Below are 113,545 nucleotides of genomic sequence, written 5' to 3' on the forward strand. Positions count from 1 at the left end.
CGGCCTGCCCCTGACGGCCATGTGCTGCGTGCAACCCCCTGCGTCCGCAGGGCCGGTTGTGCGCGCGGCCGGATCGGGCTAGATATGTCGTGTGGCATGCAGTGTGGAGGCCCCCTTGCGCGATCTGACCATTCCCGACCAGCGGCACCCGGAAAAAGCGCATCGTCCCGACAATGCCCAGCCGAAGAAACCCGACTGGATCCGCGTCCGCGCCCCGACCTCCGAAGGCTACAAGCGCACCCGCGACATCCTGAAAGAGAAAAAGCTGGTCACCGTCTGCGAAGAGGCGGGCTGCCCCAATGTTGGCGAGTGCTGGAGCCAGGGCCACGCCACCATGATGATCATGGGCGAGATCTGCACCCGGGGCTGCACCTTTTGCAACGTGGCAACCGGCAAGCCGCAGGTGCTCGATGCGTTCGAGCCGGGCCGTGTCGCCCATGCCGTGGCCGAACTGGGGCTGAACCATGTGGTGATCACCTCTGTCGACCGTGACGATCTTGATGATGGCGGGGCCGAGCACTTCGCCCAGACCATCCGCGCCGTACGCCACCGCTCGCCCGGCACCACGATCGAGATCCTGACGCCGGATTTCCTGAAATGCCCGCCCTCGGCGCTTGAGAAAGTGGTCGAAGCCCGCCCCGATGTCTTCAACCACAATCTGGAAACCGTGCCCGGCCTGTACCTCGAAGTCCGTCCCGGTGCGCGTTATTTCCATTCGTTGCGCCTGCTGCAACGGGTCAAGGAACTGGACCCGACCCTGTTCACCAAATCCGGCATCATGGTCGGCCTTGGCGAAGACCGCGCCGGCATTCTGCAGGTGATGGATGACATGCGCAGCGCCGATATCGATTTTCTGACCATCGGCCAGTACCTGCAACCCACCCCGAAACATCACCGGGTCAACCGCTTTGTCACCCCTGATGAGTTCAAAAGCTATGAGACCGCAGCTTATGGCAAAGGGTTCCTGATGGTTTCCGCCACCCCGCTGACCCGGTCATCTTACCACGCGGGCGATGACTTCGCGCAGCTGCGCGCGGCGCGTCTGGCAAAGCTCGGTCGGGCCTGACGCAGCACACCGAACGCTGCAAAACCTTCGGCTTTGCAGCTTTCCCAGATACTCCCGCGCGGCGCGCATCGCCCGAGGAGACACGCCCCTTGGCGTGCGACGAGACAAAAACAACGCGCCGCAGGCGCTCCATCAGAACAACGGCCGCAGATCAGCGCCGCCCGTAAAGATCTGCCGCCCGGCGCTCGAAGGCCCGCACCACCCGCAGCATCGCCTCGTTGAACACCACACCGATGATGCCTTGCAAAATGGCGTTGCGGAATTCGAAATCGACAAAGAAATCGACATCGCAGCCGCCCTCCGCCTCGCGGAATTTCCAGGTCGAGCGCATGTGGCGGAACGGCCCGTCCAGATATTCGGTCTCGATCCGGTGTTCCTCTGGCCACAGCACCACCCGGCTGCCAAAGCGTTCGCGGAACACCTTGAAGCTGATCACCAGATCGGCCTCCATTACTTCGGACCCGTCAGGCATCTGCGTACGCGACCTGATGCGTGCGGCGGAATTCCACGGCAGGAACTGGGGGTAAGACCCGACATCGGCCACCAGATCATACATCTGTTGCGCGCTATAGGGCAGAAAGCGGATTTCGGAATGGGTTGGCATCGCTCGTCCCGTGACTTGGTCCGTGCTTTTCGTTAGAAAGCGCACAGAAATCAAGGGGACGCCATGACGCAACGACCTTATGTGATTGATCAGATGATCAGCGCCAAATCCATCGCCGCGCGGGTCGAAGAACTGGCGCGCGAGATCACCACGCATTTTTCAGGCACCGACAAGCTGGTGGTGGTGGGGCTGTTGCGCGGCTCTTTCGTCTTCATCGCTGATCTTGTGCGTGAACTTAACCTGCCGGTCGAGGTGGATTTCCTGGAGGCGTCGAGCTATGGAAACTCCATGCAATCTTCCCGAGAAGTGCGCATTCTCAAGGACTTGCGGGGCGAAATTGCCGGGCGCGATGTGCTGCTGGTGGAAGACATCGTCGACACCGGCTTTACGCTCAGCCATGTGATTCACCTGCTCAACGCGCGCGAACCGGCGCGGCTGAAGGTCTGCGCGCTCTTGGACAAACCGTCGCGGCGCGAGGTGGCGGTCAAGGCGGACTGGACCGGTTTTGACATCCCCGATGAATTTGTGGTGGGCTATGGCATCGACTTTGCCCAACGCAACCGCAACCTGCCGTTCATCGGCAAGGTCCGGTTCACGGAGGATGCGCCGTGAACCCGGTCTGGCTGATGCGCATGGCACGCTGGGTGCGCCATCCGCCGTCGCCCGCGCGGGTCAAGCTGGTGGTGGGGGTGGTGCTGGTCTGTTTTGTGATCTTCGGGGTTGAATATGTCTGGGGCTGGCCAGACGCGCTGACCGTGCAGAAGATCAGACCCTGACTGTCGTTGGCAAAAAGGTGATGCCGTTTTTTCAGGTACTGGGTTAGCCTCGAGCTGCAATGCCCCGGCACCAAGGAGTTTTCATGCGCCGCCTGTTTCTGTCTGTCTGTGTTGCCGCCGTCATCGGGGCCGGGGTGTTCTGGGCCGTGACCCGGCCAGACCCGATGCCCGCAGATACCTTCGCCGGCCTGACCGGCGATGCGGGACGCGGAGAGGCGGTGTTCCACGCCACCGGCTGCGCCTCGTGCCACGCGGCACCCGGGGCTGTTGGTGAGGCGAAGCTGGTGCTGGCCGGGGGGCAGGCTTTCCCGTCCGATTTCGGCACATTCCTTGCCCCCAACATCAGCCCCGACCCGCAGCACGGCATTGGCGGCTGGTCGCTGCCCGATCTGGCCAATGCCATCCAGCGCGGTGTGTCACCTGATGGCGCGCATTATTATCCGGCCTTGCCCTATTGGTCCTATGCCCGGATGCAGCCGCAGGATGTGGCCGATCTGTATGCGTTTCTACAGACCCTGCCACCAGACGCCACGCCAAACCAGCCGCATCTGATCGGCTTTCCGTTCAGCATCCGCCGCGTGGTCGGGGGGTGGAAAGTGCTGAACAATAACGCAGATTTCGTGCTGGAAGGTGATCTGACCGAGGCCGAGGCGCGCGGCCGCTACATCGTCGAAGCAATGGCCCATTGCGCCGAGTGCCACACCCCGCGCGATGCGCTTGGCGGGCTGGACACCAGCCGCTGGATGGCGGGAGCGCCCAACCCGTCCGGTCAGGGCACGATTCCCAACATCACCCCCGCGAAGCTGAGCTGGAGCGAGGGCGAGATTGTCGAATACCTAACCAGCGGCTTCACCCCCGATTATGATTCGGTGGGCGGCCATATGGTGGCAGTGGTCGAGAATATGGCGCGGCTGCCGGAAAGCGATCGCGCGGCAGTGGCGGCGTACCTCAAAAAACTGCCCGGCGTCGAATAGGGTACTGCGTTCAGACTTGCCGCAAGGCCCGTTCCAGCAGAACAAGCGCATGGCCAACCGTGGCCTGACGTACCTGTGCCCGGCCAATTGCGCCGAACTCCACCGTTTCGGTGATTGGCTCTTGCCCGGCGCGCGCCAGACCAAAGCACACCCGTCCTTCGGGCTTGAACTCTGACCCGCCCGGCCCAGCGATTCCCGTGACCGACACCGCGAGGCCAACCCCCGCGCGCAGCAATGCGCCTTGTGCCATTTCGCGGGCGACCTCTTCGCTGACCGCGCCGAAATCGGTCAGGGTTTGCGCTTGCACCCCCAGCATTTCGGTCTTGGCGGCGTTGGAATAGGTGACAAACCCCCGGTCGAACACGTCGGACGATCCTGCCACCTCGGTCAGCGCGCCCGCGATCAGGCCGCCGGTGCAGCTTTCGGCGGTGGCGATGCGAAGCCCCCTGGCGCGGGCCAGTGCCAGAATCTGCGCGGCCTGCGTCACATCAGCACCCCATGGGCAAAGGCTGCCGCGACCATCACCGCAACCCCTGCAAACACCCCGGCCCACAGGTCATCCAGCATTACTCCCGCCGGATCGCCGCGCCGGTCGGCGCGGCCGATGATCCAGGGTTTCCAGATGTCGAACAGGCGAAAGAACACAAACGCCGCCACCCAGCCCGGATAGGCCACCACCGCCCAATCCTCGACCCCGCGCCACCAGAAGGCGGCGGCGGGGAACATGAGGGCAATCCACTGGCCCGCCACTTCGTCGATCACGATTTCCGACGGGTCATCGCCCGGGCTGTCGCGCAGCGCCTGTCCGCAGGCCCAGAACCCCAGCAGGGTCACCGCGACGGTGGCCGCCACCAGCACCGGAAATCCAAGAAAGCGGTCAATGGCGATGCCCAGCACCACCGCGACGGCTGATCCCCATGTGCCCGGCGCGGGCCGCAACAGGCCGACATAGCCGAAGGTGGTGATCGCGCGGATCATGCCCGCACCAAGGCGCAGGTGGCCAACGCGGCAATCCCCTCTTCGCGCCCGGTGAAGCCAAGCCGCTCCGACGTTGTCGCCTTGACGCTGATCCTGTCCATATCCACCCCCATGATACCCGCCAAAGCCGCCCGCATCGCCGCCTGATGCGGCCCGATCTTGGGCCGTTCGCAAACCAATGTCACATCGCAATTGGCGATGCGGTAGCCGCGCGCCGCCACCCGGCCCATCGCGTGGCGCAGAAAGATATGGCTTTCCGCCCCCTTCCATTGCGGGTCACTGGGCGGGAAATGCACGCCGATATCGCCTTCGGCCAGCGCGCCATAGATCGCATCGGTCAGTGCATGCATCCCGACATCGGCATCGGAATGGCCCAGAAGCGCCTTGTCATGCGGCACGTTGACCCCGCACAGCCAGACCTGATCGCCGGTGGTGAAGGCATGCACGTCATAGCCATTGCCCAGTCTGATATCCATGTCCCGCCCCTTCAGGATCTTTTCCGCGCGGATAAAATCCTGCGGATAGGTCAGCTTCATATTGTCTTCATCACCGGGCACGATGGTCACCGCATGACCCGCCCAGCGCGCCACCTCGACATCATCTGCCGCCCCGCCGGGATGGGCGCGGTGCGCCGCAAGGATTTCTGCAAAGCGAAAGCCCTGCGGTGTCTGCGCGCGCCACAGCCCGTCGCGCGGGGCGGTGCCGGTCACGGTACCGGCTTCCCCGCGCCACAGTGCATCGGTCACCGGCAGGGCAGGGGCCGCGCCGGTGCTGGTGTCCAGCGCCTGCAGCACCGACGCGATCACCGCGCCCGACACCAGAGGGCGGGCGCCGTCATGGATCAGGACTTTGGTCACGCCCTGACCCTCCAGCCAGTCCAGCGCGTGACGCACCGAACCCGCCCGCGTTGCCCCGCCCTCGACCATCGGCAGGCCAAAGCCCGCCGCACGGGCGCGGTCATCCGGGTGGATCACCAGGATCACCCGGTCCACCCGTCCGGCAAAGGCGGCGATGGTATGGGCCAGCACCGGAATGCCTGCCAGAATTTGCCATTGCTTTGGCAGATCGCCTCCTGCACGGGTTCCCCGGCCTGCGGCAACGATGATGGCGGCTGTGGTCATGGGCACCTCTTTGCCCCTTGTGCTTAAATGAGGGGGACAAGTTGCGCAACGTGCCCAGATTCCACCCGGATTTGCTTAAAAAATATGCACTGCATGTTTTTCAACCGTTTTATTGACCATCTGCCTTTGTTATCCCCGCTGAACAAGATTACCTCATCCTCAGGCGCATAAGGATTGTGCAAGTGGCGTTGTTGCTCGACAGGTTTGTCATCGACCCTCCGGTGCTGCTGGCCCCCTTGGCCGGAATCACGGATCTGCCGTTCCGCCGGGTGGTCGCCCGGTTCGGGGCCGGTCTGGTGGTGTCCGAGATGATCGCGAGCGAAGATGTGATGCGCGCGCAACCCTTGGCCCGGGCCAAGGCCGAACTGGGGTTCGGCGAGGCGGCCACTTCGGTGCAACTTGCCGGGCGCGACCCGTACTGGATGGCCGAAGCCGCCCGCTATGCCGAGGGGCAGGGCGCGCGGGTGATTGACATCAACATGGGCTGCCCGGCAAAGCGGGTCACGGCGGCAGGCGGCAACGGGGCCTGCGGGTCGGCACTGATGCGCGATCCTGATCTGGCGGTCGCGCTGATGGAGGCGGTGGTCGGCGCGGTCAACCTCCCCGTCACGCTGAAAACCCGGTTGGGCTGGGATCATGACAACCTGAACGCCCCCGATATCGCCGCCCGGGCTGAGGCGGCGGGCATCCGCATGATCACCATCCATGGCCGGACCCGGAACCAGTTCTACAAGGGCAGTGCCGATTGGGCCGCGATCCGGGCGGTGAAACAGGCGGTATCCATCCCGGTGATCGCCAACGGCGATATCACTGATGCAGACAGTGCCGCCCGCGCCTTGCAGCAATCGGGGGCCGATGGCGTGATGGTCGGGCGCGGGGCGCAGGGCGCGCCCTGGCGTCTGGCCGAAATCTCGCACGCGCTGTATGGCACCCCTGCGCCAGACGTGCCGCAAGGGGCGGCGCGCGCCGATCTGATCGCCGAGCATTATGAGGCGCAGTTGTCGTTCTATGGCAGCAGTCTTGGCATCAAGACCGCCCGCAAACACCTGTCATGGTATCTGGAAGAGGCCGGGGCGCTGACCCACCGCACGGCGATTGTCACCAGTGATGATCCGGCACAGGTCATCCGCCTGATCCGCGCCAGCTTTGCCGAGTCCGGAAAGGCGGCCGCATGACCCCGTACCGCACCCCCTATCCGGTTCCCGGGGTGATCTGGGCCAGCCTGCCGATTCCTGCGCTGTTGCTGGGCCTTGACGGGCGGATCACCGAGGTGAACCCGGCAGCGGAAACCTTTCTGAACGTGTCCTCCCGCGCGCTGATCGGCCAGCCGGTGTTGGACCGTCTGTCGATTGACGCCCCGATGGAAGAGGCATTTCTGCGCGCCCGCGCCAACCAGTCGACCATCTTCATCAATGATATCGACGTGACCACAGGGGAACGCGCGCCGGTGCAGTGCAATGTGCAGGTGGCGCCCATGCACGACAATGCCGACTATCTGATGTTGCTGATCAGCCCGCGCGATATTGCTGACCGTCTGGGCCGGTCGATGAGCGTGAAATCGGCGGCCAAATCCGCCATCGGCATGGCCGAGATGCTGGCGCATGAAATCAAGAACCCGCTGGCGGGCATTTCGGGCGCGGCGCAGCTGATCAGCATGAACGCCAATGCCGAAGACCGCGAGCTGACCGATCTGATTGTCGAGGAAACCCGCCGCATCGTCAAACTGCTGGAGCAGGTGGAACAGTTCGGCAATCTGCGCCCGCCGGAACGCCGCGCGGTCAATATCCATGATGCACTCGACCGCGCGCGGAAATCGGCGCTGGTGGGCTTTGCCGCCCATATGCAGATTGTCGAGGATTATGATCCGTCCTTGCCCGCAACGTTCGCCGACCCGGATCAGTTGATGCAGGTGTTCCTGAACCTGATCAAGAACGCGGCCGAGGCCAGCAAGGGCCGGCCCGGCACCATCCGGTTGCGCACCTTTTACGACCTGTCCTTGCGCCTGCGCCGTAAAACCGGGTCGCCGTCAGTCTTGCCACTGACGATCGAAATCATCGACGACGGCCCCGGCATTCCGCCGGAGATCGCTGCTGATATCTTTGAACCCTTTGTTTCGGGCCGCGAAAACGGCACCGGGCTTGGCCTTGCGCTGGTATCAAAGATCATTTCCGACCACGAAGGCTGGGTTCAGGTCGATTCGGTGCCAGGCCGCACCGCGTTCCGCGTATCCCTTCCCGTGGCCCCCAAGAAAATGGAGAGCATTTGATGGACGGCACTGTTCTGGTCGCAGATGACGACCGCACGATCCGCACCGTGCTGACCCAGGCGCTGACGCGGGCGGGGTGCAAGGTGCACGCCACCTCCAGCCTGATGACGCTGATGCGCTGGGTCGAAGAGGGCAAGGGCGATTTGGTGATTTCCGATGTGATCATGCCCGATGGCAATGGGTTGGACGCGCTGCCCCGCATCGGCAAGATGCGCCCCGGCCTGCCGGTCATCGTGATCTCGGCGCAGAACACGATCATGACCGCGATTCAGGCCGCCGAGGCCGAGGCCTATGATTATCTGCCCAAACCCTTTGACCTGCCCGATCTGATGAAGCGGTCAGCCCGCGCGCTGGAACAAAAGCGCCGCGCGCCGAAGATCCCGGTGCAGCCGCTGCGTGAGGCGGGCGATGATCTGCCGCTGGTGGGGCGTACCCCGGCAATGCAGGCGCTGTACCGTCTTGTGGCGCGGGTGATGAACACCGATCTGGCCGTGCTGGTCACCGGCGAATCGGGCACCGGCAAAAGCCTGATCGCCCGCGCGATCCATGATTTTTCTGACCGCCGCAGCCAGCCCTTTGTTGTAGCACAATCCGGCGACCTGCAAGGGATGGAGGGGCCGTCCACGCTGTTGGCGCGCGCCAAGGGCGGCAGTCTGGTGTTCGACGAGGTGGCCGACTACGACGATGAGACGCAGGCCCGCATCGTGCGCATGCTCGACCTGATGGGCGAGGGCGCACCGCGCATCATGGCGACCAGCCAGGTCGATCTGTCGGCGCGGATGGAGGCGGGGGCGTTCCGGCAGGATCTGTACTATCGCCTGTCGGGGGTGACCCTGCATGTGCCGTCCTTGCGCGAACGGGTGGATGACATCCCGCTTTTGGCAGACCATTTTCTGACCCGCGGCGAACGCGACGCCGGCACCATCCGGCGGCTGTCGAATGACGCGCGCGATCTGGTCCGCGGCTATTCATGGCCCGGCAATGTGCGTCAGCTGGAAAACACCCTGCGCCGGTTGATGGTCACCTCCTCCGAGGCGGAAATCACGCGGGGCGAAGTCGAATCGGTGCTGGGCAACCAGCCGGTGATGGAACCGCTGAAAGGCGGCGGCGAGAATGAGAAGCTGTCGGCAAGCGTGGCGCGGCATCTGAAGCGCTATTTCGATCTGCACGGCGGCCACCTACCCCCGGCAGGCGTTTATCAGCGGATTTTGCGCGAAGTAGAGATGCCGCTGATCGAAATCGCGTTGGATGCCACCGCAGGCAATCAGGCCAAATGTGCCGATCTGCTGGGGATCAACCGCAATACCTTGCGCAAGAAGATCACCGACCTCGATATCCGCGTGACACGGAGACGCAAGCTGATGTAAAACCGCAACATCAGGCGTGTCCTTGCCGCCCCAGGCGGAAAGGACAGTGGATGTGGCGGAATGGGCACGCAGCACGTGCCTGCATCGGGGGACGGGGCGGAGTGCAGCATGCGTTGAGATCAGCAGCCTGGGAACGGCTGTCGCGCTTGCGCAGGCAACGTCGGGTGCAGACGGCCACCACCTTCGGGCTGGTGTTTCTGGGGCCGGTGCTGGCGGTCTTTACCTTTCTGACGCTGGGGCCGTTCAGCCAGGGGTCCAACAGCCCGGCGCTGCGGCTGGTTCTGCTGGCGGATCTTGTCTATATTCTGGTGGTCGCGGCCCTTGTGCTGGCACGGGTGGCAAAACTGGTGGCCGACCGGCGCAGCCAGTCGGCCGGATCGCGCCTGCACCTGCGCCTGTCCGGGGTGTTTGCACTGGTGGCGCTGGTGCCGACGGTTCTGGTTGCGGTCTTTGCGGTGCTGACGGTGAATATCGGGCTGGAGGGATGGTTCTCCGAACGTGTGCGGTCAGTGGTTGGCACCTCGCTTGCGGCGGCGCAGGCCTATGACCGGCAAAGCCGCGATGACCTGATCGAGGATGCCACAGGCCTTGCCGCTTATCTGAATGTGGCCAAGCAATCGACTTTCTTTCTGCCCGATGATGGCCTGCGCCCCTTGTTGTCGCAGGGGCAGGGAGCGGTGCAGCGCGGGCTGAAAGAGGCATTTCTGATCGACGGCAGCGGCACATTGCTGACGCGTGGCCAGAGGTCCTATCTGTTCGACTTCGAGGTGCCGCCCGCCGACGCGCTGATCCGCGCCCGGACAGAGGGCCCGCAGCTGATTGAAGACTGGGACAATGACGAATTCCGCGCCGTCGTGGCGTTGGAAGCGTTTGTCGACCGCTATCTTTATGTCAGCCGCACCGTTGATGGCCAGTTGCTGTCCCTGCTCGATTCCACCCGCGAAACCGTGCGGCTGTACAACCAGCTGGAGGCAGACCGGGGCAGGGTGCTGTTGAACTTTGGTCTGATCTACCTTGGCTTTGCCATTATCCTGATCCTTGCCGCCACCTGGATGGGCCTGTGGTTCGCCGAACGCCTGTCAAAACCGGTGGGCCGTCTGGCGGGGGCCGCGCAGCGGGTGGGGGGCGGTGATCTGGATGTGCAGGTTCTGGAGGAAAAGGGCGATGACGAAATTGCCATGCTGGGCCGCATTTTCAACCAGATGACCCGGCAGCTGAAAGGCCAGCGCGCAGCACTGGTCGAAAGCAACCGCCAGACCGAACGCCGCCGCCGCTTGTTCGATTCCGTGCTGTCCAATGTGACCGCTGGGGTGATCGGCCTGAACTCTGACGGGCAGATCGACTTTGTGAACCGTGCCAGCGAGCGGTTGCTTGATATGCCGCAGCCGGGCGATGATCTGGCCCTTGCCGATGCGGTCCCTGAATTTGCGCCGCTGTTCGAACGCCTGCGGCTCAGCAACACCGCCGCCGTGCAGGAAGAGGTGCGGCTGACCCGCAAGGGCAAGCTGGAAAGCCTGCTGGTGCGGATGAGCGTGCGGCGCAGCGATACCGGCCGGCTGGAAGGCTATGTGGTGGCCTTTGACGATGTGACCGATCTGGTCAGCGCCCAGCGCATGGCCGCCTGGGGCGATGTGGCGCGGCGTATCGCGCATGAAATCAAGAACCCGCTGACCCCGATTGCCCTGTCCGCCGAACGCATCAAGCGCAAGTTCCGCGATCAGGTCAGGGAACCGGCGGATCTGGAGCAGTACACCGATGTTATTGTGCGCCAGACCAATGACTTGCGGCGCATTGTTGATGAGTTTTCCAAATTCGCCCGCATGCCCGAACCCGACCGCCGCGACACCGACCTGACTCGTCTGGTCCGTGATGCGGTGACGTTGCAGGAAAGCGGGCAGCCCACGGTGCGGTTTGTGTCCGATATTCCGGAGACCGCGCAGATCATGGAACTGGACGCGACCATGATCACCCAAGCCCTGACAAACCTGATCAAGAACGCAGGCGAAGCCATTGAAACCCTGCATGAAAAAGGCGCGCCCGAAGGGCATGTGCCCGAAATCCGCGTGCTGATGGAGACGGATGACGACGGCGTCATCCTTCGCATCATGGACAACGGCACCGGCCTGCCGCCCGACCGTGCGCGGCTGTTTGAACCTTACGTGACCACCCGCGACAAGGGCACCGGCCTTGGCCTGCCGATCGTGAAGAAGATCATCGAAGAACATGGCGGCACGCTGGCCCTGCTGGATGCCCCGGTTTTTGACGGAAATACCCATGCGGGTGCGATGGCGGAAATCCGTCTGCCACGCCTGACCCGCAAACGGGCGCGCAACAACATGGTCGCACAGGGCCAGGGAGGCTGAGATGAGCATTTTGATCGTAGATGATGAAAAAGACATTCGCGAACTGATCGGGGATATTCTGAAGGACGAAGGCTTTACCATTCGTCTGGCTGGAAATTCCGACGATGCGATGGCCGAAATCAATGCCGATCCGCCCAGTCTGATGATTTTGGACATCTGGCTGAAAGACAGCCGGATGGACGGGATCGACATCCTCAAGACCGTCAAGCGCGACAACCCGGATGTGCCCGTGGTGATCATCTCGGGGCATGGCAACATCGAGATCGCGGTCGCCGCGATCAAACAGGGGGCTTACGACTTTATCGAAAAGCCGTTCAACATCGACCAGTTGATGGTGGTGGTGTCCCGCGCGATGGAAACCAGCCGCTTGCGCCGCGAAAACGCCGATCTGCGCCGGCGTGAGGTGACCAGTTCGGAAATGCTCGGCTCCAGCCCCGCCTTCCGCGCCCTGAAGGCGCAGCTGGAAAAGGTCACCAAGTCGAACGGCCGGGTGATGCTGACCGGGCCATCGGGCAGCGGCAAGGAAATGGCCGCGCGGTTCATCCATACCAATTCCAACCGGGCGACGGCGCCGTTTGTGAGCGTGTCTTCGGCCACGGTGGAACCTGACCGGATGGAAGAGGTGCTGTTCGGCCGCGAAACTGCTGAACGGGGAATCGAAAAAGGCCTGCTGGAACAGGCGCATGGCGGCGTTGTCTACTTTGACGAAGTGGCGGATATGCCGGTCGGCACCCAATCAAAAATCCTGCGGGTGCTGACCGAACAGCAGTTCACCCGGGCCGGTGGCACCGACAAGGTACGGGTTGATCTGCGCGTGGTGTCGTCGACCACCCGCGATCTGCGCGCCGAAATCGCCGCCGGCCGGTTCCGGCAAGAGCTTTATGACCGGCTGAACGTGGTGCCGATCCCGGTGCCGAGCCTGGAGGAGCGGCGCGAGGATATTCCCGAACTGACCCGCCATTTCATTGATCTGTTCCACCGCACCCAAGGCCTGCCTGCACGCCAGCTGACGCAAGAGGCCGAAGCCATGCTGCAAACCACCGCCTGGCCCGGCAACGTGCGCCAGTTGCGCAATGTGATTGAACGGGTGCTGATCCTTGGCGAAGCGTCCGGCCCGATTGAGGCGACCGAACTGCCGGGGCAGGAGGCTGCGGTGGAAGGCAACGGGCGGCTGGTGCTGGGCGGGGCCATGGCCACCCTGCCACTGCGCGAGGCGCGTGAGGTGTTTGAACGTGAATACCTGCTGACCCAAATCAACCGGTTTGGCGGCAACATCAGCCGCACCGCGAATTTTGTCGGCATGGAACGCTCGGCGCTGCACCGCAAGCTGAAATCGCTGGGCGTGGTGACCACATCAAAATCCGGCGGGCGGTCCGCGCATTTTGACGAGCTGGACGACGAGGACGAAGGCTGACCCCGCCCGTGCCCGACATTGACCCTGAGCCCGCCTTCTGCGATGCAATGGGTCTGTGGCGGGGCCAGGGCTGGCCTTGCCACCCTATAAGGGGCTGACATGAAAGTCATCATCTGTGGCGCGGGTCAGGTTGGCTGGCAGATTGCGCGCCAGCTGTCGGGTGAACGCAATGACGTGACGGTGGTGGATGTGAACCCCGATCTGGTGCGTCGGGCAACGGATACGCTGGATGTTCAGGGCATTGTCGGCTTCGCCTCTTACCCCGATGTGCTGGAACGCGCGGGCGCGCGCGACGCCGATCTGATCATTGCCGCCACTCATTCCGACGAGGTGAACATGGTCACCTGTCAGGTCGCGCATTCGGTGTTTTCGGTCCCGCGCAAGATTGCCCGGTTGCGGGCGCAAAGCTATCTGGATGCCATCTATTCAGACCTTTACCGCCGCGAGCATCTGCCAATTGACGTGGTGATCAGCCCCGAACGCGAGGTGGCCGAGGCCGCGCTGCAGCGTCTGGCGGCCCCGTCGACCTTTGACACCGAAAGCTTCATGCTGGGCCGGGCGCAACTCTTGGGCATCGCGCTGGATGATGACTGCCCGGTGCTGAACACGCCGCTGCGGCAGCTGAACGATCTGTTTTCCACCCTGCGCGCCATTGTGGTGGGGGTGCGGCGTGACGGGCGGCTGTTTGCGCCCGACCCCGATGATCAGCTGTTTGCGGGCGATCAGATCTATGTCTTCACGCATTCCGAAGATGTGAACCGCGCGCTGGAAATCTTTGGCAAGAAGGCCAAAAAGCAGGAACGCATCGTCATCATCGGCGGCGGCAACGTGGGTCTTGGCGTGGCCCGCGCGCTGGAGGCGCGCAGCGACAGGGTGCGTGCCAAGATCATCGAGAAATCCCGCCCCACTGCCGAACGCGCGGCCGACAGTCTGGAACGCACCATCGTGCTGCATGGTGATGGCATGGATATGGAGATTCTGTTGGAGGCCGCCATCGACCGGGCCGATGCGGTTCTGGCGGTGACCGATGACGACAAGACCAACCTGCTGGTGGCGGTGCGTGCCAAGCAGGCCGGATGCCAGATGGCGATTGCGCTGGTCAACGACCCCACACTTGCGCCCTTGATGGGGCCGCTCGACATCGACGCCTATATCAACCCGCGCGCCACCACCGTCAGCTCGATCCTGCGCCACATCCGCCACGGGCGGGTGCGGGCGGTCTATTCCATCGGCGACGCCGAGGCCGAGATGATCGAGGCGCAGATCCTGTCTACCAGTTCGCTTGCGGGCAAGATGATCCGCGAGATCGACTTTCCCGAAGGCGTGCTGGTCGGCGGCGTGATGAAGGGCGACAAGGTGGTGAAGCCGGCGGCAGAGCTGCGGCTGGAAGCGGGCGATATCATCGCGCTGTTTGCCATGACCTCTGACGTGCGGGAGGTGGAGCGGCTGCTGCAGGTCTCCATCGACTTTTTCTGATGACCTTGCGCGACCGGCTGCTGGCCGCACCGCTGCTGGTAATCCTGTCCGCCCTGTCGGGCGTGGCGATGTTCCTGCCCGCAGCGCATGCGACCCTGACCAATATGGATCAGGTGGCGCAGAGCTTTTTCTATTCCGGGCTGATGGTGCTGATCGTGACGGCGATGGTCTGGCTGGCCACATCGACCTGGCGGCCCCGCAACCTTGCGCGCAGCCAGCTGGCCTCGCTGGTCGGGGCCTATGCGCTGATGCCGGTGATCTTTGCGGTGCCGGTCACGCAGGCGCTGCCCGATACCAGCTTCATGAACGCCTGGTTTGAAATGGTGTCGTGCTTCACCACCACCGGTGCCTCGCTCTATGATACGCCGGGCCGGTTGGCCCCGTCGCTGCATCTGTGGCGGGCCACGGTCGGCTGGCTGGGCGGGCTGTTCATTCTGGTCACGGCCACTGCGATTCTGGCCCCGATGAATCTGGGCGGGGTCGAGGTGATGTCGGGCCGCGCGCCGGGGCGGGGGGGGGCGGGGCTGAGCCAGATCACAAAGGTCGCCGACCCGTCGCAGCGGTTCCTGCGCTATACGATGGTGCTGTTTCCGATCTATTCCGGGCTGACCCTGCTGCTGTGGCTGCTGCTGATGATCGCGGGGGAGGTCAATCTGCTGGCGCTGATCCACGCCATGGGCACGCTGTCAACCTCTGGCATCGGGCTGGATGGCGATCTGAGCATGCTGCGCACCGGGTTGGTGGGCGAGGTGCTGATCGTGCTGTTCCTGATGCTGGCGGTCACCCGGCGGTTTTTGCCGGGCGCGCAATCGGCGCTGATGCAGGGCCCTTTGCACCGCGACCCCGAGGTGCGGCTGGCGGCCATCGTGATTGCGACCACCACGGCGGTGCTGTTCTTTCGTCATTTCATCGGCGCCATCGAGGTGGAAGCGACCGATGACGCCGCCTCGGCCCTGCGGGCGCTGTGGGGCACGTTCTTCATGGCGGTCAGCTTTCTGACAACCACCGGCTACGAATCCGGCGAATGGGCGGCGGCGCGCAGCTGGTCGGGCCTGCCCAGCCCCGGCCTTGTGCTGCTGGGACTGGCGATCATTGGCGGCGGGGTCGCCACGACGGCAGGTGGGGTGAAACTGCTGCGGGTCTATGCGCTGTTCCGCCATGGCGAGCGCGAGCTTGAAAAGCTGATCCACCCGTCATCCATCGGCGGGCAGGGGTCGCAGGCGCGGCGTTTGCGGCGCGAAGGCGCCTATTTCGCCTGGCTGTTCTTCATGCTGTTTGCGCTGTCGATTGCGGTCAGCACGGCGGCGCTGTCACTGATGAATCTGCCCTTCGAGGATGCGCTGGTGCTCACGCTTGCCGCCCTGTCCACCACCGGCCAGCTGGCCGATCTGGCCGGATCGACGCCGATCCGCTATGCCGAGCTTGACAATGCGGCCAAGGCGTTTCTGGCCATGGTGATGGTGGTCGGGCGGCTGGAGACGCTCGCACTTCTGGCGCTGTTTGCCCCGTCCAGCTGGCAACGCTGAGTGTCCCTTCGGCAACGGTCCGTTTTTTGGGCTGGAATCTCTGCGATTCCCGTCCCATAGTACCCGGTAATGCGCCAGCGGCAGGCTTATAAGCCGAGGGACGGATAAAACGCGCAACATTAAGGGCACGAAGAGAATGGCCGGTGATAAACAGAACTTGCAGGACGCCTTCCTGAACCATGTCCGCAAGGCAAAAGTTCCAGTGACGATCTTCCTGATCAACGGGGTGAAGCTGCAAGGCGTGATCACCTGGTTTGACAATTTCTGCGTGCTCTTGCGCCGCGATGGTCAATCGCAGCTTGTCTACAAACATGCGATTTCCACCATCATGCCGGGCGCGCCGATCAACCTTTATGAAGGTGAAGACTGATTTCCGATTTACCGGACGATGATGAAGACGAAGATATCTGGCCTGACACGGGCACAGGTATCGACGCCTATGAAAGCGAAAGCCCCGCGATGCGGGCCTTTGTGCTGCACCCCGATATCAAATCCAGCCCGTCGCGCCGCCTGCCCGAACATGGGCTGGCCGAAGCGGTAAGCCTCGCCGCCGCCCTGCCCGCGATGGAGGTGGTGGGGGCCGAGGTGGTGCGATTGCAACGCCTGCACCCCGGCATGCTGTTCGGCTCGGGTAAGGTCGAGGAACTGGCGGCACGCTTCAAGGCGTTGGATGTCGGGCTGGTGCTGGTTGATGGGCCGGTGTCCCCCGTGCAGCAGCGCAATCTGGAAAAGGAATGGGGCGTCAAGCTTCTGGACCGGACCGGGTTGATTCTGGAAATTTTCGCCGACCGCGCCCGCACCCGAGAAGGTGTGTTGCAGGTCGAACTGGCTGCCCTGTCGTTTCAGCGCACCCGTCTGGTGCGGGCATGGACCCACCTTGAACGGCAACGTGGCGGCTTTGGCTTTGTCGGCGGCCCCGGTGAGACGCAGATCGAGGCCGACCGCCGCGCCATCGACGATCAGGTCATCCGGCTGAAACGCCAGCTGGCCAAGGTGGTAAAAACCCGCGAACTGCACCGCGCCGCGCGCAAGAAGGTGCCGTTCCCGATTGTCGCACTGGTGGGCTATACCAACGCCGGCAAATCGACGCTCTTCAACCGGATCACCGGGGCCGAGGTGCTGGCCAAGGACATGCTGTTCGCAACGCTGGACCCGACGATGCGCGCCATGGTGTTGCCGACGGCGACGGGTGGGGCGGGGCGCAAGATCATCCTGTCCGATACCGTGGGCTTCATCTCTGATCTGCCGACGCAGCTGGTCGCTGCCTTCCGCGCCACGCTGGAAGAGGTGCTGTCGGCCGATCTGATCTTGCATGTCCGCGACATTTCCCATCCGGAATCAGCCGAGCAATCGGCGGATGTGACCGATATCCTGGCCACCCTTGGCGTGAACAAGGCCACGCCGATGCTGGAGATCTGGAACAAGCTGGATCTGGTCGACGGCTCCGCGCGCGAGGCATTGGCCACCCAAGGTGCACAGCGCAACGATGTGCTGGCCGTCTCGGCGCTGACCGGGGAGGGAGTGGAGGCGCTGCTCGACCGGGTGTCGCAGGTCTTTGATGAGGCAAAAACCGAACGCATCCTTACATTGCCGTTCAGCGACGGCAAACGCCACGCCTGGCTTCACGCGCAGGGCGTGGTGGAGGACGAGGCGCAGAGTGATGACGGCTGGCAGCTTTCCCTGCGCTGGACCGCCCGGCAGGAAAAGCAGTACCGCGACCTGTAGCGGCACGGGCTTGCACAGCCCCCGGCGACACCAGCCACAGGCGGTGGCATTTCCCCTTGCATCCCTGTGACTAAGGTGAAACAGGGAACCGCCAAACGATCACTCCTTTGGAGGCTCCTATGGAGATTCGCGAGGCTTACACTTTCGACGACGTTCTGCTGGTTCCGGCGGCATCTTCGGTGCTGCCATCCGATGCCGATACGTCCACGTTCGTCACAAAATCCATCCGCATGAACATTCCGCTGCTGTCCAGCGCGATGGATACCGTTACCGAAGGTCGCATGGCGATTGCCATGGCGCAATCGGGCGGGATCGGGGTGATCCACCGCAATCTGGACCTTGAGGCGCAGGCGACCGAAGTGCGGCGCGTCAAGCGGTTCGAATCCGGTGTGGTCTACAAGCCGATCACGCTGCGGCCCGACCAGACGCTGGCGGATGCGAAAATCCTGATGGGGCGCTACAATATCACCGGCTTTCCGGTGGTGGACGAACGCGGCCGGGTGCTGGGCATCGTCACCAACCGCGACATGCGCTTTGCCAGCGATGACAAAACGCCGGTGTCGGTGATGATGAGTTCCGACAACCTCGCGCTGTTGCATGAACCGATCGACCGCGACCAGGCGATCAGCCTGATGAAGGCGCGGCGGATCGAAAAGCTGCTGGTTACCGATGGCACCGGCAAGCTGACCGGGCTTCTGACGTTGAAAGACACCGAGCAATCGGTGCTCAACCCCAATGCCTGCAAGGATGAGATGGGCCGCCTGCGGGTAGCCGCTGCCAGCACGGTTGGGGATGCTGGGTTTGAGCGCAGTCAGGCGCTGATTGATGCGGGCGTCGACATGGTGGTGATCGACACCGCGCATGGCCATTCCGAAGGCGTGGCCCGCGCGGTCGAGAGGATCAAGCGCTTGTCGAACACCGTGCAGGTTGTCGCGGGCAATGTGGCGACGGCAGAGGCCACCCGGGCGCTGATCGGCGCCGGTGCCGATGCGGTCAAGGTCGGCATCGGGCCGGGCAGCATCTGCACCACCCGCATCGTGGCCGGTGTGGGCGTGCCGCAGTTGACCGCGATCATGGATGCAGCCCGGGCGGCGGGCGATATTCCGATCATCGCCGATGGCGGCATCAAATATTCCGGTGATTTTGCCAAGGCCATCGCGGCGGGCGCGTCCTGCGCCATGGTCGGATCGGCCATTGCCGGCACCGACGAGTCGCCGGGTGAGGTGATCTTGTGGAACGGGCGGTCGTATAAATCCTATCGCGGCATGGGGTCTTTGGGGGCAATGGCGCGCGGGTCGGCCGACCGGTATTTCCAGAAGGACGCCGCCAGTGACAAGCTGGTGCCAGAAGGCATCGAAGGCCAGGTGCCCTACAAGGGATCAGCCGCGCAGGTCATTCACCAGATGGTCGGCGGCTTGCGGGCGGCGATGGGCTATACCGGCTGCGCCACCGTGGCCGAAATGCGCAGCAACTGCCAGTTTGTCCGCATCACCGGCGCGGGGCTGAAGGAAAGCCATGTGCATGACGTGCAGATCACCCGCGAAAGCCCGAACTACCGGGTTGGCTGAGCCTTTGCCTGATGGGACCGGATCATGACCCCTGCCGCGCGTTGTTCCGCCGCTATTGATGTGCTGGACCGTGTTCTGTCCGGCACCCCTGCCGAACAGGCGCTGACCAACTGGGGCCGGGCCAGCCGGTTTGCCGGGTCGGGCGACCGTAACGCGGTGCGCGATCTGGTCTATGACGCGCTGCGCTGCCGCCGGTCTTACGCAGCCCTTGGCGGCGCGGAAACCGGGCGCGGGCTGATGCTGGGGGCATTGCGGGCCGCAGGCACCGATCCGGCGACGCTGTTCACCGGGGAGGGCCATGCTCCGCCGCCTGTGGCTGAGGGCGAGGCGGGACGCGCGCCCGAAGCGGCCGAGGCGCTGGATCTGCCGGACTGGCTGCTGCCCCAGCTGACCGGATCACTGGGCGAGGATCTGGCCGCCGTCGCACATGCGTTGCGCCAGCGCGCGCCGGTGTTTTTGCGGGTGAACCTGCGGCGGGGGACGGTGGTGCAGGCCATGGCCGCGCTGCAGGCCGAGGGCATCACGGCGCAACCGCATACTCTTGCCGATACCGCGCTGATGGTGACGGACGGCGCGCGCAAGGTTCAGACCAGCCAGGCCTATCTGTCGGGTCTGGTCGAACTGCAGGACGCCGCCTCGCAGGCTGTGGTGGCTGCCCTGCCGTTGCGCGACGGCATGCGGGTGCTGGACCATTGCGCCGGGGGGGGCGGCAAGACGCTGGCCATGGCCGCGCGCGCGCAGCTGTCGCTGTTTGCCCATGATGCCGCCCCCGCGCGGATGCGCGATCTGCCCGCACGTGCGACGCGGGCCGGTGTCAGGGTAACGCTGACCGGGGCACCGGAAACGCTGGCCCCGTTCGATCTGATCCTTGCCGATGCGCCCTGTTCCGGCTCGGGCAGTTGGCGGCGCGATCCGCAGGGCAAATGGGCGCTGACACCAGAGCGTCTGGTGCAGATCCTTGCGGTGCAGGACGCGATTCTGGACCGGCTGGCCCCGCTGCTGGCCCCTGGTGGTGTGCTTGCCTTTGCCACCTGTTCACTGTTGCGGGTGGAGAATGAAGACCGGATCACTGCTTTTCTTTTGCGCAATCCGGCCTGGCAGCTGCACAGCGAGCACCGTTTCACGCCACTAACCGGCGGGGATGGCTTCTTTCTGGCGCAACTGGTGCAAACGCAGGCTTGATTGGCCCGGCGGCCCTGTGCATCCTCTCTACGCCGAAACGTCATTAAGAGCGTATTAACTGTTTATATGATGTTGTGACCGGCGAAACGGATGAAGAACAACATGGGGAAGTGGTGTGCTGGCGGGCATTCAGGGAGCCACCGAAATAGTCGCATTGTCGCGGGCCATGGCCATGCGCTCCCGCCTCCTGCTGGGCGGGGGGCTGGCGGCGCTGATTGCCGCCGGGTTTGCAACCGACCCTTCGGTCAGGGTGGCCGCTGCCGTGGTCGGGCTGACCCTGGCGGCTTTGGTGTGCCTGTTGTGGATTGTCATCGCTTTGGCCGACCGGGCGGAACGCGGGGCAGAACGGTCTGTGGCCTTGCTGTTCGGGCATGATGCAACGCCCTGTTTTACAACGGATACCCAAGGTCATATTGTCTATCGCAACGCGGCTGCCCAGGCGCGTTTTGGTCTGGCGGCGGCGTCCCTGAACGCCGCCTTGCAAGACCATTTCACCAGCCCGGCCTCGGTTCTGTATCGCCTGCAGGCGCGCGCGGTAAAGTCCGGTGCGGCGCGGGAAGATGTGATCACCCGGCGCGGGCACACCCGGCTCTGTGTCCATCGTATCGGCGAAGACCTTTTTGTGTGGCGGCTGGATGAATTTGTCGACCGGGCCGTGTCGGGTCGTGGGGCCGAAGGGCTCAGCCTGCCAATGCTGGTCGTCAACAAGGCCGGTGTTGTCCTGTTCACCAATGAGGCGATGCGTCGCTTGCTTGGGGGGCGGCCAAAGCGGCTCGACAAGGTGTTTTCCACCCCGATCCTGCGCAGCGGTGAAGAGCTGGAGGTTGCGGGGGCCGATGGTCCGGTGCGGGCGATCCTTGCCGAGGTTCCCGGCGCAGGCGAACGGCGTGAAATCTACCTTTTGCCGGTCAACACCGCCCCCGCCGAGACGCAGATGATGGAGGATCTGGAAGATATCCCGGTCGCCATTCTACGGTTCGATGCCGCCGGGCGGATGCTGGCCGCCAACCGGGCCGCCCGCGATGTGCTGGATCTTGATAAAGGTGCCCGCCCTATGTTTTATGATCTGTATCAGGGTCTTGGCCGGTCGGTCCTCGATTGGGTCGGCGATGTTGTCGCCGAACGCAACGGCGGCGGGTCCGAAGTGGTGCGCGCCCGCGTCGGCCAGCCGGACGCGTTCCATCAGGTGACCCTGCGCCGCTATGTTGACCAAGGCCGCCCCGGCGTGATCGCGGTTGTGCAGGATGCCACCGCCATGAAACGGCTGGAGGCGCAGTTTGTGCAAAGCCAGAAAATGCAGGCCATCGGCCAGCTGGCGGGGGGAATTGCGCATGATTTCAACAATCTGCTGACCGCGATCTCGGGGCATTGCGACCTTTTGCTGCTGCGCCATTCCAAAGAAGACACGGATTTCGCCGATCTTGTGCAGATTCACCAGAACGCCAACCGCGCCGCGTCGCTTGTCGGCCAGTTGCTGGCCTTTTCGCGCAAGCAGACGTTGAAGCCCGAGCGGATAGACCTGCGCGACGTGCTGTCAGACATGATCCATCTGCTGAACCGGCTGGTCGGCGAAAAGGTGCAGCTGCATCTGGCCCATGCCGCCGACATGGGGATGATCTGCGCCGACAAACGGCAGCTGGAACAGGTGGTGATGAATCTTGTGGTTAATGCGCGCGATGCGATGGTCGATGGCGGGACCATCCGCATTGAGACCGAGGTCTTGACGCTGCACAACGAACTGCGGCGCGACCGGGCGATCGTACCGGCGGGCGATTATGCCACCGTCCGGGTCGTTGACACCGGCGTCGGCATCCCGCCCGAACGGCTGGACAAGATTTTTGAGCCGTTTTTCACCACAAAGCGGTCGGGTGAGGGGACGGGACTTGGCCTGTCGACGGTTTACGGCATCGTCAAACAGTCGGGCGGCTTCATCTTTGTCGATTCCATCCCCGGGCAAGGGTCGGTCTTCCACCTGTATTTCCCGATCCATCAGGCCAGCGATCAAGATCTGATCGACGCCGCCCCCGAACCCGCCCGCAAGATTGTGCTGCGGCAGGGCGAAGGCGTGGTGCTTCTGGTCGAGGATGAGGCCCCGGTGCGCGCCTTTGCCAGCCGGGCCCTGCGCCTGCGCGGCTATACCGTGCTGGAGGCGGATTGCGCCGAAGAAGCCCTGCGCCTGCTGGAAGATCCGTCGCTGCAGATTGATGTCTTCGTGACCGATGTGGTGATGCCGGGCATGGATGGCCCAAGCTGGGTCAAGCTCGCGCTGGAGGCGCGGCCAGAGGCGCGGGTGGTGTTCATATCAGGGTATGCCGAAGACTGCCTGTCAGATGAACAGGGCAGGGTGCCCAATTCGGTGTTTCTGGCCAAACCCTTTTCGCTCAACGATCTGGCGATCACCGTGCAGGGTCAGCTGCACTGACCCCTCAGCCCAGGCTGTCATACAGCGCGAAATCATCTGCCGCCGCGACCTGCAGCCTGGCCAGCGTCTCGGCCGACAGCTCCATCGGGGCCTTGGGCGAGACGTTCAGCCGCGGCAAGAGGATCTGGAAATCCAGACGATCCTCCAAAAAGGCGATGAAAGTGTCGATGTTTTCATAGCGGAACACCCGGTCCGCGCCATGCCCCTCGATGCCCTTCAGGAACCGCGCCTGTGATCCGACCTTGGCAAAGGTCGGGCGCGGTTGGCTGCACCAGGCCTGGACAAAGGCGTCAAAGCTGATGCCTTGCGTGCTTTTGTCCGGGTCGGGAATATCGTCACGGCTGCGATAGCGATACCAGCTGCCCAGCCAGTCACGCGGTTCGCGCATCAACGCGACCACGGTAAACGGCCCGCCCGCCGCAGTTTCCAGATAGGGGCCGACAAAGCGGCGGAAGCGGGCGACATTGGTATGCTTCAACGCCGGTGGCCGCTGGATCGACACGGCGGCCAGCGATTCGAGCGCCGCCTCGATCGCGGTAGACCCGGTTTTCGGCGTCGCCAATATCGCCAGCCGCTGTTCCCAAAACACCAACATCGTCACCCGCCCCATCTTTGCGCCTCTGCCGGACGCGCTTGCCAGATCTTTGGCCCCGTTTTTCGCTCTGTGGGTAAACTATCGCTTAACCAAACTGTGAAAAAGATAGAATTGCGAGAATTTAGGTTGAAATGTTCCTGTTTTATTCCCATACAGACAGGAACACTTGGGGAACAAGCGCAAAGATTGCCGCCATGTCGCGGCTGTGAAATAAGGAGCGGACAATGGCGGTGGCGAACCTCCTCGATTTGAACGGGAAGCGCGAAATGGACAAGTCAAAGGCGCTGGAAAGCGCTCTGGCACAGATCGAACGGCAGTTCGGCAAAGGCTCGATCATGCGGCTGGGAATGAACAGCCCGGCGATGGATATCGAGGCGACATCAACCGGGTCACTGGGCCTTGATATCGCTTTGGGCATCGGCGGTCTGCCCAAGGGCCGGATCATCGAGATTTACGGGCCGGAAAGCTCGGGTAAAACCACGCTGACCCTGCATGTGGTGGCGGAAGAGCAGAAAAAGGGCGGCGTCTGCGCCTTTGTCGATGCCGAACACGCGCTTGACCCGCAATATGCCAAGAAACTGGGCGTCAATCTGGATGAGCTGCTGATCAGCCAGCCCGACACCGGCGAACAGGCACTGGAAATTGTCGACACGCTGGTGCGCTCTGGGGCGGTCAGCCTTGTGGTGGTCGATTCGGTTGCGGCGCTGACGCCGAAATCGGAAATCGAAGGCGATATGGGCGACATGCAGATGGGTGCACAGGCCCGTCTGATGTCTCAGGCCATGCGCAAGCTGACCGCCAGCATCGGCCGCAGCAATTGCATGGTGATCTTCATCAACCAGATCCGCATGAAGATCGGTGTGATGTTCGGCTCGCCCGAAACCACCACCGGCGGCAATGCGCTGAAATTCTACGCATCTGTGCGTCTGGATATCCGCCGCATCGGTTCCATCAAGGAAAAGGATGACGTGGTCGGCAACTCCACCCGCGTCAAGGTGGTCAAGAACAAGGTGGCACCGCCCTTCAAGCAGGTGGAATTCGACATCATGTATGGCGAAGGCATCTCGAAGACTGGCGAGCTGGTGGATCTTGGCGTCAAGGCCGGCGTGGTCGAAAAGTCCGGCTCGTGGTACTCTTACGGCGATGAGCGGATCGGCCAGGGGCGTGAGAATGCCAAGCTGTTCCTGAAATCGAACCCGACGACCGCGGCCGAGATCGAAGACAAGATCCGCGCCGCAAACGGGCTGGATTTCCACATGGCGGAAAGCGAAGCCACCGCCGATGATGACGTGATGGACACCTGACGCATTTGAACAGGGCAGAAGGCCGGGGTATGTCCCCGGCCTTTTGCTGCGCGGCGGCGGCTTTTTCCGCAGGCCAGCCGCAGCCCCCGGTGGACAGGCCCCGCGCACGGCGATAGATGGGAACGAAACCCGATGACTCCCTCAGCCGAAGGGCAATATGACCATGGCGTCGCTGAACGATATCCGCTCGACCTATCTCGATTTCTTTGCCCGCAACGGCCACAAGGTGGTGGACTCGTCCCCGCTGGTGCCGCGCAACGATCCGACGCTGATGTTCGCCAATTCCGGCATGGTGCAGTTCAAGAACCTGTTCACCGGGGTGGAAACGCGCGACTACACCCGCGCCACCACAGCGCAGAAATGCGTGCGCGCGGGCGGCAAGCACAATGATCTGGACAATGTCGGCTATACCGCGCGCCACCACACCTTTTTCGAGATGCTGGGCAATTTCAGCTTTGGCGATTACTTCAAGGATGAAGCCATTGCTTTTGCGTGGGAATTGCTGACGAAAGACTTTGGCCTGAACAAGAACAAGCTGCTGGTTACCGTCTACCACACCGATGACGAGGCAGCCCTGATCTGGAAAAAGGTGGCCGGGTTCAGCGATGACCGGATCATTCGCATCCCGACGGACGACAATTTCTGGCGCATGGGGCCGACCGGGCCGTGCGGGCCGTGCACCGAGATTTTCTATGACCATGGCGACCACATCTGGGGCGGCCCGCCGGGCAGCGCCGAGGAGGATGGCGACCGTTTCATCGAAATCTGGAACAACGTGTTCATGCAGAATGAGCAGTTTGCCGATGGCAGCATGCGCCCGCTGGAGATGCAGAGCATCGACACCGGCATGGGGCTGGAGCGGATTGGCGCCCTGTTGCAAGGCAAGCACGACAATTACGACACCGACCTGATGCGCAGCCTGATCGAGGCCAGTGCGCACGCCACCAGCTCGGACCCCGATGGCCCCGGCAAGACCCACCACCGGGTGATTGCCGACCATTTGCGCTCGACCTCTTTCCTGATCGCCGATGGCGTGATGCCGTCGAATGAGGGGCGCGGCTATGTGCTGCGCCGGATCATGCGCCGCGCCATGCGCCACGCGCATATGCTGGGCAGCCAGGACCCGGTGATGTTCAAGCTGGTGCCTGCCTTGGTGCGCCAGATGGGGGCGGCCTATCCGGAACTTGCCCGCGCGCAAAGCCTGATCGAGGAAACGCTGAAGCTGGAGGAAACCCGGTTCAAGACCACGCTCGACCGGGGGCTGAAACTTCTGGATGACGAAATGGTGCGTCTGCCCGAAGGCGGCGATCTGCCCGGCTCTACCGCGTTCAAGCTCTATGACACCTATGGCTTCCCGCTCGACCTGACGCAGGACGCGCTGCGCGAACGTGGCCGGGCGGTGGATGTGGCGGGCTTTGATTCCGCGATGGCCGAGCAAAAGGCCAAGGCCCGCGCGGCGTGGTCGGGAACAGGCGAAGCGGCGGATGGCAAGATCTGGTTCGAACTGGCCGACGCGCATGGGGCGACGGAATTTCTCGGCTATGACACGGAAACCGCCGAGGGCGTGATCAACGCTCTGGTGCGTGACGGGGCGGCGATTGACGCGGCGGCTATGGGCGAAACCGTGCAGATCGTGGTGAACCAAACCCCGTTCTATGCCGAATCCGGCGGGCAGGTCGGCGATACCGGTCTGATCCGCACCGCGACCGGCATGGCCGAGGTGACCGATACCCGCAAGATTGCAGGCGTGTTCCTGCACATCGCATCGGTGGTAGAGGGCACGATCACCAAAGGCCATCCCGCCAAGCTGGAGGTCGGCCACACCCGCCGCCGCCAGATCCGGGCCAACCATTCCGCGACCCACCTGCTGCACGAGGCGTTGCGCCGTGCGCTTGGCGATCATGTCGCGCAAAAGGGCAGTCTGAACGCGCCCGACCGTCTGCGCTTTGATTTCAGCCATTCGGTCGGGTTGACGGCACCCGAACTGGCGCAGGTGGAAGCCGAGGTGAACACGTTCGTCCGCCAGAACAGCCCGGTGGACACCCGCATCATGACGCCCGACGACGCCCGCGCCATCGGCGCGCAGGCGCTGTTTGGCGAGAAATATGGCGATGAAGTGCGCGTGGTGTCCATGGGCGTGCTCGATGGCAGCGCCAAGGGGGCGGATGGCAACACCTATAGCCTGGAGCTGTGCGGCGGCACCCATGTGGCGCGCACCGGCGACATCGGGGCTTTTGTCCTGTTGGGCGACTCCGCGTCGTCCGCCGGGGTGCGGCGGATCGAGGCGCTGACCGGGCAGGCCGCGCTGGACCATCTGCGCGCACAGGATGCACGGCTGGCCGATGTGGCGGCGGTGCTGAAGGCCCCGGCTGCGGAAGTGGTCGATCGGGTGAAGGCGCTGTTTGACGAACGCCGCGCCCTGCAGAACGAAGTGGCGCAGCTGCGCCGCGAGGTGGCGATGGGTGGCAAATCCGGCGGGCCAGAGGCGAAAGAGATCAATGGAATCAAGTTTTTGGCGCAGGTTCTGCAAGGGGTTTCCGGCAAGGATCTGCCCGCGTTGATTGATGAGATGAAGACCCGGCTCGGCTCGGGTGCTGTCTTGCTGATTGCCGATACCGGTGCCAAACCGGCGGTGGCTGCTGGCGTGACCGCCGATCTGACCGGCACGGTGAGCGCCGTGGCCTTGGTCAAGGCCGCGGCCGAAGCGATGGGCGGCAAGGGCGGCGGTGGCCGGCCAGACATGGCGCAGGCCGGGGGCGCAGATATCACACAGGCCGAGGCGGCGATTGCCGCCGCGACAGCCGTCATCAAAGGATAAGCCATGCCAACCGCCCTCTGGATTGCCCATGTCGAGGTCACCGACGCCGATGCCTATGCGCTGTATGCCAAGGGCGCAGGCCCGGCATTGGCCGCGCATGGCGGGGTGTTTCTGGCCCGCGCCGGCCGCTATGTTCAGCTGGAAGGCCGCGACCGCGCCCGCAACGTGGTGGCGCGCTTTCCCAGTCTGGAAGCCGCCGTTGCCTGCTACCACAGCCCTGAATATCAGGCGGCGCTGGCCCATGCCAAAGGGGCAAGCGTCCGCGATCTGGTCGTGGTTGAGGAAATCGGCTGATTTTTCAGCACAAACCTGCCCGCACAGGCGACGCCGGAAGGATGCTCCTTCCGGCGTCGTTTCGTTTCATGCTAGTGTCATGAAAAGAAACACCGCAAAAGAATGCCGGGGCAGAGTTATGTTCACCACCGCAGGGGCCCGCTGATGTGCCGTTGGGCCGCCTATACCGGGAAACCGATTTTTCTGGACGAAATCGTGAGCCGCCCCGGCCATTCGCTGATCCACCAGTCGCATTGCGCCACCCAATGCCACACCGCCATCAATGCCGATGGGTTCGGCGTGGCGTGGTATGGCGAACGCCCCGAACCGGGGCTGTACCGCGACGTGATGCCGGCCTGGTCGGACCCGAACCTGCGCAGCCTGACCGCGCAGGTGAAATCCGGCCTGTTCATGGCCCATGTCCGCGCCAGCACCGGCACTGCGACCAGCCGCAACAACTGCCACCCTTTCACCTGGGGGCGCTGGTCGTTCATGCACAACGGCCAGATCGGCGGCTATGACAATTTCCGCCGCGATGCCGACATGATGATCCCCGATGCGCTGTACCCCTGCCGCAAGGGGGCTACCGATTCCGAGGCGCTGTTTCTGATCGCCATCGCCGAAGGGCTGGAGGATGACCCCAAAGGCGCGATGGAACGGGCGGCGGCAAAGCTGATCACCCTGGCCCGCGCCAAGGGGGCCGCGCCTCATCTGCGCCTGACCGGGGCGCTGTCCGATGGCCAGCGGCTTTACGCCATGCGCTATGCCACCGATGACCATGCCCCCACGCTGTATCATCGCTGGTCCGATACGCGGGGCGGCACGGCGGTGGTGTCGGAGCCGCTGGAAACGGGTGAGGGTGGCTGGATCGAGGCGGCCCCGTTCAGTTTCTGTACCTTTGATGGCCGAAATGTCCGGGTGGAAGACTTCCATCCCTGCCGCCTTGCCGTTGCCGCCTGAACCGCGGTTGCGGCCAGACCCGCTTTGCCGCTAGGTTTGGGCCCGGGGGGCAGAATGCGCAAGACCACACGCACATGGCTGTTTCTGGCCGCCGCTCTGGCGGTGCTGGGCTGCTGTCTGGCAGGCTGGTTGACCTGGCGGCAAAGCCTCGCGCAATCGCTGGATGAAACCGCGCGGCGCGGCGACAATGTGCTGCAACTTGCCACCACCGCCCTGTCGGGCGAGCTGGACCGGTTTGAGCGTCTGCCGCCGCTGATCGCCGAACAGGGCATCGTGACCCGGATGGCGGCAGATCCGCGCAACCCGGATCTGGTGGCGCAGACCAACGACTATCTGCGCCGTATCCAGCGGCTGCTGGGGGCCACCGACATCTATCTGATGGATACGCAAGGCCTGACCATCGCCGCATCGAACCATGATACCGACACCTCGTTCATAGGCGGCAATTTTGCCTTTCGACCCTATTTTTATGACGCGCTGACCGGCGGGGCGGGGCAGTTTTATGCGCTTGGCACCACCAGCGGCAAGCGGGGCTATTACTTTGGCGCACCAGTGATGGTGGCGGGGCAGACCGCCGGGGTGCTGGCCATCAAGATCGACCTTGATGCGATCGAAAGCACATGGGCGGGCGGCGATTATGCCGTGCTGGTCACCGATCCCGAAGGGGTATCCTTTCTGTCTTCGCGCCCCGACTGGCGCTTTGCCGCGATGCATCCGCTGGGGGCCGGGGCGCAGGCCAAGATCGAAAGCACCCGGCGCTATGCCGGAACCCAGATTGGTCTGTTGCAGATCACCGATGAAGGGCAGCACCGCGGCAGCCCGGTGCTGCGGATTGCCGAAGGGCAGGGCGCCCGCGAATATCTGCAGCGCGACATGCCGATGGACCGGGCGGGCTGGGTGGTTCATGTCCTGATCGACACCGCCGCTGCGCGGGCTTCTGCGCTGACACTGGCCTTTGTGGCGATGCTGGCCTCTGGGGTACTTGCCATGGTCGGCGCGGTGGTGTGGCAGCGACGGGCCGCGATGGATGAGCGGTTGCAGGTGCAGGCCGAAGCACGCGCCGATCTGGAACGCCGCGTGGAAGAGCGCACGCATGAGCTGCGCCAGGCGCAGGCCGATCTGGTGCAAGCGGGCAAGATGGCGGCCCTTGGCCAGATGTCGGCGGCGCTAAGCCATGAATTCAACCAGCCGCTGGCCGCCGCCCGCACCTATGCCGACAACGCGGGCGTGCTGATGGACCGGGGGCGGATGGTCGAGGCGCGCGGCAACATCGACCGCATCCTGAGCCTCATCGACCGGCTGACCAGCATCAGCCGCCATCTGCGCAGCTTTGCCCGCGCGCCGGGCCAGAAGCTGCGTCCCGTGTCGCTGGCCGAGGTGGTGGAGGCAGCGGTGGAAATTGCAGCCCTGCGCATCCGCGCGGCGGAGGCCACGCTGCGCATCGACCTTGCCCCGGACCTGCCGCAGGTGATTGCGGGGCCGGTGCGGCTGCAACAGGTGCTGGTCAACATCCTGACCAATGCCGCCGACGCGGTAGAGGGGCTGGCAGACCGCCGCATCGACCTGAGTGCGACACGCTCGGGCGACGATGTGCTGATCCGCATTTCCGACACCGGCCCCGGCGTGCCCGAAAGTCTGGCCGCCCGGATTTTCGATCCGTTCTTTTCCACCAAGGGGGTGGGCAAGGGGCTTGGCCTTGGGCTTTCCATTTCCTACAACATCATCAAAGACTTCGGCGGCGATCTTTCCGTTGCGTCTGACCTCGGGGCCTGCTTTACCCTGCGCCTGAAGGCCGCGCCAACCGCCCGACAAGAGGCTGCTGAATGACCCCGCTGCGAATCCTTCTGGTCGATGATGAACCCGACATGCGCGCCTCGACCGCGCAGGCGCTGGATCTGGCGGGCTTTGCGGTGCAGGACTTTGCCACGCCAGAACGGATCATGGATCTGGTCAGCTTCGGCTTTCCCGGCGTGGTGCTGACCGATATCCGCATGCCCGGCATGGATGGCCTGACCCTGATGAACCGCATCCACGAGATTGACCGCGACATTCCGGTGATCCTGATCACCGGGCATGGCGATGTGCAACTGGCGGTACGGGCGATGCGTGAAGGGGCCTATGATTTCGTTGAAAAGCCGTTTCCTGCCAGCCAGTTGGCCGAGATTGTCGCGCGCGCGTCTGATTACCGGCGGCTGGTGCTGGAAAACCGTGTGCTCAAGGCAGCGGCGGGGCAGGTGGATGATATGGAACAGCGGCTGATCGGCCGGTCCAATGTGATGGTCGACCTGCGCCGCCGCATCCGCACCCTTGGCCCGACCGAGGCCGATGTGCTGATCGTGGGTGAAACGGGCGCGGGCAAAGAGGTGGTGGCGCGCGCGCTGCACGATATGTCGCCGCGGGCGCGCAAACCCTTTGTCGCCATTGATTGTGCTGCGATCCCTGCGGCGCTGATCGAATCCGAACTGTTCGGCCATGATGCCGGGGCGTTTCCGGGCGCGCTTCGGGCGCGCTATGGCAAGTTTGAACATGCGCGCGGCGGGACGATCCTGCTAGATGACATCGCGTCGATGCCCTTTGACATGCAGGGCAAGCTGGTGCGGGTGATCGAGGACCGCACCGTGACCCGGCTGGGGTCAAACGAGGCGCTGCCGCTGGACGTGCGCTTCATGGCCACATCGCGCGTGCCGCTGGAGGCAGAGGTCGAGGCCGGGCGGTTCCGGGGCGATCTTCTGTACCGGCTCAACGTCGTCACGCTGCAGGTGCCGCCGCTGTCGGCCCGGCGCGAGGATATTCCGCTGCTGTTCCTGCGCCTGTTGTCCGAGGCCGCCAGCCGCCACCGGTCAGACCCGGCCCCGGTGCCGCCGTCGCTGGTGGCGCAGCTGACCGCGCGTGACTGGCCGGGCAATGTGCGCGAGCTGCGCAACGCCGCCGACCGCTATGCCCTGGGGTTGGGCGAAGGCGCGCAAGCGGTGGAAGAGGCCCCGTCGCGGCTGGCCGAGCGCGTCGCCGAGTTTGAGCGGCGCGAGATCGAGGCGGCACTGGCGGCCCATCGCGGCAACCTCAAACCGGTTTATGAATCACTCGGCCTGTCGCGCAAGACCCTGTGGGAGAAGATGCAGAAACACGGGCTGGACAAGGCGCAGTTCGGCGCGGGCGGAGAGGCAGAGGCCGAATAAGCCACGAAATCCCCCCATCCTTTGCCTGTGATGTTACGAAATCCACCCATCACGCGCGGCAAACCGGCATTTGATTGCGCAAACAGCCAACAACACCGTTGAGTGAACGCCCGTTTCACGGCTTTCTGGGGTCAGCACGGCGGGCGCAGGAGGCGCTGGCCAGTGTAGAATTTTTGGGAGGACTGCATGTTCATCAAGACACTCGCCGCCGCTTGCGCGGCTGGCCTCGTTGCAACCACCGCCATGGCACAGGACAAATCGGACTGGCCGGGGGAAATCACCATCGGCACCGCGTCGCAGGGCGGCACCTATTTCGTCTATGGCAACGGCTTTGCCGGCTACATGTCGGAAGCGCTTGGCGTGAACTCGACCGGCGAAGTCACCGGCGGCCCGGTGCAGAACGTGACACTGGTGGAAACCGGCGATCACCTGATGGGTCTGGTCACCATGGGCCCGGCCTATGACGCCTGGATGGGCAAGTCCGAACTGGCCCCGGGGCTTGAGCACCGCTCGATCCGCGCGCTGTTCCCGATGTATCAAACCCCGTTCCAAGTCGTTGTGCTGCGCTCGTCGGGCATCACCTCGGTGTCGGATCTGGCGGGCAAGCGCGTGTCGGTTGGTCCCGCAGGCGGCACACCCGGAACTTATTGGCCGCAGTTCATGACCGCGGTCGGGGTCGAGGCGAACGTGTCCTATGCCGGTGCTGCCGATGCGGCGGGCCAGCTGCAGGATGGTCTGATCGACGCCTTTGCCTTTGCCGCTGGCGTGCCGATCTCGGCTTTCGCCGAACTGGCAGCCCAACAGGATGTGGTGATGTTCGGCCTGACCGAGGATGAGCAGGCCAAGGTTCTGGAAGCCTTCCCGGCCATGGCCGGGTTCAACATCCCCGCAGGCACCTATGCCGGTCATGATTATGACCAGCCCACCGTGGCCCTGTGGAATTTTGCCATCGCGCATTCCGATATGCCGGACTCTCTGGCCTATGAAATCACCAAGCTGGCGCTCGACAACAATGACCGCATGATGCAGATCCACGCCACTTCGGCCGAGACGCTGGTTGAAAACTGGGACAAGAACACGTTCATGCCGTTCCATCCAGGTGCCGTGCAGTATTACGAAGAAAAAGGGATCACGATCCCAGATACCCTGAAATAATCCAAGCATCGCTGCACTTTATGGGCGTCCGGCAAGGTTCGGGCGCCCATTTTGGTAAAAACAGTCATTCGGGGACACCAGACCATGATCGCTCCCAGCACGGACGCACCAGAAACGGGGCCGGAAAAGGCCATCGCCTCTGGCGTCGACAACGAGATTTTTTCGGCCAACCAGCGCAAGCCGCTTGGCTCGGTCGGCCTGTTCATCGCGGCGATTTGTGTCGCCTATACCGCGTTTCATATCGGGGTGATGAACCTCTATCCGCTGGAAACCTGGACCTACCGCTTGCTGCATGTCGGCGGCGGGCTGGTGATCGGGTTCCTGCTGTTCTCCTCGCTGACCTTTGACGAGATCGAGGCCGACCCGCGCACCGGCCGCGCGCTGATGCTGGCCCCGGCGGCGGTGCTGGTGGGCGTGGCCTTCGTGCAGGTTCTGCTGTTCTGGATCACCGGATCGGGTGTGGATCAGGCCGCGCAGTCCACGGCGATGCGCTGGACCTTTGGCGTGCCGCTTCTGGTCGGCACGGCCTGGGCGCTGGTCGTGGCATGGGTGTTCCCCGATCCGCGCCGGGGGCAGCTGGATCTGGCCGACATCATTCTGGCCTTTGCCGCCATTGCGGTGACCGCCTATATCATCTTCCACGCGCCGCTGCTGCGGTTGCGGGCGGGCACTGGCCTTGCGAAAGAGGCCGATATGTATGCGGCCCTCATCGGGGTGGTCCTGATCCTTGAACTGACCCGCCGCATGGCAGGACTCGCGCTGGTGATCATCGCCGGCATCTTCGTGCTTTACAGCTTCGTCGGCCCGTGGCTGCCGGGTATCCTGTATCACCGGGGCTATTCGCTGACCCGGTTCTTTACCTATGTCTTCACCGACCAAGGCATCCTTGGGCCGACGACGGCGATTTCCTCGACCTATATCATCCTGTTCGTGGCCTTCGCCGCCTTTCTGCAAGCGTCCCGCGTGGGGGAATATTTCGTCAACTTCGCCTTCGCCGCAGCGGGTGACCGGCGCGGGGGGCCTGCCAAGGTGGCCGTCTTCGGCTCGGGTCTGATGGGCATGATCAACGGAACGTCAGCGGGCAACGTGGTGGCAACGGGGTCGCTGACCATCCCCTTGATGAAAAAGGTAGGCTACAAGCCGCAGACGGCGGCGGCGGTCGAGGCTGCGGCCTCATCCGGCGGGCAGATCCTGCCGCCGATCATGGGGGCGGGCGCCTTCATCATGTCGGAAATCACCGGCATCGCCTATTCCGACATTGTGGTGGCCGCGATCATCCCGGCGCTTTTGTACTTCGTCAGTGTCTACTTCAACGTCGATCTGATGGCGCAGAAGTTCAACATGAAAGGCCTGCCGCGCGAAGAACTGCCGCAGTTTCGCAAACTGGCCAAGCAGGTGTTCCTGTTCATCCCGATCCTGATCCTGATCGGCGCGCTGTTCATGGGCTATTCGGTGATCCGCGCGGGCACTTTGGCGATGGCGGCGGCGGCGGTGGTGTCCTGGCTGACGCCGCACAAGATGGGGGTGCGCGAAATCCTGTTTGCGCTGGAAATCTCGACCAAGATGACGCTGCAACTGGTTGCGGTCTGTGCGGCGGCGGGCATCATCGTGGGCGTGATCGCGCTGACAGGCTTGGGCACGCGGTTTTCCAGCCTGCTCTTGGGGCTGGCCGAGAACAACCAGATGCTGGCGCTGTTCTTTGCGATGATCGTGTCGATCGTGCTGGGGATGGGCATGCCCACCACGGCGGCCTATGCGGTGGCGGCGTCGGTGATTGCGCCGGGCCTGATCAGCATGGGGATTGATACGCTGACCGCGCACTTCTTCATCTTCTACTATGCGGTGATGTCGGCCATTACCCCGCCGGTGGCGCTTGCGGCCTATGCCGGGGCGGCGATTGCGCGGTCGGACCCGATGAAGACATCCGTCGAGTCGTTCAAGATGGGGATGGCGGCCTTTGTCGTGCCGTTCATGTTCTTCTCTTCACCCGAACTCTTGATGCAGGGCGAATGGATCAACATCATCCACGTGGTCGCCGGGGCGTTGCTGGGGGTGTTCCTGCTGTCCTCGGCTGTGCAGGCCTGGTACTTCGGCCATCTGCATACGGTGCTGCGCATCGTTCTGGCGGCGGCGGCGATTGCTATGATCGACTCGGGCTTGCTGAGCGATGCCATTGGCATCACCACGGCGGTTGCGGTCTGGGCGATCCAGAAGCGGCTGGTCAAACCCGGCGCGGTGGCGCGCGGGGCCGACTAAGGGCCTGTAACGATCTGACACCACAGGGCCGCCCCCGGAACCGTGGGGCGGCCCTTTTTTCATGACGCGCGCGGACTACCTTTTATTCATGCGCGCTTTATTCATTCTGCCGATCCTGATGCTTGCCATGCCCCTGCGGGCGGACCCGCTGGATGCGGTCCGCGCGCCGGGGGCTGTGGTGCTGATGCGTCACGCAACCGCCCCCGGAACAGGAGATCCGCCCGGGTTCCGTTTGGGCGACTGCACCACGCAGCGTAACCTGTCGGCCGCGGGCCGGGCCGAGGCGCGGGCTATCGGCGCGCGGTTACGCGACGCAGGTATCGGGTTTGATGCGATTCTGACCTCGGAATGGTGCCGCGCCCGCGACACGGCAGACCTGCTCGGCCTTGGCCCGGTCACAGCCTTTCCGGCGGTGAATTCCTTTTTTGCCGACCGACGGGATGAACCCGGCCAAACTGCGGCCGTGCTGGCCCATCTGGCCGCGTTGCCGGAAGGTGCCCGCGTGCTGATCGTGACCCATCAGGTCAACATCACCGCGCTGACCGGCATCGTGCCGCGCTCGGGCGAGGCAGTGGTGGCGCAACGGGCAGGGCAAGGGTTGCAGGTCACCGGTCGCCTGCCGCCGCCCTGAGGCCCGCCAAATGAAAACGGCCCCCGAAGGGGCCGCTTGTCGTCAGGCGCTGCGGCTGTGCCGCTTGCGCTCATGCGGGTCCAGATAGCGTTTGCGCATCCGCACCGATTTCGGCGTTACCTCGACCAGTTCGTCATCGTCGATATAGGCGATGCACTGCTCAAGGCTCAGCTTGACCGGCGTGGTCAGGCGCACCGCTTCATCCGTGCCCGATGCGCGCACGTTGGTCAGCTGCTTGCCCTTAAGCGGGTTGACCTCAAGGTCATTGTCGCGGCTGTGCTCGCCAATGATCATGCCGGTGTAGACCGGTTCCTGCACGCCGATGAAGAAGTGGCCGCGATCTTCCAGCTTCCACATCGCATAAGCGACCGAAATGCCGGCTTCCATCGAGATCAGCACGCCCTGACGGCGCCCTTCAATTGCGCCCTTGTGCGGGGCCCAGCCGTGGAACACGCGGTTCAGAACCCCGGTGCCGCGCGTGTCGGTCATGAACTGGCCGTGATAACCGATCAGGCCGCGCGATGGCACATGGGCGATGATCCGGGTCTTGCCGGCCCCTGCGGGTTTCATCTCGACCAGATCGCCCTTGCGCGGGCCGGTCAGCTTTTCGATCACCGGGCCGGTGTATTCGTCATCCACGTCGATGGTGACTTCCTCGATCGGCTCTTGGCGCACGCCGTCTTCTTCTTTGAACAGCACGCGCGGGCGGCTGATCGACAGCTCGAACCCCTCACGGCGCATGTTCTCGATCAGCACGCCCATCTGCAATTCGCCGCGCCCCGCCACTTCAAAGGCGTCGCCGCCCGGGGTGTCGGTGACCTTGATCGCCACGTTGATCTCGGCTTCCTTCATCAGACGCTCGCGGATCACGCGGGACTGAACCTTGTTGCCTTCCTTGCCCGCCAGCGGCGAGTCGTTGATGCCGAAGGTGATCGAGATGGTCGGCGGGTCAATCGGCTGCGCGGGCAGGGCGGTATCCACCTCCAGCGCGCACAGGGTATCGGCAACGGTGGCCTTGGTCATGCCGGCCAGCGTGACAATGTCGCCCGCTTCAGCCGCATCAATCGGCGTCATCACCAGACCACGATAGGCCAGCACTTTCGACACGCGGAACTGCTCCAGCCGCTCGCCATCGCGGGACAGCGCCTTGATGGTTTCACCGGCGCGCAGGGTGCCTGCTTCAACCCGGCCGGTCAGGATACGGCCGATGAACGGATCAGCCGACAGAGTGGTTGCCAGCATCTGAAACGGTTCGGCCCGGCGCGCGATCTGCTTTGGTTCCGGCACATGCTTGATGACCAGTTCGTACAGCGCGGACAGGTCCTTGCGCGGCCCGTCAAGTTCCACATCGGCCCAGCCGGACCGGCCCGAGGCGTACAGCACCGGGAAATCGAGCTGATCATCATCAGCGCCAAGGTTGGCGAACAGGTCAAACACCTCGTTAAGCGCGCGGTCGGGTTCGGCATCGGCCTTGTCGACCTTGTTCAGCACCACAATCGGGCGCAGGCCAAGGGCAAGCGCCTTTGAGGTCACGAATTTGGTTTGCGGCATCGGGCCTTCGGCCGCGTCCACCAGCAGCACAACACCGTCAACCATCGACAGGATGCGTTCCACCTCGCCACCAAAGTCAGCGTGGCCGGGGGTGTCAACGATGTTGATCCGTGCACCGCCCCATTCCAGCGAAGTACATTTCGCAAGAATGGTGATGCCACGCTCACGTTCGATATCGTTGCTGTCCATGGCGCGTTCGGCGACGGCCTGGTTGTCGCGGAAAGACCCCGACTGTTTCAGAAGCTCGTCGACGAGCGTGGTTTTGCCATGGTCAACGTGTGCGATGATGGCAATGTTGCGAAGCTCCATCGGGAGGGGTCACTTTCAATAGGGTCTGAGGATTGTTGCGCAGCCCTTACAGGGTTTTCCCCGCATTGGCCAGTGCCGATCACAGCTTGGTCATGTCGCGACGTAACGGTCGCGGCGATGGTTGATGGCGATGATCAGATTGATCACCACTGCGCCCAGCAAGGACCACAGAACCGTGGCCAGCGGGAACAGGAACAGCGCCACCGAAAAGATCACCGCATCGGCGCACAACTGTACGTATCCGGCGCGGAACCCGGTCTTGTCCTGCACGATCAGCGCCACCACCCCCAGCCCGCCGAGTGATCCGTTGTGACGGAAGATCACCAGCAGGCCCACCCCGGTCAGCGCGCCAAAAATGATCGCGGCCAGCGGCGTCGACAGCTGCGCGAAGGTGATATGGTCGGGGATGATCAGCGTCAGCCCCGACAGGGCGGTGACAGAGATCAGCGATTTGGCGGTGAACTGTGGCCCCAGCCGCAGCCAGGCCAGCAGATAGAACGGCAGGTTGATGACAAAGAACACCACGCCAAAGCTCCACCCCGTCAGGTACGAGATGATCACCGCAACCCCGGCCGTCTGCCCGGTGATCAGCCCGGCATGGGTCAGGAATTGCAGGGCGATGGCACAGAGGAACACGCCAAGCGCGAACCCTTGGGCGTCTTCGGTCACCGTATGTCTTGCGGTATCTTTCATGGCTGGGAAACTATGGCAGCCATTCTGACCTGTCCAGCCCTTTTCCTGCCATACATTGGCCCCGATGCTCTTGTTTCTTAAGACAAGCATCAAATGGGCTGTAAGACAGGCAAGGCAGATCATGCAGGCAAAACGCGCATTAGAGATTGTGTCCAGCTCTCTGGCTGACGCCCCCCCCGATCAGGTATCGGCGCTGTCGGCCAGGCTGGATCAGATGATCCGGCTGACCGAAGAGTCGCTGCATCTGCAACGGGTGGCGCTGCTGGAGGCGGGCCATATCCTGCGCTTTCATTCCGGGCTGACCCCGGTTGCGCTGTCCTTGCCCGAGGCGCAGGACGATTACGTGCAGCGCGTCATCCTGCGGACCCGCCAGTTCTATGAGGCGCGGCTGCTGGCCACGGTGCAGGGCCTCGGGCTGATCAAGCCGGGTGCCACCGTCTGCGATATCGGGGCCAATATCGGCAATGCGGCGGTGTTTTTCGGCAAGGTGCTGGGGGCCGGGCGCGTGGTGGCGTTCGAGCCGCTGCCGCAGGCCTACACGACGCTGCGCCGCAATCTTGACCTGAACGGTCTCTCTGATGCGTTGGCCTATCGCTGCATGGTGGGGGCAGAATCGGGACGCGGTGATATTGCCCGCTTCAACCCGCGCAATATCGGTGCGACCAGTTTTATTCCGATTCCCGACGGTCCGGTGCCGATGGTGTCGCTGGATGATCTGATTGAGGCGGAAGAGCTGCAGGGCCTGTCCTTCCTCAAGGTCGATGTCGAAGGCATGCATCTGGAGGTGTTGCAGGGTGCCAAACAGGTGATTGCCACCCACAGGCCCGCAATCTGGGTCGCGCTGACCGATGCCGGCAGCGATTACGCGGCCACCGCCGCCCTGCTGGAACCGCTGGGATACAGGGCCACGCCGATTGGCCCGAATGACTTTGTCTTTGCGCAGACCGCATGAAAAAATCCGGGGGGCATGTACCCCCCGGACCCTTATATGCTGAAAACTGTCTCAGCCCTTGAGTGCCCGGTTCAGATACTCATCCACCTTCTCCAGATAGCCCATCGTGGTCATCCACTTCTGGTCAGGTCCGACCAGCAGCGCCAGATCCTTGGTCATGTGGCCATCTTCCACCGCATCGACAGTGACCTTTTCCAGCGTGCTGGCAAAACGCAGAAGCTGATCATTGTTGTCCAGCTTGGCGCGGTGCTTGAGCCCGCCGGTCCAGGCAAAGATCGACGCGATCGAGTTGGTCGATGTCTGCTGACCCTTCTGGTGCTGGCGGTAGTGGCGGGTCACCGTGCCATGCGCGGCCTCGGCTTCGACCACCTGCCCATCGGGGGTCATCAGGATAGAGGTCATCAGCCCAAGGCTGCCAAAGCCCTGCGCCACGGTGTCGGACTGCACATCACCGTCATAGTTCTTGCAGGCCCAGACATAACCGCCCGACCATTTCATCGCCGATGCCACCATATCGTCGATCAGGCGGTGTTCGTAATGGATGCCGGCGGCCTTGAACCTATCTTCGAACTCTTCGGCGTAAACCTTTGCAAACAGGTCTTTGAACCGGCCGTCATAGGCTTTCAGGATGGTGTTTTTGGTGCTGAGGTAAACCGGCCAGCCCTTCATCAACCCGTAGTTCAGCGACGAGCGGGCAAAGTCGATGATCGAGTCGTCAAGGTTGTACATCGACATGTAAACCCCCGCAGAAGGCGCGGAATAGACGTCTTTTTCGATCACCGTGCCGTCGTCGCCGACAAATTTCATCGTCAGCTTGCCCGCGCCGGGAAAGCGGAAATCGGTGGCGCGGTACTGGTCGCCAAAGGCATGGCGGCCCACCACAATCGGCTGGGTCCAGCCCGGCACCAGACGCGGCACGTTCTGGCAGATGATCGGCTCGCGAAAGATCACGCCGCCAAGAATGTTGCGGATCGTGCCGTTGGGCGAGCGCCACATTTGTTTGAGGCCGAACTCCTCCACCCGCTGCTCATCGGGTGTGATGGTCGCGCATTTGACGCCGACGCCGTAGGTCTTGATGGCTTCGGCGGCATCAATGGTGATCTGGTCATTGGTGCGATCCCGCTCCTCGATGCCAAGATCGTAATACTTCAGGTCTATATCCAGATAGGGCAGGATCAGCTTTTTCTTGATGAAATCCCAGATGATCCGGGTCATTTCATCGCCGTCGAGTTCGACAACGGGGTTTGCCACCTTGATCTTGGTCATAATCGCCCTTTCGGTGTAAGATTCGGTTGCCGTCTCTATAGCGCAAACCGGGCCGACAGGGAAGGATTGTATGCAATTGCATACCGAAAATGCGAGCGATCAGAGAAAGAACGCCGCCGCCTTTACCTTCACCCAATCCCACAGCGCAGGGGCACCGCGCGCGATCTTGGTTCCAACGCGGGTTTCCAACTGGTCTGCGGTGACGTTATAGGTGGTCCACGTCCCGCCGCCCGACATCAGGTTGGCCATCACGGGCTGTACCCGGTCAAGGCTTTTGGCGAAGATGGCATCGGGGGTTTCAGCGGCTTCGAACTCTTGCCACATCGCACGAAGATCATCGCGCAAATCGCTGGGAAGCAAGCCGAAAATCCGGTCTGCCGCGCGCTGTTCGGCGGCCATCGTCGTCGCTGACCCATGCGCCAGCCCATTCGCAGAGTGGATCGGCACGTCGCCCACGTCGATTTCCACCAGATCATGGATCAACAGCATGCGGATCACGCGGTTGATATCCACGCCCGCGGCGGCGTGATCGGCCAGAACCAGCGCGTAAAGCGCCAAATGCCAGGAATGCTCGCCCGAGTTTTCCACCCGCGACCCGTCAACCAGCGTGGTTGCGCGCAGCACCGATTTCAGCCGGTCAGCCTCATTCAGAAAGGCAAACTGCGCCTCCAGCCGGGACGCAGGCGTGCCGGAACCATCCACGCTAATGCCCGCCCTTTTCCGCCTCACGCGGGGCGTCGGGCAGTTTGGCCCCGGCGCGTTTGGCGGCAAGCGCTTTGTTCAGAAACTCCCGCCCGCGTTTTTCGGCCAGCCGGATGCGGATCGAGGTCATGAAGGCCTCTTGCAGGGTGGGAGACGAGGCACCCACCACTTTGGCGACCTGTTCGTAGAAATACGGATCATCCAGATCGACCGAGCCCGCCAGCACATCGCGGGCAAGGCCATCGGCCAGATCCTGGATGAAATCGCTCACCGCGTGACCTCACCCAGACGGCGGCGGACGTAATCCGACACGGTGCCGATCATCGGCTGCATGTGGGCCTCTTCATCCTTGAAGAAATGGTCCGCGCCGTCGATCTCGGTATGGGTGATGGTGATGCCCTTCTGCTCATGCAGTTTGCCCACCAGCGTCTTGGTATCTTTCGGCGGGGCCACCTTGTCGGCGGACCCATTGATGATCAGACCAGACGAGGGGCAAGGCGCGAGGAACGAAAAGTCATACAGGTTGGCCGGCGGGGCGACCGAGATGAATCCGGTGATCTCTGGCCGCCGCATCAGCAGCTGCATGCCGATCCAGGCACCAAAACTGAAGCCCGCCACCCAGCAATGCTTGGCGTTCTGGTTCATCGATTGCAGGTAATCCAGCGCACTGGCCGCATCGGACAATTCGCCAATGCCCTGATCATATTCACCCTGAGACCGCCCGACGCCACGGAAATTGAACCGCAGCACGGTAAAGCCTAAGTTGTAAAAGGCGTAGTGCAGGTTATACACCACCTTGTTGTTCATGGTCCCGCCATAGGCAGGGTGCGGATGCAAAACGATGGCGATGGGGGCGTCGCGGTCCTTTTGCGGGTGGTATCGGCCTTCAAGTCGGCCTTCGGGGCCTGCGAAGATCACTTCGGGCATGTGTTTCCTGCCTGTCTTTCCCGCGAGCGATTTCTTGACGGTACCGCTCGGCATATCTAGAACCGTTCTAAAGCATGACGTGTCAACATGTGACGGGGCCAGCCTACGGGTCGATTTCAGGTAATGGCCCCTGTGTTCCGCGTCAATCCATTAGCGGGCGGTATTTCCGCCATTCAGGGGTCTGAACATGAAACTCTCGACCAAAGGGCGCTATGCGATGGTGGCATTGGCCGATCTTGCGCTGATGGAGGCCAAGGCCAAAGCCGGAGAGCTGGTGTCGCTGGCAGCGATTGCCAAGCGGCAGGACATCTCCTTGCCATATCTGGAGCAGTTGTTTGTCAAACTGCGCCGCGCCAAATTGGTCGAGGCGGTGCGGGGGCCGGGCGGTGGCTATAAGCTCGCGCGCCCCCCGGCCGAGATCCGGGTGTCCGAGGTGATGGAGGCGGTCGAGGAAACCGTGGATGCGATGCACACCGGGGCAGGGGCATCGGGTGGCGTATCGGGGTCGCGGGCGCAAAGCCTGACCAACCGGCTGTGGGAAGGGCTTTCGGCCAACGTCTATGTCTTCCTGCACCAGACCCGGCTGTCGGATGTGATCCGCAATGAAATGCGGCCCTGTCCGGCGGTGCCGGCGCTGTTTCGCGTGGTGGATGAAGAATGACCCGCCTGTATCTGGACTGGAACGCCACCACGCCCCTGCGCCCTGAGGCACGGGCGGCGATGGGTGCGGCGATGGATGTTGTCGGCAACCCATCAAGCGTACATGCCGAAGGCCGCGCCGCCAAAGCGCTGATCGAAAAATCCCGCGCGCAGCTTGCTGCTGCCTTGGGCGCGGATGGGGCGGATATCGTCTTTACCTCTGGCGCGACCGAAGCGGCGGCCCTGGCCTCGGCAGGTCGCGATCTGGCCTGTTCGGAGGTGGAGCATGACGCGGTTCTGGCCTGGTGCGAACCACTGCTGACGGTGGATGCCGCGGGCCGGATCGAGGCCAATGTGCCGCGCGAATCCGCCATCCAACTGGCCAATTCCGAGACTGGCATCCTGCAGGATCTGCCGCAGGGCCTCGCGCTGTCAGACCTGACGCAGGCCTTTGGCAAGGTGCCGATGGCGTTCAACTGGCTGGGCTGCGACATGGGAATGGTCTCGGCGCACAAGCTTGGCGGGCCAAAGGGCGTGGGCGCGCTTGTCATCCGGCAGGGGCTGGAGACTCATGCACAGATGCGCGGCGGCGGGCAGGAAATGGGCCGCAGGGCAGGCACGGAAAACCTGATCGGCATCGCCGGATTTGCTGCCGCCGCAGAAGCGGCGGCGCGCGATCTGGCCAATGGGGTCTGGGAGGAGGTGGCTGAAATTAGAAATATTCTAGATTCAGCATTGTCGGCCCTCGCAAACAATACTATTTCAGTCGGAAAAGAAGTGTCGCGGCTTCCCAATACCCTGTGCCTGATCGCACCGGGCTGGAAAGGCGAGACGCAGGTGATGGCGATGGATCTTGCGGGCTTTGCCGTTTCGGCAGGCTCGGCCTGTTCCAGCGGCAAGGTGCGTGCCAGCCGGGTGTTGCGGGCGATGGGCTATGAGGACGGGTTGGCCGCACAGGCGATCCGTCTGTCGATCGGCCCCGGCATTTCGCGCGACGATGTGGTGCGCTTTGCTGAGGTCTGGGCCGCAGCTTACGCCAAGGCGCAGGCTCGCGCCGCATGAATTTCGGGCTGCAAGGCCCTGAGAAAAAAGGATATGTCCGATGGACGGTGTTGAAGTGGAAGTGCGTGAAGGTGTGGATCGGGAAACGATCGAAACCGTGCAGGCGATGTCCGGCAAATACAAACACGGCTGGGAAACCGACATCGAGATGGACTATGCCCCCAAGGGCCTGTCGGAAGATATTGTCCGCCTGATCAGTTCCAAGAACGACGAACCGCAGTGGATGCTGGACTGGCGGCTGGCGGCGTACCGCCGCTGGGTGAAGATGACAGAGCCGACCTGGGCGATGGTGAACTACCCGACGATCGACTATCAGGACCAGTACTACTATGCCAAACCCAAGAGCATGGCGGTCAAACCCAAGTCGCTGGATGAGGTGGACCCCAAGCTGCTGGCCACTTATGCCAAGCTGGGCATCCCGCTGAAGGAACAGGCGCTGCTGGCCGGGGTCGAAACCCCCGAGGGGGAGCGCAAGGTGGCGGTGGATGCGGTGTTCGATTCCGTATCGCTGGGAACCACGTTCAAGGGTGAACTGGCCAAGGCGGGGGTGATCTTCTGCTCGATCTCGGAAGCCGTGCGCGAGCATCCGGAACTGGTTCAGAAATACATCGGCTCGGTCGTGCCACCGACCGACAACTTCTTTGCCACCCTGAATTCGGCGGTGTTTTCCGACGGGTCGTTCGTCTACATCCCGCCGGGCACCCGCTGCCCGATGGAATTGTCGACCTATTTCCGGATCAATGCCGAAAATACCGGGCAGTTCGAGCGCACGTTGATCATCTGCGACCGGGGGGCTTATGTCTCCTACCTCGAAGGCTGCACCGCGCCGAAGCGCGACATCCCGCAACTTCATGCGGCGGTGGTGGAAATCGTGATTCTTGAGGATGCCGAGGTCAAATATTCGACCGTGCAGAACTGGTATCCGGGCGATGAAAACGGAGTGGGCGGCATCTACAACTTTGTCACCAAACGCGCCGATTGCCGCGAGGCGCGGGCCAAGGTGATGTGGACGCAGGTGGAAACCGGGTCGGCGATCACCTGGAAATACCCGTCCTGCATCCTGCGCGGCGACGACAGCCAAGGTGAATTCTATTCCATTGCCATCGCCAACAACGCGCAGCAGGCCGATACCGGCACCAAGATGATCCACCTTGGCAAGCGCACAAAATCGCGCATCGTGTCCAAGGGCATTTCCGCAGGCCGGGCACAGAACACCTATCGCGGGCTGGTGTCGATGCACCCGAAGGCCACCGACAGCCGCAACTATACCCAATGCGACAGCCTGCTGATCGGCGACAAATGCGGGGCGCATACGGTGCCCTACATCGAGGTCAAGAACAACTCCAGCCGGGTGGAGCATGAGGCGACCACGTCGAAGGTGGATGAGGATCAGCTGTTCTATTGCCGGTCGCGCGGGATGGACGAGGAAGAGGCGGTTGCCCTGGTGGTGAACGGTTTCTGCAAGGATGTGCTGCAAGCCCTGCCGATGGAATTCGCCATGGAGGCGCAGGCGCTGGTGGCGATCTCGCTTGAAGGTTCGGTCGGGTAAAGCCGCAAGTTTGAAAACAATTCGGGCGCCAAGCGCTGTTCCAAAACGTCTAGAAAGCCGCAAAAAATGCTGAATATCAAGAACCTGCACGTCAAACTTGAAGAAGAAGACAAGGTCATTCTGAACGGCGTCGATCTGTCCATCGGTGCCGGAGAGGTCCATGCCATCATGGGGCCGAACGGGTCGGGCAAATCGACCCTGTCTTATGTTCTGGCCGGGCGCGAAGGCTATACCGTGACCGATGGCTCTGCGCTGCTGGAAGGCGAAGAGCTGCTGGAGCTGGAACCCGAAGCGCGCGCGGCAGCGGGCCTGTTCCTTGCGTTCCAGTACCCGGTTGAAATTCCCGGCGTCGGCAACATGACCTTTCTGCGCACGGCGGTAAACGCACAGCGCAAGGCGCGCGGCGAAGAAGAGCTGTCTGCCGGCGAGTTCCTGAAAATCGTGCGCGCCAAAGCGAAAACCTTGCAGATCGACGCTGACATGCTGAAACGCCCTGTCAATGTGGGCTTCTCGGGCGGCGAGAAAAAGCGCAACGAGATCCTGCAGATGGCGATGCTGGAACCCAAGATGTGCATTCTGGACGAAACCGATTCCGGGCTGGATGTCGACGCGATGAAACTGGTGGCCGAAGGCGTGAACGCGCTGCGCGATGCGGGGCGGTCTTTCCTTGTCATCACGCATTATCAACGGCTTCTGGACCATATCAAACCTGATTTCGTGCACATCATGGCCGCTGGTCGGATCATCAAGTCCGGCGGACCAGAATTGGCGCTGGAGGTCGAGAACAACGGCTACGCCGACCTGCTGGCGGAGGCGGAATGATGCTGGTGCAGGCGAAAACCGACGCGCTGACCGCGCGCAGCGGGGCGCTGACGGTTTCTGGCAGCGGCTGGCTGGGGGCGGCGCGGCGCGATGCTGTCGCGCGGCTGGCCGCCATGGGCCTGCCCACGAAGCGCGATGAATACTGGCGCTACACCGATCCGGCCAGCCTGACTGCTGCCACGCCGACCCCCGCCGCGCTGTTTGACGCAGGCGATGAGGCCCCGGCCTTCGATGGCATTGACGCGGTAAAGCTGGTGTTTGTCGACGGCGTGTTCGATCCAGCGCAATCAGATGATCCGGCGTTGGCGGGGGTGGAGATTACGCATCTGTCGCAAGCAGAGGGCGTTGATATCCACTGGGCGCGCGACGTGTACGGCGTGCTGGAAACCCGGGGCCAGACCCCGGTGCAGCGCCCCTTGGCCACACTGAACACCGCCTATGCGACGCAAGGGTTCCTGATCCGCGCAACCGCAAAGGCGGCCAAGCCCGTGTCATTTCTTTATCAAAACAGATCAACCACTTCCGACGCGCTTTTGCACCATTGCATCAAGCTGGAACACGGGGCCGAACTGACCCTTCTGGAAAGCGGCCCAGCCGCCGCCCGCATCACTGCGGTGATGGAGGTGGAGGTCGCCGATGGGGCCCGCTTTCACCACATCCGCAGTCAGGGCCGCGACCACGAACGCCGCGCGGCGACGCATGTGTTTTCACGTGTCGGGGCAGGGGCTTTGTTCAAGTCCTTCACGCTGACTGCCAATGGCTGCCTGACCCGGAATGAGCAGATCGTCGAACTGGTCGGCAATGACGGCGTGGCCCATGTGGCAGGGGCTGCGGTGGGCGATGGCATCTTTCACCATGATGACACCGTGTTCATGACCCATGAAGGCCAGCGGTGTGAAAGCCGTCAGGTGTTCAAGAAGGTGCTGATGAACGGTGCCGTCGGTGTGTTTCAGGGCAAGATTCTTGTGAAACAAGGCGCGCAGAAGACCGATGGCTATCAGATTAGCCAGAGCCTGCTGCTCGATGGCGACAGCCAGTTTCTGGCCAAGCCGGAGCTGGAAATCTACGCCGATGATGTGAAGTGCAGCCATGGCAGCACCTCGGGCGCAATTGACGATACCGCGCTTTTCTACCTGCAATCGCGCGGTGTGCCCAAGCGGATGGCGCAAAGCCTGCTGGTGCTGGCCTTTCTGGCCGAGGCCATCGGCGAGATCGAGGATGAGGCCATCGCCGAAGACATCCGCTCGCGTCTGGAAGGCTGGCTGCAACGCCATGAACACTGATGTCGATCACAACCGATATCGTTGAAACCTGGCGGCGGCCGCGCGTTGTGGTGCGCAGGCATCTGGCGCGCGGGCAGTCTGAGCCCTTTGCCTTCAGCCTGCTGGTGGCCTTTCTGGTGCTGGCCTTTGTGGCGCAATGGCCTGCCGCTTCGCGCGCGGCGTTCGAGGATGGCAATACGCCCGTGGCACCGCGACTTCTTGCCATTGCGCTGGCGCTGTTGGCGACGATTCCGCTGTGGTATGGTCTGGCAGCGGCCAGCCGTCTGGTGGCGCGGGTCTTCGGGGGCAGGGGCAGTTGGTATGGTGCGCGCATCGCGCTGTTCTGGTCGCTGGTGGCGATCACGCCCTTGATGCTGCTGCAGGGTCTGGTCTCGGGCCTGATCGGCCCCGGTCCCGGCCTGACGGCGGTGGGCGCGATTGCGGCGGTGGGGTTTGTGGTTTTCTGGGCGTTGGCCCTGATCGAAGTGGAACGCTGAATGGACCTGTCGCTGTCATCCTTGCTGTCTTTGGCCCGCTTTACTGTGCAAAACCCGCGGGAAGGCGCGCGGATGGTGATGGGGGCCAACCTGCCCATGGCCGCGCGCTGGGTGGCTCTGGCGCTGATGGCGGTGACATCGGCCATTCTGGCGCATCTGGCCTTTGCGCTTATGCCGGCAGAGGCGCGCTCGGCGATGGACGGGGCGATGTCGAGCCCGCTGACCAGCGCTGTCATGCAAGGCGGGCTGATGCTGATCGCCGTTTTTGTCATGCACGCGGTCGGCCGCTGGCGGGGCGGCACCGGACGGTTCGAGGATGCGCTGATCCTGATGATCTGGTTGCAGTTCATTCTGTTGATCCTGCAGGTGGTGCAGATTGTCACGCAGGTGCTGCTGCCCCCGGCATCGGTGTTGGTGGGATACGTTTCGGTTGGCATTTTCCTGTGGTTGCTCAGTAACTTTGTGGCCGAGCTTCATGGATTTTCTTCAGTCTTGATGACGTTTTTGGGGGTGCTGGTGACATTGCTGGTCATCGGTTTCGCCTTGGCATTGCTGCTGATCCCGTTCGTGGGGCCGATGGTATGACGGGCCTTGATGTCGCACAGATCCGCGCCGATTTTCCGATCCTGTCGCGGCAGGTGAATGGCAAGCCACTTGTCTATCTGGACAACGGCGCCTCGGCGCAAAAGCCCCAATGCGTCATTGATGCGGTGACCACGGCCTATTCTATGGAATATGCCAATGTTCACAGGGGCTTGCACTACCTTTCCAATCTTGCGACCGACAAGTATGAAGCGGTGCGCGGCATCATCGCGCGGTTTTTGAACGCGGGGTCGGAGGACGAGATTGTCTTTACCACCGGCACCACCGAGGCGATCAACCTGATCTCTTACGCCTGGGCCGCACCCCGGTTTGAACCCGGTGATGAGGTGGTGCTGAGCATCATGGAGCATCACGCCAATATCGTGCCCTGGCATTTCCTGCGCGAACGGCAGGGCGTGGTGCTGAAATGGGTCGATTGTGACGCCAATGGCGATCTGGACCCGCAGGCGGTGATTGATGCGATTGGTCCGCGCACCAAACTGGTGGCGATCACCCATATGTCAAACGTGCTGGGCACCGTGGTGGATGTGGCCAGCATTTGCCACGCCGCCCGCGCGCGGGGGGTGGCCACGCTGGTAGACGGGTCGCAATCGGCGGTGCATATGCCCATCGACGTGCAGGCCATGGGCTGCGATTTCTTCGCCATCACCGGACATAAGCTTTACGGGCCAAGCGGTTCCGGCGCGATCTTCATCCGACGTGACAGGATGGATGAGATGCGGCCGTTCCTGGGTGGCGGCGACATGATCCGCGAGGTCGGGCGCGATACGGTCACCTACAACGACGCGCCAATGAAATTCGAGGCTGGCACACCGGGCATCGTGCAGCAGACGGGTCTGGGCGTGGCGCTGACTTATCTTATGGACATCGGGATGGACCGGATTACCGCGCATGAGCGGGGCTTGCGGGACTATGCGCAGACCCGGCTGTCTGGCCTTAACTGGCTGAACATTCAGGGCAATGCGGCGACCAAGGGAGCGATTTTCAGCTTCACGCTGAACGGTGCTGCCCATGCGCATGATATCTCGACCATTCTCGACAAACGCGGCATTGCGGTGCGCGCGGGCACGCATTGTGCCATGCCGCTGATGGCGCATATGGGCGTTGGGGCCACATGCCGCGCGTCTTTCGCGATGTATAACACGTCATCAGAGGTCGATGCGCTGGTCAGCGCGCTGGAGTTCTGCCACGAGATTTTCGGCTGACGCCCGGATTTTTTGCCAAGTCAGGCCCGTGGCATTTCCTTTCCCGTTGCAGGGCCGCGCCAAGGCCGCTATAGAACCCCGCAGGCACCCATAGCTCAGCTGGATAGAGCGTTGCCCTCCGAAGGCAAAGGTCGCACGTTCGAATCGTGCTGGGTGCACCAGATCTCTTACATCAAGTGTTGCAGGGGGCTGAATGGCCCGTACTTTGCTTCAATGTCCTGTTAACCGATAATGCATATTATGTAATATAAAGATCTTGTGGCGCTGGGAACCGGCCCTAAACCACGGCCAGTTCCCGGAACGCCCGGCCTTCGACCATGCGCGCCACGGAAAGATCGCTCAGGTCAATCGTCTGCCAGCCCCCCGTGAGGATGTGTTCGGCAATGCCGCGCCCCACGGCGGGCGCTTGTTGCAACCCGTGGCCGGAGAAGCCGTTGCACAGCACAAGGTTCGGCACATCCGGATGCGGCCCCAGAATGGCGTTCTGGTCCAGCGTGTTATAGGCGTAATGCCCGACCCAGTGCCGCACCACCTTGACCGCATCGAACCCCGGCGCGCGGGCGTAAAGCTGTTCCCAGATCACCTCTTCAAACAGGTGCAGGTCCGGCTCGAAATCATCCGCCGCGCATGGGCCATCATCCTGTGGCACCGTGGCGGTGATCCAGTGGTTTTGCTCGGGCCGCAGGTAGAACCCGGCATCGACCAGCAAAGGCGCATCCGGGTGGCGCGCGTTGGGCGCGTCGATGACAAAGACCGTGCGTTTGCGCGGCTCTACTGCCAAGGACAGGCCCGCCATCTGGCACACCTGCGCGGCACGGGTGCCGGCGGCGTTGACCGCAAAGCGGCAGGCCACGTCTCCTGCCCGCTCCAGCACCACGCCCGCCACCTGACCGCCCGCCATGCGCAGCCCCGTCACCCGTTCGGTCACAAAGCGCGCGCCCTGCGCCTTGGCCTGCGCGCGAAAGCCTGACAGCAGGCCCATGTTGTCAAACCAACCCTCGCCCGTCGCGCCAAAGCTGCCTGCGGTCAGGTCGTCCACCTCCAGCCACGGAAAGCGCGCCTTGATCTGTGCAGGCGTCCACACCTCTGTCGCAGCCCCATGCGCGCGCTGCATCTGCGCCACGTCGTTCAAGGTGGTGGCCCCGTCGGCACTGTGCGCCAGAAACAGATAGCCCTGTTCCTTCAGCCCCAGATCCAGCCCCATCCGCGCCTTGAAATCGCGGATAAAGCCGATGCCAAAGCGCGAAACCTGCACATTGACCGCCGTGGTGAACTGCTGCCGGATCGACGCCACTGACAGCGCGGTCGAGGCGCGGGCGAATGTCGGGTCCTGCTCGACCACCAGCACATCGAGGCCCGGCTGCATCAGCGTCAGCCAATAGGCAACCGACGCCCCCATCACCGCTCCGCCGATGACCACCACATCCGCCTGCATCATACGCCCTTTTCAGAATCACAGAAGTTTGACCAAACGGCCAACGAGGGTTAGAACAACACTCGGGGTCAAGGACAAGGTGCCTTCACGGGCAGAACGATGGGGACCAACATGACGGCAGCTCTGCCGCTTATTTCGAGCATGGCCGAGGCCGGCACGGTGGATGAGGTCTGGGGCCTGGCTACGGGGTTTTTCGGCAGCCTTGGCTTTGGCCGCGCCAACTATGGATTTACCCGCTTTTTGTACATGCGCAACGTGGGCGACCCGGATGACGCGATTTTCCTGACCACCGGCGATGCCGACTATGCCCGATTCTATTTTCAGAACGGCTTTTACGCCCGCACCCCGGTGTATCGCTGGGCGGTGTCGAATGTCGGGGCCTGCACCTGGAAATGGGTCAGGGACGCATTCGAGGCCGGGCAGCTGACGCCCGAGGAAATGGATGCCGTCCGGCAGAACGCCGCCATCGGCATCGTCGCCGGCGTGTCGATCAGCTTTCCCGAAGCGTCAACTCGGTCCAAGGGCGCGCTGGGTCTGATTGCCGATCCCGGCATCAGCGCTGATCAGGTCGAGGCGATCTGGGACCGGCACAGGGACGAGCTGATGGCGGTGGCCCATCTGATGCATCTCAAGATCATCACCCTGCCCCAGCCCGCCGCCAAGCGCAGCCTGACGACTCGCCAGCGGCAGGCGCTGGAATGGGTGGCCGATGGCAAGACCACGCAGGATGTGGCGATGCTGATGGAGGTTTCCCCCGCAATGGTGGAAAAACACCTGCGTCTGGCACGCGAAGCGCTACAGGTAGAGACGACGACACAAGCTGTTGCAAAAGCTTCACTTTTGAACATGATTTTCCAGCGTGTTTCTAAGGCTCCGATGGTAGGGAAATCCTGACTTACGCAGCGTCACCTTTTGACGCATTGTGGACGGGTTCCGTGAGTGGTCGCCTTCGGGCAATGGAACGGCCAGTGGCAGGCAATGCATTTACATTGTTTTGACACGGGTCATCTCTCGGCCCCGGGGATCTCCAGTCCCTTGGGTTTTTAACTCTGCTGGTCGCGTCAATTGCAGGCCTGACCGTCAGACTGTTCCGCTTGTGCTTTGTCCTCATCCCCAATGGTGTGGCGCAAGCAAATTGCGGTGCGTCCCGTCAGGGGCGCACCGTTTTTTTGTGTCTGGTCCTGCGCTGGTCTGCGCCCCCTGCCCTGCGCCAGGCTGGTCTGCCATGAAAAAGGGCGGCCCGAGGACCGCCCTGTTCCCGTCCGGTCGGGCTGAAATCAGCCCTGAACCATTTTCGCGACTTCTGCCGCGAAATCTTCTTCTTTTTTCTCGATGCCTTCGCCGACGGCTACGCGGGCATAGCCCACGATCTCGACACCGGCCTCTTTGGCGGCTTGTTCCACCGTCAGGTCGGGGTTGATGACAAAGGCCTGACCCAGCAGCGTGTTTTCGGCCAGGAATTTCTTCATGCGGCCCGGGATGATGTTCTGGGTGATCACGTTCTCGGGCTTGGGCTTGGCCGAGGTCGCGTTTTCTTCCAGTGCCTTGGCGGTCTGCACGGTCAGCTCACGCTCGACCACAACCGGGTCCATCGTGGCTTCCGACAGCGACAGCGGTGCGGTGGCGGCGATGTGCATGGCGAACTGCTTGCCGATGGCCTGTGCCTTGTCGGCCGGGCCGTTCAGCGCGACCAGCACGCCGATCTTGCCCATGCCATCAGCGGCAGCGTTGTGGACATAGGACACAACGGTTTCGCCCTCAAGGATGTGCATCCGGCGGAAGGTCATGTTCTCGCCAATGCGGGCGATCGATTCCTGAATCACCTCATCAACGGTCTTGCCGTTCAGGTGCGCGGCTTTCACCACTTCAACCGAATCGCCAGTGGTCAGCGCCACATTGGCAACATCGCGCACCAGCGCCTGAAAGTCGGCGTTCTTGGCGACAAAGTCGGTTTCCGAGTTGATCTCGACAGCCACGCCCTTGCCGGTGGTCACAGCCACGCCGACCAGACCTTCGGCAGCGACACGGTCGGCCTTCTTGGCGGCTTTGGCCAGACCCTTGGTGCGCAGCCAGTCGATGGCGGCATCCATGTCGCCATTGCTTTCGGTCAGGGCCTTTTTCACGTCCATCATGCCTGCGCCGGTGGATTCGCGCAGTTCTTTCACCATTGCTGCGGTGATTGTCATGGTCAGTCTCCCGAATTCCATAAAATGGGGTTGGCGGGGGTTATCCCCCCGCCATGTCACAAATTGACGACAGCCAATCAGGCTTCGGCAGGGGCTTCTTCCAGCGCTTCTTCGGCAGGCGCTTCTTCCAGCGCGCCAAGGTCAACGCCAGCCGCGCCCATCTGGGCCGACATGCCGTCAAGCGCTGCACGGGCGATCAGCTCGCAATAGAGCGCAATCGCACGGGCCGCATCGTCGTTGCCGGGGATCACATAATCCACGCCGCGTGGCGAGCAGTTGGTGTCGACCACGGCCACAACCGGAATGCCCAGCTTCTTGGCTTCCAGAATCGCCAGGTCTTCCTTGCCCACATCGATGATGAAGATCAGGTCAGGCGTGCCGCCCATTTCGCGGATGCCGCCAAGCGAGGCCTGCAGCTTGGCCTGATCGCGTTCCATGCCAAGACGTTCTTTCTTGGTCAGACCTTCGGCACCGGCAGCCAGCCGCTCGTCGATCTGCTTCAGACGCTGGATCGAGGCGGAAATGGTTTTCCAGTTGGTCAGCGTGCCGCCCAGCCAGCGGTGGTTCATGTAGAACTGCGCGCAACGCTCTGCGGCTTCGGCAATCGGCTTTTGCGCCTGACGCTTGGTGCCGACGAACAGGATGCGGCCGCCCTTGGCAACCGTGTCACGCACGACCTTGAGCGCCTGATCCAGCATCGGAACAGTCTGCGTCAGGTCAAGGATGTGAATCCCGTTGCGGTCGCCGTAGATGTATTCGCCCATCTTCGGGTTCCAGCGTTGCGTCTGGTGACCGTAGTGAACGCCAGCTTCAAGCAGCTGACGCATGGTAAATTCTGGGAGCGCCATGTCCATGTATCCTTTTCCGGTTTGCGCCTCGGCAAGTGTTCTCAGGGTTTCCCCCAACCGGTGGACCAAACGGGATGTCTCCCCGTCATGGCCCGCACCTGCCTGTGAAGTGGCGTGTCGTTACCCCCATCGCCGTGCAATGGCAAGCGTGAACCTTGTGCTGCACTGCAGAAAGACTAGAATAAGCCGAAAGGAGATTGCGCATGGCAACCAAGATCAATCTGGCCCTGCAGGGCGGCGGCGCGCATGGGGCTTTTACCTGGGGCGTGCTCGACCGGCTGCTGGACGAAGACAGCATCGAGATCGCCGCGATTTCCGGCACCTCGGCGGGCGCGCTGAATGCGGCAGCGCTGAAGGCGGGGATGATTTCGGGCGGGCGCAAGGGCGCGAAGGCATCGCTTGCCAAGCTGTGGCGCGATGTGGCGCGGGTGTCTGATCTGCGCATCCCAGAATGGATGCAGCCGATGGTTCCCGGGTTCGAGGCGCTGGGGCAGTTTGCGATGTCGATGTCGCCGTTTTCACCGGCGGGCATGGCTGCACAAGTCTACACCCCCTATGCATGGGGGCCGATGTGGCGCAACCCGCTGGAGCGGATCGTGCGGCGGCTGGATTTCAGCCGGGTCTGCGCAGACGACGGCCCGCGCCTCTATATCGGGGCCACACGGGTTGATACCGGGCGTATCCGCATCTTTTCAGGCGAAGAGATCACCCCCGAGGCGCTGATGGCCTCGGCCTGTCTGCCGACGGTGTTTCAGGCGGTGGAAATCGACGGCCATGCCTATTGGGATGGCGGCTACGCCGGCAATCCGGCGATGTTCCCGCTGTACCAGCCCGATCTGCCCGATGATGTGCTGATTGTGTCGATCAACCCCCTGCTGCGCGAAGGGGTGCCGAAAACCCCGATCGACATTCAGAACCGGGTCAATGAAATCAGCTTCAATTCGGCCCTGCTGGGCGAGTTGCGCGCCGTGCATTTCGTGCGGCGCCTGCTGCGTGACGGGCGGCTGGAAAGCGGCACCATGAAGGCGATCCGCACCCATCTGATCAGCGATGATGCGCTGATGACCGAAATGACCGGGGCCACCAAGATGTCGCCTTCGCCCACGCTGATTGCGCGGCTGCGGGCTGCCGGACATGCGGCAACCGATACGTTTCTGGAAGCGCATGGCAAAAAGCTGGGGCACGAGGCCAGCTTTGATCTGCGAACCCTATTTGGCTGACGGATTGCGCACCGGCACCCCGGCGGCTTCCTTGCCGTTGGGGTAGACCAGCCCGGCCGAGATGATAAGCTTGGCCGCGTCTTCCACCTTCATGTCCAGATAGACCACGTCTTTTTCCGGCACATAGAGAAGGAACCCCGAGGTCGGGTTGGGCGTGGTCGGCAAAAAGATCGAGATCACGTCCAGATAGCCTTCGTGATTCAGCTTGGCCTGCAATTCACCCTTGGCGCGGGTCGACACAAAGCCGATGGCCCAGATATGTTCCTTGGGGTACTGCACCAGACAGGCACGTTCAAAGCTGCTTTCATTCTGCGAAAACACGGTTTCGGCAATCTGCTTCAACCCGTTGTACAGCGAGCGGACCACCGGCATCCGGTCGACCAGCCCTTCGGCCCAGGTCAGGAACTTGCGCCCGATAAAGCCCTTGCCCAGCCAGCCGATAAAGACGGTGAAGACCAGAAACACCGCCACGCCAACCCCGCGCACCGGGATGGTCGCCTCAGGTCCGAACCATTGCCGCACCAGAACGTCGGGCTTCCACGGACCGGGGATCAGCGGCAGGATCCAGCCGTCGATCCAGCCCACCACGGTCCAGATCAGATAGATCGTCAGCCCGATGGGCAGCACCACCACAAGCCCGGTCAGGAATGACGCGCGCAGACCTGCAAGCAGGCTGCGTCGTTTGGTCGGGTGGTGTGGTTCTGACATGATCCCTCGCTGTTGCGGTGATAATTAGGCAAGGGTCCGTCAAGGCACAATGGGCTGATGCTGCAAGCCCCCTGTCGCCACGTGAAATTTATGCGACAGGCGGCACCGTTGCCGCCATTTCGCGCGCGATGGCCGAGGCCAGCCGTGCGTTGTTCAGCACCAGCGCGATATTCGCGGTCAGTGACCGACCTTCGGTCATCTCATACATCCGGTCCAGCAGATAGGGCGTCACCGCCTTGGCGCTGATGCCATCTGCCTGCGCCTGTTGCAGCGCGGCTTCGATCACCGGGGTAATCTCGGCGCTGGCAATCTCGGCCTCATGCGGGATCGGGTTGGCCACCAGTTGCCCGCCGGGCAGGCCAAGGGCTGTGCGCATCCGCTGGGCCGCCGCGATCTGCGCCGCACTGTCCATCCGCAGCGGAGCTTTCAGGCCAGAAGACCGCGACCAGAACGCCGGAAAGTCATCCTGACCGTAAGCGATCACGGGCACGCCATGGGTTTCCAGCACCTCCAGCGTTTTGGGCAGGTCCAGAATGGCCTTGGCCCCCGCCGCCACCACCGTCACCGGGGTCGCCGCCAGTTCCAGCAGGTCGGCGCTGATGTCAAAGGTCGTCTCCGCCCCGCGATGCACGCCGCCGATGCCCCCCGTTGCAAAGACATGGATGCCCGCCAGATGGGCGCAGATCATCGTTGCCGCCACAGTGGTCGCCCCGATGCCGCCGGTGGCAAGGCAGGCCGCAAGGTCCGCCCGGCTCAGCTTGGCCACGTTCTGCGCCTGCCCCAGCCGGTCCAGTTCCTCTGCCGTCAGGCCAATGTGAATCCGCCCATCCACGATGGCGATGGTGGCGGGCACGGCGCCATGGGCGCGGATCTCATCTTCGACCGCGCGGGCGGTTTCCACGTTCTGCGGAAACGGCATGCCGTGGGTGATGATGGTGGATTCCAGCGCCACGATGGCGGCACCTTGCGCGCGGGCCTGTGCGACTTCGGGCGAATAGGTCAGGGGAAGGGTCATGATCCGATATCTCCAGAAACGTAATCGGCAGCCGCCAGCAGCGCCGCCTGTAAGGCTTGTGCACGGGATGCCCCGCGCGCTTCGGCCACGATGTGGGCCGCCATGAAGGTGTCGCCCGCACCGGTGACGCGGGTGACCAGCACCTGCGGCGGTTGCCCGGTGATCACCCCCTGCCCCGCCGTGCCCATGGCCGCGTCGCGCCCGCCGTCCGTGACCAGCACCCGCGCGGCACCCCGCGCCAGCAGGGCCGACGCCGCCTCGGCCGCGCTGTCGAACCGGCCCTTGGCGATCAGCCCGGCCTCTTCAAGGTTGACATAGAGCGTGGCGCGCGGATGCCCCAGCAGCGGCATCAGGCGTTCGGCCTTGCCGGGGCTGGCCGGGGCCACCCGCAGATCGGCGCGGGAAAACAGCGGCGAGCGGGCAATGTCGGAAATCAGCGCCTCGGTCAGATTGCCATCCAGCGCGATCAGCCCGGCATAGGGTGCCGTTTCGGACCCCAGCGTGCCATCGCCCAAAGCGCGCAAGATCTTGTCGCCCGCCATTTCCAGTGAATGCGCATCGGCAATCGCGGCAATCAGCCCGTTGGCACCTTCAATCGCCATATAGCGGTCGGTGGGCAGATCGTCCGACCGGTATACATGCCCACACTCCAGCCCCATCCGCAGACAGGCCGCGATCAGCTCATCGCCCTCGGCGTCGCGGCCCAGGGCGGTGAGCAGCGCGGGCCGCAGGCCAAAGCGCGTCAGCGTCATCGCGATGTTCAGCACGACGCCCCCGGGCAGCCGCGTGATCCGTCCCGGCACATCCGACCCCAGCCGCAAAGACGCAGGCGCGCGGCCGATGATGTCCCACAGGACCGATCCAATGCACAGAATGTCGCTCATAAGGCCCCCTGTAATGGGGGCCTTGATGGCGCGGCGTTACAGCGCCGTCCAGCCCCCATCGACCGAAATCGTGGTGCCGGTGATCTGCGCGCCTGCATTCGACGCAAGGAACACCGCGATGCCGCCGATCTGTTCCACAGTGGCGAAATCACCGCTGGGCTGACGGTCCAGCATCACCTTCTTGATTACGGTTTCCCGGTCCATGTTGTGCTTTTTCATCTGATCGGGGATCTGGCTTTCGACCATCGGGGTCAGCACATAGCCGGGGCAGATCGCATTGGCGGTAATCCCCTGCCCCGCACATTCCAGCGCCGTCACCTTGGTAAATCCGACCTGACCATGCTTGGCCGCCACGTAAGCCCCCTTGTAGGGGCTGGCCGTCAGCCCATGGGCCGAGGCGATGTTGATCACCCGGCCCCATCCGGCCTTGCGCATCAAAGGCAAAGCGGCGGCGGTGGTGTGGAAGGTGGAGTTCAGGTTGATGGCAATGATCCGGTCCCAGCTGTCCACCGGAAACTCTTCGATCGCCGCGACATGCTGAATGCCAGCGTTGTTCACCAGAATATCGCAGGAACCGGCCTTTTCGATCAGCTTGCGACACTCGTCGCCCTTCGACATATCGGCCTGAATATACCGAACTGCCACGCCATGCTTTTGCGCCAGCTCCTTGGCCAGTGCATGGTCTTCGTCCTTGTCGGTAAAGCTGTTAAGCACAAGGTCGGCCCCGGCACGGGCCAGCTCTTCTGCGATGCCCAGTCCGATCCCGGATGTCGATCCGGTGATGACGGCGGTCTTGCCCTTCAGGCTCATGGCGTTCCCCTATTTTGCGTTCGCGGCAGCTTACATGCTGCAGGCGCGAATGACAGGGGGAGTGATTTCACAATGCCAAAAAAAACGCCGGCACGAAGCCGGCGTTAAGTTATTGAGGCAGGTTTCATACAGGCAAGAAACCTATCGAGCAGTGAAGCCTGTATACGCCGCTTGTCGCCGATGGCCAAGTTAAAAGTTTGAAAAGGTTCACAACCCAGCCTAGCCTACGGTCAAAGAAACCAAGGCTACGGGGGATTGTTGCCGGAATGGGACGAGATTTTTTCCACATCAGACAGGGATTTGTGCTGGCAGTCCTGCTCGCCTTCACGGCCGCTCCCGTCCAATCACAGGGCAGTGATTCTCCGGCCCATGGCATAGCTATGTATGGTGCCCCCGCCCTCCCCCCGGATTTTGTGTCGCTGCCGCATGTGAACCCCGATGCCCCCAAAGGCGGGCGCATCATCTTTGGCGAGTCGGGCAGCTTTGACTCGATGAATCCGTTTATCCTGCGGGGGCGTGCGCCCGCCGCAGTCTCGACCCTCACGGTCGAGACGTTGATGGGCCGGTCCTATGACGAACCCTTCACGCTTTACGGTCTTCTGGCCGAATCGATCACCACCGATGCGGCCCGGACCTACGCAGAATTTACCCTGCGTGAGGCCGCCCGATTCTCGGACGGCACGCCGGTCACGGTCGAAGACGTGCGCTGGTCGTTTGAGGTGCTGGGCACGCTTGGCAACCCGCGCTACCATACCGCCTGGGCCAAGATCGGCGCGACCCAGATCACCGGCCCCCGCTCGATCCGCTTCACCTTCAACACGCCCGACCGGGAACTGCCGCTGATTCTGGGCCTTCGCCCGATTCTGCAAAAGGCGCAGTGGGAGGGTAAGGCGTTCGACGACTCGACGCTGGAAGCCCCCATCGGATCGGGCCCTTACGTGGTGGATACGTTCGAGACCGGGCGCTATGTCAGCTACAAACGCAACCCCGACTGGTGGGGCAAGGATCTGCCGTTCAACCGGGGCCAGCACAATTTCGATGAATTGCGCACCGATTATTTTGGCGATGGCGGCGTGGTGTTCGAGGCGTTCAAGGGCGGGCTGATCACCAGCTGGCGCGAAACCAGCCCCGCCAAATGGGCCAGCAGCTACACCTGGCCCGAAGTGGCAAATGGCACCATCGTCAAATCAGAAATCCCGCACCAGCGCCCGTCCGGCATCGAAGGTTTTGTGATGAACACCCGCCGCGCGCTGTTTGCAGACTGGCGGGTGCGCGAGGCGATGATTCTGGCGTTCAACTTTGAACTGGCAAACCAGACCATCAACGGCGGGGCCAGCCCACGCATCCAGTCCTATTTCGGCAACTCACCGCTGGGCGCGCCCCCCGGCACCCCGGCAGAAGGCCGCGTGCTTGAACTGTTGGAGCCGTTTGCCGATACGTTGCTTCCCGGCGCGATCGATGGCTACACCCTGCCCGAAGGCGACGGATCAGAGGCCAACCGCCGCAACATCCGCGCCGCCACCAACCTGCTGGCCGAAGCGGGCTACACCATCGACGCAGGCGTGCTGAAAGACCCCGCCGGCCAGCCGGTGGCCTTCGAGATCCTGCTGGTGAACGGCGCCAATGACATGATCACCGCCGCCGACATCTATGTCGAAAGCCTGAAGCGCCTGGGCATCGCGGCGCGTGTCACCACGGTCGACAACGCGCAATACATCGAACGCACCAACACCTATGCCTTTGACATGACGCATTACATCCGCAGCCTGTCGCTGTCGCCCGGCAATGAACAGACGCTGTATTGGGGGTCGGCGGGCGTGACCCAACCCGGCACCCGCAACTGGATGGGCATGGCCTCTCCGGCGGCCGAGGCGATGATCGACACCATGCTGAACGCCCCCGATACCGATACCTTTGCAGCCGCAACACAGGCGCTGGACCGTGTGCTGACCACGGGTAGATATGTGGTGCCGATGTGGTATTCTAATATTTCTCGACTGGCGCACCGCAAAGAGCTGAAATTCCCCGCACGCTTGCCGCTTTATGGCGACTGGATCGGGTTTCAGCCAGAGGTCTGGTGGTATGAGCAGTAAACCAAGAAACAGGCCGACAGATGCGTAAACTTTCCCTGATGGCGGCCGCCGCCGCCCTAACACTCCTGACAGGCTGCGCCACGGTCGAAGGCATCGGCCGCGACATTTCCGGCGGGGCCAACCGTGTGGCGGGATGGGTCGGCTGACCCACCGGGTTCAACGCGGCGCGCGGGGTGCAGCGGTGCAAGAGGCGTATTTGGAAAAGGTGCAGCCCCCTGCGCGGGTTGCACCTTTGTGAAATACTCCCGCCGGAGGCGCCTGCCCTGTCACCATCCGAGCATCCGCAGATATCGCAGAGCGTTTCACATTGCGCCAACCAGCGCGGCGCTTTAGGCACAGATCATGTTGTCACACCTTGAAACCGGCCCCGCCCCGACCGTGCCTGCACCCTTCAACATGGCGCAGCACGTGCTGGCGCGCGCGGCGGACCGCTTGCCGGACAAGATGGCGCTGCGGATCATCACGCCATCAGCTGCGGAAGACTGGACCTACGACCGCCTGCACGGCGCGGTGCTGGGCTGCGCCGCCGGTCTCTTGGCCAAAGGGCTGGTTCCCGGCGACCGCATCCTGATGCGGCTGGCCAATCAGGTCGAGTTTCCCATTCTGTTTCTGGGCGCTCTGGCGGCGGGCATGGTGCCGGTCGCCACCTCGGCGCAGTTGACGCAGGCCGAGATCACCCCCATGGCCGCGCGCATCGCCCCGCGTCTGATCGTGGCCAGTGCGGGCGTGGCCCTGCCCGCAGGGCAGATGTGCCCGGTGATCACCGATGCCGATGTCCGCGCGATGGAAGACCTGCCCCCCACCGCGTTCCATATGGGCGACCCGGAGCGGCCCGGCTATATTATCTTCACCTCCGGCACGTCCGGCAGCCCGATGGCCGTGGTGCATGCGCACCGCGCCATCATCGCCCGCGCCATGATGCATGACGGCTGGGAGGGCCTGTCCGAGCGTGATGTGCTGCTGCATGCGGGTGCCTTCAACTGGACCTATACGCTGGGCACCGGGTTGATGGACCCTTGGTGCGTGGGGGCCACCGCGCTGATCCCCGGCGCGGGCACCAGTCCTGCCGACCTGCCGGGTCTGCTGCACGACTATGGCGCCACCATCTTTGCCGCCGCCCCCGGCGTCTATCGCCAGATGCTGCGCGCGCCATTGCGCCCCTTGCCACATCTGCGCCACGGGTTGTCTGCCGGCGAAAAGCTGAGCGCGGAGACACGCGCTGACTGGACCCGCGCCACAGGCACCCCGATCTGCGAGGCGCTGGGGATGTCGGAAATCTCGACCTTCATCTCGGAATCGCCCACACGCCCCGCGCCCGACGGGGCCACCGGCTTTGCGCAGACCGGGCGACGCATCGCCGCGCTTGGCCCTGATCTGGCCCCGGTGCCGCGCGGCACGCCCGGCCAGCTGGCAATCGACCGCCGCGATCCGGGGCTGATGCTGGGCTATCTGGATGCGCCGGATGCCACCGCCGCACGGCTGAAGGGTGACTGGTTCCTGACCGGCGATCAGGTGCTGATCGACGCAAGCGGGGCCATCACCTATCTGGGCCGTGATGATGACCAGATGAATGCCGGCGGTTACCGCGTCAGCCCGGTCGAGGTAGAGGCCGCAATGGCCCGCTTCCCCGAACTGCTGGAGGCGGCGGTGACCGAGGTGGAGGTCAGGCCCGGCGTGACCGTCATCGCCTGCTTCTACACCGCGGCCATCGCGCTGGATGACGCCGCACTTGCCGCCCATGCCGAAGCGCATCTGGCGCGCTACAAACAGCCGCGCGTCTTCCACCACCTGCCCGCCCTGCCGCGCGGGGCCAATGCCAAGCTCAACCGCCGCGCGCTGCGTGGCATGGGGGTCTCATGATCAAGCTCGACATCTTCTCCGACCCGGTCTGCCCGTGGTGCTATATCGGCAAGGCCAACCTTGACCGCGCGCTGGAAGCCGCCCCCGACCATCCGTTCGACATCGAATGGCATCCGTTCCAGCTGAACCCCGGCATGCCACCCGAAGGCGTGGACCGGGCCGAATATCTGGAGGCCAAGTTCGGCGGCAAGGCAAAGGCCGTAGAGATCTACGCCCGTGTGGAACAGGCCACCCGCGATGCCGGGCTGACAATCGACTTTTCCTCCATCGCAAAAATGCCAAACACCCTGAACGCCCATCGCCTGATCCATTGGGCGGGGCTGGAGGGGCGGCAGACCGCGATCGTCTCGGCCCTGTTCCGCGCCTATTGGCGCGAGGGGCGCGACATTGGCGATGCCGCCACCCTGACCGATATTGCGCAAGCCGCCGGGATGGACCGCGCCCTGACCCAGCGCCTGCTGGCCACCGATGAGGATACCGAGGCGCTCAAGGCCCGCGACATCCACGCCCGGCAGCGCGGTGTCACCGGGGTGCCCTGCTTCATCATCGGCAATCAATACGTGGTGTCTGGTGCGCAACCGCCGCAGGTCTGGGCCGATGTGCTGGCCGAACTGCGCGGGAGCGCACAGACCACAGGCCGTTAGCGCCGTGGTCGTCCCGTTTTGCGCGTGCTAGCGAAGCGCGGAAAGGACGACCCATGTCACACACCCACCCCCCGCAGCGCGCGCTTGGCCAGACCGAGTTCATCGCGCTGATCGCGATGCTGTTTGCCACCATCGCGTTTTCCATCGACGCGATGCTGCCCGCCCTGCCCGAAATCGCCGCCGAGCTTTCCCCCGATGCCCCCAACAATGCGCAACTGATCCTGACCAGTTTTGTCTTCGGCATGGGGATCGGCACGCTGTTTGCCGGGCCGTTGTCCGACAGCTTTGGCCGCAAGACGGTGATCGTCGGTGGCGCGCTGCTCTATTGCGGCGGGGCCTTGTTGGCCTATGTCGCGCCCACGCTGGAAACCATGCTGCTGGCGCGGGTGCTGCAGGGACTGGGGGCCGCTGGCCCGCGTGTGGTGTCGCTGGCTTTGGTGCGTGATGTGCATTCCGGGCCGCGCATGGCGCGGATCGTCAGCTTTGCGATGATGATCTTCACGCTGGTGCCCGCCGCAGCCCCCTTGCTGGGCCAATACATCATGGCAGGCTTCGGCTGGCGCAGCATTTTCCTTGCGTTCCTGCTGTTTTCGGCTGTGTCAGTGCTGTGGCTGACGATCCGCCAGCCCGAAACCCTGCTGCCCGCCGACCGCCGACCGTTCCGCGCAGGGCCGATCTGGGCCGCGTTGAAAGAGGTGCTGTCGCTGCGCAGCATCCGCCTGTCAATTCTGGCGCAAACCCTTGGCTTTGCAGCCCTGTTCGGCACCCTGTCCTCGACCCAGCAGCTGTTTGACCAGACCTATGGCCGCGCGGAGAGCTTTCCCCTGTACTTCGCGCTGATCGCGCTGATTTCCGGGTCATCTTCACTGCTCAACGCCTCGCTGGTGATGCGGCTGGGCATGCGGCGTCTGGTGCGGGTGTCGTTTGCCACGCAGATGTTGGTCTCGGCGGCGTTTGTCATCGCCTTCACCCTGAACCTCTGGCCAGCGCCCGAAGTGTTGGAGGTAGAGTTCGCGGCCTATCTGATCTGGACCATCGGCGTGTTCTTCATGGTGGGCATGACCATAGGCAATCTGAACGCCCTTGCGCTGGAACCCGTGGGCCATATCGCGGGCATGGCGGCATCGGTCACCGGGGCGCTGTCTACGGTGTTCTCGGTGATCCTCGCCGCGCCGGTGGGGCTCGCGTTCAACGGCACGCCGCTGCCCCTGATGATCGGCGTCACGCTGTTCACCGGGCTGGCCTATGCTGTGGCGCGCAGGCTGTGAGCCCTATTCGCAGGGACTGGAGCACAGATTTTCGCAGGGGATGCCGTCATTGTCGGCATCCCGCTGCCGATGACCGCAGACCAGCAATTTGTAGCAGGCCTCTTCACAGGAAGAGATCTGCTTGCAGGTCGTTTTGGCACAATTATAGCCCTGCGCCAGCCACAGGGATTGCGGCCCGTCGGATGGGGACGACAGATCGGCAAATAACGATGCAAGCGCCAGCGAAACGATAAGGGCAATTGACATAAGGCATCCGGTCAAGGGAGCGTGTTAACAATCGTTAACACTTTAGCCCTTTGGCCGCACGATCTTTTCCGCCAGATCGCGGGCAATTGCAAAGGCCCCCTTGATCCGGTCAGCTTCCGACTTCCAGTCGCGCAGCAGCACGATCTTGTTGCCTTGCACCTTTGCCCCCACGCCTTCGGCCTTGATGAAATCCACCAGTCCCGCCGGGTTGCCGAACTTGTCATTGTGGAACTGGATCGTGGCCCCCTTCGGCCCCGCGTCGATGCGGCTGATGCCTGCGCGCTTCGCCATCGCCTTGATCCGTACGATCAGCATCAGCGTGTTGACCTCTTTCGGCAGCGGGCCGAACCGGTCGATCAGCTCGGCGGCAAAACCCTCCAGTTCCACCTTGGTCGCCAGCCCCGACAGGCGGCGATAAAGGCCCAGCCGCACATCCAGATCGACCACGTAATCTTCAGGGATCATCACCGGCAGGCCAAGGTTCAGCTGCGGCGACCACGCATCATCAATCGGCGACAAGCCGTTGATCTCGCCCGATTTGATCTTGGCAATCGTCTCTTCCAGCATCTGCTGGTACAGCTCATAGCCCACCTCGCGGATATGGCCCGACTGCTCCTCGCCCAGCAGGTTCCCTGCACCGCGCAGGTCAAGGTCATGGCTGGCAAGGTTGAAGCCCGCGCCCAGATTGTCCAAGCTTCCCAACAGCTTCAACCGCTTTTGGGCCTGCGGTGTCAGCGGGCTGCGTGGTTTGGTGGTCAGGTAGCAATAGGCGCGGGTCTTGCTGCGCCCAACCCGGCCCCGGATCTGATAGAGCTGGCTGAGGCCAAACATATCGCCGCGATGGATGATCATCGTGTTGGCAGTCGGAATATCCAGACCTGACTCAACAATCGTGGTGGCCAGAAGCACATCGTACTTGCCGTCGTAGAACTGGTTCATCCGGTCATCCAGATCACCCGCCGCCAGCTGGCCATGGGCGATGACGTAAGTCACCTCCGGCACATGGGTGCGCAAGAAATCCTCGATCTCCGGCAAGTCGGAAATGCGCGGCACCACATAGAACGACTGCCCGCCCCGGAAGCGTTCACGCAGCAGCGCCTCGCGGATCGTCACCGTGTCGAACTCCGACACGTAAGTCCGGATCGCCAGACGGTCCACCGGTGGGGTCGCGATGATCGACAGGTCGCGCACGCCGGTCAGCGACAGTTGCAATGTGCGCGGGATCGGCGTCGCGGTCAGCGTCAGCACGTGGATTTCCGACCGCATCTCCTTGAGCCGTTCCTTATGACCGACACCGAAATGCTGTTCTTCGTCAATGACAAGCAGGCCAAGGTTCTTGAACTTCACCCCCTTGGCCAGCAGCGCATGGGTGCCGACCACGATATCCACTGTGCCATCGGTCATCGCGGCCCGTGTGGCATTCGCATCCTTTGTCGAAACAAACCGCGACAAGGGTTTGACCGTAATGGGAAAACCGCGAAACCGCTCGGCAAAGCTGCGGTAATGCTGGCGGGCGAGCAAGGTGGTGGGGCAGATCACCGCCACTTGCATTCCCGCCATGGCGGCGACAAAGGCGGCGCGCATCGCCACTTCGGTCTTGCCGAACCCCACATCGCCGACCACCAGCCGGTCCATCGGGCTGCCCTTTTCCAGATCGGCCACCACATCGGCAATGGCCGACAGCTGGTCATCGGTTTCCTGATAGGGAAAGCGCGCGGCAAAGGCCTCCCAGATCGAATGCGGTGCCTCCAGAATCGGCGCGTGGCGCAGGGCGCGTTCGGCAGCGATCCGCATCAGGCGGTCGGCAATCTCCTTGATCCGCTCTTTCAGCTTGGCTTTTTTCGCCTGCCAGGCCCCGCCGCCCAGACGGTCCAAGAGGCCTTCTTCATGGCCATAGCGGGACAAAAGTTCGATGTTCTCGACCGGCAGGTAAAGCTTTGCGCTGTCGGCATATTCCAGCGCCACACAGGCATGCGGTGCCCCCAGCGCCGTGATCGTCTCCAACCCCAGATAGCGGCCGACGCCATGTTCGACATGCACCACCAGATCGCCCGGCGTCAGCGTATCAACCTCGCGCAGGAAGTTGTCGGCCTTGCGTTTCTTGCGCGGCTTGCCGACCATCCGGTCGCCCAGCACATCCTGTTCGGAAATCACCGCAAGGCCCGGTGCGGTGAACCCCGACTCCAAAGCCCAGACCAGCAGGAACACCCCGCCGCGCCCTTCGGGCACCTCGCGCATGTCGCGGATGCGCTTGGCGCCGCGAACGCCCTGATCCTGCAACAAGCCTTCCAACCGCTCGCGCGCGCCGTCTGACCAGCTCGCAATCACCACCTGAGCGTCCTCGCGCACTGCGCGAAGATGATCGGCCAAAGACCCGAACAGGCTGACAGATTCCATCTGGCGTTCTGGCGCGAAATTGCGCCCCTGCCGCCCGCCAGCATCCAGCATGCCCGGGCCGGGGCTTTGCGCAAAGGGCGACAGCTGCACCACGCGGTGGTGGGCCACCGCCGCCTCCCAGCCCGCGTCATCCAGATACAACAACCCCGGCGCGGCAGGCTTGTACACAGTATCCAGCCGCCCCTTCACGCTCATCGCCTCGCGCCGGGAATCGTAGGCATCGTCAATGCCTTCCCAGCGGGACAGGCGCATCGGCGTCACCTGATCGTCCAGCATCACCGATGCCTCCGGCAGATAGTCGAACAGCGTCTCAAGCCGGTCATGGAACAGGCCCAGCCAATGCTCCATCCCCTGATGCTTGCGCCCGGCACTCACCGCCTCGTACAGCGGATCATCTGAGCCGCCGACGCCGAATTCGATGCGATAGGCCTGCCGAAACCGGGTGATCGACGCCTCATCCAGAATGACCTCGGACACCGGCGACAGATCCACCGCCGTCAGTTTCTCCACCGTCCGTTGCGTCACCGGATCGAACCTGCGCAACCCGTCCAGCACATCGCCGAAGAAATCCAGGCGCACCGGCCCCGGATGCCCCGGCGGATAAATGTCAATGATCCCGCCACGCAGCGCGTAATCACCCGCCTCGGCAACCGTCGACACCGGCGAAAACCCCATGCGCGACAAAAACCCCTTAAGATGCGCCTCATCCACCCGCTTGCCGACCTGTGCGGTGAAACTGCTGGCGGCCACGGTCGCGCGCGACGGCACCCGTTGGGTGGCCGCATTCACCGTGGTCAGCAGCACAAACGGCCCCGGCATCCCGGCGGTCAGGGCCGCCAAAGTTGCCATCCGCCGCGCCGCGATATCGGGGTTGGGCGACACCCGGTCATAAGGCAGGCAATCCCATGCCGGGAAATCGAGCACCACCGCCTGCGGGGCCAGCACCGACAGCGCCGTGCGCATCGCCTCCATCCGCTTGTCATCGCGGGCGACGTGGATCACCGGCGCGCCACGCGCCAGTTCGCGCGCCAGAAGCCGGGCGTCAAACCCTTCGGGCGCGCCGCCCAGAACGATACGGTCGGGGGAGGATGTCTTGCTCATGGCCGCCTTACCTACGCCCCTTTGCCCGCCCGTCAAGGGCGCAACCCCGTCAGGTGATGTTCTGATACATGCCAAACAGCGCCGTGACGAAGATCGCGATCATCCCGATCAGCTGGGTGACAAAACGGTGCCGCATCAGCAGCCGCACCAGCGCGGTTCCTGCCGGGGCCTCGGCCTCGACCCGCAGGGCCAGCCGCAGGGTCAGGTAGCCCACCAGAACCATCGGCGCGAACATCAACAGCACCGCCTGCGCGAACTCCACCCCGTACAGCGCCGCCAGCAAGCCCAGAATGGTCAGCATGAAGCAGACAAAGCCGATTACCCACATGCCGCCCCGGCGCGAGATATACAGCATCCGCCGGGCATTGATTCCAGCCAGCATGGCCAGATCATCGGCCGCCCCTTCATCCTGCCGCCGGGCGCGAGTGATCAGGTCAAAGGGCACCCCCATCACCCAATGGCTGACTGATGACCACAGCACCGCCAAGGCGATCCAGTACCACAGGCTGGAAAACGACCGCATGTCGATCAGCAGTAAAACAAGGGTATACCATTCCAAGACCGGCGCACCTTTTGCCTGATATCACGCTCAAGGCTTGCAGCCCCGCGCCTTTCCATGGCAGGCAAGACCAAAAGCTGCAAGCCCCCGAGACTGTAACCAAACCAGATGCGAGCCCTGCCATGCGCCTGACCGTTGCCCCGACGCCCATCTCCCGCTTTCGCCGGTTGCGCAAATCCGCCAGCCTGCGGGCGCTGGCGCAGGAAACCACGCTGTCGGTGAATGATCTGATCTGGCCGGTCTTTGTGCGCGATGGAAACAATCTGCGCGAACCCATTGCGTCGATGCCAGGGGTTGAACGGCGGTCGGTCGATCAGGTGGTGCGCGCGGCGGAAGAGGCGGCAGAATTGGGCATCCCGGCGCTGTGCCTGTTTCCCTATACCGACCCCGCAAAGCGCACCGAAGACTGTGCCGAGGCGTGGAACCCCGACAACCTTGCCAACCGCGCCATCCGCGCGATCAAGGCGGCGGTACCCGAAATTGCGGTAATGACCGATGTGGCGCTGGACCCCTACAATGCCCATGGCCATGACGGGCTGGTGCAGGACGGTTGCATCCTGAATGACGAAACCATTGAAGCGCTGGTGAAGATGTCGCTGGCGCAGGCCGAGTCCGGCGCCGATATCCTTGGCCCTTCGGACATGATGGATGGCCGCATCGGGGCCATGCGCGCGGCGCTGGAGGCGGCAGGCCACAAGGATGTGGCGATCATGTCCTATGCCGCGAAATACGCGAGCGCCTTCTATGGTCCGTTCCGCGATGCGGTGGGGGCCACTGCGGCACTGAAGGGCGACAAGAAAACCTATCAGATGAACCCCGCCAACAGCGACGAGGCGATGCGCCTGATCGAACGTGATCTGGCCGAAGGCGCCGACATGGTGATGGTCAAGCCAGGCATGGCCTATCTGGACATCATCCACCGCGCCAAGACCATCTTCGGCGCGCCGACCTATGCCTATCAGGTGTCGGGCGAATACGCGATGATCAAGGCCGCCGCCCAGAACGGCTGGATCGACGGCGAAAGGGTGATGCTGGAAAGCCTGATGGCCTTTCGCCGGGCCGGATGCGACGGGGTGCTGACCTATTTCGCGCCCGAGGCCGCAAGGGCAATCCGGGATGGACGCGCCTGATCGGCGATCTGTCGCCAAGACCGTGATCGCCACATGACAATTGTTCACAAACCCGCTATATGTTGTGGGAACGGGCCAGCAGAGCCCCAATCGGCCCCCGCGGCCACACGAGGCAGAGGCGACAGGATATGACAACAGCACACGGATTTTCCAGACGGGCCTTCCTTGGCGCGACAGGGGCCACCGGCCTTCTGGCCGCCTGTGGCAATGGTGTGGGCAGCAATGGCGCAGCCCAGATCGATGCGCGGGTGGTGTCGACCGAACAGTATCTTTACAGCAGCTTTCCGGGCACCCGCGATCTGGCCAGCCGGGCCGCGGGCGTGCTGATCATGCCGCTGATCACCGAAGCCGGGCTGATCTATGGCGGCGGCTATGGTCGGGGGGCCTTGCGGGTCAACGGGGTGACGGTGGATTACTATTCCGCCACCCGCGCGACATTCGGGTTGCAGATCGGCGCGCAGCAATATGCCCATGCGCTGTTTTTCATGACCGAAAGTGCCTTGGGCCAGTTCCGCCGCAGCCCCGGCTGGGCGGCGGGGGCCGATGTGCGCTATGCCACCCCGGCGCAAGGCGCGTCGATCGGCAAGGAAACCACCGAGATTGAACCGGTGATCGCGCTGGTCTTTGGCCAGCAGGGCTTCATCGCCGGGGCGACGCTGACGGGCGTGAAGTACAACCGCATCATCCCCTGAGGGCCGCGCCCGCCGCAGGCCACAAGTGCCTCCGGCGGGAGTATGTCTCAAGAAGCACTGCCGCCGGGGCTCAGCGCAACCGGCGGATCAGGCTGCTGGTGTCATTGCGCCCGCCGCCCATGCGCTGGATGTCCTTGTAGAACTGGTCCACCAGTGCCGTCACCGGCAGCGAGGCCCCGATGTCATTGGCCGTCGCCAGACAGATCCCCAGATCCTTGCGCATCCAGTCCACCGCAAAGCCATGGTCGAACTTGTCTTCCAGCATGGTCTTGTAGCGGTTCTGCATCTGCCACGACCCGGCCGCGCCCTGGCTGATCACCTCGATCACCGCTTCGCCATCTAGGCCCGCCTTTTCGCCAAAGGCCAGCGCTTCGGACAGGCCCTGCACCAGCCCGGCAATGCAGATCTGGTTCATCATCTTGGCAATCTGCCCGGCCCCGGACTCGCCCAACCGGCGGCAAACCCTTGCATAGGCGTTGATCACCGGTTCGGCGCGGTCGTATTGGTCTTGCGACCCGCCGCACATCACCGACAGCGCGCCGTTTTCGGCGCCCGCCTGCCCGCCCGAGACCGGTGCGTCGACAAAGCCAAGGCCCGTTTCGGTCGCCAAAGCCGCCATCTCGCGCGTGACCTGCGCCGACACCGTGGTGTGATCGACAAAGACCGCGCCCCGCTCCATCCCGGCAAAGGCCCCGTCCGCCCCGGTGCAGACGCCGCGCAGGTCGTCGTCATTGCCCACACAGGCAAACACGAAATCCTGCCCCACCGCCGCCTCACGCGGGGTTGCCGCCGCGCGTCCGCCATGTTTGGCCACCCAGGCGTCGCGCTTGGCGGGGCTGCGGTTGTAGACCGTCACCTCATGCCCTTTGGCCGCCAGATGGCCCGCCATCGGAAACCCCATCACGCCCAATCCCAAGAATGCTACCTTTGCCATCACATGCCTCCCTTCGCATTGCTCTTTTGTCTGCAGTGTCTTAGGTATCAGGCCCACCCCTGCCGTCAAGAACAGGCCCCTTATGCTCCGTGTTTTCCGTTGGCTTCTTCGTCTGTTGACAGGGCTTGTGGCCTTGGGCTTGCTGTGTCTGATCGGGGTTTACTACTTTCTGGAACGCTCGATCCCGGACTACAGCGAATCCTTCACGATTGCGGGCGTGTCCGCCCCGGTCGAGATTTTGCGCAACAATGACAACGTGCCGCATATCTTTGGCACAACCGACCCGGATGTGTATTTTGCGCTTGGTTTCGCCCATGCACAGGACCGCTTGTGGCAGATGACCATGCTGCGCCGCACGGCGCAGGGCCGGTTGTCCGAGGTCTTCGGCAACCGCACGCTCAAGATTGACGAGCTTTTGCGCCGCTACGACCTTTACACCCTGTCGCTTCAATCGGTCGAAGTGCAGGACGCGCTCACGCGCGCCGCGCTCGAGGCTTATGCCGCCGGGGTCAACGCCTGGATCGGTGAAATCAACAGCGGCGCCCGGGGCCGGGGCGCGCCGGAGTTCTTTTTCTTCTCCAACGAGATCGCCGCCTGGGCCCCTGCCGATTCCATCGCCATCCTCAAGCTGATGGCGCTGCAACTGTCGGGCCACCTTGAGGCCGAGGTGCTGCGCGCGCGCATGTCGATGCTGCTGCCAGAGGACCGGCTGCGCGATATCCTGCCCGATGATCCGGGCCAAGCCATCACCGCCCTGCCCGATTATGCCCGGCTGATGCCGGGGGTCACACCTTCCACCGCGCCGTTGCGCATGGCCACCACTGACCCGCTGTCGCCTTTCCCCCGGGTCGATCTGGCGGGGGCTTCCAACGCCTGGGCCGCCGTGCCGAACCGGTCGGCGGCGGGCGGCACCCTGCTGGCCAATGACCCGCATCTTGGCTTCACCGCGCCAACCACCTGGTATCTGGCCCGGCTGGAGCTGCAATCGGGTGGCGTCATCGGGGCCACCATTCCCGGCGTGCCCAGCATTCTGATCGGGCGGTCGGCGGCGGTGGGCTGGGGGCTGACCTCGTCTTACGTCGATGATCAGGATCTGGTCATGGAAAAGCTGAACCCCGCCAATACCGAGGAATATCAGACGGCTGAGGGGATGAAGCCCTTCACCACCCGCCGGTCGATCATTCAGGTGCGTGGCCAGCCCCCGGTGACCATCACCCTGCGCTGGTCGCAAGCCGGGCCGGTGCTGCCCGGGTCGCATTATGACCTCGCCTCCGTCACCCCGCCCGGCCATGTGGCGGCGCTGTCATGGACCGCGCTTTCGGGCGCCGATACCACCATGACCGCCGCCCTGCGGGTGATGCAGGCACGCAGTATCAACGATGCGATCGAGGCGGGGCGGTTGTTCGTGGCACCCGCGCAGAACCTGATGCTGGCCGATGCCAATGGCATCGCGATGCAGGTGATCGGCCATGTCCCGATGCGCGACGGCGCCCACCCGACGCTGGGCCGGATGCCTGCGCTTGGAACCGCTGCCGCCAGCCGCTGGCAGGGCACCATGCCCTATGACAGCAACCCGCGCGTCATCAACCCGACCAGCGGCATTTTGGGCAATACCAACAACAAGACGGTGGATCAGCCTTTCCCCGACCATCTGTCCTTCCTCTGGGGCGACACCCAACGCATCCAGCGCTGGCTGGCGCTGATGCAGACGCGCGAGGTTCACACACGTGAGAGTTTCATCGAGGCGCAGCTGGATACCGTATCCCCGACCGCGCGCGCCATCCTGCCGCTGATCGGGGCCGATCTGTGGTTCACCGGCGAAGCCGCCCCCGACGGCACGCCCGAACGTCTGCGCGAGCGGGCGCTGTCGCTCTTGGCCGAATGGAACGGCGAGATGAACGAACATCTGCCCGAACCGCTGATCTATCAGGCCTGGGTCCGGGCGCTGAATGACCGGCTGATCCGCGACGAGCTGGGGCCGCTGGCCGATACCATCACCCACCCCGATCCGGTGTTCATCGACCGGGTGTTCCGCAACACCGGCGGGGCTGGTATCTGGTGTGATGTGATCCAGTCGGCGGCGGTGGAAACCTGCGCCGATCTGGCCCGCATCGCGCTGGACGAGGCGCTGATCCAGCTGACCGCCACCTATGGTCCCAACCCCGAAAGCTGGCGCTGGGGCACCGCGCATGAGGCGACGCATGACCATCCGGTGATGGGCGAAGTGCCGTTCCTGAAATGGTTCGTCAACATCCGCCAATCCACCAGCGGCGATGACCACACCCTGATGCGCGGCCGCACCAAGGGCACCGGGCCGAACCCCTACCTCAACGTGCATGGCGCGGGCTATCGCGGGGTTTACGACTTTGCCGATCCGGACAGCTCGGTTTTCGTCATCGCCACCGGCCAGTCCGGCCACCCGCTGTCGCGCCATTACGACGATCTGGGTGAACGCTGGCGCCGCGGCGATTATGTGCCAATGAGCCTCGATCCGGGGCTGGCCCGCGCGGCGGCCGTCGGCAGCACCATGCTGACGCCGCCCTAAGCAGTTGCTGCGTTGGTCTTGCTGGCCAGCGTACCGTCGGGCCACATCCGGATCACCCGCCAGGCAATCACCGGCACCGCGCCAAGCGTCAGCACGGTGACCAGCACCCCCGCCAGCCCCCAGCCGTTGATCAGCAGCGCCGAGGCAAAGGCCGCCAGCGGAAAGGTGAAGGCCCCCCACAGTGGGGTGAACCCGGCCTGAATGATCCAGCGCCCAGAGACAGCAAGGGCCAGTGCAATTGCGCAGGCCAACAGGACCATCCCCTGCGCCAGCACGGTCATCCCCAGCAACCCGGCGACAGAGGCAAACAGGCTGGCCGGGGCCAGATGGATCGCCAGCAGTGGCCGCAGCGGCGCGGGCGGAATGCGCCGCAGCAACTGGCGCAGACTGATTCCCCAGATCGCCACCGCCACCGGTATCGTGCCCCACAAGATCCCGACGGCCAGCCGCTCCCACCCCAGCGGCACCGCCGCCAAGGCCCCCACGATCGACCCGACAAAGGCCAGATGCCAGACCGGCGTCACCACCCGCCCCTCGGCCGGCGCGCGCAGCAGGCTGCGGATCATCAGCACCGCCAGCACCGTCTGCACCACCAGCCCGAAGATCAACGCGCCCTTCGCCAGATCGGCCTGAAAGAACCCCAGAACGGTCGCGCAGGCCAGACTGCCAACCGAAGCGGCGGCCAGCCCGGCCCGCCCGGGCAGGGTCCGCAGATCTTCGCCCACCACTGCGGGGCGGCGGGCGATCTTGGTTCCATAGGCCACCGCACAAAACAGCCACAGCCCCAGTGCCAGCCCCATCACCAGATCGGCGGGGCCCTGCGGCAGCTGCACCTCGATCAGCGCGCGTTTCAGCGCCAGCGACAGGCCCAGCACCCCGAACACCACCGCAAACACCGCAGGCGGCATCCGCGCAAACAGCGGCAGCTTGCGCGGCGGAAATTCCGGCGGCGGAAACTTTGGCGGCATTCGCTGGCGGCGGGGGCGGGTGGAACTGGTAGGCATCAAGCACACTCCTGTTGGTTCAATGACTAAGCGTATAAGTGCAACCGTTGCAAGCGCGCCCCGGTCCCCGCGTTACCCCGGCAGCACCAGACAGGTCGCCCCCAGCCGGTGCAGCGCAGCCCCGCTGCCCAGCTTGAACCGTGCAAGGCCCATGGCCTCTTCGGTGTTGATGTCGCCCAGATCCAGCACCGTCACCCCTTCGGCGCGCAGCGCAAGTGCCGCCTGCCACAGCAGCACCCGGTGCGCCCCCGCCGCACGGGCGGCGGCATCGGCATGGCCCAGATGATAGGTTGCCCAGTCGCCGTGGCGGACAAAGCACATCATCGCCGCAGCCCGCCCGCCCTGCCGCCACTGCCACAGCCGCAAGGCACTTGCCGGCAGCGCCTGCGTGAACGCCCCCGGCAGCGCGCGATAGCCCCGCGCCTGCCGCTGCACGCCTTCGGCGGCGATCAGCGCGGGCAGCGTGCGCAGCGGGGCCGCAATCGCCCGCACCCCGTGCCGTTCCGCCGCCCCCAATGCAGTGCGCCATTTGCCTGTCATCCCGGCGCGAAGATCCTCCGGGCCGGGGCGCAGATCCCACAGCGCCACATGGCGTGGCGTCATCAGGGGGACGATCCCCAGCCCGCGCACGCCCTGCTCTGGCAAAACCACCAGCGCGGCCCGCCGTTCGAATGCCGTCTGGCGCGCCAGACGGCGCAGCGCCCGCCGCGGCAACCCGGGCTCCACCGCATCCGCCCAGACCGGCCCGCGCAAGGCAACCGCCAGCCCAGCCCGGCGCATCACCTGCACCCGAGCCAGCACCTGCCCCTCTGCCCGCAACTCGGCCCGCGCGATCCGCCCGCCACAGGCCCCCACCGCGCAAGCATAGGCGGCACTTTGCTGCAAAGCGCCGGTTGCCGGAAAGTCTTCACAATCCCAATGCCAGTTCATTGCGCCGTTAACGCATATGAAACTGAATCATCATTTAACACCGGCATGCCACAGCCAAAGATCACCCCCCGCCTCGCCCCTGCCCCGCGCCTGACACTCTGGGTGCCCGGCCTTCTGGCTTCGGGTCTCGGGCTGGTGTTTCTGGCCGTGCTGGCGCTGGTGCCATAGCAAAAGGCCCCCGCTTTCGCAGGGGCCTTTGGTCAGGGGTCAGACGCTACCGGTACAGCAGGCTGATGCCGTTAGCGAACAGATGCACCTTTGCAGGCTCTGCCCCCAGCGCCACCGTGGTCCGCCGCACATCGGTATGGATGCCGGGCAGCTTGGCCACCACCTGCGCATCGCTGCCTGCGCGCTTGAAATACAAAAGTGTGACTTCACCCAACGCCTCGGTGATCTCGACCTCACCTGAAAAGATCGGTGTGCCGGTGGTGGCCAGCAGATCCTCGGGGCGCACCCCGATGTTGACCTTCATCCCCATGTCGGCAGCCAGTGTCGGCACGTTTGATACCGCCTCGCCACCATTTTCCAGCCGCACCCGGGTTTGCGCACCGGTGCCCACAACCTCGCCCGCCATCAGGTTCATCGCCGGGCTGCCGATGAACTGTGCCACGAATTCATTCTGCGGCCGTTCATACAATTCCAGCGGCGTGCCAACCTGGCTGATCCCGCCCCCGGCCAGCACCACAATGCGCGTGGCCAGCGTCATCGCCTCAACCTGATCGTGGGTCACATAGATCATGGTGGAATTGGGCATTGATTCCTTCAGCTGCGCAATCTCCAGCCGCGTCGCCACCCGCAAGGCGGCGTCGAGGTTGGACAGCGGTTCGTCAAACAGGTAGACCTTGGGGTCGCGTACGATGCTGCGCCCGATCGCCACCCGCTGCCGCTGCCCGCCCGACAGCGCCTTTGGCAGACGGTCCAGATAGGGTTCCAGCTGCAGGATCTTTGCCGCCTTGGCCACCGCCGCATCAATCTCGGCCTGAGACTTCTTGGCGATCTTCAGCGCAAAGCTCATGTTGTCGCGCACGGTCATATGCGGATAGAGCGCGTATGACTGGAACACCATCGCGATGCCGCGCTGTGCGGGCGGCACCTCGTTCATCCGGTCGCCGTCGATTGTGAAATCGCCACCGGAGATCTTTTCCAACCCCGCAATCATCCGCAGCAGCGTCGACTTTCCGCAGCCCGACGGGCCCACGAAAACGATCAGCTCACCCGTCTTGATATCAAGATTGATGTTCGACAGAACCGTGACCTCGCCATAAGCCTTTGCCACATTTGTCAGTTTCAACTCGGCCATGTCCAGGCTCCCCTCCCTTATTCTTTCCGCATCAAACAGAAACCCCAGGCACCCAGCGTCACCTCGCCTCCCATGGCGGCGGTGGCGCCCAGATCGCCGCCAATCGCCGCCCAGCTGCCCTCGGGCAGTCTGACATGCGCCTGTTCGGCCCCCAGATTGAAGGCGCAGAAGATTTCTTCCTCGCCCACCCGCCGGAACGAGGCCAGATCGCCATCGGCCACCAGCGCCGTCAGATCGCCAAAGCGGAGCACCTCATGCGCGCGGCGCAGGGCCAGCGCCCGGCGGTAATGGTTCAGCATCGAGGCAGGGTCAGCATCCTGAGTGCTGACCGCCCGGTGCAGATGCGGCGCTTTCACCGGCAACCAGGGGTTGCCTTCGGAAAACCCGCCATTGGCATTGTCGGCCAGCCAGGTCATCGGCGTGCGCGCGCCGTCACGGCCCTTGAATTCGGGCCAGAACTCGATGCCGTAAGGGTCGCGCAGTTCCTCAAAGTCGATGTCCGCCTCTGGCAGGCCCAGCTCTTCGCCCTGATACAGGCACAAAGACCCGCGCAGGCACATCAGCAGTACCGTGTAAGTCCTTGCCGCCGCATCGGAAAGCTCCCACCGCGTGATATGACGCACGGTGTCATGGTTGGAATAGGCCCAGCAGGGCCAGGCATCGGGGGCCACAGCATTCATCCGCGCAAAGGTGTCGTGCAGCAGATCTGCCGTAAGCCGTGTGGGCTGCAGCATCTCGAACGGGTAGCACATCTGCACCTTGTCATTGCCGCTGGTATATTCGGCCATAATCTCAAGGCCCCGCTGCGCATCGCCGACCTCACCCACCGCCGCCGCACCGTAGGGGTTCAGAACTTCCCGGAATTTGCGCAGGAATTCAAGGTTTTCCGGCTGATTCTTGTCAAACAGGTGCAGCTGGTGGTTATACGGGTTCACGCCCGGCGCGATGCTGTCATTGCGAAGCTCTTTGGGCAGCGCAGGATTGTCGCGCAAGTACTTGTCGGCAAAGTAGAAGTTTATGGTGTCCAGCCGGAAGCCATGCACGCCCCGCTGCAACCAGAACCGCACCACATCCAGCAGCGCCTCCTGCACCGGTTCATGGTGCAGGTTCAGGTCGGGCTGGCTGGTCAGAAAATTGTGCAGGTAATATTGCTCGCGCCGCGCATCCCACTGCCAGCTTGAGCCGCCAAAGATCGCCAGCCAGTTGTTGGGCGGCGTGCCATCGCCCTTCGGCTCGGCCCAGACATACCAGTCGGCGCGTGGGTTTGTGCGGTCGCGGCGGCTTTCCTTGAACCATGGATGCTGGTCGCTGGTGTGCGACAACACCAGATCGATCATCACCTTCAGCCCCAGTTCGCGCGCCCGCGCCATGAGCGCGTCGAAATCCGACAGGGTGCCGAACATCGGGTCAACGTCGCAGTAATCGCTGACGTCATAGCCAAAGTCTTTCATCGGGCTGGTGAAGAACGGGCTGATCCAGATCGCATCGGCCCCAAGGCTGGCGATATGGTCCAGCCGCGCGGTGATGCCTTTCAGATCGCCGATACCGTCGCCATTGCTGTCTTGAAAGCTGCGCGGGTAGATCTGATAGATCACCGCCCCGCGCCACCAATTGGCATCGGTGCCGATCACGATTTGGTCTTGTTTCGCCATAAGTCTCTCACTTCACCGAGCCGGCCAGCAGGCCGCGCACCAGATATTTCTGCATCGCAAAGAACACCAGCAAAGGCACGGCAATACTGATGAACGCCGCCGTTGCCAGAATCTCCCAATTGCCGCCGCGCGTGCCCAGAAGTTCAACGATCTGCTTGGTCATCACCGTGGTTTCTCCGCTCGAATCGATCAGGAACACCAGGGACACCAGCAGGTCATTCCAGGTCCACAGGAACTGGAAGATGGCGAAGGACGCGAGCGCCGGGAAGGACAGCGGCAGAATGATCCGGGTGAAAATCTGGAAATCCGACGCGCCATCGACCTTGGCACATTCGATGATGTCGCGCGGCAACCCGACCATGTAATTTCGCAAAAGATATATCGCCAAGGGTAGCCCGAACCCAGTATGCGCCAGCCAGGTGCCCAGATAACCCTTGCCGATGCCAATTTCGTTGTGCAGCTTCAACAGCGGGATCAGCGCCAGTTGCAGCGGCACCACCAACAGCCCGACAATCGCCGCAATTAGCAGCGCGCGGCCGGGAAAATCCATCCATGCCAAGGCATAGGCGGCGAAAGCTGCCACCACGATCGGGATGATGGTGGCCGGAATCGTCACCGTCAGCGTGTTGAAGAACGCCTTCGACATGCCATCGGTGTTGCTGGGTTCAAACAGGATGGCGCGGTAGTTCTGCAGCGTGAACTCCGGCGGCGTCGCAGCCGTGCTGAAGATGCGCGGCAGCCGGGTGCCTTCGGTGGTCACCGGGCTGGACAGCACATAGGCCCCGTCTTCGGCCACGCTCAGCGTGACGCCATCGCCCAGGTCCACCACGTCACCCGGCACGTTTGCCGTCGGCGCGGTCGATGTGGTGCCCCATGCCGACACTTCCGCATTGGTGGCGGTAAACAACCGCCCCTCAATCACAAACCGCCCGTCCACCTCGACCTCTGCGCCGCCCACACGGATAGCAGGAGCCTGCCGTTCCTGCGTCGACAGCGCCGACCACCAGCCGGAGGTCGCGATCTGATCCGCCGTGCGGAAGGAGGATACGAACAGCCCCAGTGTCGGGAACAGCCACAAGGCCACCAGCACCGCCATCGAGATATGCACCGCCCAGGTTAGCCCGGATTTCTGGCCCACTACGTTATCCATGTTCAGCGCATCTCCTTGCGGGCGTTGTAGACGTTCCAGATCAGGATCGGCGTCACCAAAAGCATGATCACCATCGCCGATGCCGACCCCACGCCCCAGTCATTGGCGCGAAACAGCTTGTCATACATGTAATTGGCCAGAACCTGCGTTTCCCACTGGCCGTTCGACATGGCATACACGATGTCGAAGACCTTGAGCACAACGATGGTGATCGTGGTCCAGACCACCACGATGGTGCCCATGATCTGCGGCACCTTGATCTTGAAGAAAATCTGAAACGGGTTGGCCCCATCCACAATCGCGGCCTCGATGGTATCTTCTGGCACGCCACGCAAGGCGGCAGACAGGATGACCATGGCAAAGCCGGTCTGAATCCAGACCAGCACGATCATCAGGAAGAACGAGTTCCAGAACGGAATCGTCAGCCAAGTCTGCGGCACGCCATAAGGCAGGTCTGCGCCGATCAGGCCAATGGCCCCGCGCAACGTGACCCAGATCAGCCAGACCGCGACCAGAACACCCAAAATCCGCAGCGGAACCATCCCCGCCGCTGCCCCCGACGGCCTGACCACCGGACGCAGCAGCAGCCAGGCCACCAGCCCGACCGCAAAGGCAAAGCCCAGCAGCCCCAACACCGGCACGATCTTTAGAAACAGCACCGAGGCAGGCCCGCCGTCAAACGCCAGCCAGACCGCATTCATGATGCCGATCTGCTCCTGATCGGCTGGCCGCGTGTCATAGACCAGCTTCCAGATCACGGCGGCACCCACAAAGGAAATCGCCATCGGCATGAAGATCAGCGACTTGGCCAGGTTCCCCCAGCGGATGCGGTCCGACAGTTGTGCCGCCAGCAGGCCAAAGGCGGTCGACATCGCGGGCACCACGATCAACCACAGCATGTTGTTGCGCAGGGCTTCCCAGAATTTCGGCTCGCCCGACATTTTGACGTAATTGTCAAACCCGACCCAGACATAGCCACCGCCCGGCACCCTTTGGGTCAGCGACAGCCGCAAGGTCTCCACCACCGGATAGGCCAGATACACCGACAGCGCGATCAGCGCCGGGGCAAGGAACAGCCAGGGCCGGATCATATTGGCGCGGTTTATGTTGCGCCCGGCCTTCGGGCCGGATGCCGGATACAGCACCTTGTCCAGAAACAGGTTGGAAAAATAGAAATAGGCGACGCAACCGCCGACCCCGATGATGATGGTGATCAACCCCTGAAGTGCCGGTGACATGGCGCCTCAACCTCCCCCTTGGTAATGTCCGGATCTGTGGCCGGTGTTCCCGGCTCTGATGCTGTCTGTTTGCTGGCACGTCAGAAGAAAAACCCCGGCGACATCGCTGCCGCCGGGGCCATGTCACAGGTTACTGCAACCCGTCCCAGGATTGCTGGATCGCATCGGCCACGTCCTGCGCCGATTTGCCGCCCGCGTAATCGACCATCCCGGTCCAGAACGATCCGGCGCCCACGCCACCCGGCATCAGGTCAGACCCGTCAAAGCGGAAGGTGTCGGCCCCCAGCAGGATCTCGCCCATGCCTTTCAGGGTAGCATCGGCGTAAAGGTCGGTGTTCACGCCGGTGTGCGGCGTCAGGAATCCTGATTGCGCCATCCACACCTCATGTGCGACGGGCACTTTCAGCCAGTCGATGAACGCGCGTGCCGCCGGGCTGTCCTTGGTGATGCCAAACAGTGTGCCCGCCCCCAGAACCGGCTTGCCGAGGTCTTTTTCCGCATAGGCCGGGAAATAGAAGAAATCGGCGTCCACCCCCATTTCGGTGCCTTCGGGGAAGAACGACGGGATGAACGACGCCTGACGGTGCATCATGCACTGCGGCGGCGACGAGAACAGACCCTTCGGGCTGTCGCGGAAATCAGTGGTGGCCACAGCCCCCCGGCCCCCGGCGACACGGCCCTCTTCGATGAACCAGCCGAACTCTTCGATGGCGGCCACGACTTTGGGGTCGTTGAACTTCAGATCATTGCTGATCCAAGCATCGTAATCGGCGGGTGTATTGACCCGCAGCATCATGTCTTCCACCCAGTCGGTCGCCGGCCAGCCAGTGGCCCCGCCCGACCCCAGACCAACGCACCAGGGTGTGACGCCATCGGCCACCATCTGTTCGGTCAGGGCTTTCAGCTCTTCCATGGTTTCAGGAATTTCATACCCTGCATCCTCGAAATTCTCTGGGCTGAACCAGACCAGGGATTTCAGGTCGACCTTGTAGAAGAACCCGAACAGCGCGTCATTGCCATCGGGGCCGGTAAAGGTGGCCAGATCCACCCAGGACTGGCCCGCAGCGTAGTTTTCCTGAAAGAACGTGGCGTCCGCCTCGGTCAGCGGGGCCACCTGCCCCAGACGCGCCAGATCGGCGGTAAGGCCGGGCTGCGGGAAGACCGAGATGTTCGCGGCAGAGCCTGCCTCGGCATCAATCCGCACCTGGGTCTCGAAGCTGTCTGACCCGACGTATTTCACGTCCACGCCGGTTGCCGCCTCGAAATAGGCCAGCATCGACTCGACCAGTTCCTGATCCGGCCCCAGCCATGGCCCGGCAATCGTCAGTTCCTGCCCGCCCAGATCGCCGTGGGCGGCCTTGAACGCCTCATACGAGGCCCAGTTGAAGGCGCCTTCGCCGATTGGAAATTTCAGGTCTTGCGCAAGCGCACCGCCTGCCACCATGCTCAGCGCCGCGACGCTGACGGTCATTTTCAAATTCATCTACAGTCCTCCCGGAAGACCCCGCCCATTCGCGAGGCGTTGTGCCAACAGCGGTCAAATACGACCGAAAAGAATCGCCCCAAACCGCTTTGGATACCGCACCTTTGCCCAAGGCCCCGCACCTGTCAATCAGATGTGCCTGTTGCCGATGCAAAGTGCCGGTTTTGCAGGCGCAGCATGGGCCTGAAACGATTACGCCCCTAACGCTTTACCTTTGACCTCTCTGCCCCGGCTGTCTAAGATCGGCCCCGATTGAAACCGTTTTGGGTACAGCCGCCGCGATGAACCTCAAGGAACTTGCCTCAAGGCTGGGCCTGTCGCCCACCACCGTAAGCCGCGCGCTGAACGGCTACCCAGAGGTGAATGAGGCCACCCGTGAACGCGTGATGGCCGCCGCAAAGCGCCACAACTACCACCCCAACACCCGGGCCATCCGTCTGGCGACCGGGCGGGCGATGGCGGTGGGGCATGTGATTCCGGTCGCCACACGGCATGAAATCGTCAACCCGGTGTTTGCCGATTTCATCGCCGGGGCGGGCGAAACCTACAGCCGCAACGATTATGACATGGTGCTGTCGGTGGTGCCCGACGATCAGGAAGAAGCCACCTATCGCGGCATGAAATCCAAGGGCAATGTCGATGGCGTGATTGTACATGCGCCCAAGCTGAACGACCCGCGCATCGCCCTTCTGCATGATGTGGGCCTGCCCTTCGTGGTGCATGGCCGCGCCACCGGGGCCACGCTGCCCTACAGCTGGCTCGATGTGAACAACCGCCGCGCCTTTCAGCGTGCCGCCGAATTCCTGCTCGATCTGGGCCACACCCGCATCGCGCTGGTCAACGGGCTGGAGTTCATGGATTTCGCCATCCGCCGCCGCACCGGATATGAGGCTGCGTTGTCGGCCCGCGGCATCGCGCCTGATCCGGCGCTGATGTCGTCGGATGAGATGACAGAAATCGCCGGTCACCGCGCCGCGCGCCGGATGCTGGCGCTGCCCGACCGCCCCACCGCCTTTCTGGTCGCCTCGATGATCTCTGGCATGGGTGTGCGTCGCGCGCTGGAAGAGGCGGGGTTGCAGATGGGCCGCGATATCTCGGTCATCATCCATGACGATGACCTGAGCTATATGAAGAATGGTGATGATGTGCCGATCTTCACTGCCACCCGGTCATCGGTGCGCGATGCCGGGCGGATGGCTGCGGAAATGCTGCTGGATCTTATCGCCAACCCCGGCCCGGACCAGCAACGCCTGCTGGAGGCAGAGCTGATCATGGGCCAATCCACCGGCCCCTGCCCCAGACCCTGATCCGGGGGCCTGACACTTAAGATCTTACCTGAAAGTCCTGCCCCATGCCTCTGTCGCGCTTTGATTTTCCACCGGATTTCCTGTTCGGTGCCGCCACCGCCGCCTATCAGATCGAAGGGGCAGGTTTCGGTGGCTGTGGCCCCAGCCATTGGGACACATTCGCCGCCACCCCCGGCAATGTGGTGCGCGCCGAAGACGGATCAAAAGCCTGCGACCATTACCACCAATGGCCCGACGACCTTGATCTGATCCGCGCCGCCAATATGGATGCCTACCGCTTTTCCACCTCATGGGCGCGGGTGATGCCGGATGGGGTGACGGTGAACCCGGAAGGCATGGATTTCTACGACCGGCTGGTCGATGGCATGCTGGCGCGCGGCCTCAAACCGTTCCAGACTCTGTACCATTGGGAACTGCCCTCGGCGCTGGCCGACAAAGGCGGCTGGACCAACCGCGACACCTGCCTGCGCTTTGTCGATTTCGCGCAAGCCATCACCGAACGCCTTGGCGACCGCGTGGCATCGATCGCCACCATCAACGAGCCGTGGTGCGTCGCCTGGCTGTCGCATTTCATCGGGGCCCATGCGCCCGGCCTGCGCGACATCCGCGCGGCCGCCCGCGCCATGCACCACATCCTGCTGGCGCATGGCATGGCGGTGGACCGGCTGCGCGGGATGGGGCAGCAAAACCTCGGCATCGTGCTGAACTTCGATTATGCCAAAGCCGCGACCGACAGCGCGCAAGACCAACAGGCCGCCGCCCGCTGGGACGGCATCTTCAACCGCTGGTTCATCGAGGGGATCACCCGGCAAGCCTACCCCGACATCGTGCTGGAAGGTCTGGCCTCCCATATGCCCGACCGCTGGCAGGATGACATGCCGGTCATTGGCCAAAAGCTCGACTGGCTTGGCGTCAACTACTACACCCGCCATCTGCATGCGCATGACCCTGCAGCCCCATGGCCACACCTGCGCCATGTGCCGGGGCCGCTGCCGAAAACCCAGATGGGGTGGGAGATCTACCCCGAAGGCCTGCACCATTTCCTGACCTGTCTGGCGCGCGATCATGTCGGCAACCTGCCGCTTTATGTCACCGAAAACGGCATGGCCAATGCCGATACGCTGGCAGACGGCACCGTTACCGACCAGATCCGCGAAGACTTTCTCTTCGCCCATCTTGCCGCCACCAGGCGCGCCATTGCAGATGGGGCCAATGTGCAGGGCTTCTTCTACTGGTCGCTTCTGGACAATTACGAATGGGCCGAAGGGTATGAAAAGCGCTTCGGCCTGGTCCATGTCGATTTCGACAGCTTGGCAAGGACACCCAAAGCCTCGTATCACGCACTGGCCCGGGCACTGGCCCGCAACGACTAGGACGCCGCCCATGACGCTTTCCCTTCTTGCCGATATCGGAGGCACCAACACCCGCGTGGCGCTGGCCGATGGCCCGCACGTGCTGCCCGACTCGGTCGCGCGCTTTGCCAATGCCGCGTATCAGGCGCGGGGTCAGGACATTGCCGATATCCTGTCCGATTACCTGAAAACCAGCGGCCAGACCGTGTCGGGTGTCTGTGTCGCTGCCGCAGGTCCGGTGCAGGACGGGGTGGCACAAATGACCAACCTGCATTGGGTGATTGACGCCGCCAAACTGCGCGCCGCCACCGGGGCCGCGCACACCGCCATCCTGAATGATCTGCAGGCGCAGGGTCAGGCATTGGGCCACATCGCGCCCGCAAAGCTGCGCCCGGTCACCGATGGCCCGAAAGCTCCGGGCGCCATGCTGGTGGTGGGCCTTGGCACCGGCGTCAACGCGGCCCCGGTCCATGGCAGTGGTGCTGCGCGCATCGTGCCGCCGTCCGAATGCGGCCATGTCAACATGCCGGTCCGCTGTGAAGAAGACCTGACGCTCATGCGCTTTGTCGAAGCCCGCCTCGCAGAACAGGGAGAGGTCGCGCATTGCGGCGTGGAAGAGGTGCTGTCAGGCCGCGGCCTGATCAACCTGCACGCCTTTGCCGCCGCGCAAGCGCAGCACCCCGCCGCCACCACATCGGCACAGGTTTTTGACGATCTTGACAAGGACCACCCGACAGCCACCCATGCCGCCACTCTCTACACCCGCATCCTTGCCCAAACCCTTGCCGATCTGGCACTGATCCACCTGCCCTACGCCGGCATCTACCTGATCGGCGGCATGGCCCGCGCCATGGCCCCGCATTTCGCAAGGCTGGGCCTGAGCGAACAGTTCCGTGAAACCCGCCGGGTGGATCTGCTTCAGAACGACTTCTCGATCACGGTTGTCGAGGATGATTTCGCCGCCCTCACCGGCTGCGCCGCCTACCTGCACGCCCAAGTCACCTGACCGCGCGCACGGCACCCTGCCCTCTGACCAATAAACAATGCGGCCCCTCTTGGGGGCCGCGCTATAAGATCACCCCGGCAACCGCGTGCGCAGGAATTGCAAGGCCACGCCCAGGCCGTCGGGCGCAATGCCATGCCCGGTGCCTTCCATCACATGGCCGAACACCTCGAACCCCGCGCCCAGCAGCGCGTCACCGGCCAGCGACATGTCGGCAAAAGGCACCACCGGGTCTTGATCGCCATGGATCAGCAGCACCGGCGGTTTTGCCACCGCCTCGGCCGCCAGCAATTCGGGCACCAGCAACCGGCCCGAAATCGCGACCACACCTGCCACGGGAACCGTGCGACGCGGGGCGATGTGCAGGCTCATCATCGCGCCTTGGCTGAACCCCACCAGCGCCAGCGCCTCCGGCCCGATGCCCTCATCCGCCATGATCCGGTCCACAAACCCGTTCAGATCCACCGCCGCGCGCAGCAGCCCCTCACGGCTGTCCGCCTCGCTTGACCCGTCGAGCCACGGGATGGAAAACCACTGCCGCCCAAAGCTGTGGCCCGGCGTGGTCTCTGGCGCGTCGGGCGCGTAGAAGGCGGTGTCCGGCAGATGCGGCGCCAGCGGGTCGGCCAGACCCAGAAGGTCCGCGCCATTGGCACCGTAGCCATGCACAAAGACCACCACGCTTGTCGCACGTCCCGGTGCCGCCCCCCGCCGTGCCGATTGCAGTTCCCGCATCACATTACCCCTTCGCGTGCCTTTGCGACGCGGTAATAGGCCCAAAGCACCCGTGCCGCAACCGACCGCCACGGGCTCCACGCCCCGGCCATCGCGCGCAGCGCTTTTTCCCCGGGCCGCGCCTCCAGACCATAAAGCACCCTTGCGGCTTCCTGTAGCGCCAGATCGCCGGGGGCAAACACATCGGCCCGCCCCAGCGCGAACATCGCATAGATCTCGGCGGTCCACGTCCCGATGCCCGGCACCGCCACCAGTGTGGCGATCACCTGATCATCGGGCACCTCGCGCAGGGCATCGAAATCAATCCCCGCCCGCGCCAGAGCCTGCCCATAGCGTGCCTTCTGCCGCGACAGGCCCACGGCCCGCAGCGCCTCTTCCCCGGCATCGGCCATCGCCGCCGCGTCTGTCAGCCCCGCCGCGTCGAGCCGTGCCCAGATCGCGCGGGCTGACGCGACCGACACCTGCTGCGACACGATGGCCGACAACAGCGCTGCAAACCCATCCGCCTGCCGCCGCAGCGGCAAAGGCCCGCACAGGGCCATGGCCTGCGCCATCCGCGCATCGTGCGCGGCCAGCCACGCGGCCCCTTCGGCCACGCAGGCATCGCTCAGAATGATCCGTCCCACCATGGGGCCACCCTGCCCCGCCGCGCCCGCACAGGCAACCCGGACCTTGCGCCAAATCGCCTCTTGCCCGGCCCGGCCAAACCCCCTACCGCTTGGGCATCATGACCCAGGATGCCCTCGCCCGCCGCAATGTTTTCGTCCTTGTCGCGGCGCAGGCCGTGCTGGGGGCGCAGATGCCGATGATCTTCACCATCGCCGGATTGGCGGGGCAAAGCCTTGCGCCCAATGCCTGCTGGGCCACCCTGCCGATCACGCTGACCGTCATCGGCTCGATGCTGACCGCCACCCCGATTTCCGCCTTCATGCAGCGCTATGGCCGCCGGGCCGGCTTTGTCGCGGGTGCGCTTGGCGGTGCGCTTGGCGCGGCCATCGGGGCGTATGGGCTGATGACCGGCAGTTTCGTGCTGTTCTGCATCGGCGGCCTGTTCACCGGCATCTATATGAGCGCGCAGGGCTTTTACCGCTTTGCCGCCGCCGATACGGCATCCGATTCCTTCCGGCCCAAGGCGATTTCATGGGTGATGGCCGGGGGGCTGCTGTCTGCCGTCCTTGGCCCGCAGCTGGTGAAGGCCACGGCCGAGGCGATGGTGGTGCCGTTCCTTGCGACATATCTGGCGGTGATCGGGCTGAACCTTGTGGGCATGTTCCTGTTTCTCGGCCTGTCGATCCCGAAACCCAAACCCCCCGCCGCCGGTGCCCCCATGGGCCGCACGCGCGGGGAGTTGATCCGCAACCCGACCATTGCGGTCGCCATGATCTGCGCAACAGTCTCCTATGCGCTGATGAATCTGGTGATGACCTCATCCCCGCTGGCCGTCGTCGGCTGCGGGTTTGAAACCGGGGACGCGGCCGATGTGGTCACCGCCCATGTGCTGGCGATGTATGCCCCCAGCTTCATCACCGGCCATGTCATCGCGCGCTTCGGGGTCGAACGGGTGATCGCCCTTGGCCTGATCATCCTTGCCGGGTCCGGTGCGGTGGCAATGTCGGGGGTAGAGCTGGAGAATTTCTTCGTCGCACTGATCCTGCTGGGGGTGGGCTGGAACTTCGGCTTCATCGGTGCCACCACCATGCTGACCTCTGCCCAACGGCCCGAAGAGCGCGGGCGGCTGCAGGGGTTGAACGATCTGATCATCTTTGGCGGCGTGTCGGTCGCCAGCTTTGCCTCGGGCGGGTTGATGAACTGTTCGGGCGGGTCGGTGCAGGCCGGGTGGCAATTGGTCAACATGGCGATGCTGCCGTTTCTGGTGGCGGCAGGCGGGGCGCTGATCTGGTTGTGGCTGCGCCCGCGCGAGATGCGGGGCTGACAGCGCAGGCTGTGGGTTTGGAAAGCCTCCGGCGGGAGTATTTGGGGTCAGAACAGGCCCGTCGTTGCCTGCCAAAGCAACCGGCCACGACGCGCGAAGTCTGACAGCTGCAGCCGCCCCTCTGCCACCGCCGCCGGATCGCGGGCGGCCTGTTTCAGCAGACCTTCGGCCTGCCAGCCCGCCAGCAAGGCCGGACGCAGGGCGCGCGGCACCCCGGTGCGCCGCGCGGCATTCAGCCGGATCAGCCCGCGCAGCGCCAGTTGGCTGACCGCTTGCGACCGGCCATCAACCAGCGGCACCCGGCCCCTTGCAGCCAGCTCGGGGATCGCGCGCAGATAGCTGGCCAATGCCGAGGCCCAGCCATAAGCGCGCACGGGTTGCTCTGCTTCGGGCGCGGCGCCCAAGGCGCAGGCCGACAGCCACATCAGCCCGGCCCCGGTATCTTCCAGATAGGCATCCATCGCCGCCTGATCCTCGAACGGATCGCGGTAGATGTCCCAGCGCCGTGCCTCGATCATCCGGTCGAGCACATCCAGCGGCAAACCCGCTGACTGGATCAGATCATGCAGGGGCCGCGCCACCTCATGCGCGCGCGGCGTGGGCTCTGTGACCACATCACGCCACCATTGCAGCCGCATCTCGGCGATCATAGGCTCGGTGCTGACCCAAGGCGCGCGCGCGATTTCAAGGTTCAACGCATAGAGCGGCAACAGCCGCGCCCGCGCCGCAACCGGGGCCGCCATCACCGCAAGGAACCGGTCGGGGTCGCCACGCTGGACATTGGCGGCGCAGGCATCAAGGCTCATGCCGGGCGCACCACGCTGAGGTAATAGCCGTAGTCACCGCCATGGGTGCGCCACAGCTCGATCTCGGCCTGAGTGGCGTCCAGCACCTGTGCAAGGTCGGCATCCGCGCCGGGGCGCAGGGCCGCCACCCGGTCCGACAGCGGCCCGTAATACGCCTCCCAGGCCGCAGCCCCCAGCCAGCGCGCGCCAAGGATGCGGTAGCCCGCGCCCTCGATCCGCGCGATATGGCCCGGCAGATCCATCATGCCGGGATAATCCCGGTCCCAGAACGCGCGGGCAGCCGGGGCGGGGCGCGGGGTGCGCCACAGGCAATCGGAAAACGCCACCGCGCCCTGGGGCGTCAGATGGTCGCGCCAGGCCGCCAGCGCCGCCGTCACCCCGGGGCCGTAAGCCGCCCCCGCCGACCAGATCAGATCATAGGCCCCGTCCAGCACCAGCATATCACCGACCCGCGCCTCAACTTCCGGCTGCTCGGCCCGGATGCGGTCAATGAAGGGCGCATGCAGGTCCAGCCCCTCCAGCCGTGCAGCGGGGCGCTGTGCGCGCAGCAGCGCCAGATCGGCCCCCGGGCCGCAGCCCGCATCCAGAACCCGCGCCCGCGCGTGCGTTCTGGCCAGATCCAGCGCCCAGCCCAGCGACTCGGCATCGCCCGGTGCCTCACGCGGCAGGCCGGAATGCACGGTGAAAAACGCATCCTTCATTCCGCCGCCTCCCGCCCGGGCTGGCCCAAATCGCGGATCAGCTTCCACTGGATCGCATCCAGCAACGCCTCGAACGACGCATCCACGATGTTGGGGCTGACCCCCACGGTGGACCAGCGCCGCCCCTGAGCGTCTTCGGAATCGATGATGACCCGCGTCACCGCCTCGGTGCCGCCTTGCGTGATGCGCACCTTGAAATCGACCAGTTTCATGCTGTCGATACAGTCCTGATAAGGCCCCAGATCTTTCGCCAGTGCCTTGGCCAGCGCATTCACCGGGCCACGGTCGGTGCCGGTTTCGTCCATCGACTCGGACACCGACAGCATTTTGCGGTCGCCGATCTTGACCACGACCACGGCTTCCGACAGGCTGATCATCCGGTCATACTTGTTCTTGCGGCGTTCCACCGTCACCCGGTAGCGCTTGACCTCAAAGAACTGCGGGCATTGGCCCAAAGTGCGCCGCGCCAAGAGCTCAAAGCTGGCCTGCGCGCCGTCATAGGCATAGCCCTGATCCTCGCGCTCCTTCACCTGTTCAAGGATCTGCCCCAGCCGTGCATCTTTCGGGTCCACCACAATCCCCGCCTGCGCCAGCCGTGCGCGCAGGTTCGACTGGCCCGCCTGATTGCTCATCGGGATGATCCGTTCATTGCCGGTCACCCCCGGCGGCACGTGTTCATAGGTGGCAGGGTCTTTCAGGATGGCCGATGCGTGCAGCCCCGCCTTATGGGCAAAGGCGCTTGCCCCCACATAGGGGGCTGCCCGCAGCGGCACCCGGTTCAGGATGTCATCCAGCATCCGGCTGGTTTTGAGCAATCCGGCCATGGCGTCCTGCGTGACCCCGGTTTCAAACCGGCTGGCATAGGGCTCCTTGAGGAGCAACGTCGGGATCAACGACACAAGGTTGGCATTGCCGCACCGCTCGCCAAGCCCGTTCAGCGTGCCCTGCACCTGCCGCACCCCGGCATCCACCGCCGCCAGCGAACAGGCCACCGCCATGCCGGTATCGTCATGGCAATGAATGCCCAGCCGGTCGCCCGGAATGCCCGCGGCAATCACCTCGGCCACGACGCGGCCCACCTCCGCCGGCAAGGTGCCGCCATTGGTGTCGCACAGCACAATCCAGCGCGCCCCGGCGTCAAAGGCCGCACGCAGGCACTCAAGCGCATAGGCCGGGTTGGCGCGGTAGCCGTCAAAGAAATGCTCGGCGTCGAACAAAGCCTCACGCCCCTGCGCCACCACATGCGCGACAGACTCGGCAATGGCCGCGCGGTTTTCGGCCAGCGTGCAGCCAAGCGCGGTGGTCACATGAAACTCGTGGGTCTTGCCCACCAGACACACCGCGCGCGTGCCTGCATCCAGCACCAAGGCCAGCACATCGTCATTTCCGGCAGACCGCCCGACCCGCTTGGTCATGCCAAACGCCGTCATTACGGCTGCCGTTTTCGGTGCCGCGCTGAAAAACTCGGAATCCGTCGGGTTCGCCCCGGGCCAGCCGCCCTCTATGTAATCCACACCCAACTGGTCCAGCGCCTGCGCGATCATGACCTTCTCGGCCACCGAGAACTGCACCCCTTGCGTCTGCTGCCCGTCGCGCAGGGTGGTGTCGTAGAGGTAAAGGCGTTCACGGGTCATGTTTTGTCCTCAAAATTATATCCGCTTACTGCTAATTCATTCAAAATTCTTTCAATTGCCGACGAAACATAAGCATATGACATTGCTTCGTGCTGCATGGAGGTACCAGTGTCTGTCCTTAAAAAAGCATCTCCAAATATTTTAGCTTTCTCTTCAGCGGAGAGACTTCGAACCGCGCTAAAAAGTTCAAACATACCGATGCTCTCAATCCTGACGTGATCCCTTTCAAATCTTAGCTTAATTGCTTTTTTACCGAGCTCATTCTTAATTGCATCTATTGTTTCAAAGTTCTTTTCACTTTTTGCTGTCTGATATAGCTCCCAAAGCCGGCCCAGAGCCATCGACACTCTAGCATTCAACTCAAACTTTCCGACCCATCTCAATTCGTCCGTTAGAATGCCAATCTGTTGTCCAGTAGCCTTGAGTTCAGCAAATTTTTCTTGGTCATATAACTTGTGCAGACGCGCAATGACACCAGCCGTGTCTAGATCCAAGCAAAGCGACGTTATTGCTTCATCGTCAACAACGGCAGGAGCTATATCATTGGTCGCGAGTCGCCATTTCTTCAATATCTCAAGCGCATCATCTGCTTTTTCCTTGGTCCAATCCATCGGGCTACGATAATGCGTGCTCAGCAGCACAAACCGGATCACTTCCCCCGGCACCCCCTGCTCCAGCAAATCGCGCACCGTAAAGAAGTTACCCAAGGACTTGGACATCTTCTTGCCCTCCACCTGCAGCATCTCGTTGTGCAGCCAGTAGCGGGCGAACGCGCCATGTTCATGCGCGCAGGCGCTCTGGGCGATCTCATTCTCATGATGGGGGAACTGCAAGTCCAGCCCACCGCCGTGGATGTCGAAACTCTCGCCCAGCAGCTCATGGCTCATGGCCGAGCATTCGATGTGCCAGCCCGGACGCCCCCGGCTGACCACCCGGCCATCGACCACCGGGCCATCCCAGCCCGGCTCTTGCCCCGAAGATGGCTTCCACAGCACGAAATCCATCGGGTCTTCCTTGAACGGCGCCACTTCCACCCGCGCGCCCGCGATCATGTCATCGACTGATCGCCCCGACAGCGCGCCATAGTCCGCATAGGACCGCACCCGGAACAGCACATGGCCTTCGCGGGCGTAGGCATGGCCCTTGGCCACCAGCCCTTCGATCATCGCAACCATCGCGCCGATGAATTCCGTCGCGCGGGGGGCCGCACGATCTGTCACCTCGCCCCGGATCGACGGCCGCAGGGCGCCCAGAGCATCCATATCGGCATGATACCAGTCGATCGTTTCTTCGGTCCGCTGGCGGATCAGGTCTTCCAGCGTGCCCGCCGCCCCGGCCTGTTGGCGCCGCAACGCCTCGGCGTTGATCTTGTCATCCACATCCGTGAAGTTGCGCACGTAAGTCACATGCTCCGCCCCGTAGACATGCCGCAGCAGCCGGTAGAGCACATCAAACACCACCACAGGCCGCGCATTGCCCAGATGCGCGCGGTCATAAACGGTCGGTCCGCAGACATACATGCGCACATTTCCCGCATCCAGGGGCACAAACGCCTCCTTGCGGTGGGTCATTGAATTGGTCAGCCTGATCGTCACCATATCCGGTCCCCTTTGCACACAGCAGTCACCCTGCGCGGGGTCTGGCAACGGTCCTCAGCTTCGGGATGTTGACAAGAGCCGCGCGACCAAAGGTCAGCGGGGAATGCAGCAGCGAATGATGCACATCATTGTCATGCGCCATCCATAGCGCCGTGCCCGCGCCGCGCCAAGCCCTTTTCGCGCGCGCGCTGTCCGGCGCAGGGTGCCGCCGGGGCTTACGCCCGCTCTTCCAGCGCCAGCCATTCGGCCTCGGCGCTTTGCAGGGCGATCTGGCGTTCGGTCAGCGCCTCGGTGCCCTTTTTGAACTTGACCGGGTCTTTGGAATACAGATCCGGCACTGCCAGAAACTCTTCCAGCTTCACGATCTCTGCCTCCAGCCGCGCGATGATCGGCGGCAGATCATCCAGCCGCTTGCGCTCGGTGAACGACAGCCCGGTGTTCTTCGACGGCTTGGCCTGCTCGCGCGCGGGCGCAGCCTTGCCCGCAGCCTTGGCAGCGGCGGCCATCGCCTCGGGGCGTTGTGCTGCATAATCCGACCAGCCACCGGGGTATGCGGTGGCCCGGCCATTGCCTTCCATCGCCACTGTGGCGGTGGCAATCCGGTCGATGAAATCGCGGTCGTGGCTGACCAGCAGCACGGTGCCGTCATATTCGCCCAGCACATCCTGCAACAAGTCCAGCGTTTCCACATCCAGATCGTTGGTCGGTTCGTCCAGAATCAGCAGGTTCGACGGCCGCGCCATCAACTTGGCCAGCAACAGCCGCGCCTTTTCGCCGCCCGACAGGCTGCGCACCGGCGCGCGCACCTGCCGCTCGTCAAACAGGAAGTCCTTCAGATACGCCACCACATGCTTGGGGTTGCCACGCACCATCACCTGATCGGACGCGCCCGACACCGCCATCAGCGGATCACCGGTCAGGTTTTCCCACAGCGTCGCATCGGGGGCCAGCTGCGCGCGGGTCTGGTCGAACACCGCAATTTCAAGATTGGTGCCAAGGATCACCGACCCCGCATCGGGTGCCACTTCCCCGGTCAGCATCTTCAAAAGCGTGGTCTTGCCCACCCCGTTCGGGCCGACAAAGGCCACCCTATCACCGCGCAGCACGCGCAGATCGAAGCCTTCCAGAATGGTCTTGTCGCCAAACCACTTGCCAATACCCTTGGCCTCGATCACCCGCTTGCCGCTGGTGGTGCCCGATTCCATCTCCAGCGCTGCCGTGCCCTGGCGGCGGATCTGGGCCCCGCGCTCTTCGCGCAACGCCGCCAGCGCCCGCACCCGGCCCTGATTGCGCTTGCGGCGGGCCGAAATCCCCTCGACCGCCCATTTGGCCTCGGCCTTGATCTTGCGGTCCAACTTGTGGCGGGCGTCGTCTTCTTCGGCCCAGACGGTTTCGCGCCATTCCTCGAACCCGTCAAACCCGCTTTCGCGCCGGCGCACCTCGCCCCGGTCGATCCACTGCGTTGCGCGTGTCAGCGCGCGCAGAAAGGTCCGGTCGTGGCTGATCAGCACAAAGGCCGTCCGCGTGCCAGTCAGCTCCGCTTCCAGCCACTCGATCGCCTGAATGTCCAAATGGTTGGTCGGCTCGTCCAGCAGCATCAGCTCGGGTGCTTCGGCCAGCAGCTTGGCCAGGGCCGCCCGCCGCCGCTCGCCGCCCGATGCGGTGGCCACAGGCGTCTCGGGGTTGAACTTCAACCCTTCGGCCACCATTGCCACGCGGTATTCCTCGCCGATCTCCAGCTTGCTGGCGGCAAAATCGCCAAGCGTCTCGAACCCCGACAGATCCGGATCCTGCTCCATATAGCCGACACTCACGCCCGGCGACACCACCCGCGTGCCCCGGTCCACCTCGACCAGCCCGGCCATCACCTTCAACAGGGTGGATTTGCCCGAGCCATTGCGCCCCACAAGCGCCACCCGGTCGCCGGGCTGAACCACCAGCGACAGGTTGTCGAACACAGGGTTCCCGCCAAAGGTCAGCGAGATATCGGAGAGTTGTAAAAGGGGTGCGCGTGCCATGCGCCGTCAGGTATGCGGGCAACCCGGCGGCGTCAAGTCACCAGATGCCCGCAGCCCCGACCCGTCACCACCCGTGCCATTTTCAGTCACTGAATATCCCACGGGGGGCGCCACTGGTTCAAGCCCAGTGGCGACGGGTGTGCACCCCCCCCGGCTACACCAGCCGCGGCGGGCGCTTGGGGTCCATGCCGGGGGCCGACCCTGGAACCGTGCGCGCCTCTGGTTCAGGCAGATCAAACCGCAGCGCCACCCGCGCCATCGCCGCCACCGCCGGGTCTGCCGAGTGCAAAAACGCCACGTCCAGCTCCCCGGCCTCGATCCCGGAAAACACCAGTGCCTCGGATGCTGCCCGCGCCAGTGCGCCTTGTGCCCCATCGGCCACGTCCAGAAACGCCAGCATATGCCCGCGCCGCCCGCCGCGATAGGTGACGGCGGCCAGCAGCGCGCCCGATGCCAGCCCCGCCGCACGGGCCAGTTTGGCATCCAGCCCGGTCACCAACGCTTCGGGCACGGCAGGCGCGTGAAACTGCTCAGGCAGCGCCTGCACCTCTTCGGGGGACTCGTCCAGCGTTTCAGCCAGCCAGTCCATGGCTTCTGGCGGCAGCAGCATCTCCGACCGCCCGACGCCAAGGTTCACCCCAAGGCCAATGCCCTGCCCTTTCAAGAGCCCGGCAATCACCCGGCCCGGCAATGCTGCATAGGGCGCGATGCCCCCGGTGAACCCGGCCAGCCGCTCTTCGCGGTCGAACACCAGCACGAACCGCCCGTCTTCCAGATCGAACACCTTGGGGTCCAGCGTCTCGCCTTGCGCCTCGCGCTCCAAGAGCAGGAACATCTCGCCATCCGCCAACCGCTCGAAGAACCGCAGGCGCAGCGCCTCGTTGTCGGGGTCGGCATGTACGGCGGCATGGGCGGCATCCAGCAGGCTTACAATCTCGGACATCTCATCTCTCCATCACCCGCGCGACTGCGCGGCGCAGCGCGGGCACCAGCTCGGCGTCAAACCAAGGGTTGCGTTTCAGCCACCCGGTATTGCGCCAGGACGGGTGGGGCAAGGGAAAGATGCCATTGGCGGCGTGTCTGCGCCAATCCGCCACCGTATCTGTGACGTTGCCCGCGCCAAGATGCCAGCGCATCGCCGCCCCGCCCACCAGCAGCGTCAGGCGCACATCGGGCAAGGTGTCCATTACCCGCGCCCGCCATGTCGCCGCACAGATCGCGGGCGGCGGCAGGTCAGACCCGCGTGCATCATAGCCCGGAAAGCAGAAGGCCATCGGCACGATTCCCACGCGGGTTAGATCGTAAAATTCCTCCGCCGACAGCCCCGTCCAATCGCGCAAGCGGTCTCCCGATGGGTCGGTGAACGGCTGGCCCGAGGCATGGACCCGCGCCCCCGGTGCCTGCCCGGCAATCAGCAACCGCGCCGTGGGGCGGAACCACACCACCGGGCGCGGAGCATGTGCGGTTGCGGTTGCCGCAAAGCGCTCGGCACAGATCCGGCAGGCGGAAATCTCGTCGCAAAGGCTCAGCGGAACAGAACCAGCGCGCTCGCGCTCCACGCCACATCCACCTTGCTGCCGACCTCCAAAATGGGCCGCCCCGGCGTGTTGCGCATCGACAGCCGCACCTCGACATCGGTGCCGCCCAGATAGACGTCGTAATAGGTCATGTCGCCGAAATAGATCACCTCGTCGATCACCCCGTCCACCGTGCGTTCGGTGGTGGTCTGGCCGGGATACATCAGCGTCAGCGTCTCGGGGCGCAGGCCGACCATGGGGCTGTCGCCTTGGCCTGCCGGGCATTGGTCGGCGTCCAGCAGCGCACGGCCCAGACCCTTGGCCTCGACCTCGATCTGGCCGCCAGTCTCGCCGATCACAACCGCCGGGATGAAGTTCATCGTGCCGATGAAATCCGCAACCTTCTTTGAATTGGGGCGGCGATACAAAGTCTCCGGGTCGGCCAGCTGCGCAATCTCGCCCTCAAACATCACGGCGATGCGGTCCGACATGACCAGCGCTTCTTCCTGGTCATGGGTCACCAGCACAAAGGTGATGCCAACCTGCCGTTGCAGCTTGATCAGCTCTACCTGCATATGTTCGCGCATTTTCTTATCAAGTGCGCTCAAAGGCTCGTCCAGCAACAAGACTTTCGGTTTCAGGATCAGCGCACGGGCCAGTGCCACCCGCTGCCGCTGCCCGCCCGACAGCGCATGGGCCGCGCGCGCGCCATAGCCTTTCAGGCCGACCATCTCCAACGCGTCCTCGACCGCACGCGCCTTTTCCGCCGCAGATCGCGGGTCGCGGCGCAGGCCAAAGCCCACGTTCTCGCCCACGCTCATATGCGGGAAAATCGCGTAGGACTGGAACACCATATTGGTCGGCCGCTTGTTGGCCGCCACCCGCGCCATATCCTTGCCGTCGATCAGCACCGCGCCGCCATCGATGCCCTCAAAACCCGCAATCGTGCGCAAAAGCGTGGTCTTGCCGCAGCCCGAAGGCCCCAGCAGCGAGAAAAACTCGCCCGCGCGGATGGTGCCACTGATCCCGCGCAGCGCGTGGTAATCGCCGTAGTATTTGTGGACGTCGCGGAATTCGATCATGGTCGAATTTGGAGGGACGGGTTTGGCGCTGCTCACAAAAAGCCTCCGGTATCCTTGCCGCCGGTCTTCGCGATGCCGCGCCGGCGGAAAAATTCTGCGATGGAAAGAAGGATCACCGACACCAGCACCAGAATGGTGCCAAGCGCCAGCATGGCGGGAACCTTGGCCGGAAAGCGGAACTGGCCATAGATATAGGACGACAGCACCGTATCGGCCCCGGCAAGGAAATAGGCGATGATGAACTCGTCCAGAGAAATGGTGAAACAGATCAGCAAGGACGAAATGATGCCGGGCGCCACCAGCGGCAGGATGATCAACCGGAAGGTCGACACCGGCCCCTCGCCCAGATCATAGGCCGCTTCCTCCAGCGATTTGTCGAGCGACTGGAATGCCGAAGACAGGATCGCAACGGCAAACGGCGTGGTGATCAGCACATGGCCCAGAATGACGGTAAAGATCGACAACGGCACCGATATCGCCAGCAAAACCACCAGCAGCGACATTGCCACGATCATTTCGGGCAGCACCAAGGGCAGCATGATCAGCCCCACCAACCCGCCCTTGCCGGGAAAGGAGTACCGCGTGCTGGCCCGCGCGCCGAAGACGCCCAGCACGGTGGCAATCACCGCCGTAGAGCCGGAAATCACCAGCGAATTGCGCAGCGCCTGCCACAACTGCCGGTCGGCCCACATTTCGGTAAACCAGTTCGTCGTGAAGCCCGACAGCGGAAAGGCGATGATCCGGCTGTCATTGAACGCAAAAATCGGCAACAGCACGATCGGCGCATAAAGAAAGATCAGATAGCCGATGGCATAGGCGCGCAAGCCCCGAGCTTTCATGGTCACACCCCTATTTTGCCGGCCCAAGGAAGCGCCGGTTCACCATCACAAAGGCCACCGACAAGATCGCCACAATCACCATGGCCGACACCGCAATGGCCGACCCCAGCGGCTTGTTGTTGATCTTGAGCATCTGCACCTCCATCAGATTGGCAATCATCGGCAATTTGCCGCCGCCAATCAAATCGGGCGTCACATAGTCACCAATCGTGGGGATGAACACGATCAGCGTGGCGGCAATCACGCCCCCCATCGACAGCGGCAAGGTCACCCGCCAGAAGGTGCGCAACCGCGACTCGCCCAGATCCTGCCCCGCCTCCAGCAGGCTGCGGTCGATCTTTTCCAGCGCCACGAAGATCGGCAAAATGGCAAAGGGCGCATAGGCATGCGCCAGCGTCACAACCAAAGCGCCGACGTTGTAGTTGATCCATGTCAGCGGCTCATCAATGATGCCGATGCCCAACAGGCCCGAATTGATCACCCCGTTGTAGCCAAGGATCACCTTCCACAAAAACACCCGGATCAGATAGCTGGTCCAGAACGGAATGGTGATCAGAAACAGCCAGAGAGACTTTTTCGACGGTTGCACATGAAAGCTGACGAAATAGGCAATCGGGTAGGCAATCGCCACCGTCACCACCGTCACCGACAGCGCCACCAGAAGCGAACGCAGCATGATTGCCCGGTACACCGGACCGGTCCAGACCTCGATATAATTGGCAAGCGTGAAATCCCAGGTGATCACCCCGCGCCCGCCGGTCAGCAGCGAATACAGCACCACCGTGCCAAGCGGGGCCGCCAGCAACAGCACTGCATAAAGCGCTGTCGGGCTGATCAGCATCAGGCCGGAACGCGCCTCGGACCGGCCAAGCACGGATGTCGTTTTTGCCATGTCACCCCCTGTTGCGCCCGCCCCGATCTGACGGCTTTGCTGCTGTGCCGCAGCTTTGATCAAAACTTAGTCACAAGCTTGGAAGACTGGCAAGAGCCCTTGTGCCGCCAATAAAAAAAGCCGGAGCAACGGCCCGGCCTTGCACAACTTCAAGGCACCAAGCCCTAGCCCGTGATCCGCTCAATCGCAATCGCGCGCTTTTTCAGCTCATCATACAGCGATGGCACCACCCTTAGCGAGCCAACCGCCGCGCGCAGGGCTTCTGACAAGCGCGCCTCATTCGGGGTGCTGGACACCCGCCACACCATGCGCCGCGCCACGCCATCGTCATAGACGATCTCTGTCGTGCCGGCGCGCGTGCGAAATCCCAGAAAATCAGCCCCGCCATGCGGGGCATGGAACGTGGTTTGCTGTCCCATGAAGGGCCTGTCCTGTCTTTTTTTTGGTGCATGTCGTTGCATGCGTCTGCTCGTTATAGGCAACAGGTGCGGCCATGCTGTGGCAGGCGTCAAGACACAGCCGCGTGAAGGAAAAAACGCGCGCTCCGCTTGCCGCAAAAGCGAGTCATCCGCGCAACAGCCGCCGCAAACCGGCCATCCCCGCGCCGCAATTCCGCCACAGTTTGCCGAGGTCAGACCATCAGCTCTGCCGGGGGTTGCGCCAGCAGCCGGGCCAGCCGGCTGATTCCATCGCGGAACCGTTCGGTAGACACGTTGCCCGCCAGCGCCACCCGCACCGCATTGGGCGCGCGACCATGGATCAGCGCATATTCATCGGCAGATCGTATCATCACCCCCGCACTTTCTGCATGGCTGCAAAAACTGCTCGCCCGCCAGCCCGAGGGCAGGCGCAGAAAAATGAACTGCAGCCCCGGTTGCCAGCTCAGGTCAAACGCCCCCAGCGCATTGACCGCAAACTGCAACCGCCGCTCCAGCTCTTCCTGCACCAGCCCGCGCAGGCGCACGCCTTCACCCGATTGCAACAAGTGCAGCACAATCGCCTCGATCGGGCGCGACAGCGCGAAAAACTGGTGCTGCGCGGTCAGGCGCCCGGTCGGGCCCATGCCGGTGGGCGCCACCATATAGCCAAAGCGCAAGCCCGCCGAGATGGTCTTTGACAGGCTGCCCACATGCCAGACCCGCTCGGGCGCCAGCGCCCGCATCGATGGCAGGGTGGTGGTGGCCACCGAATAGCAGTCGTCATCAATGATCTGCAGATCATAGCGCCGCGCAATCTCAACGATTCTCTGCCGCCGTTCCAGCCCCATCCGCACCGTGGTCGGGTTCTGCGCCTCGGTCGTCAGGCACAGCACCTGCGCGCCATGGCGGCGGCAGGCGTGTTCCAGCGCCTGCGGCACAATCCCCTCACCGTCGATTTCGACGGCCACCACTTCGGCACGGCTCAGGCGGGCGGCGTGGCGGAACCCAGGGTAGGCCAGTTCCTCGGTCAGCACCACCGGCCTGTCGCCGCGCAGGCAGCACATGAACACAAGGTTGATCGCATTCTGCCCGCCATGGGCCAGTACAATGTCATCCGCCGTGACCGGACCCAACACCCGGTCGGATACCCAGCCACAGATTGCCGCGCGCAACGGCAGTTCTGCCTGCTGGCTTGGATAGTCGATCCAGTCGGTATCATCATCGCCGCCCAGCGTCAGCAACGCCGCCGCAATCGCCGCGCCCTGCCCCACATCTGGCAGGATCGGCGCCCGCAGATCGACCTTGCCTTGCAACCGCGCAGGTTCGCGGTCGACAAACAGCTCTTGCGTCGGCCCCAGACGCGGCGCACTGGCCGCCACAAAGGTGCCCCGGCCCACGGTCGCCGCCAGCATCCCCTCTTGCGTGGCCAGAGAATAGGCCCGCGCCACCGTGCCCGGCGTCACCTTCAGCTGCCAGGCCAGTTCCCGCACCGTAGGCAATTGTGCGCCTGTTTCCAGCTCACCCGACCGGATTGACTCGCGCAAGGCCCGGGTCAGGGCCAGATATTTGGGACCATCCGCATCGGACAGTTTGGGAAGCCATATTGTATCAGCCACAATGTTCCTCTGGCGTCGGAGACTCAACCTTTGTACCGTTATCATATGGCGGATTGTGCCATTGTATCAATACAAATTCTTAACGCTGTAAAGGAATGCGTCATGTCTCCCGTCGAAACGCTGGTCTTCCGCCCCGCCTCCCTCCCCCCGCTGTCGCGGCTGGTGTTGGCCGCCGCGGTCCGCGTGGTGAAGTGGGAGAGTTTGCGGCGCACCCGAAACGATCTCAAACGGCTTGACCGGCATCTGCTGCGCGACGTGGGCATTGACCCGCTGACGGCACAGGCCGAGGCCAGCCGCCGGTTCTGGCAGGACTGAGCCTTCCGCATTGCTCCCGAGTTTTCCCCGACTGGGCCGGATTTATCCGGCCCTTTTTTTGCGTGACAGGTGCCTGACAAAGTGAAGAAAAATCTGACCTTCCAAAGGCAAGCCGTAGATATCAAATGACCCGCAAGCCCTGCAACACAGCGGGCACACGCAAAAAGGCCCGCCAGATGGCGGGCCTTTCCAAAACCGGTGTCGAAAGCTCAGCGCTTCGAGAACTGGAAGGATTTACGGGCTTTCGCCTTGCCATACTTCTTCCGTTCCACCACGCGGCTGTCGCGGGTCAGGAAGCCGGCGGCTTTCAATGCGCCGCGCAGGCCGGGTTCGTACAGCTGCAGAGCCTTGGAGATACCGTGCTTCACGGCCCCCGCCTGCCCTGACAGACCGCCGCCAACCACGGTGGCCATCACGTCGAACTGGCCTTCCACGTTTGCAATGGTGAAGGGCTGCTTCAGGATCATCTGCAGAACCGGACGGGCGAAATAGGCCGCCATTTCCTTGCCGTTCACAGTGACCTTGCCGGTGCCGGGCTTGACCCAGACGCGGGCAACCGCGTTCTTGCGCTTGCCGGTCGCATAGGACCGACCCAGTGCGTCACGCACAGCCACACGCGGTGCGGCCATCGGGGTGCCGGGGGCATCCGCGGTGGAACCGGACACGGCCGATTTCAGATCGTCGAGGGATTTGATGTCAGCCATGATCACGCGCTCCGGGTGTTCTTGGGGTTCAGCGCGCCAACGTCAAGGACGGTGGGCTGCTGAGCTTCATGCGGATGCTCGGTCCCGGCATAGACGCGCAGATTGGTCATCTGCTGGCGGCCAAGACGGTTGCGGGTGATCATACGCTCGACGGCCTTGATCACCACACGCTCGGGGTGATTGCCTTCCAGCACCTGCCGCGCGGTGCGCTGCTTGATGCCGCCCGGGTGGCCGGTGTGCCAGTAATAGATCTTGTCGGCACGCTTGTTGCCGGTCATCTGGATCTTGTCCGCATTGATGATGATGACATTGTCACCCATATCCATGTGCGGCGTAAACGTCGGCTTGTTCTTGCCGCGCAGAATGTTGGCGACGATCGAGGCAAGGCGGCCCAGAACGATGCCTTCGGCATCGATCAGGATCCACTTTTTCTCGATGTCCGCCGGTGTAGCGGTAAAGGTTTTCATCGGTGGTGTCCCATGGAGGATAGGCAGGGGTTGCCCCCCGGTACGTCGGATGGCGGCTTATCGCGCATAGGGCGTGCAGCGTCAAGCGCAGAGACCAATATATAAACATGCAAATTCAGTGACTTGCAAAAGTGGTATTATGTTACCCCAAAGATTCCGCCGCAATCAGCCGCAGGGCGCGGGCGCGGGCCGGGGGGATGGTGCTGATGTCCACCCCCGTCAGCACATGCAGCGTGTCAAGGTCGCGGTCGATCACGGCGTGGTCGCTGACCCAGCCCCCCATCATCAGATAGGTGCGCAGCAAGGGCGGCATCCGGGGCGCCGCGGGTTGACCGGGGGGCGCAAGGCCCGACAGGGCGATCCGCTCAGGCGCGCGCGGGCCGGGGCGCCAGCGGTGGGGGGCCGTGCGCGTGGTCAGGGAACCAAGCGCCGCCGCGTGCCGTGCCGGATCGGCCCCGGCAAAGCTGGAACAGCCAAAGAGCAGCCCCACACCGGCGGCGTCAACCATCTGCGTCATCGCGGCCCAGGCCAGCCGCAGGATGTCCGGGTCGTGCCGGCCTGGGTCCAGGCAGAACCGCCCCATTTCAAGCATCGGGGCCGGAAACCGTTCCAGCTGTGACAGGTCATAGAATTGCGCGGCATAGGATTGCGCAATGGTGGTGCCGTCAAACATCTGCACCCGGTAGGTGGCGACCAAAGCGCCCGAAGCGCGATCTTGCACCAGCACATGCTGCGCGTGTTCGTCAAAGGCATCGGCATCACGATCTTCGCCCTCTGCCCTGCCCCGCGCCCCCCGGAACGCAAGGTAGCGCAGCCGCTGTGCCGCCGCGACCGCCTCTGCGCTGGTTGCAAGGCGCACCTCGTAAAGCCCACGCGACAAAGGCTGCATGCCGTACCCCCGACCCATGGCGTTCCCCTTCGGCCTGACCCTTGGCACCCGGACCCGCGCCCCCTAGATATACACCAGACGCCGCAGGCTGGCACGGCGATCAGCCGCACAGAACCACAGGAGATGCGTATGGACAAGGTCGTGAAATCGGAGGCCGAGTGGCAAGGGATGCTGTCGGATCTTGCCTACAAGGTCACGCGCAAACACGGGACCGAACGGGCGTTCACCCATGACAATTTTCCCAAAGAGCCGGGCACCTATCGCTGTGTCTGTTGCGATGCGCCGCTGTTCGACCAGTCCACCAAGTTCGACTCAGGCACGGGCTGGCCCAGTTTTTACGCGCCGATCAGCGCCGAACTGGTGGGCGAAACCGAAGACCGCAGCTGGTTCATGCGGCGCACCGAGGTGCATTGCAACCGCTGCGACGCGCACCTTGGCCATGTGTTTCCCGACGGGCCGGCCCCGACTGGCCTGCGCTATTGCATGAACGGCGTGGCGCTGACCTTCGAGCCCGAGGCGGACTGATCCGCCTGCCCGCCGGGCGCCGGATCAGTTGTCCAGCAGCTGTCCGGCGCTCAGGCGGCCAACGTTGGCAAACAGCTGGCCCAGCACGCTCTGGCCCTGAACGCTGCTTTCGGTCACGCGGCGCGACAAGGGCACGATCTGGCCGCGTTCCAACCCGAAGCGCTCGACATTCTGCAGCACACCGCTTTCACTGAAGGTCAGGGCGACGACCTGACGGTCGATTTCCTGCGGGGCCAGCGCACCACGCTGTTGCCAGCGGCTTTGCACATAGAACCAGCCGGTATCGTTCAGCAGACCCGAGGCAGATGGCCGCCCGACCTTGGGTGCTGCGGTGTCGCGGGTGTCTTTGCCCACCACCAGCTGCGCCAGATCGACATCGGACGGCACATAGCCGTGGTTGCGGAAGATCGGCGCGCAGGCGGTCAGCGCTGCCGCAAGACAGATGACGGCAACAAACCGAAGGGCCGCAGACCTGCGGTCGCGCTGTGCTGTCGTCCATGCCATCCGTCGTAATCCCTACCCTGCGTTCCTGCGCGACCCGGCCCAGACTGCACCTGTGGCCTTGCCAAGCGGGGTGTCGCCGCTTAGGTGCCACAGGATCAGAAACCGTCTCCTGAGGCAAAGGCTTACAGAAGGACGCGGGCCGGTTCAAGAATGGAACGCGTCTTGCCTGCGCCCAGGTCTGCTCCGATGCCTCCGGTTCCCTGTCCCCTGAAGGTGAGTCTGCCATGAAAAACCCCAGCGCCCCCGTCTCCCCGCCCGTGGCTGCGACCCCCGCCAGCCCGCCGCCGCTGAGCCAGCCGTTCCGCAGCGGTGCGCTGTCGATGCGCAAGCCGACTCGCTTTGATCTGCAACCCGATGCCGCGACCCGCACGGCGATTGCGGCAGAGCTTGGCCTGCTGTCGGTGCCCTACCTGCGCTTCAAGGGTGAGCTTCGCCCGGCCCCCAACCGTGATTTCGTGCTGGAGGCCGAGCTGACGGCGGTGCTGGATCAGCCTTGCGTCATCACCCTTGCCCCGGTCCGGGCCGAGATCACCGAAGTGGTGCGGCGGCGCTATGTCTCGGATTGGGAGGAACCCACCGGGGATGAGGTCGAGATGCCCGAGGATGACACCGCCGAAGCGATCCCCGAGGTGATTGATGTCGGTGTTGTGGCACTGGAATCGCTGGTGCTGGCCTTGCCGATGTATCCGCGCGCCGCCGGGGCGGAGCTGGGTGAGGTGGCCGCCACCCCGCCGGGCGCAGCACCGCTGCGCGACGAAGACCTCAGACCCTTTGCTTCGCTGGCAGCGCTCAAGGACAAACTGGGCGGCGGGACCGACGGATGATCAGCACTGTCCCAGATGGGGCCTGCACAATGGAGCTTGCACAATGGGGCTTGCACAGCGCCCAGATAAATGTATGTTCCGCGCCTCATTCGGGGTGTTGAAAAGCGCCCCCGGCGGCTTTGCCCGCTAGAAGAATCGTCAAGTAAAACAGGGGCATGTCCCCACTACCCAAAGGTTGCGACATGGCTGTCCCTCAGAACCGAGTCACCAAATCCAAGCGTAACATGCGTCGTGCACACGATGCACTGGTCGCTGGAAACCCCGCAGATTGCCCCAACTGTGGCGAACTGAAGCGCCCGCACCACGTCTGCGGTGCCTGTGGCCATTATGACGCCCGCGAAGTCGTGGCGACCACCAAAGACGTCGATCTGGACGAGGACGCGGCGTAAGCCGCAAGGCAACGGCGCACCCAAGCCTATGGCAAGCGGACTGCAAACTCCGGCGACAGACAGGCTTGAGGGCGAGGCTTTGCCAAACAATTCGGCTTTGACAGTCATTTCGGTCGATGCCATGGGCGGCGACAAGGGGCCGGCGGTTGTTGTCGCCGGTCTTGGTTTGTCTGCCGCCAAGCATACTGACGTCCACTTCATCCTGCATGGCGACAGTGCAACGCTGACCCCGCTTCTGGCGGCGCAACCCGGCCTGTCAGGTCGGGTCACGCTGGTTCATGCCGACCGCATCGTCACGATGAACGACAAGCCCAGTCAGGTCATGCGCCATGGAAGCGGCACATCGATGTGGTCGGCGATTGACTCGGTGAAATCCGGCGATGCGCAGGCGGCGGTGTCCTGTGGCAATACCGGCGCGCTGATGGCGGTGTCGATGCTGCGTCTGCGCAAGATTGCCGGTGTCAACCGCCCCGCCATCGCCTGCCTGTGGCCAAGCCGCAACCCCGGTGGCTTCAACCTGATGCTGGACGTCGGAGCCGGGATCGAGGCCGAGGCGGAAGATCTGTTGCAATTTGCCACCATGGGGGCGTCTTACGCCCGCAACGGGCTTGCCCTGTCCTGCCCGCGTGTCGGCTTGCTGAATGTCGGCACCGAAGAGCACAAGGGCCGGGCCGAGTTGAAAATCGCGCATGACCGCATGGTCGAGGCCGCCGATGCCGGTGGCTTTGAATTTGTCGGCTTTGTCGAAGGCGGTGATATTCCCGGCGACCGGGTGGATGTCATCGTGACCGACGGCTTTACCGGCAACATCGCGCTGAAGACCGGCGAAGGCATCGCCAAGCTGATCGCCGATTTCCTGCGCGAGGCGTTCGGGGCTGGCATCTTGTCAAAATTCGCCGCCCTTCTGGCGCTGAACTCATTGAAACGGCTGCAAAAACGCATCGACCCGCGCCGGGTGAACGGCGGGGTCTTTCTGGGGCTGAACGGCACGGTGGTGAAATCGCACGGATCGGCGGATGAAACCGGCGTGGCGGCGGCGATCGGGCTGGCCATCCAGCTGGCCCGCACCGGCTTTGTCGAGCGTTTGGCGGCGCGTGTGGCATCCACGGTCAAAAAAGTGGCCGAACAGTCTGCCGAAGAAGCCGCTGCCGGGAAAGACGAGTCCGGGAAAGATTGGGCAACATCATGACGATACGCGCCGTAGTTGCGGGCGTGGGCCATTACCTGCCCGCCCGCGTGGTTGAAAATGCCGATCTGGAGGTACTGGTCGAAACCAGCGACGCATGGATTCGCTCGCGCTCTGGCATCGAGCGGCGGCATTTCGCGGCAGAGGGCGAGATGACCTCGCATCTGGCCAGCCACGCGGCACGCGCCGCCCTGGCCGATGCCGGGCTGGTGCCGGATGACATCGACGCCATCATCGTGGCCACCTCGACCCCCGATCTGACCTTTCCTTCGGTCGCCACCATGGTTCAGGCCGAACTGCAGATGACCCAAGGCTTTGCCTTCGACATTCAGGCGGTCTGCGCCGGGTTTGTCTATGCCCTGACCACGGCCAACGGCATGATCCTTTCGGGTCAGGTCAAGCGCATTCTGGTGATCGGGGCCGAGACCTTCAGCCGCCTGATGGACTGGAATGACCGCACCACCTGCGTTCTGTTCGGCGATGGTGCGGGGGCCTTGGTGCTGGAGGCGCAGACCGGAACCGGTGCGCCGACCGACCGGGGCATTCTGGCCAGCGATCTGCATTCCGATGGCCGGTTCCGCGATCTTCTCTACGTCGATGGCGGCACCAGCACCGGCACCACCGGCCATTTGCGGATGGCGGGCAAGGAAGTGTTCCGCCATGCCGTTGAAAAGCTGGCGGAAACCGCGCATGCAAGTCTGGACAAGGCCGGTCTGACCAGTGCCGATGTCGACTGGATCGTGCCGCATCAGGCCAATATCCGCATCATCGAAGGCACCGCGAAAAAGATGCAGCTGCCGATGGCAAACGTGGTGGTGACTGTGCAGGATCACGGCAATACCTCTGCCGCATCAATTCCGCTGGCGCTGTCGGTGGGGCGCGCACGTGGCCAGATCAAGCAAGGCGATCTGATCGTGACCGAAGCCATCGGCGGCGGTCTGGCCTGGGGGTCGGTGGTTCTCCGCTGGTAGGCGGGTTAACGAAGCGCTTCAAGTGTCTGATCCAACTGTCTGATATTGACTCGCAATTCGGGACGGCGCATCCTTTGCGCCAAATGCCGGGGGGATTTGCGAATGAGCGAAAAGACACTGACCCGTATGGACCTGTCGGAAGCCGTCTTCCGAGAGGTGGGTTTAAGCCGGAATGAATCGGCGCAGCTGGTGGAAGCCGTGCTCCAACATATGTCCGACTCTCTGTCGGCGGGCGAGCAGGTGAAAATCTCGTCCTTCGGCACGTTTTCGGTGCGTGACAAATCCGCCCGCGTTGGCCGCAACCCGAAAACCGGGGATGAAGTGCCGATCAGCCCGCGCCGGGTGCTGACCTTCCGGCCGTCGCATCTGATGCGCGACCGCGTGGCAGCTGGCAAAAAGAAGTAATCCCATGACTGCAGGACCGCGCGGCGCATGACCAAATCGCCCGACGCCTTTCGCACGATTTCGGAAGTGTCCGAACTTCTGGACACACCGGCGCATGTGCTGCGGTTCTGGGAAAGCCGGTTTCCGCAGATCCGCCCGGTCAAGCGCGCCGGGGGGCGTCGCTATTACCGCCCGGCGGATGTGGCGCTGCTGACGGGGATCAAGCGCCTGCTGCACGATGATGGAATAACGATTCGCGGCGTGCAGAAAATCTTGCGCGAACAAGGCGTTCGCTACGTGTCCGGCGTGCCAGACGACGGCGCTGATGGCGAGGATGACAGCGTTCTGGATCTGGCCGGTGCGCCGCCCGAAGCCACCCCCCCCGGGACGGCAAAAACCGCCCGGATCATCCCGTTGCAGGCCCCGCCACGCGCGGCAGAGCCGGACCCGGCAGAAGATGACGCCGCCGATGACCCGCATTTCGCGGGTGCCGGCCCTGAGGAGTTTGGCCCTGATGCGGCAGAGGATGACCTGCCGGTCGATCCGCCCGACCCGGTGGCCGAGCCGCCGCCGCCTGTCATGGCCCACAGCAAGTCTGCCCCGGAAATGCCGGTGCCGCCTGCCAAAGCGCCCGGTGCGGTTGTCGAAGATCTGTTCTCGCGCCTCCCCCAGCCCCCTCTGGCCGATACCCCAGACGACCCAGTGGCAGCCGAGCCTGTGGCAGAGGCCCCGATGGCTGTCTGGGCGGATGAGGCCGATCTGTCGCCCGATATGGCCAGTGATGCGGGCACCACGGCCCCAGACCAAAGCGCCGCTGTTGTGGCGCTGCACCCCACCGCCGACACGGCGCCGCCAGCGGCGGTCGTGCCGCCGCCTGATTCCCCGCGTTCAGAATCTGGCCCGACCCTTGCTCAAAGACTTCGGGCCGTGTCATCCGACGATCTTTCCCTGGCAGACCGGCAGCGGATTGCGCACATCCGCGATCATGCCGTTGCCCTGCGGTCGCGTCTGTCCGGCCCGGCGCGGGTTCAGGGGTAAGCGCCCCATTTTTGGACAGGACCGTGATGCTTTCGTGCTTGTGCCGCCTGCGAATATCAGTATGTATCCCGGCATGTTCGGGCCGTAGCGCAGCCTGGTTAGCGCGTCCGTCTGGGGGGCGGAAGGTCGAGAGTTCGAATCTCTCCGGCCCGACCATCACCAAAACCGCCCGCTTGGCCCCGTGCCTTGCGGGCGGTTCTGTTTAAAGCATCCGGGGGGTTTGGAATGTCACTGACCGGAGTTCTTGCCGCCCAACACCTGCGCCGGATGATCGGCGATGGTGTCATCAGCGCCACCCCCGCCATCCTGCCCGAACAGGTGCAGCCCGCCAGTCTTGACCTGCGCCTGGGCACCACGGCTTACCGGGTGCGGGCGTCGTTTCTGGCAGGCAAGGGCCGCCCGGTGGCCGATCGTGTGGCGGAATTCGAGATGCACCGCGTGGACCTGACTACCGGGGCCGTTCTGGAAAAGGGCTGTGTCTATGTCATCCCGCTGATGGAACGGCTGGCCCTGCCCGCTGGGCTGTCGGCAGTGGCCAATGCCAAATCCTCGACCGGGCGGCTGGATCTGCTGACGCGTCTGATCACCGATGGCGGCACCGAATTTGACCGGATTCCAGATGGATATGATGGCCCGCTTTATGCCGAGGTGTGCCCGAGGTCATTTTCCGTGCTGGTCCGCGCCGGGCAGCGGTTGAACCAGATCCGGTTCCGCTATGGGCAGGCCGTGCTGTCTGATGCGGATCTGGCCGCGCTGCACGCGCGCGAACCGCTGGTCAACGGCACGCCGGTCATTTCCGAAGGGCTTGGGTTTTCGGTCGATTTGCGCCCCGAAACCGGTGATCTGGTCGGCTACCGCGCCAAACCCCATACCGGTGTGGTCGATCTGGACCGCATCGGCCATTATCCGGCGGCGGAGTTCTGGGAGGAAATCCGCACGCTTGAGGGCCGCATCATCCTCGACCCCGGCGCCTTCTACATTCTGGTCAGCCGCGAGGCAGTGACCATCCCCCCCGATTACGCCGCCGAAATGGCCCCCTACCTTGCGATGGTAGGCGAATTCCGCGTGCATTATGCGGGGTTCTTCGACCCTGGTTTTGGCCATGCCGCCGCAGGCGGGGCCGGGTCGCGCGGCGTGCTGGAAGTGCGCTGCCACGAGGCGCCCTTTGTGCTGGAACATGGCCAGATCGTGGGCCGTCTGGTCTATGAACGCATGGCCGAACGCCCTGACGCGCTGTATGGCGAAAAGATCGCGTCGAACTATCAAGGTCAGGGGTTGAAGCTGGCCAAGCAGTTTCGCTGACCAGCTTCAGGCTCCCTTTTGCAGGGTTGGCTCAGGTCACCACATCAGGCGCGGTGCACCCGGTAAACTCGGTCAGCCGCGCGAGGCCGTGCGCTGCGCGGATCACCGGGGCCAGCGCCTCTTGCGGGTCAAGGTCAAGCCCGTCCGGGCCGGCAGCATAGCGTTCCAGATACACGCGCAAGGTCGCCCCTTCGGTGCCGGTGCCCGACAGGCGCATCACGATGCGGCTGCTGTCGGCGAAGATGATCCGCACACCCTGTCTGGCGCTGACGGACCCATCGACCGGGTCGGTATAGGCGAAATCATCGGCGGCGGTGATGGTCATGCCCTCCACCACCTGCCCCGGCAAATCGGCCAAGGTGGCGCGCAGCGCGGTGATCATCGCATCGGCCTTGTCGGTGGCAATCGCCTCGAAATCATGGCGGCTGTAGTAGTTGCGGCCATACTTCGCCCAATGCTCGGACAGGATCTGGGCCACGGATTGCTTGCGCACGGCAAGGATGTTGAGCCACAACAGCACGGCCCAAAGCCCGTCCTTTTCGCGCACATGGTCTGACCCGGTGCCAAAGCTCTCCTCTCCGCACAGCGTCACCTTGCCCGCGTCGAGCAGGTTGCCGAAGAATTTCCACCCTGTCGGCGTTTCAAACTTCGCAATCCCCAGCGCATCGGCCACCCGGTCGGCGGCGGCCGAGGTGGGCATCGACCGCGCGACACCCGCCAGACCACGCGCATAGCCGGGGGCCAGATGGGCGTTGGCGGCCAGCACCGCCAGACTGTCGGACGGAGACACGTAAATGCCGCGCCCCACAACCATGTTGCGGTCGCCATCACCATCCGAGGCCGCGCCGAAATCGGGGGCATTGTCGCCCATCATCTCGGCCATCAGCTCATGTGCCCATGTGGGGTTCGGGTCGGGGTGCATGCCGCCAAAATCTGGCAAGGGCGTTTCATGGGTCACGGTGCCCTTCGCGGCCCCCAGACGGTTTTCCAGAATCTCCACCGCATAGGGCCCGGTCACCGCGCACATCGCATCCATCCGCATCCGGAAACCGCCCGCGAAGAGCGCGCGCAACGCAGGAAAATCGAACAGGGTTTCCATCAGCGCCGCGTAATCGCTGACCGGATCGACCACATCGACAATCATCCCGCCAAGGGTCTGCCGCCCGACCGTGTTCAGATCGACGTCCTGCGCCTCGACGATCCGGTATTCGGTAAGCTCGGTCGTGCGCTG

The 113,545-nt window shown here is 63.6% G+C and carries 106 protein-coding genes and 2 tRNA genes (1 of these 108 running past the window's edge); 60 read left to right on the forward strand and 48 right to left on the reverse strand.

Features of this window, described 5'->3' with window-relative positions; translation table 11 throughout:
• The first annotated feature begins 115 nt into the window (after positions 1 to 115).
• Positions 116 to 1,066, forward strand: coding sequence for a lipoyl synthase (gene lipA, locus EEB11_RS00545; protein WP_135428398.1), 951 nt, complete (start codon positions 116 to 118; stop codon positions 1,064 to 1,066).
• 151 nt (positions 1,067 to 1,217) lie between these two features.
• Here the strand turns inward: lipA and EEB11_RS00550 are convergent, their stop codons facing one another.
• On the reverse strand, positions 1,218 to 1,670 hold the full coding sequence (locus tag EEB11_RS00550) for a type II toxin-antitoxin system RatA family toxin (RefSeq protein ID WP_135428400.1): 453 nt from the start codon (positions 1,668 to 1,670) through the stop codon (positions 1,218 to 1,220).
• Between the two features lie 63 nt (positions 1,671 to 1,733).
• Here EEB11_RS00550 and hpt point away from each other — a divergent pair, with 63 nt between their 5' ends.
• The 3 genes from hpt to EEB11_RS00560 all read left to right on the forward strand — a co-directional run bounded on the left by hpt (position 1,734) and on the right by EEB11_RS00560 (position 3,420).
• Entirely contained in the window at positions 1,734 to 2,282 is a 549-nt protein-coding gene (gene hpt / locus EEB11_RS00555; protein ID WP_135428402.1) for a hypoxanthine phosphoribosyltransferase, read from the forward strand.
• On the forward strand, positions 2,279 to 2,446 hold the full coding sequence (locus EEB11_RS19415; protein WP_167852616.1) for a hypothetical protein: 168 nt from the start codon (positions 2,279 to 2,281) through the stop codon (positions 2,444 to 2,446). Before hpt ends, EEB11_RS19415 begins: the two co-directional genes overlap by 4 nt.
• 83 nt (positions 2,447 to 2,529) lie before the next feature.
• The gene (locus EEB11_RS00560; RefSeq protein ID WP_135428404.1) at positions 2,530 to 3,420 is read left to right on the forward strand and encodes a cytochrome c; all 891 of its coding nucleotides are present in this window, start codon (positions 2,530 to 2,532) and stop codon (positions 3,418 to 3,420) included.
• Between the two features lie 10 nt (positions 3,421 to 3,430).
• Here the strand turns inward: EEB11_RS00560 and EEB11_RS00565 are convergent, their stop codons facing one another.
• From EEB11_RS00565 to EEB11_RS00575, 3 genes are read right to left on the reverse strand one after another with little or no spacing between them, the layout of a single operon-like run.
• Positions 3,431 to 3,907 (reverse strand): CinA family protein, encoded by a 477-nt coding sequence (locus EEB11_RS00565; protein ID WP_135428406.1) that lies wholly within the window; start codon positions 3,905 to 3,907, stop codon positions 3,431 to 3,433.
• Positions 3,904 to 4,398 (reverse strand): phosphatidylglycerophosphatase A family protein, encoded by a 495-nt coding sequence (locus EEB11_RS00570; RefSeq protein ID WP_210134351.1) that lies wholly within the window; start codon positions 4,396 to 4,398, stop codon positions 3,904 to 3,906. The genes EEB11_RS00565 and EEB11_RS00570 overlap by 4 nt, the downstream gene beginning before the upstream one ends.
• The gene (locus tag EEB11_RS00575) at positions 4,395 to 5,519 is read right to left on the reverse strand and encodes a bifunctional 2-C-methyl-D-erythritol 4-phosphate cytidylyltransferase/2-C-methyl-D-erythritol 2,4-cyclodiphosphate synthase (protein WP_135428408.1); all 1,125 of its coding nucleotides are present in this window, start codon (positions 5,517 to 5,519) and stop codon (positions 4,395 to 4,397) included. The genes EEB11_RS00570 and EEB11_RS00575 overlap by 4 nt, the downstream gene beginning before the upstream one ends.
• Positions 5,520 to 5,701: 182 nt before the next feature.
• Between EEB11_RS00575 and dusB the strand changes: the two genes are divergently transcribed.
• The 12 genes from dusB (at position 5,702) to EEB11_RS00635 (ending at position 22,828) form a co-directional block, all read left to right on the forward strand.
• The gene (gene dusB / locus EEB11_RS00580; RefSeq protein ID WP_135428410.1) at positions 5,702 to 6,694 is read left to right on the forward strand and encodes a tRNA dihydrouridine synthase DusB; all 993 of its coding nucleotides are present in this window, start codon (positions 5,702 to 5,704) and stop codon (positions 6,692 to 6,694) included.
• Positions 6,691 to 7,785, forward strand: coding sequence for a two-component system sensor histidine kinase NtrB (locus EEB11_RS00585; RefSeq protein WP_135428412.1), 1,095 nt, complete (start codon positions 6,691 to 6,693; stop codon positions 7,783 to 7,785). Before dusB ends, EEB11_RS00585 begins: the two co-directional genes overlap by 4 nt.
• Entirely contained in the window at positions 7,785 to 9,152 is a 1,368-nt protein-coding gene (locus tag EEB11_RS00590) for a response regulator (protein WP_135428414.1), read from the forward strand. The genes EEB11_RS00585 and EEB11_RS00590 overlap by 1 nt, the downstream gene beginning before the upstream one ends.
• 101 nt (positions 9,153 to 9,253) lie before the next feature.
• Positions 9,254 to 11,515 carry a sensor histidine kinase NtrY-like gene (locus EEB11_RS00595; RefSeq protein ID WP_135428416.1) on the forward strand — a complete coding sequence of 754 codons (2,262 nt, stop codon included), beginning with the start codon at positions 9,254 to 9,256 and terminating at the stop codon, positions 11,513 to 11,515.
• 1 nt (position 11,516) lies between these two features.
• Complete coding sequence (gene ntrX / locus EEB11_RS00600) at positions 11,517 to 12,929, forward strand: nitrogen assimilation response regulator NtrX (RefSeq protein ID WP_135428418.1); 1,413 nt, start codon at positions 11,517 to 11,519, stop codon at positions 12,927 to 12,929.
• Positions 12,930 to 13,028: 99 nt separating this feature from the next.
• Positions 13,029 to 14,405, forward strand: coding sequence for a Trk system potassium transporter TrkA (trkA, locus tag EEB11_RS00605; protein WP_135428420.1), 1,377 nt, complete (start codon positions 13,029 to 13,031; stop codon positions 14,403 to 14,405).
• The gene (locus EEB11_RS00610; RefSeq protein ID WP_135428422.1) at positions 14,405 to 15,931 is read left to right on the forward strand and encodes a TrkH family potassium uptake protein; all 1,527 of its coding nucleotides are present in this window, start codon (positions 14,405 to 14,407) and stop codon (positions 15,929 to 15,931) included. Before trkA ends, EEB11_RS00610 begins: the two co-directional genes overlap by 1 nt.
• A gap of 136 nt (positions 15,932 to 16,067) precedes the next feature.
• The gene (hfq, locus tag EEB11_RS00615) at positions 16,068 to 16,301 is read left to right on the forward strand and encodes an RNA chaperone Hfq (protein WP_023664101.1); all 234 of its coding nucleotides are present in this window, start codon (positions 16,068 to 16,070) and stop codon (positions 16,299 to 16,301) included.
• Positions 16,302 to 16,390: 89 nt separating this feature from the next.
• On the forward strand, positions 16,391 to 17,656 hold the full coding sequence (gene hflX, locus EEB11_RS00620) for a GTPase HflX (RefSeq protein ID WP_135428424.1): 1,266 nt from the start codon (positions 16,391 to 16,393) through the stop codon (positions 17,654 to 17,656).
• A gap of 119 nt (positions 17,657 to 17,775) precedes the next feature.
• The gene (gene guaB, locus EEB11_RS00625) at positions 17,776 to 19,224 is read left to right on the forward strand and encodes an IMP dehydrogenase (RefSeq protein WP_135428426.1); all 1,449 of its coding nucleotides are present in this window, start codon (positions 17,776 to 17,778) and stop codon (positions 19,222 to 19,224) included.
• Positions 19,225 to 19,248: 24 nt separating this feature from the next.
• Positions 19,249 to 20,406, forward strand: coding sequence for an RsmB/NOP family class I SAM-dependent RNA methyltransferase (locus tag EEB11_RS00630; protein WP_135428428.1), 1,158 nt, complete (start codon positions 19,249 to 19,251; stop codon positions 20,404 to 20,406).
• A 166-nt stretch (positions 20,407 to 20,572) separates the two neighbouring features.
• The gene (locus EEB11_RS00635; RefSeq protein ID WP_135428430.1) at positions 20,573 to 22,828 is read left to right on the forward strand and encodes a hybrid sensor histidine kinase/response regulator; all 2,256 of its coding nucleotides are present in this window, start codon (positions 20,573 to 20,575) and stop codon (positions 22,826 to 22,828) included.
• 4 nt (positions 22,829 to 22,832) lie between these two features.
• On the opposite strand, the gene EEB11_RS00640 is transcribed toward EEB11_RS00635, so the two are convergent.
• Positions 22,833 to 23,423 carry a hypothetical protein gene (locus tag EEB11_RS00640; RefSeq protein ID WP_135428432.1) on the reverse strand — a complete coding sequence of 197 codons (591 nt, stop codon included), beginning with the start codon at positions 23,421 to 23,423 and terminating at the stop codon, positions 22,833 to 22,835.
• A gap of 224 nt (positions 23,424 to 23,647) precedes the next feature.
• On the opposite strand from EEB11_RS00640, the gene recA reads away from it, so the two are divergent.
• The 9 genes from recA to EEB11_RS00685 all read left to right on the forward strand — a co-directional run bounded on the left by recA (position 23,648) and on the right by EEB11_RS00685 (position 35,996).
• Positions 23,648 to 24,727: a recombinase RecA gene (gene recA, locus EEB11_RS00645; RefSeq protein WP_135428434.1), complete on the forward strand. Its 1,080-nt coding sequence runs from the start codon at positions 23,648 to 23,650 to the stop codon at positions 24,725 to 24,727.
• Positions 24,728 to 24,890: 163 nt separating this feature from the next.
• The gene (gene alaS, locus EEB11_RS00650) at positions 24,891 to 27,545 is read left to right on the forward strand and encodes an alanine--tRNA ligase (protein ID WP_135428436.1); all 2,655 of its coding nucleotides are present in this window, start codon (positions 24,891 to 24,893) and stop codon (positions 27,543 to 27,545) included.
• A 3-nt stretch (positions 27,546 to 27,548) separates the two neighbouring features.
• On the forward strand, positions 27,549 to 27,839 hold the full coding sequence (locus EEB11_RS00655; RefSeq protein ID WP_135428438.1) for a DUF1330 domain-containing protein: 291 nt from the start codon (positions 27,549 to 27,551) through the stop codon (positions 27,837 to 27,839).
• 144 nt (positions 27,840 to 27,983) lie between these two features.
• A complete protein-coding gene (locus tag EEB11_RS00660; protein WP_135428440.1) occupies positions 27,984 to 28,778 on the forward strand; it encodes a class II glutamine amidotransferase in 795 nt (264 codons plus the stop codon).
• A gap of 54 nt (positions 28,779 to 28,832) precedes the next feature.
• On the forward strand, positions 28,833 to 30,605 hold the full coding sequence (locus EEB11_RS00665; protein ID WP_135428442.1) for a sensor histidine kinase: 1,773 nt from the start codon (positions 28,833 to 28,835) through the stop codon (positions 30,603 to 30,605).
• Positions 30,602 to 31,954, forward strand: coding sequence for a sigma-54-dependent transcriptional regulator (locus tag EEB11_RS00670; RefSeq protein WP_135428444.1), 1,353 nt, complete (start codon positions 30,602 to 30,604; stop codon positions 31,952 to 31,954). The genes EEB11_RS00665 and EEB11_RS00670 overlap by 4 nt, the downstream gene beginning before the upstream one ends.
• A 186-nt stretch (positions 31,955 to 32,140) precedes the next feature.
• On the forward strand, positions 32,141 to 33,109 hold the full coding sequence (locus tag EEB11_RS00675; RefSeq protein WP_135428446.1) for a TAXI family TRAP transporter solute-binding subunit: 969 nt from the start codon (positions 32,141 to 32,143) through the stop codon (positions 33,107 to 33,109).
• An 84-nt stretch (positions 33,110 to 33,193) separates the two neighbouring features.
• Positions 33,194 to 35,365 carry a TRAP transporter permease gene (locus EEB11_RS00680; protein WP_135428448.1) on the forward strand — a complete coding sequence of 724 codons (2,172 nt, stop codon included), beginning with the start codon at positions 33,194 to 33,196 and terminating at the stop codon, positions 35,363 to 35,365.
• An 88-nt stretch (positions 35,366 to 35,453) separates the two neighbouring features.
• Positions 35,454 to 35,996 carry a histidine phosphatase family protein gene (locus EEB11_RS00685; protein ID WP_135428450.1) on the forward strand — a complete coding sequence of 181 codons (543 nt, stop codon included), beginning with the start codon at positions 35,454 to 35,456 and terminating at the stop codon, positions 35,994 to 35,996.
• A gap of 42 nt (positions 35,997 to 36,038) precedes the next feature.
• Here the strand turns inward: EEB11_RS00685 and typA are convergent, their stop codons facing one another.
• Together typA and EEB11_RS00695 are read right to left on the reverse strand one after the other, a co-directional pair.
• The gene (gene typA, locus EEB11_RS00690) at positions 36,039 to 37,856 is read right to left on the reverse strand and encodes a translational GTPase TypA (protein ID WP_135428452.1); all 1,818 of its coding nucleotides are present in this window, start codon (positions 37,854 to 37,856) and stop codon (positions 36,039 to 36,041) included.
• Positions 37,857 to 37,946: 90 nt separating this feature from the next.
• Positions 37,947 to 38,549 (reverse strand): YitT family protein, encoded by a 603-nt coding sequence (locus tag EEB11_RS00695; RefSeq protein ID WP_135428454.1) that lies wholly within the window; start codon positions 38,547 to 38,549, stop codon positions 37,947 to 37,949.
• Positions 38,550 to 38,670: 121 nt separating this feature from the next.
• On the opposite strand from EEB11_RS00695, the gene EEB11_RS00700 reads away from it, so the two are divergent.
• Positions 38,671 to 39,501, forward strand: coding sequence for an FkbM family methyltransferase (locus EEB11_RS00700; protein ID WP_167852618.1), 831 nt, complete (start codon positions 38,671 to 38,673; stop codon positions 39,499 to 39,501).
• A gap of 51 nt (positions 39,502 to 39,552) precedes the next feature.
• On the opposite strand, the gene EEB11_RS00705 is transcribed toward EEB11_RS00700, so the two are convergent.
• The 4 genes from EEB11_RS00705 to EEB11_RS00720 all read right to left on the reverse strand — a co-directional run bounded on the left by EEB11_RS00705 (position 39,553) and on the right by EEB11_RS00720 (position 42,396).
• Complete coding sequence (locus EEB11_RS00705; protein ID WP_135428458.1) at positions 39,553 to 40,767, reverse strand: NADP-dependent isocitrate dehydrogenase; 1,215 nt, start codon at positions 40,765 to 40,767, stop codon at positions 39,553 to 39,555.
• 99 nt (positions 40,768 to 40,866) lie between these two features.
• Positions 40,867 to 41,469, reverse strand: coding sequence for an HD domain-containing protein (locus EEB11_RS00710; RefSeq protein WP_135428460.1), 603 nt, complete (start codon positions 41,467 to 41,469; stop codon positions 40,867 to 40,869).
• Position 41,470: 1 nt separating this feature from the next.
• Positions 41,471 to 41,740, reverse strand: a complete 270-nt coding sequence (locus EEB11_RS00715; protein WP_245298716.1) for a hypothetical protein — start codon at positions 41,738 to 41,740, stop codon at positions 41,471 to 41,473.
• Positions 41,737 to 42,396, reverse strand: coding sequence for an alpha/beta hydrolase (locus EEB11_RS00720; RefSeq protein ID WP_135428462.1), 660 nt, complete (start codon positions 42,394 to 42,396; stop codon positions 41,737 to 41,739). The genes EEB11_RS00715 and EEB11_RS00720 overlap by 4 nt, the downstream gene beginning before the upstream one ends.
• A gap of 187 nt (positions 42,397 to 42,583) precedes the next feature.
• On the opposite strand from EEB11_RS00720, the gene iscR reads away from it, so the two are divergent.
• From iscR to EEB11_RS00765, 9 genes are all read left to right on the forward strand, one after another.
• Positions 42,584 to 43,057, forward strand: coding sequence for a Fe-S cluster assembly transcriptional regulator IscR (iscR, locus tag EEB11_RS00725; protein WP_135428464.1), 474 nt, complete (start codon positions 42,584 to 42,586; stop codon positions 43,055 to 43,057).
• A complete protein-coding gene (locus EEB11_RS00730; protein ID WP_135428466.1) occupies positions 43,054 to 44,097 on the forward strand; it encodes a cysteine desulfurase family protein in 1,044 nt (347 codons plus the stop codon). Before iscR ends, EEB11_RS00730 begins: the two co-directional genes overlap by 4 nt.
• Positions 44,098 to 44,137: 40 nt before the next feature.
• The gene (sufB, locus tag EEB11_RS00735) at positions 44,138 to 45,646 is read left to right on the forward strand and encodes a Fe-S cluster assembly protein SufB (protein WP_135428468.1); all 1,509 of its coding nucleotides are present in this window, start codon (positions 44,138 to 44,140) and stop codon (positions 45,644 to 45,646) included.
• 66 nt (positions 45,647 to 45,712) lie between these two features.
• On the forward strand, positions 45,713 to 46,468 hold the full coding sequence (sufC, locus tag EEB11_RS00740; protein ID WP_135428470.1) for a Fe-S cluster assembly ATPase SufC: 756 nt from the start codon (positions 45,713 to 45,715) through the stop codon (positions 46,466 to 46,468).
• On the forward strand, positions 46,465 to 47,751 hold the full coding sequence (locus tag EEB11_RS00745) for a SufB/SufD family protein (RefSeq protein WP_135428472.1): 1,287 nt from the start codon (positions 46,465 to 46,467) through the stop codon (positions 47,749 to 47,751). The genes sufC and EEB11_RS00745 overlap by 4 nt, the downstream gene beginning before the upstream one ends.
• A complete protein-coding gene (locus tag EEB11_RS00750; RefSeq protein WP_135428474.1) occupies positions 47,751 to 48,227 on the forward strand; it encodes a YIP1 family protein in 477 nt (158 codons plus the stop codon). Before EEB11_RS00745 ends, EEB11_RS00750 begins: the two co-directional genes overlap by 1 nt.
• Complete coding sequence (locus EEB11_RS00755) at positions 48,228 to 48,812, forward strand: Yip1 family protein (protein WP_135428476.1); 585 nt, start codon at positions 48,228 to 48,230, stop codon at positions 48,810 to 48,812.
• Positions 48,809 to 50,035: a cysteine desulfurase gene (locus EEB11_RS00760; protein WP_135428478.1), complete on the forward strand. Its 1,227-nt coding sequence runs from the start codon at positions 48,809 to 48,811 to the stop codon at positions 50,033 to 50,035. Before EEB11_RS00755 ends, EEB11_RS00760 begins: the two co-directional genes overlap by 4 nt.
• 84 nt (positions 50,036 to 50,119) lie before the next feature.
• Positions 50,120 to 50,196 (forward strand) — tRNA-Arg (locus EEB11_RS00765).
• Positions 50,197 to 50,312: 116 nt separating this feature from the next.
• Here EEB11_RS00765 and EEB11_RS00770 read toward each other — a convergent pair.
• Positions 50,313 to 51,470, reverse strand: coding sequence for an NAD(P)/FAD-dependent oxidoreductase (locus tag EEB11_RS00770; protein WP_245298717.1), 1,158 nt, complete (start codon positions 51,468 to 51,470; stop codon positions 50,313 to 50,315).
• A gap of 111 nt (positions 51,471 to 51,581) precedes the next feature.
• Here EEB11_RS00770 and EEB11_RS00775 point away from each other — a divergent pair, with 111 nt between their 5' ends.
• Positions 51,582 to 52,364, forward strand: coding sequence for a helix-turn-helix transcriptional regulator (locus EEB11_RS00775; RefSeq protein WP_167852619.1), 783 nt, complete (start codon positions 51,582 to 51,584; stop codon positions 52,362 to 52,364).
• 383 nt (positions 52,365 to 52,747) lie between these two features.
• Here EEB11_RS00775 and tsf read toward each other — a convergent pair whose 3' ends face one another.
• Both tsf and rpsB read right to left on the reverse strand, forming a co-directional pair.
• Positions 52,748 to 53,656, reverse strand: a complete 909-nt coding sequence (gene tsf / locus EEB11_RS00780; RefSeq protein WP_135428484.1) for a translation elongation factor Ts — start codon at positions 53,654 to 53,656, stop codon at positions 52,748 to 52,750.
• Positions 53,657 to 53,733: 77 nt separating this feature from the next.
• Positions 53,734 to 54,510: a 30S ribosomal protein S2 gene (gene rpsB, locus EEB11_RS00785; RefSeq protein WP_135428486.1), complete on the reverse strand. Its 777-nt coding sequence runs from the start codon at positions 54,508 to 54,510 to the stop codon at positions 53,734 to 53,736.
• Positions 54,511 to 54,707: 197 nt separating this feature from the next.
• Here rpsB and EEB11_RS00790 point away from each other — a divergent pair, with 197 nt between their 5' ends.
• Complete coding sequence (locus EEB11_RS00790) at positions 54,708 to 55,724, forward strand: patatin-like phospholipase family protein (RefSeq protein ID WP_135428489.1); 1,017 nt, start codon at positions 54,708 to 54,710, stop codon at positions 55,722 to 55,724.
• Here EEB11_RS00790 and EEB11_RS00795 read toward each other — a convergent pair.
• From EEB11_RS00795 to EEB11_RS00810, 4 genes are all read right to left on the reverse strand, one after another.
• On the reverse strand, positions 55,713 to 56,432 hold the full coding sequence (locus EEB11_RS00795) for a DUF502 domain-containing protein (RefSeq protein WP_135428491.1): 720 nt from the start codon (positions 56,430 to 56,432) through the stop codon (positions 55,713 to 55,715). The genes EEB11_RS00790 and EEB11_RS00795 overlap by 12 nt on opposite strands.
• An 88-nt stretch (positions 56,433 to 56,520) precedes the next feature.
• Positions 56,521 to 57,447 (reverse strand): pseudouridine-5'-phosphate glycosidase, encoded by a 927-nt coding sequence (locus EEB11_RS00800; RefSeq protein ID WP_135428493.1) that lies wholly within the window; start codon positions 57,445 to 57,447, stop codon positions 56,521 to 56,523.
• A complete protein-coding gene (locus tag EEB11_RS00805) occupies positions 57,444 to 58,331 on the reverse strand; it encodes a PfkB family carbohydrate kinase (RefSeq protein ID WP_135428495.1) in 888 nt (295 codons plus the stop codon). Before EEB11_RS00805 ends, EEB11_RS00800 begins: the two co-directional genes overlap by 4 nt.
• Positions 58,332 to 58,367: 36 nt before the next feature.
• The gene (locus EEB11_RS00810; protein ID WP_135428497.1) at positions 58,368 to 59,141 is read right to left on the reverse strand and encodes a 3-hydroxybutyrate dehydrogenase; all 774 of its coding nucleotides are present in this window, start codon (positions 59,139 to 59,141) and stop codon (positions 58,368 to 58,370) included.
• 266 nt (positions 59,142 to 59,407) lie between these two features.
• Here EEB11_RS00810 and EEB11_RS00815 point away from each other — a divergent pair, with 266 nt between their 5' ends.
• From EEB11_RS00815 to EEB11_RS00830, 5 genes are all read left to right on the forward strand, one after another.
• A complete protein-coding gene (locus EEB11_RS00815; protein ID WP_135428499.1) occupies positions 59,408 to 61,234 on the forward strand; it encodes an extracellular solute-binding protein in 1,827 nt (608 codons plus the stop codon).
• 20 nt (positions 61,235 to 61,254) lie between these two features.
• Entirely contained in the window at positions 61,255 to 61,380 is a 126-nt protein-coding gene (locus EEB11_RS19735; protein ID WP_210114908.1) for an entericidin, read from the forward strand.
• Positions 61,381 to 61,576: 196 nt separating this feature from the next.
• Positions 61,577 to 63,094 (forward strand): class I adenylate-forming enzyme family protein, encoded by a 1,518-nt coding sequence (locus EEB11_RS00820; protein WP_135428501.1) that lies wholly within the window; start codon positions 61,577 to 61,579, stop codon positions 63,092 to 63,094.
• A complete protein-coding gene (locus EEB11_RS00825) occupies positions 63,091 to 63,738 on the forward strand; it encodes a DsbA family oxidoreductase (protein ID WP_135428503.1) in 648 nt (215 codons plus the stop codon). Before EEB11_RS00820 ends, EEB11_RS00825 begins: the two co-directional genes overlap by 4 nt.
• A 53-nt stretch (positions 63,739 to 63,791) precedes the next feature.
• Positions 63,792 to 65,006: a multidrug effflux MFS transporter gene (locus EEB11_RS00830; RefSeq protein WP_135428505.1), complete on the forward strand. Its 1,215-nt coding sequence runs from the start codon at positions 63,792 to 63,794 to the stop codon at positions 65,004 to 65,006.
• 3 nt (positions 65,007 to 65,009) lie between these two features.
• Here the strand turns inward: EEB11_RS00830 and EEB11_RS00835 are convergent, their stop codons facing one another.
• The 3 genes from EEB11_RS00835 to EEB11_RS00845 are packed head-to-tail and all read right to left on the reverse strand — an operon-like array spanning position 65,010 to position 69,309.
• Complete coding sequence (locus tag EEB11_RS00835) at positions 65,010 to 65,252, reverse strand: excalibur calcium-binding domain-containing protein (RefSeq protein WP_135428507.1); 243 nt, start codon at positions 65,250 to 65,252, stop codon at positions 65,010 to 65,012.
• 42 nt (positions 65,253 to 65,294) lie between these two features.
• Positions 65,295 to 68,750 carry a transcription-repair coupling factor gene (gene mfd, locus EEB11_RS00840; protein ID WP_135428509.1) on the reverse strand — a complete coding sequence of 1,152 codons (3,456 nt, stop codon included), beginning with the start codon at positions 68,748 to 68,750 and terminating at the stop codon, positions 65,295 to 65,297.
• 49 nt (positions 68,751 to 68,799) lie between these two features.
• Positions 68,800 to 69,309 carry a component of SufBCD complex gene (locus EEB11_RS00845; protein WP_245298718.1) on the reverse strand — a complete coding sequence of 170 codons (510 nt, stop codon included), beginning with the start codon at positions 69,307 to 69,309 and terminating at the stop codon, positions 68,800 to 68,802.
• A gap of 122 nt (positions 69,310 to 69,431) precedes the next feature.
• Between EEB11_RS00845 and hemB the strand changes: the two genes are divergently transcribed.
• Together hemB and EEB11_RS00855 are read left to right on the forward strand one after the other, a co-directional pair.
• Positions 69,432 to 70,439 (forward strand): porphobilinogen synthase, encoded by a 1,008-nt coding sequence (hemB, locus tag EEB11_RS00850; RefSeq protein ID WP_135428511.1) that lies wholly within the window; start codon positions 69,432 to 69,434, stop codon positions 70,437 to 70,439.
• Between the two features lie 128 nt (positions 70,440 to 70,567).
• A complete protein-coding gene (locus tag EEB11_RS00855) occupies positions 70,568 to 71,131 on the forward strand; it encodes a lipid-binding SYLF domain-containing protein (protein WP_135428513.1) in 564 nt (187 codons plus the stop codon).
• 70 nt (positions 71,132 to 71,201) lie between these two features.
• On the opposite strand, the gene EEB11_RS00860 is transcribed toward EEB11_RS00855, so the two are convergent.
• Positions 71,202 to 72,065 carry an NAD(P)-dependent oxidoreductase gene (locus tag EEB11_RS00860; protein WP_135428516.1) on the reverse strand — a complete coding sequence of 288 codons (864 nt, stop codon included), beginning with the start codon at positions 72,063 to 72,065 and terminating at the stop codon, positions 71,202 to 71,204.
• A gap of 82 nt (positions 72,066 to 72,147) precedes the next feature.
• Between EEB11_RS00860 and EEB11_RS00865 the strand changes: the two genes are divergently transcribed.
• Positions 72,148 to 74,610, forward strand: a complete 2,463-nt coding sequence (locus tag EEB11_RS00865; protein ID WP_135428518.1) for a penicillin acylase family protein — start codon at positions 72,148 to 72,150, stop codon at positions 74,608 to 74,610.
• Here the strand turns inward: EEB11_RS00865 and EEB11_RS00870 are convergent.
• Positions 74,607 to 75,614, reverse strand: coding sequence for a TDT family transporter (locus EEB11_RS00870; RefSeq protein ID WP_245298719.1), 1,008 nt, complete (start codon positions 75,612 to 75,614; stop codon positions 74,607 to 74,609). The two genes, EEB11_RS00865 and EEB11_RS00870, sit on opposite strands and share 4 nt — an antisense overlap.
• A 72-nt stretch (positions 75,615 to 75,686) precedes the next feature.
• Positions 75,687 to 76,544, reverse strand: coding sequence for a GNAT family N-acetyltransferase (locus tag EEB11_RS00875; protein WP_135428520.1), 858 nt, complete (start codon positions 76,542 to 76,544; stop codon positions 75,687 to 75,689).
• A 45-nt stretch (positions 76,545 to 76,589) separates the two neighbouring features.
• Between EEB11_RS00875 and EEB11_RS20200 the strand changes: the two genes are divergently transcribed.
• Positions 76,590 to 76,712, forward strand: coding sequence for a hypothetical protein (locus EEB11_RS20200; RefSeq protein ID WP_256370731.1), 123 nt, complete (start codon positions 76,590 to 76,592; stop codon positions 76,710 to 76,712).
• A 46-nt stretch (positions 76,713 to 76,758) separates the two neighbouring features.
• Here the strand turns inward: EEB11_RS20200 and EEB11_RS00880 are convergent, their stop codons facing one another.
• The 5 genes from EEB11_RS00880 to EEB11_RS00900 form a co-directional block, all read right to left on the reverse strand.
• Complete coding sequence (locus EEB11_RS00880; RefSeq protein WP_135428522.1) at positions 76,759 to 77,844, reverse strand: ABC transporter ATP-binding protein; 1,086 nt, start codon at positions 77,842 to 77,844, stop codon at positions 76,759 to 76,761.
• 17 nt (positions 77,845 to 77,861) lie between these two features.
• Entirely contained in the window at positions 77,862 to 79,496 is a 1,635-nt protein-coding gene (locus EEB11_RS00885) for an alpha-amylase family glycosyl hydrolase (RefSeq protein ID WP_135428524.1), read from the reverse strand.
• Between the two features lie 7 nt (positions 79,497 to 79,503).
• Positions 79,504 to 80,646 (reverse strand): carbohydrate ABC transporter permease, encoded by a 1,143-nt coding sequence (locus EEB11_RS00890; protein ID WP_135428526.1) that lies wholly within the window; start codon positions 80,644 to 80,646, stop codon positions 79,504 to 79,506.
• A 2-nt stretch (positions 80,647 to 80,648) separates the two neighbouring features.
• Entirely contained in the window at positions 80,649 to 81,884 is a 1,236-nt protein-coding gene (locus tag EEB11_RS00895) for a carbohydrate ABC transporter permease (RefSeq protein WP_135428528.1), read from the reverse strand.
• 130 nt (positions 81,885 to 82,014) lie between these two features.
• Complete coding sequence (locus EEB11_RS00900) at positions 82,015 to 83,367, reverse strand: ABC transporter substrate-binding protein (protein WP_135428529.1); 1,353 nt, start codon at positions 83,365 to 83,367, stop codon at positions 82,015 to 82,017.
• Positions 83,368 to 83,648: 281 nt separating this feature from the next.
• On the opposite strand from EEB11_RS00900, the gene EEB11_RS00905 reads away from it, so the two are divergent.
• From EEB11_RS00905 to EEB11_RS00915, 3 genes are read left to right on the forward strand one after another with little or no spacing between them, the layout of a single operon-like run.
• Positions 83,649 to 84,674 carry a substrate-binding domain-containing protein gene (locus EEB11_RS00905; protein ID WP_135428851.1) on the forward strand — a complete coding sequence of 342 codons (1,026 nt, stop codon included), beginning with the start codon at positions 83,649 to 83,651 and terminating at the stop codon, positions 84,672 to 84,674.
• A 44-nt stretch (positions 84,675 to 84,718) separates the two neighbouring features.
• Entirely contained in the window at positions 84,719 to 86,047 is a 1,329-nt protein-coding gene (locus EEB11_RS00910) for a GH1 family beta-glucosidase (protein WP_135428530.1), read from the forward strand.
• Between the two features lie 10 nt (positions 86,048 to 86,057).
• A complete protein-coding gene (locus tag EEB11_RS00915; RefSeq protein WP_135428531.1) occupies positions 86,058 to 87,032 on the forward strand; it encodes a glucokinase in 975 nt (324 codons plus the stop codon).
• 69 nt (positions 87,033 to 87,101) lie between these two features.
• Here EEB11_RS00915 and EEB11_RS00920 read toward each other — a convergent pair whose 3' ends face one another.
• Positions 87,102 to 87,761, reverse strand: coding sequence for an alpha/beta hydrolase (locus EEB11_RS00920; RefSeq protein ID WP_435531087.1), 660 nt, complete (start codon positions 87,759 to 87,761; stop codon positions 87,102 to 87,104).
• On the reverse strand, positions 87,761 to 88,390 hold the full coding sequence (locus EEB11_RS00925) for a DNA-3-methyladenine glycosylase family protein (RefSeq protein ID WP_135428533.1): 630 nt from the start codon (positions 88,388 to 88,390) through the stop codon (positions 87,761 to 87,763). The genes EEB11_RS00920 and EEB11_RS00925 overlap by 1 nt, the downstream gene beginning before the upstream one ends.
• 98 nt (positions 88,391 to 88,488) lie before the next feature.
• Between EEB11_RS00925 and EEB11_RS00930 the strand changes: the two genes are divergently transcribed.
• On the forward strand, positions 88,489 to 89,694 hold the full coding sequence (locus EEB11_RS00930) for an MFS transporter (protein ID WP_135428535.1): 1,206 nt from the start codon (positions 88,489 to 88,491) through the stop codon (positions 89,692 to 89,694).
• A 47-nt stretch (positions 89,695 to 89,741) separates the two neighbouring features.
• On the opposite strand, the gene EEB11_RS00935 is transcribed toward EEB11_RS00930, so the two are convergent.
• The 12 genes from EEB11_RS00935 to EEB11_RS00990 all read right to left on the reverse strand — a co-directional run bounded on the left by EEB11_RS00935 (position 89,742) and on the right by EEB11_RS00990 (position 102,816).
• A complete protein-coding gene (locus EEB11_RS00935) occupies positions 89,742 to 90,500 on the reverse strand; it encodes a phytoene/squalene synthase family protein (RefSeq protein WP_135428536.1) in 759 nt (252 codons plus the stop codon).
• Positions 90,497 to 91,201: a class I SAM-dependent methyltransferase gene (locus EEB11_RS00940; protein ID WP_135428538.1), complete on the reverse strand. Its 705-nt coding sequence runs from the start codon at positions 91,199 to 91,201 to the stop codon at positions 90,497 to 90,499. Before EEB11_RS00940 ends, EEB11_RS00935 begins: the two co-directional genes overlap by 4 nt.
• On the reverse strand, positions 91,198 to 92,835 hold the full coding sequence (gene cimA, locus EEB11_RS00945; RefSeq protein WP_135428540.1) for a citramalate synthase: 1,638 nt from the start codon (positions 92,833 to 92,835) through the stop codon (positions 91,198 to 91,200). Before cimA ends, EEB11_RS00940 begins: the two co-directional genes overlap by 4 nt.
• Positions 92,832 to 94,433, reverse strand: a complete 1,602-nt coding sequence (gene cysS / locus EEB11_RS00950; RefSeq protein ID WP_135428542.1) for a cysteine--tRNA ligase — start codon at positions 94,431 to 94,433, stop codon at positions 92,832 to 92,834. Before cysS ends, cimA begins: the two co-directional genes overlap by 4 nt.
• 215 nt (positions 94,434 to 94,648) lie before the next feature.
• The gene (locus tag EEB11_RS00955; protein ID WP_135428544.1) at positions 94,649 to 96,451 is read right to left on the reverse strand and encodes an ABC-F family ATP-binding cassette domain-containing protein; all 1,803 of its coding nucleotides are present in this window, start codon (positions 96,449 to 96,451) and stop codon (positions 94,649 to 94,651) included.
• A gap of 154 nt (positions 96,452 to 96,605) precedes the next feature.
• The gene (locus tag EEB11_RS00960; protein WP_135428546.1) at positions 96,606 to 97,394 is read right to left on the reverse strand and encodes an SseB family protein; all 789 of its coding nucleotides are present in this window, start codon (positions 97,392 to 97,394) and stop codon (positions 96,606 to 96,608) included.
• 1 nt (position 97,395) lies between these two features.
• Positions 97,396 to 98,010: a uracil-DNA glycosylase family protein gene (locus EEB11_RS00965; RefSeq protein WP_245298720.1), complete on the reverse strand. Its 615-nt coding sequence runs from the start codon at positions 98,008 to 98,010 to the stop codon at positions 97,396 to 97,398.
• A complete protein-coding gene (locus tag EEB11_RS00970) occupies positions 97,977 to 99,050 on the reverse strand; it encodes an ABC transporter ATP-binding protein (RefSeq protein WP_135428853.1) in 1,074 nt (357 codons plus the stop codon). The genes EEB11_RS00965 and EEB11_RS00970 overlap by 34 nt, the downstream gene beginning before the upstream one ends.
• Before the next feature lie 32 nt (positions 99,051 to 99,082).
• Positions 99,083 to 99,889: an ABC transporter permease gene (locus EEB11_RS00975; RefSeq protein WP_135428548.1), complete on the reverse strand. Its 807-nt coding sequence runs from the start codon at positions 99,887 to 99,889 to the stop codon at positions 99,083 to 99,085.
• 10 nt (positions 99,890 to 99,899) lie between these two features.
• Positions 99,900 to 100,781 carry an ABC transporter permease gene (locus tag EEB11_RS00980; RefSeq protein ID WP_135428550.1) on the reverse strand — a complete coding sequence of 294 codons (882 nt, stop codon included), beginning with the start codon at positions 100,779 to 100,781 and terminating at the stop codon, positions 99,900 to 99,902.
• Positions 100,782 to 100,945: 164 nt separating this feature from the next.
• The gene (locus EEB11_RS00985) at positions 100,946 to 101,200 is read right to left on the reverse strand and encodes a hypothetical protein (protein WP_135428552.1); all 255 of its coding nucleotides are present in this window, start codon (positions 101,198 to 101,200) and stop codon (positions 100,946 to 100,948) included.
• 212 nt (positions 101,201 to 101,412) lie between these two features.
• Positions 101,413 to 102,816, reverse strand: a complete 1,404-nt coding sequence (locus EEB11_RS00990; RefSeq protein ID WP_135428554.1) for an aminotransferase-like domain-containing protein — start codon at positions 102,814 to 102,816, stop codon at positions 101,413 to 101,415.
• 102 nt (positions 102,817 to 102,918) lie between these two features.
• Here EEB11_RS00990 and EEB11_RS00995 point away from each other — a divergent pair, with 102 nt between their 5' ends.
• A complete protein-coding gene (locus tag EEB11_RS00995; protein WP_135428555.1) occupies positions 102,919 to 103,131 on the forward strand; it encodes a DUF1127 domain-containing protein in 213 nt (70 codons plus the stop codon).
• Positions 103,132 to 103,340: 209 nt separating this feature from the next.
• Here EEB11_RS00995 and rpsI read toward each other — a convergent pair whose 3' ends face one another.
• The 3 genes from rpsI to EEB11_RS01010 all read right to left on the reverse strand — a co-directional run bounded on the left by rpsI (position 103,341) and on the right by EEB11_RS01010 (position 105,191).
• Positions 103,341 to 103,835 (reverse strand): 30S ribosomal protein S9, encoded by a 495-nt coding sequence (rpsI, locus tag EEB11_RS01000; RefSeq protein WP_135428556.1) that lies wholly within the window; start codon positions 103,833 to 103,835, stop codon positions 103,341 to 103,343.
• Positions 103,836 to 103,837: 2 nt separating this feature from the next.
• Entirely contained in the window at positions 103,838 to 104,302 is a 465-nt protein-coding gene (gene rplM, locus EEB11_RS01005) for a 50S ribosomal protein L13 (protein WP_135428557.1), read from the reverse strand.
• 142 nt (positions 104,303 to 104,444) lie between these two features.
• A complete protein-coding gene (locus EEB11_RS01010; RefSeq protein ID WP_135428854.1) occupies positions 104,445 to 105,191 on the reverse strand; it encodes a GNAT family N-acetyltransferase in 747 nt (248 codons plus the stop codon).
• 129 nt (positions 105,192 to 105,320) lie between these two features.
• Here EEB11_RS01010 and msrB point away from each other — a divergent pair, with 129 nt between their 5' ends.
• Positions 105,321 to 105,716, forward strand: coding sequence for a peptide-methionine (R)-S-oxide reductase MsrB (msrB, locus tag EEB11_RS01015; protein WP_135428558.1), 396 nt, complete (start codon positions 105,321 to 105,323; stop codon positions 105,714 to 105,716).
• A gap of 24 nt (positions 105,717 to 105,740) precedes the next feature.
• On the opposite strand, the gene EEB11_RS01020 is transcribed toward msrB, so the two are convergent.
• Entirely contained in the window at positions 105,741 to 106,220 is a 480-nt protein-coding gene (locus EEB11_RS01020; protein ID WP_135428559.1) for an outer membrane protein assembly factor BamE, read from the reverse strand.
• A gap of 224 nt (positions 106,221 to 106,444) precedes the next feature.
• On the opposite strand from EEB11_RS01020, the gene EEB11_RS01025 reads away from it, so the two are divergent.
• From EEB11_RS01025 to EEB11_RS01060, 8 genes are all read left to right on the forward strand, one after another.
• Complete coding sequence (locus EEB11_RS01025) at positions 106,445 to 107,044, forward strand: YceD family protein (RefSeq protein ID WP_135428560.1); 600 nt, start codon at positions 106,445 to 106,447, stop codon at positions 107,042 to 107,044.
• Between the two features lie 182 nt (positions 107,045 to 107,226).
• Positions 107,227 to 107,433 carry a 50S ribosomal protein L32 gene (gene rpmF, locus EEB11_RS01030; RefSeq protein ID WP_103333526.1) on the forward strand — a complete coding sequence of 69 codons (207 nt, stop codon included), beginning with the start codon at positions 107,227 to 107,229 and terminating at the stop codon, positions 107,431 to 107,433.
• A 28-nt stretch (positions 107,434 to 107,461) separates the two neighbouring features.
• A complete protein-coding gene (gene plsX / locus EEB11_RS01035; protein WP_135428561.1) occupies positions 107,462 to 108,622 on the forward strand; it encodes a phosphate acyltransferase PlsX in 1,161 nt (386 codons plus the stop codon).
• A complete protein-coding gene (locus EEB11_RS01040; protein WP_135428562.1) occupies positions 108,619 to 109,590 on the forward strand; it encodes a beta-ketoacyl-ACP synthase III in 972 nt (323 codons plus the stop codon). The genes plsX and EEB11_RS01040 overlap by 4 nt, the downstream gene beginning before the upstream one ends.
• A 102-nt stretch (positions 109,591 to 109,692) precedes the next feature.
• Positions 109,693 to 109,995 (forward strand): integration host factor subunit alpha, encoded by a 303-nt coding sequence (gene ihfA / locus EEB11_RS01045; RefSeq protein WP_135428563.1) that lies wholly within the window; start codon positions 109,693 to 109,695, stop codon positions 109,993 to 109,995.
• A gap of 27 nt (positions 109,996 to 110,022) precedes the next feature.
• Positions 110,023 to 111,012, forward strand: a complete 990-nt coding sequence (locus tag EEB11_RS01050) for a MerR family transcriptional regulator (protein ID WP_135428564.1) — start codon at positions 110,023 to 110,025, stop codon at positions 111,010 to 111,012.
• Between the two features lie 78 nt (positions 111,013 to 111,090).
• A tRNA-Pro gene (locus EEB11_RS01055) sits at positions 111,091 to 111,168 on the forward strand.
• Positions 111,169 to 111,243: 75 nt separating this feature from the next.
• Positions 111,244 to 112,314: a 2'-deoxycytidine 5'-triphosphate deaminase gene (locus EEB11_RS01060; RefSeq protein WP_135428855.1), complete on the forward strand. Its 1,071-nt coding sequence runs from the start codon at positions 111,244 to 111,246 to the stop codon at positions 112,312 to 112,314.
• A gap of 31 nt (positions 112,315 to 112,345) precedes the next feature.
• Here EEB11_RS01060 and EEB11_RS01065 read toward each other — a convergent pair whose 3' ends face one another.
• Positions 112,346 to 113,545 carry the 3' portion of an alpha-D-glucose phosphate-specific phosphoglucomutase gene (locus tag EEB11_RS01065; protein WP_135428565.1) on the reverse strand. Its footprint extends 426 nt past the window's final position, so only the last 1,200 of its 1,626 coding nucleotides appear in the window; the start codon falls outside the window, past its right edge; its stop codon occupies positions 112,346 to 112,348.

Origin of the sequence: Pseudotabrizicola sediminis (assembly GCF_004745575.1) — a bacterium.
In the GTDB taxonomy this organism is placed as follows: domain Bacteria; phylum Pseudomonadota; class Alphaproteobacteria; order Rhodobacterales; family Rhodobacteraceae; genus Pseudotabrizicola; species Pseudotabrizicola sediminis.

Excerpts from the sequence above, each read along its gene's own strand:
- EEB11_RS00550 (WP_135428400.1), bottom strand. The coding sequence starts at position 1,670 with ATGCCAACCCATTCCGAAATCCGCTTTCTGCCCTATAGCGCGCAACAG.
- hpt (WP_135428402.1), top strand. The coding sequence starts at position 1,734 with ATGACGCAACGACCTTATGTGATTGATCAGATGATCAGCGCCAAATCC.
- EEB11_RS00560 (WP_135428404.1), top strand. The coding sequence starts at position 2,530 with ATGCGCCGCCTGTTTCTGTCTGTCTGTGTTGCCGCCGTCATCGGGGCC.
- EEB11_RS00570 (WP_210134351.1), bottom strand. The coding sequence starts at position 4,398 with ATGATCCGCGCGATCACCACCTTCGGCTATGTCGGCCTGTTGCGGCCC.
- EEB11_RS00575 (WP_135428408.1), bottom strand. The coding sequence starts at position 5,519 with ATGACCACAGCCGCCATCATCGTTGCCGCAGGCCGGGGAACCCGTGCA.
- EEB11_RS00585 (WP_135428412.1), top strand. The coding sequence starts at position 6,691 with ATGACCCCGTACCGCACCCCCTATCCGGTTCCCGGGGTGATCTGGGCC.
- EEB11_RS00590 (WP_135428414.1), top strand. The coding sequence starts at position 7,785 with ATGGACGGCACTGTTCTGGTCGCAGATGACGACCGCACGATCCGCACC.
- ntrX (WP_135428418.1), top strand. The coding sequence starts at position 11,517 with ATGAGCATTTTGATCGTAGATGATGAAAAAGACATTCGCGAACTGATC.
- trkA (WP_135428420.1), top strand. The coding sequence starts at position 13,029 with ATGAAAGTCATCATCTGTGGCGCGGGTCAGGTTGGCTGGCAGATTGCG.
- EEB11_RS00610 (WP_135428422.1), top strand. The coding sequence starts at position 14,405 with ATGACCTTGCGCGACCGGCTGCTGGCCGCACCGCTGCTGGTAATCCTG.
- hfq (WP_023664101.1), top strand. The coding sequence starts at position 16,068 with ATGGCCGGTGATAAACAGAACTTGCAGGACGCCTTCCTGAACCATGTC.
- hflX (WP_135428424.1), top strand. The coding sequence starts at position 16,391 with ATGCGGGCCTTTGTGCTGCACCCCGATATCAAATCCAGCCCGTCGCGC.
- guaB (WP_135428426.1), top strand. The coding sequence starts at position 17,776 with ATGGAGATTCGCGAGGCTTACACTTTCGACGACGTTCTGCTGGTTCCG.
- EEB11_RS00630 (WP_135428428.1), top strand. The coding sequence starts at position 19,249 with ATGACCCCTGCCGCGCGTTGTTCCGCCGCTATTGATGTGCTGGACCGT.
- EEB11_RS00635 (WP_135428430.1), top strand. The coding sequence starts at position 20,573 with ATGGCCATGCGCTCCCGCCTCCTGCTGGGCGGGGGGCTGGCGGCGCTG.
- EEB11_RS00640 (WP_135428432.1), bottom strand. The coding sequence starts at position 23,423 with ATGTTGGTGTTTTGGGAACAGCGGCTGGCGATATTGGCGACGCCGAAA.
- recA (WP_135428434.1), top strand. The coding sequence starts at position 23,648 with ATGGCGGTGGCGAACCTCCTCGATTTGAACGGGAAGCGCGAAATGGAC.
- alaS (WP_135428436.1), top strand. The coding sequence starts at position 24,891 with ATGGCGTCGCTGAACGATATCCGCTCGACCTATCTCGATTTCTTTGCC.
- EEB11_RS00655 (WP_135428438.1), top strand. The coding sequence starts at position 27,549 with ATGCCAACCGCCCTCTGGATTGCCCATGTCGAGGTCACCGACGCCGAT.
- EEB11_RS00660 (WP_135428440.1), top strand. The coding sequence starts at position 27,984 with ATGTGCCGTTGGGCCGCCTATACCGGGAAACCGATTTTTCTGGACGAA.
- EEB11_RS00665 (WP_135428442.1), top strand. The coding sequence starts at position 28,833 with ATGCGCAAGACCACACGCACATGGCTGTTTCTGGCCGCCGCTCTGGCG.
- EEB11_RS00670 (WP_135428444.1), top strand. The coding sequence starts at position 30,602 with ATGACCCCGCTGCGAATCCTTCTGGTCGATGATGAACCCGACATGCGC.
- EEB11_RS00675 (WP_135428446.1), top strand. The coding sequence starts at position 32,141 with ATGTTCATCAAGACACTCGCCGCCGCTTGCGCGGCTGGCCTCGTTGCA.
- EEB11_RS00680 (WP_135428448.1), top strand. The coding sequence starts at position 33,194 with ATGATCGCTCCCAGCACGGACGCACCAGAAACGGGGCCGGAAAAGGCC.
- EEB11_RS00685 (WP_135428450.1), top strand. The coding sequence starts at position 35,454 with ATGCGCGCTTTATTCATTCTGCCGATCCTGATGCTTGCCATGCCCCTG.
- typA (WP_135428452.1), bottom strand. The coding sequence starts at position 37,856 with ATGGAGCTTCGCAACATTGCCATCATCGCACACGTTGACCATGGCAAA.
- EEB11_RS00695 (WP_135428454.1), bottom strand. The coding sequence starts at position 38,549 with ATGAAAGATACCGCAAGACATACGGTGACCGAAGACGCCCAAGGGTTC.
- EEB11_RS00700 (WP_167852618.1), top strand. The coding sequence starts at position 38,671 with ATGCAGGCAAAACGCGCATTAGAGATTGTGTCCAGCTCTCTGGCTGAC.
- EEB11_RS00705 (WP_135428458.1), bottom strand. The coding sequence starts at position 40,767 with ATGACCAAGATCAAGGTGGCAAACCCCGTTGTCGAACTCGACGGCGAT.
- EEB11_RS00720 (WP_135428462.1), bottom strand. The coding sequence starts at position 42,396 with ATGCCCGAAGTGATCTTCGCAGGCCCCGAAGGCCGACTTGAAGGCCGA.
- iscR (WP_135428464.1), top strand. The coding sequence starts at position 42,584 with ATGAAACTCTCGACCAAAGGGCGCTATGCGATGGTGGCATTGGCCGAT.
- EEB11_RS00730 (WP_135428466.1), top strand. The coding sequence starts at position 43,054 with ATGACCCGCCTGTATCTGGACTGGAACGCCACCACGCCCCTGCGCCCT.
- sufB (WP_135428468.1), top strand. The coding sequence starts at position 44,138 with ATGGACGGTGTTGAAGTGGAAGTGCGTGAAGGTGTGGATCGGGAAACG.
- sufC (WP_135428470.1), top strand. The coding sequence starts at position 45,713 with ATGCTGAATATCAAGAACCTGCACGTCAAACTTGAAGAAGAAGACAAG.
- EEB11_RS00745 (WP_135428472.1), top strand. The coding sequence starts at position 46,465 with ATGATGCTGGTGCAGGCGAAAACCGACGCGCTGACCGCGCGCAGCGGG.
- EEB11_RS00750 (WP_135428474.1), top strand. The coding sequence starts at position 47,751 with ATGTCGATCACAACCGATATCGTTGAAACCTGGCGGCGGCCGCGCGTT.
- EEB11_RS00755 (WP_135428476.1), top strand. The coding sequence starts at position 48,228 with ATGGACCTGTCGCTGTCATCCTTGCTGTCTTTGGCCCGCTTTACTGTG.
- EEB11_RS00760 (WP_135428478.1), top strand. The coding sequence starts at position 48,809 with ATGACGGGCCTTGATGTCGCACAGATCCGCGCCGATTTTCCGATCCTG.
- EEB11_RS00770 (WP_245298717.1), bottom strand. The coding sequence starts at position 51,470 with ATGCAGGCGGATGTGGTGGTCATCGGCGGAGCGGTGATGGGGGCGTCG.
- EEB11_RS00775 (WP_167852619.1), top strand. The coding sequence starts at position 51,582 with ATGACGGCAGCTCTGCCGCTTATTTCGAGCATGGCCGAGGCCGGCACG.
- tsf (WP_135428484.1), bottom strand. The coding sequence starts at position 53,656 with ATGACAATCACCGCAGCAATGGTGAAAGAACTGCGCGAATCCACCGGC.
- rpsB (WP_135428486.1), bottom strand. The coding sequence starts at position 54,510 with ATGGACATGGCGCTCCCAGAATTTACCATGCGTCAGCTGCTTGAAGCT.
- EEB11_RS00790 (WP_135428489.1), top strand. The coding sequence starts at position 54,708 with ATGGCAACCAAGATCAATCTGGCCCTGCAGGGCGGCGGCGCGCATGGG.
- EEB11_RS00795 (WP_135428491.1), bottom strand. The coding sequence starts at position 56,432 with ATGTCAGAACCACACCACCCGACCAAACGACGCAGCCTGCTTGCAGGT.
- EEB11_RS00800 (WP_135428493.1), bottom strand. The coding sequence starts at position 57,447 with ATGACCCTTCCCCTGACCTATTCGCCCGAAGTCGCACAGGCCCGCGCG.
- EEB11_RS00805 (WP_135428495.1), bottom strand. The coding sequence starts at position 58,331 with ATGAGCGACATTCTGTGCATTGGATCGGTCCTGTGGGACATCATCGGC.
- EEB11_RS00810 (WP_135428497.1), bottom strand. The coding sequence starts at position 59,141 with ATGAGCCTGAAGGGCAAGACCGCCGTCATCACCGGATCGACATCCGGG.
- EEB11_RS00815 (WP_135428499.1), top strand. The coding sequence starts at position 59,408 with ATGGGACGAGATTTTTTCCACATCAGACAGGGATTTGTGCTGGCAGTC.
- EEB11_RS19735 (WP_210114908.1), top strand. The coding sequence starts at position 61,255 with ATGCGTAAACTTTCCCTGATGGCGGCCGCCGCCGCCCTAACACTCCTG.
- EEB11_RS00820 (WP_135428501.1), top strand. The coding sequence starts at position 61,577 with ATGTTGTCACACCTTGAAACCGGCCCCGCCCCGACCGTGCCTGCACCC.
- EEB11_RS00825 (WP_135428503.1), top strand. The coding sequence starts at position 63,091 with ATGATCAAGCTCGACATCTTCTCCGACCCGGTCTGCCCGTGGTGCTAT.
- EEB11_RS00830 (WP_135428505.1), top strand. The coding sequence starts at position 63,792 with ATGTCACACACCCACCCCCCGCAGCGCGCGCTTGGCCAGACCGAGTTC.
- EEB11_RS00835 (WP_135428507.1), bottom strand. The coding sequence starts at position 65,252 with ATGTCAATTGCCCTTATCGTTTCGCTGGCGCTTGCATCGTTATTTGCC.
- mfd (WP_135428509.1), bottom strand. The coding sequence starts at position 68,750 with ATGAGCAAGACATCCTCCCCCGACCGTATCGTTCTGGGCGGCGCGCCC.
- hemB (WP_135428511.1), top strand. The coding sequence starts at position 69,432 with ATGCGCCTGACCGTTGCCCCGACGCCCATCTCCCGCTTTCGCCGGTTG.
- EEB11_RS00855 (WP_135428513.1), top strand. The coding sequence starts at position 70,568 with ATGACAACAGCACACGGATTTTCCAGACGGGCCTTCCTTGGCGCGACA.
- EEB11_RS00860 (WP_135428516.1), bottom strand. The coding sequence starts at position 72,065 with ATGGCAAAGGTAGCATTCTTGGGATTGGGCGTGATGGGGTTTCCGATG.
- EEB11_RS00865 (WP_135428518.1), top strand. The coding sequence starts at position 72,148 with ATGCTCCGTGTTTTCCGTTGGCTTCTTCGTCTGTTGACAGGGCTTGTG.
- EEB11_RS00870 (WP_245298719.1), bottom strand. The coding sequence starts at position 75,614 with ATGCCTACCAGTTCCACCCGCCCCCGCCGCCAGCGAATGCCGCCAAAG.
- EEB11_RS00875 (WP_135428520.1), bottom strand. The coding sequence starts at position 76,544 with ATGAACTGGCATTGGGATTGTGAAGACTTTCCGGCAACCGGCGCTTTG.
- EEB11_RS20200 (WP_256370731.1), top strand. The coding sequence starts at position 76,590 with ATGCCACAGCCAAAGATCACCCCCCGCCTCGCCCCTGCCCCGCGCCTG.
- EEB11_RS00880 (WP_135428522.1), bottom strand. The coding sequence starts at position 77,844 with ATGGCCGAGTTGAAACTGACAAATGTGGCAAAGGCTTATGGCGAGGTC.
- EEB11_RS00885 (WP_135428524.1), bottom strand. The coding sequence starts at position 79,496 with ATGGCGAAACAAGACCAAATCGTGATCGGCACCGATGCCAATTGGTGG.
- EEB11_RS00890 (WP_135428526.1), bottom strand. The coding sequence starts at position 80,646 with ATGGATAACGTAGTGGGCCAGAAATCCGGGCTAACCTGGGCGGTGCAT.
- EEB11_RS00895 (WP_135428528.1), bottom strand. The coding sequence starts at position 81,884 with ATGTCACCGGCACTTCAGGGGTTGATCACCATCATCATCGGGGTCGGC.
- EEB11_RS00900 (WP_135428529.1), bottom strand. The coding sequence starts at position 83,367 with ATGAATTTGAAAATGACCGTCAGCGTCGCGGCGCTGAGCATGGTGGCA.
- EEB11_RS00905 (WP_135428851.1), top strand. The coding sequence starts at position 83,649 with ATGAACCTCAAGGAACTTGCCTCAAGGCTGGGCCTGTCGCCCACCACC.
- EEB11_RS00910 (WP_135428530.1), top strand. The coding sequence starts at position 84,719 with ATGCCTCTGTCGCGCTTTGATTTTCCACCGGATTTCCTGTTCGGTGCC.
- EEB11_RS00915 (WP_135428531.1), top strand. The coding sequence starts at position 86,058 with ATGACGCTTTCCCTTCTTGCCGATATCGGAGGCACCAACACCCGCGTG.
- EEB11_RS00920 (WP_435531087.1), bottom strand. The coding sequence starts at position 87,761 with ATGCGGGAACTGCAATCGGCACGGCGGGGGGCGGCACCGGGACGTGCG.
- EEB11_RS00925 (WP_135428533.1), bottom strand. The coding sequence starts at position 88,390 with ATGGTGGGACGGATCATTCTGAGCGATGCCTGCGTGGCCGAAGGGGCC.
- EEB11_RS00930 (WP_135428535.1), top strand. The coding sequence starts at position 88,489 with ATGACCCAGGATGCCCTCGCCCGCCGCAATGTTTTCGTCCTTGTCGCG.
- EEB11_RS00935 (WP_135428536.1), bottom strand. The coding sequence starts at position 90,500 with ATGAGCCTTGATGCCTGCGCCGCCAATGTCCAGCGTGGCGACCCCGAC.
- EEB11_RS00940 (WP_135428538.1), bottom strand. The coding sequence starts at position 91,201 with ATGAAGGATGCGTTTTTCACCGTGCATTCCGGCCTGCCGCGTGAGGCA.
- cimA (WP_135428540.1), bottom strand. The coding sequence starts at position 92,835 with ATGACCCGTGAACGCCTTTACCTCTACGACACCACCCTGCGCGACGGG.
- cysS (WP_135428542.1), bottom strand. The coding sequence starts at position 94,433 with ATGGTGACGATCAGGCTGACCAATTCAATGACCCACCGCAAGGAGGCG.
- EEB11_RS00955 (WP_135428544.1), bottom strand. The coding sequence starts at position 96,451 with ATGGCACGCGCACCCCTTTTACAACTCTCCGATATCTCGCTGACCTTT.
- EEB11_RS00960 (WP_135428546.1), bottom strand. The coding sequence starts at position 97,394 with ATGTCCGAGATTGTAAGCCTGCTGGATGCCGCCCATGCCGCCGTACAT.
- EEB11_RS00970 (WP_135428853.1), bottom strand. The coding sequence starts at position 99,050 with ATGATCGAATTCCGCGACGTCCACAAATACTACGGCGATTACCACGCG.
- EEB11_RS00975 (WP_135428548.1), bottom strand. The coding sequence starts at position 99,889 with ATGAAAGCTCGGGGCTTGCGCGCCTATGCCATCGGCTATCTGATCTTT.
- EEB11_RS00980 (WP_135428550.1), bottom strand. The coding sequence starts at position 100,781 with ATGGCAAAAACGACATCCGTGCTTGGCCGGTCCGAGGCGCGTTCCGGC.
- EEB11_RS00985 (WP_135428552.1), bottom strand. The coding sequence starts at position 101,200 with ATGGGACAGCAAACCACGTTCCATGCCCCGCATGGCGGGGCTGATTTT.
- EEB11_RS00995 (WP_135428555.1), top strand. The coding sequence starts at position 102,919 with ATGTCTCCCGTCGAAACGCTGGTCTTCCGCCCCGCCTCCCTCCCCCCG.
- rpsI (WP_135428556.1), bottom strand. The coding sequence starts at position 103,835 with ATGGCTGACATCAAATCCCTCGACGATCTGAAATCGGCCGTGTCCGGT.
- rplM (WP_135428557.1), bottom strand. The coding sequence starts at position 104,302 with ATGAAAACCTTTACCGCTACACCGGCGGACATCGAGAAAAAGTGGATC.
- EEB11_RS01010 (WP_135428854.1), bottom strand. The coding sequence starts at position 105,191 with ATGCAGCCTTTGTCGCGTGGGCTTTACGAGGTGCGCCTTGCAACCAGC.
- msrB (WP_135428558.1), top strand. The coding sequence starts at position 105,321 with ATGGACAAGGTCGTGAAATCGGAGGCCGAGTGGCAAGGGATGCTGTCG.
- EEB11_RS01020 (WP_135428559.1), bottom strand. The coding sequence starts at position 106,220 with ATGGCATGGACGACAGCACAGCGCGACCGCAGGTCTGCGGCCCTTCGG.
- EEB11_RS01025 (WP_135428560.1), top strand. The coding sequence starts at position 106,445 with ATGAAAAACCCCAGCGCCCCCGTCTCCCCGCCCGTGGCTGCGACCCCC.
- rpmF (WP_103333526.1), top strand. The coding sequence starts at position 107,227 with ATGGCTGTCCCTCAGAACCGAGTCACCAAATCCAAGCGTAACATGCGT.
- plsX (WP_135428561.1), top strand. The coding sequence starts at position 107,462 with ATGGCAAGCGGACTGCAAACTCCGGCGACAGACAGGCTTGAGGGCGAG.
- EEB11_RS01040 (WP_135428562.1), top strand. The coding sequence starts at position 108,619 with ATGACGATACGCGCCGTAGTTGCGGGCGTGGGCCATTACCTGCCCGCC.
- ihfA (WP_135428563.1), top strand. The coding sequence starts at position 109,693 with ATGAGCGAAAAGACACTGACCCGTATGGACCTGTCGGAAGCCGTCTTC.
- EEB11_RS01050 (WP_135428564.1), top strand. The coding sequence starts at position 110,023 with ATGACCAAATCGCCCGACGCCTTTCGCACGATTTCGGAAGTGTCCGAA.